Below are 115,343 nucleotides of genomic sequence, written 5' to 3'. Positions count from 1 at the left end.
TGGAAGCATCTGCTCGTTCCGATGGTGCCGGTCTGCGGTCTGGTGATCGCGCTGGTCGTCGGCCAGCACGACCTCGGTACGGCGCTGGTGCTGATGGCCGTGATGATCGGCATGATCTGGATCGTCGGCGCACCGACGCGGCTGTTCGTCGCGACGATCGTCGTGGTCGGCGCGGTGGCGACGTACTTCGTCAACGCGGAGAAGTACCGGATGCAGCGGGTCACGTCGTTCCTCGACCCGTTCTCGGACCCGATGGGGGTGGGCTGGCAGGCCTACCACTCGTTCTACGCACTCTCGACCGGCGGCTGGTGGGGCGTCGGCATCGGCAACAGCCGGCAGAAGTGGAGCAACCTGCCGGAGGCGCACACCGACTTCATCTTCTCGGTGATCGGTGAGGAGCTCGGCCTGGTCGGGTCGCTCACCGTGCTTGCTCTGTTCCTCACGCTGGCCTACGCCGGGGTGCGGATCGCGACCCGGAACACCGAGCCGTTCGTCCGCTACGCGGCGGCGGGGATCACCATCTGGATCATGGCCCAGACGCTCGTCAACCTGGGCGCCGTGATCGGACTGCTACCCATCGTGGGTATCCCGCTCCCGCTTTTGTCGTACGGTGGTTCCGCACTGCTGCCGACCCTCATCGCGATCGGCATGCTGCTGTCCTTCGCGAAGGCCGAGCCCGGCGCGCAAGCCGCCCTGAAAGAGACCAGGCGGCCCCGGTTCGGGTGGCTGCCTTCGCGGCGTACGCCGCAACACAAGTGAACCCGCGGGAGCGTTGAAAGCTGTGCCCAGCATCGTTCTGGCCGGCGGCGGTAGCGCCGGCCACACCTCACCCCTGATCGCCACCGCCGACGCCCTGCGCCGGATCGACCCGACCGTCGAGATCCTCGCCCTCGGCACCGAGCGCGGCCTCGAGACCCGCGTCGTACCGGAGGCCGGTTACCGGCTGGAGCTGATCCCGCCGGTGCCGCTGCCCCGCAGGCCCACCCCGGCCCTGCTCGCCGTACCGGGGAAGATGCTGGCCTCGGTCAGCGCCGCCCGGCGGGCGCTCGACGAGGCCAAGGCCGACGTCCTGGTCGGGTTCGGCGGCTATGTCTCCACCCCGGCGTACGTCGCGGCCTGGCGGCGGAAGACGCCGATCGTCGTCCATGAGGGCAACGCCGTGCCGGGAATCGCGAACAAGTTCGCCGCGCGCTACTGCACGCAGCACGTGAAGACGTCGTTCCCGGGCAGCGAGCTGCCACATGCGGAGTACGTCGGGCTGCCGATCCGGCGCGCGATCTCGACGCTGGACCGGGCCGCGCTGCGGGCCGAGGCGCGGCAGTTCTTCGGCCTGGACCCGGATGCGCCGACGCTGTTCGTGACTGGCGGGTCGCAGGGTGCGCGGCAGATCAACGAGGCCGTCTCCGGCGCCGCCGCGGACCTGCAGGCGGCCGGCATCCAGGTCCTGCACGCGATCGGCCCGAAGAACACCCTCGAAGTACCGCAGACCGGCCGCTATCCGTACGTCGTACTGAACTACGTCGACCGGATGGACCTGGCGTACGCCGCGGCCGACCTGGTCGTCTGCCGCTCGGGAGCGAACACGGTCACCGAGGTGTCCGGTGTCGGGCTGCCCGCGATCTACGTTCCGCTCCCGATCGGTAACGGTGAGCAGCGACTGAACGCCAAGCCCGTGGTTGACGTGGGTGGAGGTGTGCTGATCGACAACGCTGAGATGACCGCGGACTGGATCCGGGCGAACGTGCCGCAACTTCTGCACGACCGCGAGCGTCTGACAGCCATGTCCACAGCTGCGACCGGTGTGATCAGGACGGATGCCGACGAGCGATTGGCGCGGATCATCCTGGATGTGGTGAGGTCTGCTTCGTGATCGTCACCGCACCTGACACGCTCCTGCCTGCCGAAAAGCTGGGCAGGGTGCACTTCGTAGGAATCGGCGGAGCCGGCATGTCCGGTATCGCCAGGATCATGGCCTCCCGGGGGATCGAGGTGTCCGGGTCCGACGCCAAGGACGGCAAGGTGCTCGCCGCGCTCCGCGCGCTCGGTGCGACCTGCTGGGTCGGTCACGCCGCCGAGCACGTGAAGGACGTCGACACCGTGGTGGTGTCGACCGCGATCCGCGAGACCAACCCCGAAGTGGTCGCCGCCCGCGCGGCCGGGATCCCGATCCTGCCCCGGGCCGCCGCGCTCGCCTCGGTGATGGTCGGCCGGCGGACGCTCGCGGTGGCCGGGACGCACGGCAAGACGACGACGACCTCGATGCTCACGGTCGCGCTGCAGCACTGCGGCGCCGACCCGTCGTACGCGATCGGCGGCAACCTGAACGAGTCCGGGTCGAACGCCCACGACGGCACCGGCGACCTGTTCGTCGCCGAGGCGGACGAGTCGGACAAGTCGTTCCTGACCTACACGCCCGAGGTGTCGATCGTCACGTCGGTCGAGCCGGACCACCTGGACAACTACGGGACCGAGGCCAACTACCGGCAGGCGTTCGTCGAGTTCTGTGACCGCGTGCAGCCCGAGGGCTTCATGGTGATCTGCCAGGACGACGCGGGCGCGCGCCGGCTCGCGGAGTACGCGCGGGACCGCGGCATCGACGTCCGGACGTACGGCGAGTCCGAGGACGCGGATCTGCATGTCACCGAGATCACCGCGACCGGGGCGACGCAGTCGTTCGTCCCGGTGTACCACGGGCGGAAGCTGCCGGTCGTGAACCTGCAGCAGGCGGGCAAGCACAACGTGCTGAACGCGTCGGCGGCGCTGACGGTCGGGCTCGGGCTCGGGTTCTCCGCGGTCGACCTGGCCGAGGGGCTGGCGGCGTTCACCGGTACCGGCCGGCGGTTCGAGTTCAAGGGGCTCGAGGACGGTGTGCGGGTGTTCGACTCGTATGCGCACCACCCGACCGAGCTGGCCGTCGACCTGACCGCAGCCCGTCAGGTGGCGGGGGAGGGGCGCGTGATCGCGTGCTTCCAGCCGCACCTGTTCAGCCGGACCCGGATCTTCGCCAAGGAGTTCTCCGAGGCGCTGGCGCTGGCCGACGAGGTCGTGGTGATGGATGTGTTCGCGGCCCGCGAGGACCCGGAGCCGGGCGTCACCGGAGCATTGATCGCGAACCACGTGCCGCTGAAGCCTGACCAGGTCCGGTTCGAGCCGTCGTGGTCCGCCGTACCGCAGCTCGTCGCGGACCTCGCCGAGCCGGGTGACCTGGTCGTGACGCTGGGCGCGGGCGACGTGACCCTGATCGGCCCGGAAGTCGTTGGTCTGCTGGCCGAACGCGCCAGTGCTGGTGGATCCACCCGCGAGCCTGCCGAGTCAACGCCGGTAGCTGTGGTGGAGTAATTGGGTGGGGTTTGTTGAATGAGCCAGAGCGTTGATCTGGCTCGGGCACAGCAGCGGTTCGCGCGCCGGCAACGGCTGGTGCGCTGGCGGAGTTGGCTTCCTTGGGCGATCGGCGGCGGACTCGTCGTCGTGGCCGGGCTGATCGTCTGGTTGTTCTACTTCTCCTCCGTGCTGGCTGTCTCGGGCGTGCGGATCAGCGGCGCCGACACGGTGCCGCTGGCAACGATCGAGCAGACCGCGGCCGCACCGATCGGCACCCCGCTGGCGAAGGTGGATCTGCGGTCGATCGCGGACCGGGTGCGGACGATCCCGGCGGTCGCGGACGCGCAGGTGACCCGCGCCTGGCCGAACAAGATCGTGATCGTCGTCACCGAACGGGTTGCGGTCGTGGTCGTCACCGACGGCTCGCGGTACGAACTGGTCGACGCGACCGGTGCGTCGTACCGCACCGTGCCCGACCGGCCGGCCGGACTGCCGGACGCGAAGGTGACCGGCGTACGGCGCGACGTCACGATCCACTCGGTGGTGACGGTTTCGGCCGCTCTGCCGGACACCCTGCGGGCGCAGGTGAGCTCGATCTCGGCAGCGTCGCCGGACTCGATCACGCTCAACCTCAGCTCGGGTGTGAAGGTCGTTTGGGGTAGTTCCGATGACAGTGAGCGCAAGGCCGGGGTACTGAGCGTGCTGATGAAGCGCCAGGCGAAGGTGTACGACGTCTCGGCGCCCGATCTCCCTGTCACCAAAGGGGAAAAGCGATGACGGCTCACATCGCGGATGCGCGGCGAGGCGCGTGGCTTTTGGCTGGAAGCGTCCCGTATCGTGCGGCGTAATCTAAAGTTGACATAAGTCTAAGCATGTACTTGAGGTTCAGTCTTTTCGCTGGACAACGGGAAAGCAACGAGGCGAGAGGCGCGGACGTGGCGGCACCGCAGAACTACCTGGCACTCATCAAGGTCGTCGGCATCGGCGGGGGCGGCGTGAACGCCGTCAACCGGATGATCGAGCACGGTCTGAAGGGCGTTGAGTTCATCGCCATCAACACCGACGCGCAAGCGCTGTTGATGAGCGACGCGGACGTCAAGCTCGACATCGGCCGCGAGGAGACGCGCGGTCTGGGCGCCGGCGCGAACCCGGCGATCGGGCAGAAGGCCGCCGAGGACCACGCGGAGGAGATCGAGGAGGCGCTGAAGGGCGCCGACATGGTCTTCGTCACCGCCGGCGAGGGCGGCGGCACCGGCACCGGCGGCGCGCCCGTGGTGGCCCGGATCGCCCGCTCGCTGGGCGCGCTGACGATAGGTGTCGTCACGCGGCCGTTCTCCTTCGAGGGAAAGCGGCGCGCGACCCAGGCGGAGGACGGCATCGCCACCCTCCGCGAAGAAGTCGACACGCTGATAGTGATTCCGAACGACCGCCTGCTGACGATCTCCGACCGCGCCGTCTCCGTGCTCGACGCGTTCAAGCAGGCCGACCAGGTGCTGCTGCAAGGTGTCTCCGGCATCACCGACCTGATCACCACGCCCGGTCTGATCAACGTCGACTTCGCCGACGTCAAGGCGGTCATGTCGAACGCCGGCTCCGCGCTGATGGGCATCGGCTCGTCCCGCGGCGAGGACCGCGCGGTCGCGGCCGCCGAGGCAGCCATCTCGTCTCCGTTGCTTGAGGCAAGCATCGAGGGTGCGCACGGCGTACTCCTGTCGATCGCGGGCGGGTCCGACCTGGGCCTGTTCGAGATCAACGAGGCGGCGCAGCTGGTGTCGGAGTCCGCACACACCGACGCGAACATCATCTTCGGCGCGGTCATCGACGATGCCCTCGGCGACGAGGTCCGCGTCACGGTGATCGCGGCCGGCTTCGACGGCGGCATGCCCAAGCGTCGCGAGCAGGCGATGAACCAGGCCCGTCCGCAGTCTTCCCGCCCCCAGAGCTACTCGGCCCCGATGTCTGGCGCCCCGACGACCGGTCAGCCCGCCGGCGGTGCGCCGTCCGGTGGACAGGCCCCCGGCGCCCCGGGTCAGACCCCCGGTACGACGCCGCCCCCGGCTCAGCAGCCGCCGATGGCTCCCGGTGCCAACACGCAGGGTGCACCGGCAACCGGCGGCCCGGCTGCGAACGTGACACCGACGACACCTCCGTTGCCGACCGACGACACGGTCCCGGTGCCTGCGCCGACCGAGCCGCGGCCCGGCGTCGGCACGACCAACTCCGCGCGGCCGCCGGCCGGGGACGGGGTTCGCACCGTGCAGTCCGGTCAGCAGTCGACCCAGCCGACGCCACACACCCCGGCATCGCCGACCGCGCCGCACTCCTGGCCGACCCACGGCCCGAGCACCTCGTCCACCGGTCAGCCGAGTCAGTCCGCCCAGCCCAGCGCCCCCAAGCCGAAGAAGCCCGAGCCCGAGGAAGACCTCGACATCCCGGACTTCCTCAAGTAACTGTCGGGTCCGGCTGCCGGGGGCGGTAGACGGAGACCAGGATGCCGTAGCGGGACTCGGTCGGGCCGGCGTCGGTGAGGTCGTGGACCATCCGGTCCAGGGTCGCGGCGAGTTCCGCGGCCTGGGCGGCGGTCAGCCGGATGTTGCGCAGGTTGAACAACGGGTCGTCCTCCGCGGACTCGAGCTCGGCGGAGACGGCCTGGAGCGCGACGGTGTTGGCCGCCCGGGCGCCCTCACCGACGAAGTCGAACCGCCGCACCGACCGTCGGTAGTACTGCTCGGTGCCGCCGCGCACTTGCCGGGTCTCGGCCACGTGCACCATCCCGGCGTCACGCAGCACGCCCAGGTGATGGGCGACGTTGCCTTTGGCTGTCCCGAGCGCAGCGGCCAGCTGGCTGATCGTGGCCGCCTCCTGCCCGAGCGCGAACAGCAAACGGTGCCGCAACGGGTGCCCGAGCGCCTTGAACTGCGCGGCGCTCGACACCTCCAGGTGATCGACGATCTCGGCCATGGATTAAGCGTCTAGATTTCTTGACGCTTTGTCAAACCTCGTGCTCTACTTCTGCCCATGCACACCGAAGAGATCAGGGCCGTCGTCGGCCGGCTGGGCGCGCTGGTCGCCGAGTACTACGTCTTTCCCGAGATCGGCGCCGAGGTCGCGGACCGGCTCGCCGCGGCGGTCGCCGAGGGTCGGTACGACGACCTCGGCACGCCGGAGCAGCTGGCCGAGCGGGTCACGGCCGATCTGCAGGTCGGCAATCGCGACAAACACCTGCGCCTCATCTTCCGTCGCGACGGACTGCCGGACGAGACGGACCCGGTGGCCGAGGAAGCGCATTGGCGGCGCCGTGCAGCGCTCGACGCCGGCGGCATGGCGCGCGTCGAACGGCTCGACGGCAACATCGGCCTGCTGGAAATTCGTCCGTTGCTCTATCCCCCCAACATGGCCGGACCGGCAGTGACGGCAGCGATGTCGCTGCTCGCGTCGACCGATGCGTTACTCATCGATCTGCGCCGCTGCGTGGGTGGATCGCCCGATCAGGTCGCCTTTGTCTGCAGTCATCTGCTCGACTCCGACGAGCCGGTCCACCTGCACGATCTGGTCAAACCGGCCGACGGTACGACGCGGCAGTTCTGGACCATGCCGTACGTGCCGGGTCCGCGGTTCAGTGGCACCAAGCCGATCTGGGTTCTGACCAGCCCCGCGACGTTCTCGGGCGGCGAGGAGCTGGCGTACAACCTGCAGCAGTTCGGGCGTGCAGTCGTGGTGGGAGAGCGGACCGGCGGCGGTGCGCACCCGCGCCAGGGGTTCAAGTTGCACGAGCAACTCGAGGCGAGCGTGCCGGTGGCGCGTTCGGTGAGCTCGGTCACGGGGACCAACTGGGAGGGCACCGGTGTCGTTCCCGACCTCGACGTACCGGCGGATGAGGCGTTCGCCGAGGCCTATCGCCTGGCAGCCGGGTATGTGCTCGAGCTGCCGCCGGATCCCGAACGCAACGGTGTGACCGACGAGGCGCGGGCGATGCTGGGTGCCGGGGTCAGCGCTGGGTAATCTTCAGTCGTGTTCGGCTACGACGAGGTTCGCATCCCCGCCCGGGTCGTCTTCACGGATCGGTACGGCGGCGCCAGCAAACCGCCGTACGGCGAATTCAATCTCGGCGGGTACGGCGAGGACGCCGAGCGGATCGCCGAGAACTACCGCCGGGTCGCGGCCGCGTTCGAGGTGGAGCCCGATGCGGTCGTCCGGGTCAGCCAGGTCCACGGTCGCGACGTCCACGTCGTCGGCCCGGATGACGCGCTACCGCTGGAGCAGAACCCGAAGGCCGACGGGCTCGTGACGACACGCTCCGATGTGGTCCTCGCCGTACGTGCCGCGGACTGCCTGCCTGTGTTGCTGGTCGGCGACGGCGTCATCGGTGCAGCACACTCCGGACGCAAGGGCATGTACGTCGGCATCGTGCCGGCGACGGTCGACGCGATGCGGGACCTCGGCGCCTCACGCATCACCGCCGTACTCGGGCCGTATGCCTGCGGGAAGTGCTACGAGGTCCCTGAAGAGATGCGGGCCGAGGTCGCCGAGCGGGTGCCCGCGGCGTACTCCGAGACGAGCTGGGGGACGCCCGCCCTCGACGTGGCGGCCGGAGTGAAGGCGCAACTGGCCGAGCTCGACGTCGAGGTGGTCGACGCGACGGCCTGCACCATCGAGTCCGAGAACCTGTACTCGTATCGTCGCGAAGGCCCGACCAGCGGCCGGATGGCGGGCCTGATCAAGCTGGTGGCGCGATGACCGACCGCGCCGACGAGCTGCGCGGCAACTTGCTGCTGGTTCAGGAGCGGATCGAGAAGGCCTGTCAGGCGGCCGGGAGGTCCCGGGAGGAGGTCACCCTCGTCGCGATCACCAAAACCTTCCCAGTCAGCGATGTACGGGCGCTGGCGGCCCTCGGAGTCCGGGACGTCGGCGAGAACCGCGAGCAGGAGCTCAAGGTGAAGGCGCCCGAGTGCACCGACCTCACCTGGCACTTCGTCGGTCAGCTGCAGTCGAAGAAGGCCAGGTCCGTTGTCCGGAACGCGTCGATCGTGCACTCCGTCGATCGATCGTCACTCGTCGAAGCGCTGTCCAGGGCCGCGGTCGCCGAGGAGAAGACGGTGCGCTGCCTGATCCAGGTGAGCCTCGCGGCGTACGGATCGGCCGAGGCGGCGACCGGCGCCGGGCGGGGCGGGGTCGAGCCTTCCGACGTACCCGGACTGGCCGCGGAGATCGCGGCGGCGGACGCACTGGAGCTCGGCGGAGTGATGGCTGTCGCGCCGTTGGGATCGGATCCTGACGAAGCCCTCGCCGGGCTGCGGGACGTAGCGTCGCGGCTACGCTCCGAACACCCCGGCGCCGACTGGATCTCGGCCGGGATGACCGGTGATCTGGAGGCCGCGATCAAGCACGGTGCGACACACGTCCGGCTCGGGCGCGCCTTACTCGGTACGCGTCCTCCACTCGGTTAGTGTCGACATCGAGCAGGTTTTGCTTCCTGGTCACCGTTGTCGTCGGAGTTGTCGTAGAACCGGATCGAGGTGCTGGAGGGCCATGAGCGGCGCGCTGCGCAAGATGGGTGTGTACCTCGGCTTGGTCGAGGACGGGGAGCGCTACAACGCGCGGTACGACGACTACGAGTACGACGAGTACGACGATGACGCAGTCGACGATGTTGACGGGGACTCCCACGAGACCGAGCCGGTACCTGCCGGCCGGGAGAGCCGCGAGTCTCGCGAGGACCGTGAGACCAGCAGCGGCGCGACGGTCAGCAAGTTCCCAGACCGGCGCGGGGTCGCGCCGTCCCCGGAGGTTACCGAGTTGGCCCGCATCACCACCGTGCACCCGCGCAGCTACAACGAAGCGCGCGTCATCGGTGAGCATTTCCGCGACGGCACCCCCGTCATCATGAACCTGACCGAGATGGATCACGCCGACGCCAAGCGACTCGTCGACTTCGCTGCCGGGCTGATCTTCTGCTGCCGTGGATCGATCGAGCGGATCACCACCAAGGTGTTCCTGGTCTGCCCGCCGAACGTCACGGTCGCCGCCGAGGAGAAGGAGAAGATCGCCGCGGACGGGTTCTACAACCAGAGCTGAGGCTCTGGTTGGTTCCTGGCCTTCCGCCGTCTTCTACACTCATTGACGACATGTTTGCTCTAGCGCTCGTCCTCAGTGTTCTCAGCTGGGTGCTGCTCGCCTTCTTCCTGGTACTGGTGGCGAGGTTCGTGCTCAGTCTGATCGTCATGTTCGCGCCCCAGTGGCACCCGAAGGGTCCACTGCTCCTGTTCTTCGAGCTGATCTACTCGATCACCGATCCGCTGCTGAAGCCGTTGCGGCGGATCCTGCCCCCCATCGGGGCGGGCGGGGTGCGGATCGACCTGTCCATGCTGATGCTGTTCGTCATCGTCTCGGTGGCGATGTCCATCAACTCAACGGCTTTGCGGTCGTTGTGAGGGTGGGAACGGCGAGGACTGGGTAGGTAGAGTCTCGGGAAAACGGGGCCGTTCCTACGGGGCCGCTCCACCGGGCAGGACCGTTGTCGACCGCCCGGATTCCGTCATAAGACAACGAAGCGATAACGTGATCTACTGAGTCGCCGGGGTGCAACACTACGGGGACTCCGCCAAGACACAGACAAACGAGGTGAAAGATGCCGCTGACGCCGGATGACGTCCGCTCGAAGCAATTCACGCCCGTCCGACTACGGGAGGGCTACGACGTCACAGAGGTCGACTCCTTCCTCGACGAGGTCGAGGCAGAGCTCGAGCGACTTCTCGCCGAGAACGAGGAGCTGCGGGCCAAGCTCGCGGCGGCTCAGCGCGCGGGTGCGGACCAGCAGCGGCCGGTCGTCGACCAGACCGCCGCCCTGCCGCCTGTCGTGCAGCAGCCGAAGCCCCCGGTCGTGGTCGAGAAGCCGGAGGAGAAGCCCCCGGTGATGCCGCCGGTCGCGGCTGCGAGTGCGGCTGCGGCGGCCGGCTCGGTCGGCGACGCCTCCAGCTCGGCCGTCAGGCTGCTGGAGATGGCCACCAAGCACTCCGACGACCTGGTCCAGGAGGCGAAGGACACCGCCGACAAGATCATCGGCGAGGCCCGCGCCAAGGCGGAGCGCCTGGAGAACGAGGCGCGTGGCAAGGCTGACCGGATGACCGGTGAGGCTCGCGCCCGCGCCGAGAAGCTCGATGGCGAGATCGCTGAGCGTCGTGCGCAGATGCTCGGCACGCTGGAGAAGCAGAAGGGTCAGCTCGAGCGCACGATCGACGACCTGCACGCGTACGAGCGTGAGTACCGCAGCCGCCTGAAGACGTACTTCACCGAGCAGCTGAAGGCGCTCGGCAACGGCGACGACACGCTCAGCCCGCGCAACGGCTTCCGCCCGGAGGCCCGCGCCCAGGCTCACGGTCACGGCGTGTAAACAAAACCTCGTTGAGGAGGCGGTGCTTTCCGGCGGCACCGCCTCTTCGTCATGTCCGGACACTTTTGACACACGGTCCCACCGTGGTGACAGGGCGTCAGGACCGGCGAGAGAACGCAAGTCTGAGTAGTGCGGGTGATTCCCCGGCCGGTCCATCGGGGAACACACTCTCGGCGCGAGCCCGGCAGTGCGGGCCCGCGCCGTTCGTCATCAGACCTTCGTCAGCCAGTAGCTGAGCTGCAGGTCCTCTTCGGTGCCGCTGGCAACGTCTGCCTCCGACGGGGCGGACTGGTTCAGCTCGACGGCTAGCACCTCGCGGGCGATCTCGTCCGCGTGCTTGCCCAGGGCATCGGTCAGCTCGGTGTCGGTCGAGGTGAGCCAGACCTTGATCCGGTCCGAGACCTCGAGGCCGGCGCTCTTCCGGGCTTCCTGCAGCGTCCGGACCACCTCGCGGGCCAGGCCGGCCTGCCGTAGCTCCGGCGTCACCTCGAGGTCGAGGGCAACGGTCTCGCCCTGCTCGTTGACCACCGACCAGCCTTCCTTCGGCCGCTCGGACAGCAGTACTTCGGCCTCACTCACCCGGACATCCTCGCCGTCGACGACGACCGACGCAGTACCGGTCTCCTTGAGCTCGACCGCGAGCGCGCCGGCATCGGCGGCGGCGATCGCGGCCGCGACCACCGGCGTCTGCTTGGCGAACCGCTTGCCCAGCTCACGGAAGTTGCCCTTGGCAGAGAACTCGACCAGGTCCGCACCCGCCGCGGACAACGGCTCGACCGTGCCCACGTTGAGCTCGTCCGCGATCTCCTGCAGCAGCTCGGGCGACAGGTCCGCGATCGCGGCCGATCCGACCAGAGCGCGGGCCAGCGGCTGGCGGGTCTTCACCTTCGCCTCGGCGCGGGCCGACCGGCCGAGCTCGACGACCCGCTTGGCCATCGACACGTGCTGCGCCAGTACGTCGTCGATCAGCGTCTCGTCGTATGTCGGGAAGCTCGACAGGTGGACCGACTCGGGCAGCTCCGGTGTGACCGGACGGAACACGTCCTGCCAGACCCGCTCGGTGACGAACGGCGTCAGCGGCGCCATCACCCGCGTCAGCACCTCGAGCGTCTCGTGCAAGGTGGCCAGCGCGCCGGCGTCACCGGCCCAGAACCGGCGGCGCGAACGGCGGACGTACCAGTTCGACAGCACGTCGACGAACGAGTTGATCAGCAGACCGAGCCGCTGCGTGTCGAACGCGGCGTACGCCTCGTCGGTGTCGCGGACCAGCCGATGCGTCTCGCTCACCAGCCACCGGTCGAGCACCGAACGATCCTCGACCGCGGGCGCGTCGGCAGGCGACCAGTCCGCGAGCCGGGCGTACAGCGCGTGGAACGCGACCGTGTTCCAGTAGGTGAGCAGCACCTTCCGGACGATCTCGTTGAGCACGTTCGGACCGATGCCGCGGGCCTTCCACGGCGAACCGGACGCGGCCATGAACCAGCGCACCGCGTCCGCGCTGTGGTCGTCCATCAGCGGGATCGGCTCGAGGATGTTGCCCAGGTGCTTGGACATCTTCCGGCCGTCCTCGGCCAGGATGTGCCCGAGGCAGACGACATTGCGGTACGACGACTCGTCGAAGACCAGCGTGCCGATCGCCATCAGCGTGTAGAACCAGCCGCGGGTCTGGTCGATCGCCTCGGAGATGAAGTCGGCCGGATAGGTCGTCGCGAACTTCTCCTTCGACCCCTCCGCCCACGGGTAGCCCCACTGCGCGAACGGCATCGAGCCCGAGTCGTACCAGGCGTCGATCACCTCGGGCACCCGGCGGGCTTCCGCACCGCACTGCGGGCAGTCGAAGGTGATGTCGTCGACGTACGGCCGGTGCGGATCGGTGGCGCTCAGGTCGCGGCCGGCCAGCTCGCCGAGCTCGGCCAGCGAGCCGACACACACCTGGTGGTCGTCGGCGCAGCGCCAGATCGGCAGCGGCGTACCCCAGAAGCGGGAGCGGGAGACGGCCCAGTCGATGTTGTTGCGCAGCCAGTCGCCGTACCGGCCCCACTTGACCGAGTCCGGGTACCAGTTGGTCTGCTCGTTCTCGCGGAGCAGGGCGTCCTTCACCTGCGTGGTGCGGATGTACCAGGACGGGAGTGCGTAGTACATGACCGGGGTGTGGCAGCGCCAGCAGTGCGGGTACGGGTGCTCGTACGGCACGTGCTTGAACAGCACACCGCGCGCGTCGAGGTCCTTGACCAGGTCCTCGTCGGCCTTCTTGAAGAACTGCCCGCCGACCAGCGGTACGTCGGCGTTGAAATGACCGCTGGAATCCACCGGGTTCACCACCGGCAGGTTGTATGCGCGCCCCACGGCTAGGTCGTCCGCGCCGAACGCGGGGGACTGGTGCACCAGACCGGTGCCGTCCTCAGTGGTGACGTACTCCGCGAGCACGACGTAGTGCGCCGGCTCGTCGAACGGCACGAGCTCGAACGGCCGCTGGTAGTTCCACAGCTCCATCTCGCGGCCGGCGTACTCGTCGGTGACCGTCCAGCCTTCACCGAGCCGGTCGAGCAGCGGCTTGGCGACGACCAGCGACTCCACGCCGTCGGTGGCGACGACGTACTCGACGTCGGGATGTACGGCGACTGCCGTGTTTGAAACGAGTGTCCACGGAGTCGTCGTCCAGACCAGCAGCGACGCCTTGCCGGCCAGCGGACCGGAGGTCAGCGGGAAGCGGACATACACCGACGGGTCGACGACGGTCTCGTAGCCCTGGGCCAACTCGTGGTCGGACAGGCCGGTGCCACAGCGCGGGCAGTACGGCGTGATGCGGTAGTCCTCGACCAGCAGGCCCTTGTCGTGGATCTGCTTGAGCGACCACCAGACCGACTGGACGTACTCCGGGTCCATCGTCTTGTAAGGGTGCTCGAGGTCGACCCAGTAACCCATCCGGACGGTCAGCTCGTTGAACGCGTCCACATGCCGAAGTACGGACTCGCGGCACTTGGCGTTGAACTCGGCGATGCCGTACGCCTCGATGTCGTTCTTGCCGCTGAAGCCGAGCTCCTTCTCGACGGCCACCTCGACCGGGAGGCCGTGGCAGTCCCAGCCGGCCTTGCGCTCGACCCAGAAACCCTTCATGGTCCGGTAGCGCGGGAACACGTCCTTGAAGACGCGGGCCTCGATGTGGTGCGTGCCCGGCATGCCGTTCGCGGTCGGCGGGCCCTCGTAGAAGGTCCACGGCTGACCGCCGGCGGACTGCTCGAGGCTCTTGGCGAAGGTGTCGTGCTCGTCCCAGAGGGTGAGCATCTCGCGCTCGAGCGCGGGGAAGTCGACCTGAGCGGGAACCTGCCGCCAGGGGGTATGTGGGTTCTCTGCCGCCATCTCATCGTCCTTCGTCGCCACTGACCTGCGGGACGAGGGACGAAGCACCGGCTTGGCGCCGGCACCGCGCGGTACCACCCTCCTTGGTATCCCTCCGCGAGATACCCACTTCCTTTTGCTGCCGCTGCCGGTTCTAATAGGTCCCTTACGGACCGTTCTTCCGGCGGCTCCGGGGTGATAGCCCCATCACTGCCTTGCGGATCGCGGTTGTCAGTGTACGGCGTCGTACGAGCTGACTACGAATCGTTAATCGTTCTTGGGGGAGTTGCCGGTGAGCCGACTGAAACGTTCGGTGACGTAGCGTAGTCGCTGAGACAGGGCTGTGACGCGCGGAACATCGAGCGGACTTGAAGAACCGACTACCGTATGTCCACGGTCTGCGCGTCGGGCTGGCACGTGGTGATCACGTGGCCTACTGTCTTGCGACCAGTCCGCTTCAGTCTCCGACGAAGGCAGGGGGTAGCTGATCAGCATGGCTACATCGGCACAGAAGAAGTCCGCCCCCGAACGTCCCGCCGCGGCCAAGAAGAGCGCTGCGAAGAAGTCCGAGCCGGTCCAGAAGACAGCAGCCCGGAAAGCCCCGGCGAAGACCTCGCCGGCCAAGAAGACTCCCGCGAAGAAGTCGGCGTCGACTTCCACCGCGGCAAAGAAGGCTCCGGCCAAGAAGATCCCTGCCAAGGAAGCCCAGACGAAGAGGGTGGCCATGAAGACGAACGAGAACAGGACCCCGGCCACTGCGCCGGCGAAGTCCGCTGCGCATACGGCCGAAACCTTCAAGGTGAAGCCGGGCGAGGATCCGTGGACCGCTGCCGAGCTCGCCGAGCTCCGCACGGAACTCGAGGGTGAGGTCGAGCACCTCAAGGAGGAGATCCGCGACGCCGAGCAGGAGATCGCGGGCCTGTTCCGCGACGGCAGCGACGGCGCCGGGAACGACCAGGCCGACGTCGGGTCGACGACCCTGGAGCGGTACCACGAGCTGTCGCTGGCCAACAACGCCCGCGACATGCTGAACCAGATCGAGTTCGCGCTGACCCGGATCGACGACGGCACGTACGGCGTCTGCGAGAACTGCGGCAACGCGATCGGCAAGGGTCGGCTGCAGGCGTTCCCGCGTGCGACACTGTGCGTGTCATGCAAAGAACGCCAGGAACGCCGCTGAACGACCCCGCCTCGTCTCACCAGGTGGGAGACGCAGATACCACGGAACCGGCCGACGACCCGTCGGCCGGTTCTCCGTCGTCCCCGCCCCCGCCACCGCCGGTTCGAACCTGGAAATGGATGGGACTGTTCGGTGCGGTCGGCCTCGTGATCCTGCTGCTCGACCAGGTGACGAAGGCGCTCGCGCTGGCTCACCTCACGCCGGGTGAACCGGTGAATGTGGTCGGCTCGCTGCTCAAGTTCAACCTGATCCGGAATCCGGGCGCCGCGTTCAGCCTCGGGACCGGCTACACGCCGTACATCTCGGCGGTCCAGATCATCGTCGCGATCGGTGTGATCTACCTGTCCAGGCGGCTCGGGTCGGCGGGCTGGGCGGTCGCGTTCGGTCTGCTGTTCGGCGGTGCGGTCGGGAACATCATCGACCGGATCTTCCGCGAGCCGTCGGCGTTCCACGGGCACGTGGTCGATTTCCTGCAGACGCCGCACTGGGCGATCTTCAACGTCGCGGACATGGCGGTGACGTCGGCCGCCATCCTGCTGGTGATCCAGACGCTGCGCGGGGTCAAGCTCGACGGCACCCGGGAGCAGCGCAAGTGACGTCGCGGACCGTGATGGTGCCGGACGGTCTCGCGGGGGAGCGGCTCGACGCGGCGCTGTCCCGGCTGTTCGGGGTGTCCCGGACCAAGGCGGTCGAGATGATCGAGTCCGGCCTGGTCCAGGTCGACGGCTCGCCGGCGCCGAAGTCCTCGCGGGTCGCGGCCGGCGTGATGCTCGATGTCGAGCTGCCGGCGCCGCCGTCCGAGGTGACCGTCGTGCCGGAGACCGTGGACAACCTGCGGATCGTGTACGACGACGATGAGATCGTCGTCGTCGACAAGCCGGTCGGGGTCGCCGCACACCCGTCGCCCGGGTGGACCGGCCCGACCGTGATCGGTCATCTGGCCGGCGCGGGCTTCAACATCTCCACGAGCGGCGCGGCCGAGCGCAAGGGCATCGTGCACCGGCTCGACGTCGGCACGTCCGGGCTGATGGTCGTCGCCAAGACGGAGTACGCGTACACCGTCCTGAAGCGGGCCTTCAAGGAGCGGACGGTCAAGAAGATCTACCACGCGCTGGTGCAGGGTCACCCTGACCCGTTCACCGGCACCGTGGATGCGCCGATCGACCGGCACCCGCACCACGACTACAAGTTCGGCGTGGTGGCGGGCGGCAAGCCGAGCGTCACCCACTACGAGACCCTCGAGGCGTTCCGGTACGCGACGCTGCTCGAGATCACCCTCGAGACCGGCCGCACCCATCAGATCCGCGTGCACATGTCCGCGATCGGCCACCCGTGCTGCGGCGACCTCACGTACGGCGCCGACCCGGTGCTGGCCGAACGCCTCGGCCTCAACCGCCAGTGGCTGCACGCCATGCGCCTCGGCTTCACCCACCCCGGCACCGGCGAGTACGTCGAGTTCACCTCGGAGTACCCGGCCGACCTGGACCAAGCCCTGGACCTGCTCGTCGACACATGAGGGCCCGCCGGGCGCTGACGATCGCCACCATCGTCGCGCAGGGAGTCTTCATCGTCGGCACGCTCGTCGGCGGCGCGATCGAGGGCCACGGGTACGACGCCGCCCGCCACGACATCAGCGACCTGGCGGCGCTCACCGCCCACCATGCGACCTTGGCCCGCCTCAGCCTCGGTATCGCCGGTGTCCTCACGATCGCGTTCGCACTTCTTGTACTGCGCCCGGCCCTGCGCACCGCCGACGGCCGCGAATCCGCCGGCGCCTGGTTGGTTGCCTTGTCGCTGGCCGGCTGGGACAACCTCAGCGACGCCTTCTTCCGCCTCGACTGCCGCGACGCGGACGCCCGCTGTGTGTCGACCGCGTCCTTCGACTCATGGCACGCGAAGGTGCACCTCGCGTCGTACGTCGTCGCCGGCGTGGCGACGGTCATCGCGCCGTTCCTGCTCTCCCGCCGGATGCGCATGATCGACGCCTGGCGCGACCTGGCCGGCCGGACCCGGATCGCCGGCTCCGTCATCACCGCCGCGCTGGCCGTGACGGTGTTCACCGGCGGCACCGCGGTCCAGGGTCTGGCCCAGCGGTTCGCGCTCTTTCTGGTCTCGTTGTGCGTCGTGCCGCTCGCCGTACGAGTGCTGAGACTGACCGGATAGCGGGCGGGTTGGGGACTCGTCGGAGAGCCCGTTCGGAAAGTGTCTGAGGGGCGAACTAGGCTGCTTCAGTCACGCTCACTTACGCCCTGGGAGGTCCGCGCCGATATGGGGTCCAGCGACAGTTTCGTGCATCTTCATGTGCACACCGAGTACTCGATGCTGGACGGCGCCGCGCGGATCGACGAGTTGTTCAAAACGGCCCAGGAGATGGGGCAGCCGGCGATCGCGACGACCGACCACGGCTACGTGTTCGGGGCGTACGAGTTCTGGAAGACCGCGAAGAAGTACGACGTCAAGCCGATCATCGGCGTCGAGGCGTACCTGACGCCGCACACCCACCGCTCGGAGCGCAAGCGGGTCAAGTGGGGCGACGCGAACTCCGGCCGTGACGACGTCTCCGGCTCGGGTGCGTACACGCACATGACGCTGCTGGCGAAGAACACCTCCGGCATGCACAACCTGTTCAAGATGAGCTCGCTGGCCAGCCTCGAGGGCTACTACTTCAAGCCCCGGATGGACCGCGACCTGCTGAACACCTACGGCCAGGGACTGATCGCGACCACCGGCTGCCCGTCCGGCGAGGTACAGACCCGGCTTCGCCTCGGGCAGTACAAGCAGGCCGTCGAGGCCGCCGCGGAGTTCCGCGACATCTTCGGCAAGGAGAACTTCTACTGCGAGCTGATGGACCACGGCCTCGGCATCGAGCGGGACATCCAGAAGGACCTGCTGAAGCTGGCCAAGGAGCTCGGACTCCCGCTGGTCGCGACCAACGACCTGCACTACACCAAGCCCGAGGACTCGACCGCCCACGCCGCGCTGCTGTGCGTCCAGTCCGGCTCGACGCTGTCCGACCCGAACCGGTTCAAGTTCGACGCGAACGAGTTCTACGTCAAGACGGCCGCCGAGATGCGCGAGGTCTGGAAGGACTTCCCGGAGGCCTGTGACAACACGCTGCTGATCGCCGAGCAGTGCGAGGTCGGCTTCACCGAGGGCGAGGGCCGGTTCATGCCGCGCTTCCCCTGCCCGGAGGGTCACAACGAGGAGTCCTGGTTCGTCGCCGAGGTCGAGACCGGTCTGCACCACCGCTATCCCGAGGGCATCCCGGACGACGTCCGCAAGCGCACCGACTACGAGCTCGAGGTCATCGTCTCGAAGGGGTACGCCGGCTACTTCCTCGTCGTCGCCGACTTCATCAACTGGGCGAAGGCGAACGGCATCCGGGTCGGCCCGGGCCGTGGCTCCGGCGCCGGTTCGATGTGCGCGTACGCGATGAAGATCACCGACCTGGACCCGCTGCTGCACGGTCTGTTCTTCGAGCGGTTCCTGAACCCGGAACGTATGTCGATGCCCGACTTCGACATCGACTTCGACGACCGTCGCCGCCCCGAGGTGATCCGCTACGTCACCGAGAAGTACGGCGACGACCGGGTCGCGATGATCGTCACCTACGGAACCATCAAGGCCAAGCAGGCGATCAAGGACGCCGGCCGGGTGCTGGACTACCCGTTCGCGATGGGCGACCGGATCACCAAGGCGATGCCGCCGGCGGTGATGGGCAAGGACGTGCCGCTGTCCGGCATCTTCGACCCGCAGCACAAGCGGTACTCCGAGGCCGGCGAGTTCCGCACTCTGTACGAGGGCGACCAGGACGTCCGCAAGATCGTCGACACCGCCCGCGGCCTGGAGAACCTGAAGCGCCAGTGGGGTGTGCACGCGGCCGGCGTGATCATGTCCAGCGAGCCGCTGATCGAGCTGATTCCGATCATGCGCCGCGACCAGGACGGTCAGGTCATCACGCAGTTCGACTACCCGAGCTGCGAGACGCTCGGCCTGGTCAAGATGGACTTCCTCGGCCTGCGCAACCTGACGATCATGGACGACGCGGTCAAGAACATCGAGGCCGCGCACGGCATCACGGTCGACCTCGACAAGCTGAGCAAGGACCTCGACGACAAACCGACGTACGACCTGCTCGCCCGCGGTGACACGCTCGGCGTCTTCCAGTTCGACGGCGGCCCGATGCGGGCGCTGTTGCGGCTGATGAAGCCGGACAACTTCGAGGACATCTCCGCGAGTACCGCGCTGTACCGGCCAGGCCCGATGGGCGCGAACAGCCACACCAACTACGCGCTGCGCAAGAACGGCGCGCAGGAGATCAGTTACCCGCACCCCGAGCTCGCCGAGCCGCTCGAGCCGGTGCTGGGTGTCACCTACGGCCTGATCGTGTATCAGGAGCAGGTGATGGAGATCGCCCAGCGCCTGGCCGGCTACTCGCTCGGCAAGGCGGACCTGCTCCGCCGCGCGATGGGCAAGAAGAAGCGTGAGGTCCTCGACGCCGAGTACGTCGGCTTCTCGGAGGGCATGAAGGCGAACGGGTACTCCGAGGCGTCGATCAAGGCGCTGTGGGACATCCTGCTGCCGTTCTCCGACTACGCGTTCAACAAGGCACACTCCGCGGCGTACGGCCTGGTTTCGTACTGGACCGCCTACATGAAGGCGAACTACCCGGCGGAGTACATGGCCGCTGTTCTGACGTCCGTGAAGGACGACAAGGACAAGATGGCCATCTACCTGAACGAGTGCCGCCGGATGGGCATCAAGGTGCTGCCGCCGGACGTCAACGAGTCCGACTCGAACTTCACCCCGGTCGGCACCGACATCCGCTTCGGCCTGTCCGCGATCCGCAACGTCGGCGTGAACGTGGTCGCCGAGATCGTCGTGGCCCGCGAGGAGAAGGGGCGGTTCACCGACTTCGTCGACTTCATCGACAAGGTGTCGCTGCCGGTCTGCAACAAGCGCGTGATCGAGTCGCTGGCCAAGGCCGGTTCGTTCGACTCGATGAGCCATGCGCGCCGGGCCGTCGTCGCGGTGCACGAGCAGGCCGTCGACGAAGCCATCGACCTCAAGCGCAACGAAGCACACGGCCAGTTCGACCTGTTCTCGATGGGCGACGACGAGGCCGACGAGGGCGAGGGCAACAGCCGCCTGACCGTCACCGTCCCCGAGATCGAGGAGTGGGACAAGGCGACCAAGCTCGCGCACGAGCGCGACATGCTGGGGCTGTATGTGTCTGACCACCCGCTGTTCGGCGTCGAGCACGTGCTCACCAACGGCAGCGACTGCACGATCGGTCAGCTGCTCGCCGACGAGGACCGTCCGGACGGCAGCCGGGTCACGATCGGCGGCCTGGTGACCGCGGTCCAGCGGAAGGTGAACAAGCGCGGCGACATCTACGCGATCGTCACCATCGAGGACCTCGAAGGTTCGATCGAGGTGATGATGTTCTCCTCGGCGTACCAGTTGCACGCCCACCTGCTCACCAACGACGCGATCATCCTGATGAAGGGCCGGGTGCGCCGCCGCGAGGACCGGCTCGAGCTGAGCGGTGACGAAGTCGTCGTTCCCGACCTCACCGAGGGCCCGAGCGGCCCGGTCGTGATCACGATGGCAGCCAACCGGTGCACGCCGCCGGTCGTTACGCAACTGCGGGACGTGCTGAAGTCACATCCGGGGATGACCGAGGTGCAGCTCAAGCTGCAGGCGCGGCAGAAGACCGAGATCTGGCGGATCGCGGATCAGTACCGGGTCACGCCGACGGCCTCGCTGATGGCCGACCTGAAGGCGCTCCTCGGCCCGTCCTGCCTGGCCAGCTGATCGGCGCTGGAACCGATGCGGCACACTGTCGACGTGAGTCAAGAGTCGTCTCAGCCTTCGCCGTACGTGGCGCCGCCGTCGAGCAATCCGTTCGGTGCGCCGCCGGTGGAGGATCGCCCGCTGCCGTGGGCGAAGGCCGTGCTGGTGACGGTCGCGGTGTTCCTCGTGGCCGGCGTGGTGGCCGGCTGGGCGTGGCAGGAGTTCTCGCCGCTCGCGCAGTACACCGTGGACGAGCAGGGCGGTGCGCTGGGCGAGGAGCAGATGACCCGCATCTTCGGGCCGGACGGGACGTTCACCGCGATCGGATTCCTCACTGCGCTGGTGCTCGGCGGTGCGCTGTTCTGGTGGCTGCGGAACTACGGTCCGTGGTCGGTGGCGATTGTTGCCCTCGGCGCCTGCTTGGGTTCCGGCATCTGCTGGGGCGTCGGCATGCTGCTCGGCCACGACGCGATCGAGCCGCGGCTGCAGGCCGCCCGGCCGGGTGATCTGGTGGCGGCTCCGCTCGAGTTGCATACCTGGACACCGGCGGCAGCCTGGCTGGTCGGCGCGGCGCTGGCGTGCGCCGTGATCGCGGCCGCGACCTGGCGCGCGGACCCTGTTAGTCCGGTTGCAACCACTTCGCAACCTCCTGCGTCAGACCCTGCGCCACCGGTCCACTAGCCTTTGCAGGTCCGGCGGGTGAGGCCACCGGAGCCAGCGAGGGAGCTTATGTCCGACCAGAACCAACCCCCCAGCCCGCAGTACCCAGGCACCGGCGGTCCGCAGTACGGTCCGCCGCCCGGCCAGCAGCCCGGCCAGAACCCTTGGCCGCAGCAGGGCCGGCCGCCGGTTCCGCCGCAGCAGGTGCAGCGGCCCGGGCCGCAGCAGGCGCCGCAGTACGGACAGCAGCCGGGGTACCAGCAGCAGCCCGGTTACCAGCAGCACCCGCAGCAGGGCCAGCCGCAGTACGGCGGCCCGCAGCAGGGCCAGCAGTACGGCCAGGCCGGTCCGCAGTATGGTCAGCCGGGACAGGCGTCGTACGAGCAGATGCACGTCGGCGGACAGCCGCCGCAGGGTCCTGGCTACGGCGGACAGCCGCAGTGGCAGCCGGAGCCGAAGAAGAAGCGCGGCAAGGTGATCCCGATCATCGCCGCCCTCGCGATGGTCCTGGTCGTGGCCGGCGGCGGAATCTTTGCCTACGGCAAGCTTGCCGGTGGTAAGCAGCCGGCCGACGTCCTGCCGGGCACCGCAGTTGCGTACGCCCGGGTCGACCTGAACCCGTCCGCTGGCCAGAAGGTCGCGGCGATCCGGTTCATGATGAAGTTCCCGTCGGTGAAGGACAAGCTCGGCCTGACCGGCGACACGGACGATCTCCGGCAGAAGCTGTTCGAGCAGATCAAGAAGTCCTCCGGCGACGACCTCGCCGACGTCGACTACGACAAGGACATCAAGCCGTGGCTCGGCGACCGGGCCGGTGTCGCCGCGCTTCCGCCGGCCGACGGCAAGCGTGAGCCGACTGTCGTGGTCGCGGTCCAGGTGAAGAACCAGGACGCCGCGAACAAGGGCATGGACAAGCTGCTAGCGAACGAGGACAAGAAGCCCGGTCGCGCGTTCAGCGACGGGTACATGCTGCTCTCCGACGACCAGGCGACCGTCGACTCGGCTGTCGCGACCGCCAAGAGCAACCCGCTGACCAAGAACGCGAAGTTCAGCGCGGACATGGACAAGCTCGGCGAGCAGGGCTTCCTGTCGGGCTGGGCGGACGTGAAGGGGATCGCCTCGATCACCGGCAAGGTCGACTCCGGCCAGATCGCCGGCCTCGGCGACGCCACGACAGCGGTCGCGCTCCGGTTCGACGCGTCGTACGTCGAGCTCAAGGGGATCGGCCAGGGCGACAAGTCCATCAAGGTGAACTCGGGCGCCGACGCCGCCGACCTGATCTCGAAGCTGCCGGACAGCACGGCCGGCGCGATCGCGATCTCCGGTGGCGACAACCTGATCGACACCGCGTGGCAGCAGGTGCAGAAGGCGGGCGGCGAGAACCTCAAGCCGATGCTCGACCGGATCGCCGAGGAGACCGGCCTGAACCTGCCGGACGACCTGAAGAGCCTGGCCGGTAAGAACCTCGCGGTCGCGATGGACAAGGACACCGCGAACGGGCCGAAGATCGCGGCCCGGATGGAGACCGACCCGGCGAAGGCCGAGCCGGTGGTGCAGAAGCTGACGTCGCTGCTGCGGCAGCGTTCGTCGGCCAACATCCCGATCGAGACCGCGAAGGACGACGACACGCTGGTGGTCTCGACCAGCAAGGAGTACGCCGACCAGGTGCTGCAGGGCGGCAACCTCGGTGGGACGGACAACTTCAAGCAGGCGCTGCCGGACACCAAGGGCGCCCTGATGATCGGGTACGTCGATTTCGAGGCGGCGGGCGCGGTCAGCCAGCGGTTCGCGGACGACAAGGACCTGGCCGCGCTCCGCTCGGCCGGCATCGTCACCCGCTCGACCGGCGACGGGCAGGCCGAGTTCAGCCTGCGGGTCGTCGCGAAGTAGCCACTGCCTGAAAATGCCCCGGGCCGTCCGCAGGTGGACGGCCCGGGGCTTGTTCGTGATCGTCTAGTGTGCGGTTATGGACGGGGACCTGGCAGCACGGTTGCGGTCGACCTACGAGGATCTGCACGCCCACCCGGAGCTGTCCGGAGACGAGCACCGTACGGCGGGGATCGTCGCGGGCTGGTTGCGCGAACAGGGCTTCGACGTGCACGAGGGCGTCGGGGGAGCCGGTGTCGCCGGGGTGCTGAGTCAGGGCGACGGGCCGACAGTGCTGCTGCGGGCCGACATGGACGCCTTGCCGGTCGCCGAAGAAACTGGCTTGCCGTACGCGAGCACAGTCGACGGCGTTATGCACGCCTGCGGCCACGACATGCACGTCACCTGCCTCCTGGGCGCTGCGGTCGAGCTCGCGGCCGACCGTAATGCCTGGCGCGGGACGCTGGTGGTCGTGTTCCAGCCTGCCGAGGAGATCGGCGCCGGCGCTCAGGACATGGTCGACGACGGCCTGTACGAGAAGGTGCCGAAGCCCGACATCGTTCTCGGCCAGCACGTGGCCCCGATCCCGGCAGGCACATTGGGATTGCGGCCCGGGCCGTCGTTCGCCTCGGCCGACACCCTGCGGGTCACCCTGTTCGGCGTCGGCGGTCACGGCTCCCGCCCGGAGGCGACGGTCGACCCGGTCCTGCTCGCGGCGACGACCACCGTCCGCCTGCACACCGTGGTTTCCCGCGAGGTGGCCGGCAACGACACCGCCGTACTGACGGTCGGTGCGATCAACGCCGGCACGAAGGCCAACATCATCCCCGACACCGCCGAGTTGCTGCTGAGTGTCCGCAGCTACACCGAGCAGGTTCGCAACAGGGTGCTCGCAGCGATCGAGCGCATCGTTGCCGCGGAAGCGCAGGCTGCCGGTGCGCCGCGACCCCCGACCGTCGAGCGGCTCGAGGCCGTCCCTGCCGTGGTCAACGATGATGCGGCCACCGTGCGGACGCAGCAGGTGCTGGAGTCGGTCGTCGGTGCCGGACGGGTGGTCGACCCGGGCCTGATCACGGGCAGCGAGGACGTCGGCATTCTCGCCCAGGCCGTCGACGTGCCGATCGTCTACTGGCTGCTAGGTGGGGCAGACCCGGCAGAGTTCGCCGGTGCCGAGTCGATGGAGCAGATCATCCGGGTTGTGGCCGGCCTGCCGTCCAACCACTCTCCGCACTACCACCCCGTTCCCAGCCCGACGATCGAGGTCGGCGTCGACGCACTCGTCACCGCCGCTCGTTACTGGCTGAATTCTTTGCCGGGTGATGTCGAAATGCCGGGATCGGGTTCTACCTCCTGAGTGAAAGCACCTCTTCACGAGAAGGAGAAGAACCATGAATCACATCAGCGAGATCCGGACCGTCGGCGTACCGGTGACCGACCAGGACCGGGCGGTCGCGTTCTACACCGAGACCCTGGGCTTCGAGGTCCTGATGGATGCTCCGCTCCCACAGCTCGGCGGCCGCTGGATCGTCGTCGCGCCGGCCGGCTCGTCGGCGAGTATCGCGCTCGTACCGGCGTCGGACGGCAACCCGGCCGGCGTCGACACCGGCATCCGGATGGGCAGCCCGGATGCGAAGGCCGCCCACCAGCACTTCCTCGACGCCGGTGTGGACACTGACGAGCTCCTCGAGTGGCCCGGCATCCCGCCGATGTTCAGCCTTCGCGACCAGGACGGAAATCGGCTCTACATCTCCGAGGTCTGACTCAGACGAGGACGTGGCCGCCGTCGACCGAGACGATCGAGCCGGTCGAGTAGGGCTGGTTCATCAGGTAGACGTACGCCGACGCGATGTCCTCGGGCTCGCCGACGCGTTGGACGGGCAGGTGGCGGGCGGTCTCGTCGTAGTCGAGACCGCCGCGCCACAACGGCGTACGGACGACGCCTGGTTTGACGGCGTTGACGCGGATCGGCGCGAGCTCGAGTGCAAGCGCCCGTACGGCGGAGTCGATGGCGCCGCAGATGCTTGCGGCGACCGACCAGCCCGGTCCCGGACGATCGCCGGCGGCTCCGGTGGTGAGTACGACGGAACCGCCCGGCCGGATCTTGGCTGCGGCCGCGCTGACCGCGCCCAACGCGGCGAAGTAGCGCAGCTCGAAAGCCTGCCGGGCTTTGTCGAGGTCGAGCGAGTCGATCTCGAGCAACGTCAGCGCTTCGCCGGCCGTGAACACCAAGTGGTCGAAGGGCTCGATCCCGTCGAAGAAGGCCTTCACGGCAGCGGAGTCGGTGAGGTCGACGGCTTCACCGGACGCGGAGTCCGGAAGCGATTCGAGCGCCCGCTTCACCGACTCAGCGTTGCTTGAGGCAACGATCACGGTCGCGCCGTGGTCGGAGGCGAGTGCGGCGGTGGCGAGGCCGATACCCGACGTACCGCCGAGGACGACGACGCGCTGGTTCTGCAGGGTCATGACAAGACCTTTCGTGGTGGGGGATTCCTTTCCACGATGCGGTCGTCGGGTAGCCGCCGTCCAAGACCTGTTCCGGCCGCTGTAATACCCTGAAGGTATTATGGACCTCGATCTCCGCAAGCTCCGGTACTTCGTGGCCGTCGCCGAGGAACTGCATTTCGGCCGGGCGGCGGAGCGGCTGCACATCGCCCAGCCGGTGCTGTCCCGGCAGATCCGGGCGCTTGAGGACGAGCTCAGGGCCCAGCTGTTCGCGCGCACCAAGCGTGCCACCGAGCTGACCCCGGCCGGGCGGCAACTGCTCGACGATGCGCGCCCGCTGCTGTCCGCGGCGGATGCGACGCGTCGGCGAGTGGCCCGAGCGGCGCGAGGGTCGAAGACGTTCACGATCGGCTTCATGCCGGGCCTCACCGTGACCGAAGCGGTCCGGGCGTTCGGCGCGAGGCACCCCGACATCGAGGTCGAGCTGATCCGGACCACCTGGAACGACCAGGTCGACGTACTGCAGGACGGGCGGGTCGACGTGAGCATCGTCCGGCTGCCGATCGACCAGGCCGGGCTGACCGTACGCCCGCTGTTCGAGGAGCCGCGGGTCGCGATGCTCCCGTCCGATCACCGCCTCGCCGGCAAGCCCGTCATCGACATCACCGACCTCGCCGACGAGCACCTGCTGCAGGACCCGGACGCCGTACCGGAATGGCGCGACATCGCACTTGAACTTCGCACCCGGACGGCGAAGCCGATCCCGGTGATGCGCAGCGTCGAGGAGAAACTCGAACACGTCGCCGCCGGCCGCGGCATCTCGATCATCCCGCTGTCCGTGGCCACCTTCTACCAGCGCTCCGACGTCGTCGCGGTCCCGGTCGATGACCTCGCGCTCAACGCCGTCTGCCTGGCCTGGGTCTCGTCGCGCCGTTCCCGCCTGATCCACGACTTCGCCGCGATCGCGCCGCAGGTGGCGTGGACGCCTTAGCGCCGGGAAGATTCGGTGGCATGATCGAACGGTGAGGTGGAGCGCAACCGCCCTGCTGTTGCTGGCGTTGGTCGGGTGCTCTGGTGGGGGAGACGTACCGACACCCGCGCCGGACACGGCTGCGTCTGCGTCCGCAAACATCTTTCCGGACCCGGGAACGCAGGCCCTCGAGCCGGCGAAGGCCAAGACGCTGCAAGATGCTCTCGCGAAGATCGTCGAGTTCCCCGACAGCCCGTCCGGTTCACGAGGAGCCACCGCGGCCGTCGTCACAGATCATTGGGCGTGGTCAGGTGCGGTCGGGACAGACATCCGCGGTACGCCGCTGCGCGCGGACACGGCCATGGCCGTCGCCAGCATCACCAAGACCTTCATCGCGGCGGAGGTGATGCTGATCGCGCAGGAGGGCAAGCTCAACCTTGACCTGCCGCTCTCGCGGTACGTGAACAACAAGTTCACGGCCAACGATGCGACCGTGCGACAGCACCTGTCGATGACATCGGGCGTGCCCGACTTCCAGTCGGTCGACTTTGGCAGCCTGGACAAGGCGATCGCCGCAGCGCCGGGCAAGCACTGGACGCTCGCACAGTCGTTGGACTTCTACACGACGAAGATCGGCGCGCCGGACGGCTCGTTCAGTTACAGCAATCCCAGCTACGCGTTGCTGGGCATGTTGATCGAGGAGATCAGGGGCGAGCCGCTTGCGACCGTGCTGCGGCGCGACCTGGCAACGCCGGCCGGACTGCGGCACGCGGCGTTCCAGGACGGAGAGAAACCGCAACCGCCGGTGGCGGTCGACGACAACGAATCCTGTGGCCCGCCCGACGGGTACCTCCCGTGCCGCGCGTTCGCGAGCGCCGCCGCCGCGTACGGCGGACTGGCTGCCGATGCCCCGACGGTCGCGCGCTGGGGCTACCAGCTGTACGGCGGCCGCGTACTCCCACCGGACCTGGTCGGTGTGATGACCAAGGGCGACGGCGAGTACGGGCTCGGGACGATGCGGTTCACCCAGCAGTTCGGGATCGGGGACGCTTACGGTCACCGCGGTGACATGCCGGATCACACAAGTCTGCTGATCGTGATTCCCGCGAAGAGGATCTCTATCGCCCTGATCCTCGCCGACGGCGGGAGGAACGTCGACCGCACGATGCGTGAGCTGACGAGAGCTGTGCAGCCGCTGCTGAGTTAGCGGCGGACGCGGTAGCGGATGTGGGTTGCCTGCGGGGTGTCGATCACGCGCGCGATCTCGAGCTCGATGCGTTCTGGCAGTACGTCGAACAGCCGCATGCCGCCGCCGAACAGCACCGGCACCTGGTCGATCTGCAGTTCGTCGAGTACGCCGGCCGCCAGCGCCGTCTGGCCGGTGACCGCGCCGTGCACCAGCACATCCTTGTCACCGGCAGCTTCCTTCGCCCGGGCGATCGCGGTCTCGACATCGCTCACGAACGTGACCTTCTCGTACGGCGAGGTCGCGGTCGGGTCGCTGGTGACCACAAAGATCGGCACGCCGTGGTGGTCGCCGCCGTAGAAGTCGACCTGCTCGCCGGTCCGACGGCCGACCACGATCGCGCCGGTCGCCTGCAGCTCGTCCCAGATCACAGCGGCCTCGCCCGCGGGCCGGCCGACGTCGCCGTCCTCGGTCAGGTACCACTGATGCAGCCGCATGAACTCGTCGCCGCCCGGGTTCCCCACGCCGTCATTCGGGCCGGCGATGTACCCGTCGGCGGACATCGACATCAACAAGACAGCTGAAGACATGAGCGTTCTCCTTAGCTCGACGGCGCGGCTGATCCGCGCCCTCTCTGCCTTCGCGTCGAAGAGAACCGCCCGGATTCGACATCAGTCCGCGGCGAGTGTCTCCAGAACGCCGTCCCCGTACTTGGCCAGCTTGTTCTCGCCGACGCCGCTGATCCGGCCCAGCTCGGCCAGCGACGACGGCAGGTCGGTCGCGATCTGCCGCAGCGTCGCGTCGTGGAAGATCACGTACGCCGGAACGCCCTGCTCCTTCGCCACCGCGCCGCGCCAGGCGCGCAACCGCTCGAAGACCGGCGCCGCCTCCGGGGCAAGGTCGACCGCCGCCTTCTTCCCGCCGGACGACCTGGACGACGAGCGGACCCGCTCGGGCTCGCGACGCATCATCACCTCACGCCGCCGACCGAGCACCTCGCCGCTCTCCTCGGTCAGCACGAGCGTGCCGTAATCACCCTCGACGGCCAGCAACCGCAGCGCCAGCAACTGCCGGACCACCCCGCGCCACTCGGTGTCCTTCAACTCGGTGCCGATCCCGAACACGGTCAGCTCCTGGTGCCGGAACTGCTTGACCTTGTCGGTCTCCTTGCCGAGCAGGATGTCGACCAGTTGCCCGGCGCCGAACTTCTGCCCGCGCTCGTGCTGCAGCCGGTACACCGTCGACAGCAGCTTCTGCGCCGCGATCGTCCCGTCCCAGGACTCGGGCGGCGTCAGGCAGGTGTCGCAGTTCCCGCAGGTCTCGCCGTGCTGTCCGAAGTACGCAAGCAACTGCGACCGCCGGCATTCCACGGTCTCGCACAACGCGAGCATCGCGTCGAGGTGCGAACCGAGCCGGCGTCGATGCGCGAGGTCGCCCTCGGACGTGTCGATCATCTTCCGCTGCTGCACGACGTCCTGCAGGCCGTACGCGAGCCAGGCCGTCGACGGTAGTCCGTCCCGGCCGGCGCGGCCGGTCTCCTGGTAGTAGCCCTCGACCGACTTCGGCAGATCGAGATGCGCGACGAACCGGACGTCCGGCTTGTCGATCCCCATCCCGAACGCGATCGTCGCAACGACCACCAGCCCGTCCTCACGAAGGAACCGCGACTGGTTCTCCGCGCGGGTCCGGCTGTCGAGGCCGGCGTGGTACGGCACGGCCTCGATCCCGTTCTGGGTCAGGAAAGTCGCGGTCTTCTCGACGCTGTTGCGGGACAGGCAGTACACGATGCCCGCGTCGCCGGCGTGCTCGGTCCGCAGCAGGTCGAGCAGTTGCCGCTGCGGACTGTCCTTCGGAACGATCCGGTACTGGATGTTCGGCCGGTCGAAGCTCGCGACGAAATGCTTGGCCTCGGACAGGTTGAGCCGGGTCGCGATCTCCTTGTGCGTCGCCTCCGTCGCCGTCGCGGTCAACGCGATCCGCGGCACGTCGGGCCAGCGCTCGTGCAACTCGGACAGCATCAGGTAGTCGGGCCGGAAGTCGTGTCCCCACTGCGACACACAGTGCGCTTCGTCGATCGCGAACAACGCGATCTTGCCCTGGTCGAGCAGCCGCACGGTCGCGTCGACCCGCAGGCGCTCGGGCGCGAGATACAGCAGGTCGAGCTCGCCGGCGAGGAACGCCTGCTCGACCTCGCGCCGCTGGTCGAAGTCCTGCGTGGAGTTGAGGAATCCGGCGCGCACGCCGAGAGCGGTGAGCGCGTCGACCTGGTCCTGCATCAACGCGATCAGCGGTGAGATCACCACCCCGACGCCGGACCGAACCAGCGCGGGGATCTGGTAGCACAGCGACTTCCCGCCACCGGTCGGCATCAGCACCAGCGCGTCGCCGCCCGCGACCACGGTGTCGATGATCTCGGCCTGCTGACCGCGAAAGGCGTCGTACCCGAAGACGCGCCGCAGCACTTGCAGGGCTTCGGAGTCAGGCAGTCCGGTTGTCTCGCTCACCCCGGCGAGTCTAATGAGATCCACCGACGGATGCCGACTCCATCCCCGCAGCCTGTGGATTACCGGGCGATTTCGCCGGCATACGTGCCGACGCTCCACAGATTGCCCTCGAAATCGCGGACGGTGAACCCGCGCGATCCGTAGTCCGTGTCCTCAAGACCGCGGACGACGACCGCGCCCGCGCCGATCGCGCGACCGATCAGGCTGTCGGGATCGGCATGCACGAGATAGACCGACTGACGCTGGTCGGTCAGCGCGGTGAACTCGTCCGGCTCGGCCTTCGCGTCGGCCGAGCCCAGCATGATCCCGCCGCCGGTCGGCCAGGACAGTTCGGCGTGGGCGATCGAGCCCTCCGCGGCGCCCGGGTACGACGCGACGACGGTGAAGCCGAGGCCTTCAGTGAGGAACTTCAGCGCTGCTTGGCCGTCCCGATAGTGCAGCCCGGGCCAGACTCCGATCACATTTTTCTCTGTCACTGTGTTCATACCTTCGAGACTCGCGCCTCGGCAGGGGTGAAGTCTTGAAGGTTTGGGAGTTCCTCGGTCATCCATTGCCGCGGCGAGCAACCCGCGATCGCCTGGAACTCACGGGTCAGGTGCGCCTGGTCGGCATATCCCGCCGCAGCGGACAGATCGGCAAGCCGGGTCCTCGGGTGTTGGCGGAGGTGTCTGGTGACGCGTTCGAAACGCAGTACGCGAGCGGCGACCTTGGGCGCGAGACCGAGCTCTCGGGTGAAGCGGTCGGTGAGATGTCGTCGGCTCCAGCCGACCTCGGTCGCGAGCTCCTGGATGCCGATCGCTCCGCGCGATGCGCAGAGCCGCCGCCAGGCCCAGCCGACCTCCGGCTGGGCAGTGCCCGCGTTGCGTTGACCGAGTTGCTCGAGCAGCAAGCGCTCGATCAGGTCGAATCGTCTGTCCCAGCTCGGCTCCTCGCGCAGCTGCTCGGTCAGCTCATGCGCCGACCGGCCGAACACTTCGTCGAGACCGACCACGATCGATGCCAGCTGACCCGGTGGCAGCCCGAGCAGCTCGCGGGCCGCCGGGGGAGTGAGCGAGACCTGCACGCCGGCCCGGCTGTCGGTCTGGCCGATGTGCACCGCGGTGGAGTGCAGTCCGCCGGCGAGCGCGTCGTACTTGTCGACCGGCAGGCCCGGCCAGGCGACGCCGAGCGGCTCGTCCAGCGTGATGACGATCGTCATGAAGCGTGACGGCAGACCGCGGTGCAGCTCCGGCGGATACCCGTACGACGCGTAGCCGACGAGGTCGCCGACATAGGGCCGCAGGGCAGGGTGCACCTGCCTCGTGCGGTGCTCCATCCCTGCCATGAACTCAGGCTAGATCCAGCCTCGGACAGAATCGGTTCACAGCATCAGCCACTCCACGATCCGGGACCCGCGTACCGCCATCCGGACGGGCGTGGCAACATCAATAGCGTCGTTCTACTGCGAGGAGATGTCGTCGTGCCTGCTCTGAGGTCCCGTACCGTCACCCACGGCCGCAACATGGCGGGCGCCCGCGCGCTCATGCAGGCCTCCGGGGTAGCCCGCGAGGACTTCGGCAAGCCGATCATCGCGGTGGCGAACAGCTTCACCGAGTTCGTCCCCGGCCACACCCACCTCGCACCGGTCGGCCGGATCGTCTCCGAGGCCATCCACGCGGCCGGCGGCATCGCCCGCGAGTTCAACACGATCGCCGTCGACGACGGGATCGCGATGGGCCACGGCGGCATGCTCTACAGCCTGCCGTCGCGGGACCTGATCGCGGACTCGGTCGAGTACATGGTCGAGGCGCACTGCGCGGACGCGCTGGTCTGCATCTCGAACTGCGACAAGATCACCCCCGGCATGCTGAATGCCGCGCTCCGGCTGAACATCCCGACCGTGTTCGTCTCCGGCGGCCCGATGGAGGCCGGCCGGGCCACGCTGGTCGACGGCACGGTCCGCAAGCTCGACCTGATCGACGCGATGTCCGAGGCCGTCAACGAGAACGTCTCCGACGCCGACATCCTGCGGATCGAGGAGAACGCCTGCCCGACCTGCGGTTCGTGTTCGGGCATGTTCACCGCGAACTCGATGAACTGCCTGACCGAGGCGATCGGCCTCTCGCTGCCGGGCAACGGGTCCGTGCTCGCGACCCACACCGCCCGCCGCGCGCTGTACGAGAAGGCCGGCGAGACCGTCGTACAGATCACCAAGCGGTACTACGACAACGACGACGCGACCGTGCTTCCGCGCAACATCGCGACCAAGGAAGCCTTCGGGAACGCGATGGCGCTGGACATCGCGATGGGCGGATCGACCAACACGATCCTGCACCTGCTCGCGGCCGCGCAGGAGGCCGAGGTCGGCTTCGACCTCGACGACATCAACGCGGTCTCGCGCCGGGTCCCGTGCCTGGCCAAGGTCGCGCCGAACGTCGCCCCGGGCGGCACGTACTACATGGAGGACGTGCACCGCGCCGGCGGCATCCCCGCCATCCTCGGTGAACTGCACCGTGCCGGCCTGCTGAACGAGAACATCCACACCGTGCACAGCGACTCGATCGACGAGTGGCTGAAGACGTGGGACCTGCGCGGCGGTTCGCCGTCGCCGGAGGCGGTCGAGCTGTGGCACGCGGCGCCGGGGTGCGTGCGGTCGGCAACTGCCTTCTCGCAGTCGGAGCGCTGGGACACCCTCGACACCGACGCGGCCGGCGGGTGCATCCGCGACCTCGAGCACGCCTACTCCAAGGACGGCGGTCTCGCAGTACTGAAGGGCAACCTGGCCGTCGACGGCTGTGTCGTGAAGACGGCCGGCGTGGACGAGTCGATCTGGACGTTCGAGGGTCCCGCGGTGGTGTGCGAGTCGCAGGAGCAGGCCGTCGAGAAGATCCTGGCCAAGCAGATCCAGCCCGGCGACGTGGTCGTGATCCGGTACGAGGGCCCGAAGGGCGGTCCGGGCATGCAGGAGATGCTGTACCCGACCTCGTACCTGAAGGGCCGCGGTCTCGGCAAGGTCTGCGCGCTGATCACCGACGGCCGCTTCTCCGGCGGTACGTCGGGGCTCTCGATCGGCCACGCCTCACCCGAGGCGGCGGCGGGCGGGACGATCGCGCTGGTCCACGACGGCGACCAGATCCGCATCGACATCCCGAACCGCTCCATCGAGCTCCTGGTCGACGAGGCCGAGCTGACCGCCCGCCGCGACGCGCTGAACGGCGTCTACGCGCCCAAGAACCGCGAGCGGAAGGTCTCCGCGGCCCTTCGTGCGTACGCCGCGATGGCGACCAGCGCCGACCGCGGCGCCGTCCGGGACGTCTCCAAGCTGGGCTGATGCCCTGCGCAACTTCCCGGCAGTATCCGCACTGACGCATTGTGGCGGAACGGCGGCCAGGCGTAGCTTGGTCGCCAGGGGATGCCTGACCTGGGGAGGGGTCATGGGGGACGAGCGGGAGGAACGATTCCGTGCTGCGCTCGACGAGGGGCGCAAGCCGGCCGTGTTCATGTTCCAGCCGACGAGCTTCGAGCCGGTGACGCCGGAGCGGCTGTCGGAGTGGGAACGCAGCGTCCAGGAGGGCTTCGGCCTGAAGACGGACGGGTTCGAACGGGACCTGATGCTGCGATCCGCGTCGTGGTCGAACTGCGGCAACGGCCAGATCTGTGCCGACGACTCCGACTGGCACGAGTGAGAGGCCGGGGCGATGACGGAACCGAACGCGGGTAACAGCAAGCAGCCGGTGGTCTTCATGTACCAGCCGTCGCGGTTCGATCTGGTGCCGACGGACAAGCTGCACGAGTGGGAGCAGCGCGTCCGCGACGACGTCGGGCTCCCGGTGGAGTTCGCGCGCAACGGCGGCGGGTCGGAGTGCCTGTCCGCGACGCTGCCGAACGACTGCATGGACGACTGCGACTACCTGGCCGAATAGATGACCCGGCCGTCGATCGCGGTACTGACGTTCACCGATGATCTGCATGCCCTGGTCATCCAGGCATACCTCCGCCGCAACCGCGGCGCGCAGTGCGAGGTCGTCGAGGTGGACGCGATGGCGGATCGGCCCGGCGGACTGAGCTGGTCGACGGAACCGGGATTCGGTACGTCGGTGCCGACGCGCGACGGCGGCCGGCTCGATCTGGCCGGCTGCGACGCGATCTGGTTCCGGCGCTGGAACCATCCGCAGCGTGCCGGCCGGGAGCTGACCGAGCCCGCCCATCGGGAGGTCGTCGACGCGAGCTGTGCGAGCACCTTGATGGGGGCCTTGCGCAACGAGTTCGACGGACGCTGGGTGAGTCACCCGGACGCGACCCGGCGGGCCGAGAACAAGCTGATCCAGTTGCGTGCGGCCGCGGACGCGGGGTTCGTCGTACCGCGAACGCTGGTCAGCCAGGATCCGGCCGAGATCCGGCGCTTCTGCTCGGTGCTCGACGGACAGGTCATTCTGAAGGCGGTCCGCGGTACGCCGAGCAGCCAGCTCTACACGCTCCCGGTGACGCCCGAGCATCTGGCCGACGACGATGCGCTGCGGCTCTGCCCGACGATCTTCCAGGAGTACGTGCCCGGGACGCGGCACCTGCGGGTGTTGTGCTGCGGTACGACGCCGTACGCCGTGACCATCGATTCGCCGGATCTCGACTGGCGGCGGAATCTCGACGTACCGATCGAGGCGGTGACGCTGGATCCGCTGATCCAGCAGGCGCTGGCTCGGGTGCTGGAACTGCTGGACCTGCGCATGGGTGTGGTCGACCTCAAACTCGATCCCGACGGCCGGCCGGTCTGGCTCGAGCTGAACCCGCAGGGGCAGTTCCTGTTCGTGCAAGGCCTGACCGGTCTGGATCTCACCGCCGGCTTCGCCGACTTCCTGTACGACGAGGCCCTGAGCGGAGCCGTCAGAGCTCCAGATCGAACGCCAGGTTGATCGCCTCGGCCAGGAGCGGCTCCTGGTCTGGGTGCAGATGGCCGATCAGACGCCCGAGCTGCGCCTTGGGGATGGTCTGGATGTTGTCGCAGGAGATCGCGCTCGGATGATCGAGGCCGTTGTCCGGGCCGACCAGTACTTCGGTGGACAGGCCGCGGATCGTGCTGGTGATCGGCGCGACGGTGACGTTGGTGAGCCGCGGGCGGATCAGCTCGCGGGTCAGCACCACCACCGGCCGCGGTTTGTCGAGCCGGGCGATGTGCAGGGCGCGCATCAGTCGAGATCGCTGAGGACGGTGCCCGAGGCCGCGGTGGCGAGGCCGTCCAGGTCGTCGTACCCGCCGTGCTCGCTCAAGATCGCCAGGTCGCGGGCGGCCAGCTCGCGGCGGCGTTCACGCTCCATCGCCCGGGCGACCACGGACGCCCGGCTCGTCGCCTTGTCGGTGGCGACGAGCTCGTCCATGAAGTCGACCAGGTCGTCGGGCAGCCTGACCGTGATCTGTTTGCTCATACCAAGACCATACCGCTCTGGGATTCATTTCGGTAGGGTGGTCTGCCGCTCCATGTCAGTTGGGGGAGAGCGTGGACCAGCTGATCAGGTCGAACGCGGGAAGCGAGGGGAGCGCGGTGATCGCGGCCAGCTCGTTGTCGATCAGGCCGACCAGCTGGGCCAGGCGAGTGGTGACGTCGGCGGCCTCGAGGAGCTTCTGGCGGTCGGGGGTCATGAGCTTCATGGCCGCGGACATCAGGTAGGACAGGGTGCTGGGGTCGTCGGGCAGGTCACCCAGGTGGAGGCCTGGGCGGCTGATCTCGCTGACTGCCTCGGCGTACTTCCGGAACCGCTTGACCGCGACCATCGCCGTACCCAGCGGGTCGTCGCCGAGGTCGTCGTCCAGCCACTCGACGTCCGCGACCAGGTAGTCGCCGGTGCCGTCGAGCTCCGCGACCTTGAAGCGCCGGTTGCCGGTCAGCGTCACCTCGACCGGGCCGTCGTCGTCCGCGTCGAGCGTGATCTCGGAGATCGTCGCCGCGCATCCGGTCCCGTACAGCGACCGGAACACCCGCTCACCCAGCTCGTACCCGTCCCGGACGGCGAGTGCCCCGCACACCAGTTCGCCGCCGTTCTCGACCAGGTCGCGAACCACCGCGCGGCCCTGGACGTCGGTCACCGGAATCGGGAGCACCAGCCCGGGAAAGATCACCGTGTCGACAGTGAGCAACGGCAGGCGGGAGTCCATACAACGGAGCCTAGGGCATCCACTTGGGCATGACGCGCGGTGACGGCCCGGCTTGTGGATACGGCGCGTGACCCACGGGCCGTCACCACTAGACTGAACCCATGATTCGCCGCGTCGACCTGCGGGGCCGAGTGGCGGCCGGAGAGGTTACCGACCTCCAAGCCGAAGTGAATGCCCTCGTCCCCCGAGCCGTGTTCGACGTCGAGAAGGCTCTCGACGTCGTCCGACCCATCTGCCTGGACGTCCGCCATCGCGGCCTCGAGGCGATCAGGGAGTCCGGCGAGAAGTTCGACCATGTGCGCGTCGAGGACATCCGGGTCCCGGCCCATGCGCTGAAGACCGCGCTCGAGGAGCTCGACCCGGTGGTGCGCAGCGCCTTCGAGGAGTCGATCCGCCGCGTCCGCGAGGTCAGCCAGGACGAGCTCACCACCGACATCGCCTCCGAGCCCGCGCCCGGCGGGCGGGTGACCCAGCGGTTCGTCCCGGTCCAGCGGGTGGGCCTCTACGTCCCGGGCGGCCGTGCGCCGCTGGCCTCTTCAGTGGTCATGAACGTGGTCCCGGCCCAGGTCGCCGGCGTACCGTCCCTGGCTGTTGCATCCCCGCCGCAGAAGGATTTCGGTGGCCTGCCGCACCCGACGGTGCTCGCGGTCTGCGCGCTGCTCGGGATCGACGAGGTGTACGCGATGGGCGGCGCGCAGGCGATCGCCGGCTTCGCCTACGGCTTCGACGGTTGCCGCAAGGTCAACCTGATCACCGGACCGGGCAACATCTACGTCGTCGCCGCCAAGCGGTTCCTGCTCGGTGAGGTCGGCATCGACTCCGAGGCCGGTCCGACCGAGATCGCGATCCTGGCCGATGACAGTGCAGACCCGAAGCACGTGGCTGCCGACCTGATCAGCCAGGCCGAGCACGACCCGATGGCCGCGAGCGTCCTCGTCACACCGAGCGAGGCTCTCGCCGCAGCAGTCGAGGCCGAGCTGCCGACCCAGGTCGCGCAGACCAAGCACAGCGAGCGCGTCACCGAGGCCCTGACCGGTCAGCAGTCGGCCGTCGTACTGGTCGACGACCTCGACCAGGGCACCGCGGTCGTCGATGCGTACGCCGCTGAGCACCTCGAGATCCAGACCGTCGACGCGGAGGAGCGGGCCGGGCTGATCACCAACGCCGGCGCGATCTTCGTCGGCGGCTGGTCGCCGGTGTCACTCGGCGACTACTGCGCGGGCTCCAACCACGTCCTTCCGACGGCCGGTTGTGCCTGCCACTCGTCCGGCCTGTCCGTGCGCAGCTTCCTGAAGGCGGTTCACGTCGTCAACTACTCCCGCGACGCGCTGCACGAGGTCGCCGGCCACGTGCTCGCGCTCGCTCACGCCGAGGACCTTCCGGCCCACGGCGCCGCCGTTTCCGCCCGATTCCCCGGAGAGCACTGATGGGCCGTTTCGACGGGCTGCCGATCCGCGACGAGCTGAAGAGCTTCGAGCCGTACGGCGCCCCGCAGCTCGACGTACCCGTCCTGCTCAACGTCAACGAGAACCCGTACCCGGCGAGCGAGGAGACGGTCGCAGACATCGCCGCGGCGGTGGCGGTCGCCGCCCGTGGGATGAACCGCTACCCGGACCGCGAGTTCATGGACCTGCGCGCGGACCTCGCGGCGTACCTGGCCCGTGAGTCCGGCGCGCAGCTCGCCCCCGAGCAGATCTGGGCGGCGAACGGGTCCAACGAGGTCATGCTGCACATCCTCCAGGCCTTCGGCGGCCCGGGTCGTACGGCGCTGTCGTTCGCCCCGACGTACTCGATGTATCCGGAGTACGCCCGGGACACGAACACAGCCTGGGTGGCCGGCCGCCGGGCCGAGGACTTCACCCTCGACCCGAGCAAGGCGCTGGCCGCGATCTCCCGGCACCACCCGTCGGTCGTGCTGCTTGCCTCACCCAACAACCCGACCGGGACGGCGCTGCCGATCGAGGTGGTCGAGGCGATCGCAGCCCGGACGGCCGCGCTGGGTTCGGTGCTCTTGGTCGACGAGGCGTACGCCGAGTTCCGCCGCGCCGGGACGCCGAGCGCGGTGTCGCTGCTGCCGTCGTACCCGAATCTCGCCGTCGCGCGGACGATGTCGAAGGCGTTCGCCATGGCCGGCGGGCGGGTCGGATACCTTGCCGCGAGCAAGCAGTTCGTCGACGCGCTGCGGATCGTCCGGCTGCCGTACCACCTGTCCGCGGTGACGCAGGCGGTCGCGCGGGCCGCGTTGCGGCACTCCGACGAGCTGCTCGGCCGGGTCGAGCAGCTCCGGGTCGAGCGCGACGAGACCGTCGACTGGCTGCGGGCGCAGGGCCTGCGCGCGGTCGACTCCGACGCAAACTTCGTGCTGTTCGGCACGTTCGCCGACCGGCACGCGGTCTGGCAGACGTTGCTCGACGACGGCGTACTGATCCGCGAGACCGGACCGGACGGCTGGCTGCGGGTCTCGATCGGCACCGGCGAGGAGATGGCCGCGTTCCGCGCTTCACTCGAGCGCATCCTCAAGACAGACATTGGAAGGCTGACATGACGCGCACAGCCCGGATCGATCGGGAGACGAGCGAGTCCAAGGTCCTGGTCGAGCTCGACCTGGACGGCACCGGTCGCGCCGATATCTCAACAGGTGTTGGGTTCTACGACCACATGCTCAACGCGCTGGCCAAGCACGCCCTGCTCGACCTGCACGTGAACACGGTCGGCGATCTGGAGATCGACGCGCACCACACCGTCGAGGACACCGCGATCGGCATCGGCCAAGCCCTGAAGGAGGCGCTCGGCGACAAGCGCGGCATCCGGCGCTTCGGCGATGCGACCGTCCCGCTGGACGAGGCGCTCGTGCACTGCACCGTCGACCTGTCCGGCCGGCCGTACTGCGTCCACACCGGCGAGCCTGAAGGTCAGGTCTACGCGATCATCGGCGGCGACTACGCCGGTTCGCTGACCCAGCACGTGTTCGAGACGCTCGCGTTCAACGCCGCGATCTGCATCCACATCCGGGTGCTGTCCGGTCGCGACCCGCACCACATCGTCGAGGCGCAGTTCAAGGCGTTCGCTCGTGCGCTGCGCGCCGCCGCCGAGCTCGACCCGCGGCAGCCGGGCATCCCGTCCACCAAGGGTGCTCTGTGAGCAAGAAGGTCGTCCTGCTCGACTACGGCTCGGGGAACATCCGGTCGGGGGAGCGGGCGCTGCAACGCGTCGGCGCCGACGTGACGGTGACCTCGGACTTCGATCTGGCCTGCAACGCCGACGGCCTGCTGGTTCCGGGCGTCGGCGCGTTCGAGGCCTGCATGACCGGTCTGACCGCGGTCCGCGGAGATGTCGTGGTCGACCGCCGGCTGACCGGTAGCCGGCCCGTGCTCGGCATCTGCGTCGGCATGCAGATCCTGTTCGGCCGCGGTATCGAGCACGGTGTCGAGACCGACGGCTGCGGCCAATGGCCCGGCACCGTCGAGCGCCTGCAGCCCGAGGAGGCGCAGCCGGTCCCGCACATGGGCTGGAACACGGTCGACGTGCCGTCCGGCAGCACCCTGTTCGACGGCATCGAGAAGGACCGTTTCTACTTCGTCCATTCGTACGGCGTCCGTCGCTGGGAGCTCGTCGACACCCGCGAGTCGGTGTCCCCGCTGGTCACGTGGACGACGTACGGCGGAGACCGCTTCGTCGCCGCCGTCGAGAACGGCCCGCTGACCGCCACCCAGTTCCACCCGGAAAAATCCGGCGACGCCGGTGCCACCCTCCTGGAGAACTGGGTCCGCTCGCTGTGAACGAGTGACACTCGTTCACTTGCCGTTCGGTTGTTGTTTACCGTACGTTCACTGGTCACCACTGCTTGTCATCGAGCTAGGAGGCCGCCCATGTCCAACTCCCTGTCCAGACGTCAGTTCGTCGGCCGAGCTGCAGCCGCCGGTGTAGCGGTCAGCGTGGCCGGCTCGGTCGACGCGCTCTACTCCGCGCAGCCCGCGCTCGGCACGTCCGGCCCGAAGATCGGCTACGGCCCGCTGGTCGAGGACCCGGACGGCATGCTCGACCTGCCGCGCGGATTCAGCTACCGGATCCTGTCCCGCGAAGGCACGGTGCGGCCGGACGGGCTGCAGACGCCGAGCCGCTTTGACGGAATGGGGGTCTTCCCCGACCGCGACGGCGGATCCCGGCTGGTCCGCAATCACGAGTGCAGTCCGACCTCGGCGATCAAGGTGGTCGCTCCGGCCGAGCGGACCTACGACCCGGCCGCCGCCGGCGGCACGAGCACCCTGGTGGTGGACCGGCACAACGCGTCGACGAAGGAGTTCGTCAGCCTCGGCGGTACGGCGATCAACTGCTCCGGCGGGCACACGCCCTGGCGCACCTGGCTGACCTGCGAGGAGACCGAACTCAAGGCCGGTGAGAGCGGCTATACGAAGGACCACGGTTTCATCTTCGAGGTCGATCCGTACGACGATCGCCGCAACGTCGGCCCGGTCGCCCTGACCGCGATGGGCCGGTTCCAGCACGAGGCGGTCGCGATCGATCCGCGCACCGGCATCGTGTACGAGACCGAGGACGCCTTCGTCGCGCCACTCGGCGGCTTCTACCGATTCCTGCCCGATCGGCCAGGCGGCGGCTGGGGGACGCTCCGTGCCGGTGGTGAGCTGCAGGCGATGCACATCCCCGGTCTGCCGGACCTGTCCGTGGTCCAGGAGGCCGGCGCCGAGTTCCACGACGTGCAGTGGGTCAAGGTCCCGGATCCGCTGGCGACGACCGAGTCGGTCCGCGCGCAGGACTTCGCCAAGCCGATCACCGGCGGCTACAAGCTCGAGGGCTGCTGGTGGGGCGACCTGGACCGGTGCGTGTACTTCGTCTCGTCGTTCGCGCGGACCGAGCTCGGGCCGAAGGTGGACCACGACGGTCAGGTCTGGCGGCTCGACCCGCGCAAACGGACGCTCCGCCTCGAGGTGATCTTCACCCGGCCGAAGCCCGGCTCGGACGACCCGGAGTTCGATGCTCCGGACAACATCACGATGTCGCCGTACGGCGGTCTGATGATGTGCGAGGACGGTCTCGGCGAGCAGCACATCCTCGGCACCACCGAGGACGGCGAGGTGTTCAAGTTCGCGCGCAACCGGGTCAACCTCGGCACGCCCGAGGAGCCGTCGTACGGCGAACTCTCCGGGGTCGGCTTCTCCGCCGACGGCCGGACGATGTTCTTCAACGTCTACACGCCCGGGATCACGTATGCGATCACCGGGCCCTGGCGTCGCCGCCGTTAGGCCGCCGCGCCAGGAAAGGCCAGGGGCGCGCCGCCCCAGGTGAGCTGGCTGGTCGCAGTACCAAGTAGGGCCTCGATTGCCCACGCGCGGACGGCGGGTTGTTCGGCGGCCTCGACGAGGTCGCCGTACACCGCGGCGATCCGGCGCTCGATGAACAGGACCAGCGCGGTGGCCGTGGCGGCGTTCGTGACCGCTTGGGGCAGGTCGTACGCCGGTTCGGCCGCGGTCGGGGTCTCGCCGGCGGCGACGAGCAACGCGCTCAGGTGATCGCGGTTGTCGCGGTGCCGCGCGAACGTGTCGGTCGCCTCCTGGAACCGGGCGCCGTTGAGCTTGCCGCCGGCCACGCCCACGCCGTACAACGCCGCATGCTCACCGGCGAGAGCGGCCTGCAGGGCTTCGACCTGGTTCACGACCTGTCCTTCTTGTTCGGCGGGGTCAGCGTGGAGCTCAGCTGGGTCTGGGCGGCGGCGATCTCGGCAAGTAAGCGGGCCGGCGCGCCGGACAGCTTGGCTGCTGCGGCTGCGTTCGTGGCCGCAGCGATCGCCTCCTGCTTGGCGAGCGTCGTCAGCGCGGCAACGGAGGAGGTAGGCACGACAACGGCCTTTGCGGCCTTGGCCGCAACGCCCTCGGTCGCTTTCAGCTTCGCAAGATGACTCACGTGGTACTTCGCCCCGGCCGCGAGCTGGGCCCGCAGCGCGGGGAACTTGCGGCTCATGTTTGCGTAGAGCTGGGACAATTGAGTCACCTGGGTCGCTGCCAGAGTGAGCGCCGCGACGACCGCCGGGTCCACGGTCGGAGTCTCCTCGGCCGGGCCCTTCGAGGATGACGGCCCGCCGTTGACGGCACCCGGCGTACCGGCCCCGGCGGCAGCGTGGTCCTTGCAACCGGTCAGCGCGACGGCGCCGGGGACGAGGACGGCGGTCACGACGGCGGCGCGTCGGGTCAGGCGGCGTTCGAGCACGCCGGAACGATACCCGGTGACGCGCCGACACCTGCCTGGGACGAGCCGGTGACCCGCATCATCGGACCGGCCGGATATGGTGGGCTACTGCCCTTGGCGCGACCGCCGGGGGCTGGAACGGGTGCACAACTGGAGAGAGAGGCAGGTCAACCTGTGAGCCGAAAGCCAGACCACACGGACACCACGAGCCTCGAGAACTTCCTGCGGCCGATCGTCGAGCAGTTCGGCTGCGACCTGGAGGAGGCGGACGTCACCCCGGCCGGCCGCCGCAGGTTGCTGCGCGTGCTCGTCGACCGCGACGGCGGGATCAGCCTCGACGACGTCGCGGACGTTACCCGGGCCATCTCCAAGGCGCTCGACGCCGACGACATCATGGGCGACGGCGCGTACACGCTGGAGGTCTCGAGCCCCGGCGTCGACCGTCCGCTGACCCTGCCCCGGCACTGGCGCCGCAACGTCAGGCGCCTGGTCGCCGTCACGCTGAACTCCGGCGGCAAGGTGACCGGCCGGATCAAGTCCGCCTCCGAGGAGGCGGCCGAACTGGATGTGAACGGCAAGGCGCGCACCATCGCGTACGCCGACGTGGCCAAGGCCAAGGTCCAGATCGAATTCAACCGGGCTGCCGGCAACGACACTGAGCCATCTATTTCTGGTGGAGAAACACCTGCCGACGGCACGGTGGAGGAGAACTGACATGGACATCGACATGGCCGTACTGCGGTCGCTCGAACGCGAGAAGGACATCGCCCTCGAGGTCGTCGTCGAGGCGATCGAGGCGGCGCTGCTGGTCGCGTACCACCGCACCGAGGGCGCCCAGCAACACGCCCGGGTCGAGCTGGACCGCAAGACCGGGCACGTGACCGTGTTCGCGCGCGAGCTCGCCGAGGACGGCACGCTGGCCCGCGAGTACGACGACACCCCGGCCGACTTCGGCCGGATCGCGGCCACCACGGCCAAGCAGATCATCCTGCAGCGGCTGCGCGACGCCGAGGACGAGGTCCGGTACGGCGAGTTCTCCGGCAAGGAGGGCGACATCGTCTCCGGTGTCGTCCAGCAGGGCCGCGACCCGCGCTCGGTGATGGTCGACCTCGGCAAGATCGAGGCCGTGCTGCCGGCGCCCGAGCAGGTGCCGGGGGAGAAGTACGAGCACGGCTCCCGCCTGCGGGTGTATGTCGTCGGCGTCCGCAAGGGCTTCAAGGGCCCGCAGATCACGGTCAGCCGGACCCACCCGAACCTGGTCAAGAAGCTGTTCGCGCTCGAGGTCCCGGAGATCGCCGACGGAACGGTCGAGATCACCGCGATCGCGCGTGAGGCAGGTCACCGGACCAAGATCGCCGTCCGGACCCTGAACCCGTCGGTGAACGGGAAGGGCGCCTGCATCGGGCCGATGGGTCAGCGGGTGCGCAACATCATGCACGAGTTGCACGGCGAGAAGATCGACATCATCGACCACAGCGACGACCCGGCGACGTTCGTCGGGAATGCGCTGTCCCCGGCGCAGGTTACGTCTGTAGAGGTGATCGACGCCGCGGCCCGTGCGGCCCGCGTCGTCGTACCCGACTATCAGCTGTCGCTGGCGATCGGCAAAGAGGGGCAGAACGCCCGCCTCGCCGCCCGGCTCACCGGCTGGCGGATCGACATCCGGCCGGATACCGATGTGACGCCTGAGCCGGAGAAGGTAGACTGATCTCTCGGTCGGTCGACTGAGTCGCAACCACACCCTGAGGAATTAGTGATAGACGCGCGTCCTGGCAAGGTTCGGGAGCGCACCTGTATCGGGTGCCGGAAGCGGTCCAGTCCGACTGATCTGCTGCGGATGACGGTGTCCGGAGGACTTGTCCTCCCGGATCCCGGCTGTCGGGCACCTGGTCGTGGAGCGCACCTGCACCCCACGACGGAGTGCTTCGAGCTGGCTGTCCGGCGCAAGGCGTTCCCACGGGCCTTCCGGGTCCAGGGGCCGCTCGACGTCACCGGGCTGCACGACTACCTCGCGCAGCGTGATAATCAAGATGTACGCACGGTCTGACCGGACCGTGTGACCGACATGAAGGCGGGTCATCGACTCATGACCACTCGATGAGTGTCGAACGATGAGTGCAATGCGATGAGCATGTACGTCAACTAACGGTCCGCGCCCCAGGCTCGGACCAGAGGGAGAGTAGTGGCAAAGGTCCGGGTCTACGAGCTCGCGAAAGAGCTCGGAGTTACCAGCAAGGTCGTTCTGACCAGGCTGAACGACATGGGAGAGTTCGTCCGATCGGCGTCCTCGACGATCGAGGCACCCGTCGTACGACGGTTGGCGGAAGAGTTCGAGAAGAACCCGCCGAAGAAGCGCGCGGCCAAGAAGGCCGCCGCAAGCACGTCTGCCGCGCCGCAGGCGACCGCACCGGTCGCGCCTGCCGCTCCGGCACAGAGGCCGGCCCAGCCGGCTACCCCGAAGGCTCCGGCGGAGCGCCCCGCGCCCGTCGCCGAGTCGGCTCCTGCCCCCGTCGCCGAAGCTCCGGTGACCAGGGCCGAGTCTGCTCCGGTGGTCGAGTCCGCGCCGGCCGCGGCGTCGGCCCCGGCGAAGGCTGCTCCGGCACCGGGCGCAAGGCCTGGTCCGCGTCCGGGCCCGAAGCCGGGTCCGCGTCAGAGCGCTCCGGCTGAGACCGCTCCGGTCGAGGCTGCTCCGGTCGAGGCTGCACCGGTCGAGTCCGCTCCGGCGGCGAAGGCCGAGTCCCCGGCGTCCCCGGCGACCCCGTCGTTCGAGGCTCCGGCCGCAGCGGCATCGACTCCGGAGGCTCCGGCTCCCGCCCCCCGTCGTACGGGTGGCGAGTCCGCGGGTCGTCCCGGGCCGCGTCCGGCGACGCCGGGCTCCCCGCGTCCGGGCGGCCAGGGCGGCGCTCCGCGTCCGGGTGGTCAGGGTTCTGCTCCGCGTCCGGGTGCGCCCCGTCCGGGTGGTGCCCCGCGTCCGGGTGCACCTCGTCAGGGCGGCCAGGGCGGCGGCCCGCGTCCGGGCGCTCCGCGTCCGGGCAACAACCCGTTCAGCTCGACCCAGGGCATGCAGCGCGGTGGCGCGCGTCCGGGTCAGGGCGGTGGCGGTGGCGACCGGCAGGGCGCTCCGAGCCCGGCCGGTATGGCCCCGCGTCCGCCGCAGGGTCGTGGCGGCAACGACCGCGACCGCGGTGGTAACGACCGGCCGCGCCCGAGTGGTGTGCCTGGCGCTCCGCGCCCCAACCCGGCGATGATGCCGAAGTCGTCTGCCGGCACGTTCACCGGCCGCCCGAGCGGTCCTGGTGGCGGCGGTGGCGGTGGAGGCCGCGGCGGAGGCGGCGGCGGTCGTCCCGGCGGCGGTCCGGCTGCCGGTCCGCGCGGTGGCGGCGGCGGCGCCGGCGGCGGTTTCCGTCCCGGTGGCGGTCCGAGCGGCCCGCCCGGTGGCGGCGGTGGCCGTCCGGGTCCGGGCAACCGGGGTCGTGGCGGGACACAGGGCGCCTTCGGGCGTCCGGGTGGTCCGGCGCGTCGTGGCCGCAAGTCGAAGCGCGCGAAGCGCCAGGAATTCGACAACATGCAGGCTCCGGCGGTCGGCGGCGTCCGCGTCAAACACGGTGACGGCGAGGTTGTCAGGCTTCCTGCCGGCGCGTCGCTGACGGACTTCGCCGAGAAGGTCGGAGTCGACCCGGCGTCGCTCGTCCAGGTGCTGTTCCACCTCGGCGAGATGGTGACCGCGACCCAGTCGGTCAACGAGGAGACGCTGGAACTGCTCGGCACCGAGCTGAACTACGACGTCCAGCTGGTCTCGCCCGAGGACGAGGACCGCGAGCTGCTGCAGTCGTTCGACATCGACTTCGGTTCCGACGAAGGCGACGAGGACGACCTGGCGCCGCGGCCGCCGGTGGTGACCGTCATGGGTCACGTCGACCACGGTAAGACCAAGCTGCTGGACGCGATCCGGATGGCGAACGTCGTTGCCAAGGAAGCCGGCGGTATCACCCAGCACATCGGCGCCTACCAGGTGACGACCGAGGTCGACGGCGAAGAGCGTGCCATCACCTTCGTCGACACCCCGGGTCACGAGGCGTTCACCGCCATGCGTGCCCGTGGTGCGCAGGCCACCGACATCGTCATCCTGGTGGTCGCGGCCGACGACGGCGTGATGCCGCAGACGATCGAGGCGCTGAACCACGCCCGGGCGGCGAACGTCCCGATCGTGGTCGCGGTGAACAAGATCGACGTCCCGAGTGCGGACCCGGCCAAGGTGCGCGGTCAGCTGACCGAGTACGGCCTGGTGCCCGAGGAGTACGGCGGCGACACGATGTTCGTCGACGTCTCGGCGAAGTCCCGGATCAACATCGACGGGCTGCTCGAAGGTGTCGTGCTGACCGCGGACGCGGCGCTCGACCTGCGGGCCAACCCGAAGATGCACGCCGAGGGCATCGCGATCGAGGCGAACCTCGACAAGGGCCGTGGTCCGGTGGCGACCGTGCTGGTTCAGCGCGGCACGCTCCGGGTCGGCGACTCGATGGTGGTCGGTCCGGCGTACGGCCGGGTCCGGGCCATGCTCGACGAGCACGGCAACAACGTCGAGGAGGCGACCCCGTCGCGTCCGGTCCTGGTGCTCGGTCTGACCGCCGTGCCGGGTGCGGGCGACAAGTTCCTGGTGGTCGACGACGACCGCAGGGCCCGGCAGATCGCCGAGAAGCGTGAAGCCCGTGCCCGTGCGGCCGCCAACGCCAAGCGTCGCGCCCGCCGTACCCTCGAGGACTTCATGGCCTCGATGGAGAAGGGTGAGGCCCAGGAGCTGCTGCTGATCCTCAAGGGCGACGTGTCCGGTTCGGTCGAGGCGCTGGAAGACGCGCTGGTCCGGATCGAGGTCGGCGACGAGGTGAATCTTCGGATCATCGACCGCGGTGTCGGTGCGATCAACGAGAACGACGTCAACCTGGCCATCGCGTCGAACGCCGTCATCATCGGCTTCAACGTGCGGCCGGCGGGCAAGGCCGGTGACCTGGCCGAGCGCGAGGGCGTGGATGTCCGGTACTACTCGGTCATCTACTCGGCGATCGACGACATCGAGGCCGCCCTGAAGGGCATGCTCAAGCCGATCTACGAGGAGGTCACTCTCGGCCAGGCGGAGATCCGCGAGATCTTCCGCTCCTCGAAGGTGGGCAACATCGCCGGTTGCTGGGTGACCAGCGGCCTGCTGAAGCGCAACGCGAAGGTCCGGTTGATCCGGGACGGCGCCGTGGTCGTCGACAACACCGAGTTGTCGTCGCTGAAGAGGTTCAAGGACGACGCGTCCGAGGTCCGCGAGGGCTTCGAGTGCGGTCTGACCATCAACAACTTCAACGACATCAAGATCGGTGACGTCGTCGAGGCGTTCGAGCTCCGCGAGAAGCCGCGCAGCTGATAGTTCGGTGACGGCCCGGGCCGGCCGAAACGTGCTGGTCCGGGCCGTCGGAGTAACGTCCGGGGAGACGGTGTTCTCCCCGGACGTACTCATGAATGAGGGAGTGAGCCCTGATGGGTGAAGCAAGGGCGAAGCAGCTGGCCGATCGGATCCAGGTGCTCGTCGCGGAGCTGCTCGAGCGCCGGGTCAAGGACCCGCGGCTGGGTTTCGTCACGGTGACGGATGCCCGGCTGACCGGCGACCTGCGCGAGGCCAGCGTCTTCTACACGGTGTACGGCGACGAGCAGGCGCGCGCGTCGACCGCCGCGGCGCTGGAGTCGGCCAAGGGCCTGATCCGCAGCGAGGTCGGCAAGGCGCTGGGGCTGCGGCACACGCCGAGCGTGGCGTTCTTCCTGGACGCCGTCCCGGAGAACGCCGGGCAGATCGAGGAGCTGCTGGCCAAGGCCCGCGAGGCCGACGCCGAGGTGGCCAAGTCCGCAGTGGGCGCCAAGCCGGCCGGCGACGCGGATCCGTACAAGCGCAAGTCCGAGGACGACGAGGACGACGAGGACTGAGTGGCTGACTTCACCCCGGCATCCGACGGGATCGTCGTCGTCGACAAGCCGGGCCGGATGACGTCGCACACCGTTGTCGCCCGGATCCGCCGGCTGGCAGGCACCCGCAAGGTGGGTCACGCCGGCACGCTGGACCCGATGGCGACCGGTGTGCTCGTGGTCGGCCTCAACCGGGCCACCCGGCTGCTCGGCCATCTCCAGTTGGCGGACAAGTCGTACGACGCGACGATCCGCCTCGGCGCGACCACCACCACGGACGACGCCGAGGGGGAGATCGTGTCGACCTTCCCGGTCGACGGCGTGACCGCTGAAGCGATCTCGGCGGCCGTGGACGGCTTCCGCGGGGAGATCTCGCAGGTGCCGTCGAAGGTGTCCGCGATCAAGGTCGACGGCAAGCGCGCGTACGAACGTGTCCGGGCGGGCGAGGAGGTCGCGCTCAAGGCTCGTGCCGTCACGGTCTCGCGGTACGACATCCTCGACGTCCGGGTCGGCGCCGACGCGATCGACGTGGACGTGTCGGTCGACTGTTCCAGCGGCACATACATCCGGGCGCTTGCCCGCGATCTCGGCGCCGAGCTCGGCGTCGGCGGTCACCTGACCGCGCTGCGTCGCACCCGGGTCGGCTCGTTCGACCTGAAGGCGGCCCGCAGCCTGGAGTCGTTGGCCGATTCCTTCGACTGGCTGCCGATCGCGGATGTTGCCGCCGGCACCTTTCCTCGGTACGACGCCGACGACGCCCAGGCCGCCGCGATCCGGACCGGACGTCCGCTGCCAGGCCTCAACCTCGAGCCGGGACAGACCGCGATGTTCGACCCCACGGGCACCTTCCTGGCGCTCTACGAACCGCACGGACCGATCGCCAAACCCACCGCCGTCTTCGTCAGCTGAGAACTGTCGGCGCGGTCCCGTAGCGTGCTGAAGCATGAAATACGGATTCGTGATGGCGTACGGCGACGCACGCGATGCCGCTGAGCTGGCGGTGATCGCCGAGGAGCACGGGTGGGACGGGTTCTTCGTGTGGGAGTCGATCTGGGGGATCGACGCCTGGGTGATGCTCGGTGCCGCGGCGATGACGACCGAGCGGATCCGGCTGGGCACGATGCTCACGCCGGTGCCGCGACGAAAACCGTGGGACCTCGCGGGACAGGTGTCGACCGTTGACAACCTGAGCAATGGGCGGGTGATCCTCGCGGCCGGCCTGGGAGTGACCGGGGAGGACCGGTTCTGGCTGTTCGAGGACGATCCGGGCCGGAAGGTGCGCGCGGAGCTGATGGACGAGTCCTTGGAGATGCTGCCGCACCTGTGGCGCGACGAACCCTTCGAGTACTCCGGGAAGCACTACCGGGCGAGGAAGATCGCCGAGCTGATGCCACCGGCGCCACCGCCTCCGGTGCAGCGGCCGCGGGTGCCCACGTGGGTGGTCGGCGCGTGGCCGCGGCCGAAGTCGATGCGTCGGGCCGCGCTGCAGGACGGCTGGCTGCCGAACTACATCGTCCCACCGGGCGGAGAGCCGGGCGAGCTGACCCCGACGCATCTCGCCGAGGGCGTCGACTGGATCCGTCGGGAACGCGCCGCCCACGACCTGACCATGGACGGGTACGACGTCGTCGCCGAAGGCAACACCCGCGCCGAGGACCCGAAGGCCGCGGACACAGTCCGTCCGTGGGCCGAGGCCGGTGCCACCTGGTGGATCGACGCGGACTGGTCCTCGATGGATCGCACCGTCGTCCGCCAAGCCGCCGAACGCCGCCTCGAAGCCGGACCGCCCCGTATCGACTGAGCACGTACGCTGGAGTGGTGCGTTCTCGTCCGACCTTGGCATGGGCCCCTGGGCCTGAAGTGCTGGCATTGGAGCCGGGGTCGACGGATATCGGCCCGCTCGCGCAGACCGTGGCCGCCGGCGGAGTCGTCGTACTGAGCGGCGCCGGCATCTCCACCGAGTCCGGCATCCCGGACTACCGCGGCGAGAGCGGCAGCCTGCGGACCCACACCCCGATGACGTACGGCGACTTCGTGGCGAGCGAGTCCGGTCGCCAGCGGTACTGGGCGCGCAGCCACCTCGGCTGGCGCACCATCGCGCGCGCCACCCCGAACGACGGTCACCGCGCGGTCGCAGCGCTCCAGGCCCGCGGCTACCTCAGCGGCGTCATCACCCAGAACGTCGACGGCCTCCACCAGGCGGCGGGAGCCCGCGACGTGATCGAGCTGCACGGCAACCTCGACCGCGTCATCTGCCTCAGCTGCGGTACGACGTCCGCGCGTGAGGCGCTCGACCGCCGGCTGAAGGAGGCGAACCAGGACTTCGAGGCCGAGGTCACCCGGATCAACCCTGACGGCGACGCGGAGCTCCCGGCCGAGGCGGTCGGCACGTTCCGGCTGGTCGACTGCACGAAGTGCGGCGGCATCCTGAAACCCGACGTCGTGTTCTTCGGCGAGAACGTGCCGCGGCCCCGCGTCGAGCGCTGTTACCAGCTGATCGACGACGCCAACGCCGTACTCGTCCTGGGCTCGTCCCTGACGGTCATGTCCGGCTTCCGCTTCGTCCGGCACGCGGCCAAGTCAGGCACGCCGGTGCTGATCATCAACCAGGGGCTGACCCGCGGCGACCCGTACGCGACCCAGCGGGTGAACCTGCCGCTGGGCCAGGCCCTGACCGAACTGCTGGAAGAAACCACCGGGCCGAGCCACGCGTGAGGTGGCCCGGCCCGGAGTCCGCAGTACGGATTGGAAAGGGTCAGCGTTGCGCGCTGGTCCGTACGCGGTTCAGGGAGGCCTCGAGGGCCTGGGGTGATGCAGCAGCCTGCTTCGCCAGCGTCCGCGCCTTGGCAGCCCACGCGGACTGCTCCGCAGCGGTCACCGTGGCCGGCGCGCCGGTCAGCGTCTTGTAGGTGAGCGCAGCCATCCCGGCCTCGCCCTCGTAGCGCGGGTGGTAGTTGAAGGCCCGGAGCAGGTTGATGTCCTTGCCCTGGATCCACGCCTGCCCGTCCGGCGCACAGGCGTCGTGCCCGGTGGATGGTCCGAACGTGTCGACGTACGTCGCTCCGCCCGCCGCGGCCGCGTGCGACACAGCCGCGTTCAACGCCTGCTCGATCGAGTACAGGTAGCTGTAGTCGCCGTCCGCGAACGGCAGCACCGACGGGCAGGTGCCGTGCTCCGGCGCGATCTTCGGGTAGCCGACCAGCAGGATCGTTGCCTTCGGCGACCGGGCTTTGATGCCCTGGACAACGACTGCGATCCGGGTCTGGGTCTGCGCGATCTTCGCCCGCAGCGTGTCCACCCCGTCGACGGTGAAGTGCGCCTTGCACGGTGCACCGGTCGGATCCGAGGCCCGCAACCCGGGGCAGGTGTCGATGATGCTGCCGAACACGCCGAAGTCGTTCCCGCCGATCCCGACCGTCACCAGGTCCGTGTCGGGCCTGAGTGCATCGAACTGCGGCGCGGCCGTGCCGAGCACGGTGCTCTGCGGCTGCAGCATGTTGGTCGTATCGGCGCCGCCGCAGCTGACGTCGGTCAGACGAACGTGCAGCGCGGCCGCGAGCAGCTTCGGATAGTTGTTGTACGACCGGACGCAGCCGAGCGACAGCAGATCCGGCAGCGGCACGAACGGCGCCGAGGTGTAGGAGTCGCCGAGCGCGACGTAGTTGGTGAAGCGCGGAGCGGCCGAGGCGTTGGCAACCGGAATGCTGCCGAGCAGCACGAGTGCCGTGCAGGCGGCCAGCAGACGACGTAACTTCACGAGACCTCCCCAGGGCTCACCAGTGCCCGTCAATGTGCGCCGCCACCTTAAGTTGAGTCACCACGTGATTACAAGGGGTGATCCGCGGGCCGGTGAGACGGGGCCGCGGCGAACATGGAATCCTGCTGCCATGCGTGTCTGGCACGGATTGGACCAGGTGAGCCCGGATTTCGGGCCGACGGTCGTCACGATCGGCAACTTCGACGGTGTGCACCGCGGTCACCAGGAGGTGCTCGCGCATGCCAAGGCGCGAGCGGCCGAGCTGGGCGGCCTGCCGGTCGTCGCGCTCACCTTCGACCCGCACCCGATGCGGGTACTGCGGCCCGACCACGCGCCGCTGATGCTCAGCGAACCCGAGCAGCGCGCCGAGCTGCTCGGCCGGCACGGCGCCGACGCGGTGCTGATCCTCCCGTTCACCAAGGAGGTGTCAGGCTGGTCGCCGGAGGAGTTCATCGACCGCGTGCTGGTCACGGCGCTGCACGCGAAGGCGGTCGTGGTCGGCGAGAACTTCCGCTTCGGCCACAAGGCGGCCGGACACGTCGACACGCTCGTCCAGGCGGGCGCGCAGTACGGCTTCCAGGTCGAGGGATTGAGCCTGGCGGGGGAGCAGCAGCCGTGGTCGTCGACGTACGTGCGCCAGCAGCTCGCCGACGGTGACGTCGAAGCGGCCGCGGAGGCGCTCGGGCGTCCGTTCCGGGTCACCGGTGTGGTCATCGAGGGCGACAAGCGCGGCCGCGAGCTCGGCTACCCGACCGCCAACATCCCCGCCGACCCGGGCGCCGCGGTGCCGCAGGACGGCGTGTACGCCGGTTGGCTGACCGTCCTGACACCCGCGCCCGGCGCTCCGGCGTACCCCGAGCCGCTGCCCGCGGCGATCAGCGTCGGCAGCAATCCGACCTTCGACGGCGTGGACCGCCGGGTGGAGTCGTACGTGCTGGACCGCGACGACCTCGAGCTGTACGGCGCGAAAGTGGCGATCGACTTCGTCGCCCGGCTGCGCGGTACGCAGATCCGGTTCGAGACCATCGACGACCTGCTCGTGCAGATGAAGGCCGACGTCGACGGCGCCCGGGGCCTGCTCGCAGGGGATTAGGGTGACGCGTCCACGGACTGATACGCTGGCTGCTGCCGTCTGAACGGCCGCGGACAGAGAGTGCTCGGGTGAAGAATGCCCCGGTGCGCCGCGCAACGGAAATCGAGAGGAAACCTGTGTCATCTGTTGATGCCGCAACGAAGAAGAAGATCATGGGTGAGTACGCCCTGACCGAGGGTGACACCGGGTCCCCCGAGGTCCAGGTCGCGCTGCTGACGCACCGCATCGCACACCTCACCGAGCACCTGAAAGAGCACAAGCACGACCACCACAGCCGTCGTGGCCTGCTGCTGCTCGTCGGCCAGCGCCGCCGGCTGCTGAACTACCTGGCGAAGAAGGACATCAACCGCTACCGGTCCTTGATCGAGCGGCTCGGCCTTCGCCGATGACGTCGCGAGGAGCGGCCCCCGAAACCTGGGTGGCCGCTCCTGGCGTATCCGCGCCCTGATATCACGGGGTCGCGGGCCCACAACTGAATACAGACGCAAGACGTACGAGGCGACGCGAAGCGCGTGGCGGGAGGACGACCGGTCCTCGGTAGTGGCTTTCGGAACACAGATTCCGCGGGCCTCGATCGAAGACCGGCACCCCGGCAGCTCGCGCCTCGCAGTCGTCACACTGTGAGAGAGGGGTATCCCGTGTCGGGATCCACAAGTGTGCCCATGGAGGGCGCAGATTTCGCTGAGGCCGTCATCGACAACGGCAGCTTCGGCACCCGCACCATCCGCTTCGAGACGGGCCGTCTGGCCCAGCAGGCCGCGGGCTCCGCGGCTGCTTACCTCGACGGCGACACGATGGTGCTGTCGGCCACCACGGCCAGCAAGAAGCCCAAGGACCAGTTCGACTTCTTCCCGCTGACGGTGGACGTCGAGGAGCGGATGTACGCCGCGGGCCGGATCCCCGGCTCGTTCTTCCGCCGCGAGGGTCGTCCGTCCGAAGAGGCGATCCTGACCTGCCGGCTGATCGACCGCCCGCTGCGGCCGTCGTTCGTCTCCGGCCTGCGTAACGAGATCCAGGTCGTCATCACGGTCCTGGCGCTCAACCCGGACAAGCTGTACGACGTGCTCGCGATCAACGCGGCCTCGATGTCGACGCAGCTGGCCGGTCTGCCGTTCTCCGGCCCGATCGGCGGCGTCCGCGTCGCGCTGATCGAGGGCCAGTGGGTGGCGTTCCCGACCCACACCGAGCTCGAGGACGCGGTCTTCGACATGGTGGTGGCCGGTCGCGTGACCGACACCGGTGACGTCGCGATCATGATGGTCGAGGCCGAGTCGACCCCGACCACCTTCGAGAAGGTCGCCGCCGGCGTCCAGGCGCCGACCGAGGAGATCGTGGCCGAGGGCCTCGAGGCCTCCAAGGCGTTCATCAAGACCCTGGTCGAGGCGCAGGCCGACCTCGCCGCCCGGGCCGCGAAGCCGACCGGCGAGTTCCCGGTCTTCCCGGACTACGCCGACGACGCGTTCGCCGCGGTCGAGGCCGCCGCGAGCGAGGAGCTCGCCCAGGCGCTGACCATCGCCGGCAAGCACGAGCGTGACGACGCCACCGACGCGGTCAAGGCCGCGACCGTGGACAAGCTGGCCGCCGACTTCGAGGGCCGCGAGAAGGAGCTGTCCGCAGCCTTCCGCTCGCTGACCAAGAAGCTGGTCCGGCAGCGCGTGCTCAAGGAGAAGGTCCGCATCGACGGCCGTGGGCTGACCGACATCCGGCCGCTCAAGGCGCAGGTGCGGGTGCTCCCGCGCGTGCACGGCTCAGCGCTGTTCGAGCGCGGCGAGACCCAGATCATGGGTGTCACCACGCTGAACATGCTCCGGATGGAGCAGCAGCTGGACACGCTCTCCCCGGAGACGCGCAAGCGCTACATGCACAACTACAACTTCCCGCCGTACTCGACCGGTGAGACCGGCCGGGTGGGTTCGCCGAAGCGCCGCGAGATCGGTCACGGCGCGCTGGCCGAGCGGGCCCTGGTGCCGGTGCTGCCGTCGCGCGAGGACTTCCCGTACGCGCTGCGTCAGGTGTCCGAGGCCCTCGGGTCGAACGGCTCCACCTCGATGGGTTCGGTCTGCGCCTCGACGCTGTCGCTGCTGTCGGCCGGTGTGCCGCTGAAGGCGCCGGTCGCCGGTATCGCGATGGGCCTCATCTCCGGTGAGGTCGACGGCGAGACGCAGTACGTCGCACTCACCGACATCCTGGGCGCGGAGGACGCGTTCGGCGACATGGACTTCAAGGTCGCCGGAACGAAGGACTTCGTCACCGCCCTGCAGCTGGACACCAAGCTGGACGGCATCCCGGCCAGCGTGCTGGCCGGTGCGCTGACCCAGGCCAAGGGCGCCCGCCTGACGATCCTGGACGTGATGGCCAAGGCCATCGACGCGCCGGGTGAGATGAGCGAGTTCGCCCCGCGGGTCATCTCGGTGAAGGTCCCGGTCGACAAGATCGGCGAGGTCATCGGCCCGAAGGGCAAGATGATCAACCAGATCACCGAGGACACCGGCGCCGACATCTCGATCGAGGACGACGGCACCGTGTACATCGGCGCGACCGACGGCCCGTCGGCCGAGGCGGCCCGGGCCGCGATCAACGCGATCGCGAACCCGACCATGCCGGAGAAGGGCGAGCGCTACCTGGGCACGGTCGTGAAGACGACCAACTTCGGTGCGTTCATCAGCCTGCTGCCGGGCAAGGACGGCCTGCTGCACATCAGCAAGCTGCGTCCGCTGGCCGGTGGCAAGCGGGTCGAGGCTGTCGAGGACGTGCTCTCGGTCGGCCAGAAGCTGCAGGTCGAGATCGCCGAGATCGACGACCGCGGCAAGCTCTCGCTGATCCCGGTCATCGAGGGTGAAGAGGGCAAGAAGGACGACGAGAAGAAGGCCGAGTCCGCGGCCGAGTGACTCGTGCGATCACCAGCACACTGCTGAGCCCGGAGGCGGGCGGTCCGGTCAAACGGACCGTCCTGCCCTCCGGGCTTCGTGTGCTCTCCCAGTCCGTCCCAGGCTTCCGATCGGTGACGTTCGGACTCTGGGTCGGCGTCGGCTCCCGGGACGAACCGGAACCGCTGGCCGGCGCCACGCATTTCCTCGAGCACCTGCTGTTCAAGGGCACCGAGCGCCGCGACGCGCTCGAGATCTCCGCCGAGATCGACGCGGTCGGCGGCGAGATGAACGCCTTCACCGGCAAGGAATACACCTGCTACTACGCGCGGGTGCTCGACTCCGACCTGCCGCTCGCGGTCGATGTCATCTGCGACATGATCACCTCCGCCACGCTGACCAGCGCGGACGTGGAGAGCGAGCGCGACGTCATCGACGAAGAGATCGCGATGCACGCCGACGAGACGTCGGACCACATCCACGACCTGTTCGCCGAGCAGCTGTGGGGCAAGTCCCCGCTCGGCCGTTCGATCACCGGTACGCCGGAATCGCTCGCCGGACTGTCCCGCCAGCAGATCGTCGGGTGGTACCGGCGCCGCTACAAGCCGTCCAACATCGTGGTCTCGGTGGCCGGCAACGTCGACCACGCCGAGGTCGTTCGCCTGGTGCGCAAGGCGTTCGAGCGTCACTGGGTCACGGCCGAGGCCGAGCCGGCTGCGATCCGGCGCGGTCCCGGCAAGCGCGTCCCGACGTACGGCGGGGTCCAGGTGCACCACCGCGACGTCGAGCAGGCACATCTGGTGCTCGGCATGCCCGGCCTGGTCCGCAGCGACGAGCGCCGGTACATCGCCGGCGTACTGCACGGGATCGTCGGCGGCGGGATGTCGTCGCGGCTGTTCCAGGAAGTGCGGGAGAAGCGCGGCCTGGCGTACTCCGTGTTCACGTTCGGCTCGGCGTACGCCGACTCCGGCATGGTCGGCGTGTACGCCGGTTGCCTGCCGAAGAAGGCCCCCGAGGTACTCGACGTGATCCGCGGCGAGCTCCAATCGATTGCTAACGGCAACATCACGCCGGACGAGCTGCTCCGCGGCAAGGGCCAGATGCGTGGCTCGGTCGTGATGGGTCTCGAGGACACCGGCGCCAAGATGACTCGTATCGCCAAGGCGGAGCTCGTCTACGGCGAGTTGCCCACGGTCGACGAGATCCTGCACCGGATCGACTCGGTCACCCTCGACGAGGTCACGGCCCTGGCCGCCGACCTCTACGCCGGCACCCCCGCCCTGACCGTGATGGGCCCGTTCGACGAGGACACCACCGCCTTCACCGTGTAGCTCCCGGGTGGCAGACTGACAGATGGCCTGGGGGAGGCTTGGGGGCAGGTCATGGGCACGGTCGAGGACTTCCGGGGTGAGCTGATTCATCCGGGCGATCCGTCGTACGACGAGTACCGCAAGGTGTGGAACGGGTCGATTGATCGTCGGCCCGGGGTGATCGCACGCTGTACCGGGGTCGCCGATATTCGGAGCGCGCTCGCGTACGCGCGTCGTGCCGGCGGGCCGGTCGCCGTGCGGGGTGGCGGGCACAGTTTCCCGGGGCACTCGACCTGTGACGGCGGGATCGTGCTGGATCTCAGCCTGCTGAAGGGGATCCGGGTCGATCCGGTACGGCGTACCGCTCGCGCACAAGCCGGCGTACTGCTGGGAGAGCTCGATCGCGAGACGCAGGAGTTCGGGCTGGCGACGCCTGCCGGGATTGTCACGCATACGGGGCTGGCGGGGCTGACGCTCGGCGGTGGGATCGGCTGGCTGATGCGCAAGTACGGGCTGACGATCGACAACCTGCTCTCGGTCGACGTGGTCACGGCCGAGGGCGAGCTGCTGACGGCCAGCGCGGACACCAACGCCGAGCTGTTCTGGGGGATCCGGGGCGGTGGCGGCAACTTCGGCATCGTCACCGAGTTCGAGTTCCAGCTGCATCCGGTCGGCCCGACCGTGTACGCCGGAATCGTCGCCTGGCCGATGGATCAGTCGCCCGAGGTTATGCGTTTCTATCGTGACTGGATCGCGGACGTGCCGGACGAGCTGACCACCGCGGTGGTGCACCGGTGTCTGCCTTCCCTGCCGACGATTCCGACCGAGCTGCATGCGCGGCCGGCGGTGGTCGTCGTCGTGAGCTACTCCGGATCCGTCGAGGACGGCGAGCGGGTTGTTGCACCGCTGAAGGCCTTCGCGCCACCGATGCTGGATCTCTGCACAGCGCGGCCCTTCCTGAGCCTGCAGTCGATGCTCGACCCGACCTTCCCGCACGGGCGTTGGTACTACACCCGTGCGTGCGACGTCGACGAGCTGACCGACGAGGTGATCGACATCGCCGTCGAGCGCGGGCTGGCGATCGATTCGCCGTTCTCGCTGTTCCCGATCTTCCATCTCGGCGGTGCGATCGCCCGGATGGACCCGGACAGCACGTCGTACGGCGGTCGCTCGCACGGGCACGCGTTCAACTTCGTTGGCGCGACCCTCGGTCCGGACGGATTCGAGGCGCAACGGGAGTGGGTTCGGGAGTCCTCGAAGGCGCTCGAACCCCACCAGGCCGGCGTCTACGTCAACTTCCTCACCGACGAGGACACCGACCGGATCCGCTCGGCGTACGGCGCGACGACGTACGACCGGTTGCAGGCGCTCAAGCAGAAGTACGACCCTGGGAACCTGTTCCACCTGAACCAGAACATTCCGCCGAACTGAGCCGGACCGGGAGCGTTTGATAGCCGCGCAACACCAGCCGATCGCGGCGGGTGGCTGGTCCGGCGGACGTGATCGTCGGGAAGCGGTCGAGCAGGCGAGCGAAGGCCACCTTCGCTTCCAAGCGGGCCAGGCTGTTGCCAAGGCAGATGTGCGTGCCGGCACCGAAACTCAGCGGCTTGTTGTCGGCGCGCGCCGGATCGAACCGATCGGGCTGCGGGAAGCGTGCCGGATCACGGTTCGCCGCGCCGAGCAGCAGGATGAGGTTGCTGCCCGCGGGCATCGCGATGCCTGCGGCCGACAGTCCGTCCGTGCGGGCGACGCGGGTCGTGACCTGCACGGGGGAGTCGTAGCGCAGTACCTCCTCGACGAAGGCCGCGGGATCTGAGGCGAGGTGTGGCTGGTCGAGCAGGATGGCCAAGCCGTTGCCGAGCAGGTCGGTGGTCGTCTCGAAGCCGGCCACCAGGAGCAGGATCAGGTTCGCGAGCAGCTCCTCGTCGGACAGTCGCCCGTCTCCCGCGTCGCGCGCAGCGACGAGAGCGCCGACCAGCCCGTCGGCTGAAGGTTCTCGGATCAGCTCGGCGAAGTACTCGCCGAGCTCATGCGCTGCCGCATCGGCGGAGGCATCCGACGCGTCGGTGAGCTCCAGCGCCGCCGTGAGATCGGACGCGAGCGGACGGAAGCGATCCCGCTCGGACGCCGGTACGCCGAGGAGCTCGCAGATGACCGTCACCGGCAACTGAAACGCGAACCGGTCCATGAAGTCGACCGTCGTCGGGAGACTGTCGAGCAGATCGTCCACCGCGGCCTCGATCGCAGGTTGCAGAGCGGCGACGCGGCGGGGCGTGAAGACCTGCGAGATCAGCGATCGCATCCGCCCGTGGTCGGGAGGATTGGCTCGAAGAATCGATCGCTGCATCAGCTCGAGCGACGGCTCGCTCGACGGATCGGCGGGGATCCCGAAGCCCGGATTCCGCAGTACTTCGTTGACCGCCGCGTAGCCGACGATCACGAAGACGGTGTCGGCGATCGGCAGGACCGGGCCGAGACGATGCGCCTCGGCATAGAGCGGGAACGGATCGGCCCGAGCGGCCGGTGACAGCAGGGACTCGATGAGGTTCATGCTGCTCGCCGCCCGAGGAGGATGTAGCCGACGGCGTACACGGTCGCGCCGGCGACCTCGAAGATCTGGATCAGGCCGAACCGCGGACCCGACGTGAAGATGAACAGGCCGCCGATCGTGTAGGCAAGAGCGCCGGCACCCAGCAGCACGCCGACCAGCCGCAGCCGCTCTCGCATCGTCCAGCCCAGCCAGAGATAACTCAGCGGGAAGACGAGCAACGCCGGAAACACGATCAGCGCCGCGGGTGTATCGAGATCCACGGGTTCGTGGACCATGCTCGGCGCGTACTCCGCTCGGACCGGGTTGTGCGAGCCGTCGAAGATGATCAGCGCGAACCAGAGCAGCGTGCCGACCAGCGCGGCGTACCACGCGCCCAGATCGCGACGGCGGCCGATTTGGTTGCCCAGAGCAATCATGCTGGCCAGGCAGACGATCTGCAGCGCCAGGCCCGCCGCCTGGATGTCGTGCGTCAGCCCGTAACGCTCGCCGACGTTCGCGATGCTCCAGCCGTCGCGGGCCGGATGCAGCAGCGTCCCGAGCCAGAACACCGGCCCGCCGATGAACGCGGTCAGTCGTGCGGTGGTGCGGAGTTGCCGGCGGAGGCCGGTCGGCGCCGGAAGGGTCTCGGTCATCGCTGCTCCGATTTCGCTAGAGTGTTCCTCTAGCGAATCACTAGTGGCTCGCTCTAGTCAACTGGTAACCTGTCGGCATGAGCGTGAGAGCGGAGAAGGCGCAGGCCAACCGGCAGCGGATGCGGACGGCAGCGCAGACCCTGTTCACCAGCCGGGGGTACTCCGCGACGTCGATGCAGGCGATCGCCGACGAGGCCGGGATGGCCGTGCAGACGCTGTACTTCACGTTCCGCACCAAGCGCGCGCTGCTCAGCGAGCTGCTCGACGTCGCGATCGCCGGCGACGACGAGCCGGTGCCGACACTGGAGCGGCCTCGGGTGCTGGCCGCCATCGACAATCCCGATCCGGTGGCGCAGTTGCAGGAGCTGGCCGGGATCGCCCGGGAGATCTATGAGCGGGTCGCGCCGGTTCTCCAGGTCGTCGCGCATGCCGCACCGGGGGATCCCGAGATCCACGAGCTGTGGATGACCAACAACGCCCAGCGCGCTGTCGTGATGGAGCGGTTCATCGCCGCCCTCGCCGGCAAGACGCCGCTGCGCGACGGGCTCGACACCGCGATGGCAACCGACATCGCGCTCGCCCTGCAGAGCCCGGAGATGTACCAGTTCTTCACCACCCGGAGGGGCTGGTCGCCGGACCGCTGGCAGCAGTGGACCGCAGACGCCCTGGTAACCCAGCTCCTCCCGCCCCGGTAGCCCCGCTCCAAGCAAAGCTCGGGCCGTAACCCGCCGCTCCCACGCCCGGGCCTCGGGTCGGTGTGCAAGCTCGACAGGAAGTGTTCGGGGATTGGGCTTGGATTCAGGTGTGCGCAGGCGGGCGCTGGCTTCCAGTGGACGTATACGTCCTGTCGAGCTGCACATGAACACGTCTCCGATCGCCCGCCGCAATCGCGACCAGGCACCAGCTCGCGCCGTCCAACCGAACCGGCGGCCCACCGGGCTGTGGGCTGTCACGACCTGAACGGGTACTAGCCTGGGTCGGTAAAACGTCACCACGTGATCTGCCACTGGATCCCATTTGGACGGGCGGGGCCCGATTCTGGGATGACACGCATTTGACGGCTGCGGTGAGCGGCGCCGGATACCCGGCGCGGCTCCGGCCTGTCTGCGTGAAAGAGGATCCTTGTGCTGGATGCGTTCCGTACTGCCCGCGATTCGATGCTCGATGCCCTCCGGGTTGCTCCGGGGTGGCTGGCGGCACACTCGATGCTGCAACTGGTCCTGGCGTTTCTGCCGGGTGCACAGGTTGTGCTGATCCGCTCGCTGGTCGACGGCGGCGGGACCTGGGGACCGTTGCTGGGGCTGACCGTCGTGGTCGGCGCGATGTACCCGATCACCCAGGTGTCGAACATCGCCGGGCAGCGGATGATGTTGCGCCTCAGGCTCGACTATCGCGTTGAGCTTGCGCACGTGGCGGCGCGGTTGAGTCCGAGTCGGCTGGCCGAGCCGGACGTGGTCAGGGATCTGGAGACCAGCCAGGCGGCGACGGATCCGATGAGTGATGTCGCGGGCAAGCCGGTGCAAGTCCTGAGCGCGGCGGTCACGTCTGTCCTGCTGTGCATCGCGATCGCGTCGATCAATGTGCTGTCCGGGCTTCTCGTGCTGGCCGCGTTGGTGCCGACCGTGCTCGCCTTCACGCTGATCTCGCGGATGGAGGCGAAGGGGTGGCCGCGCGTCGGCGAGTACGAGCGCGCAGCGGCGTACGCGACCGAACAGCTCATCCAGCAGCGTTCCGGCACCGAACTCGCGGTACTTGGATCCGGCTGGAAGGTCGCCGACCAGATCGCCGGCAGCCGAACGCAGGCGACGTACGTCCTCGATCGGATGATCAGAACGGCGATGAACTTAGAGCTGGCCGCCGCGCTGGTCACCGTCATGCTCTTCGGTGGAGCCCTGATCGCGCTGGTGACCGGCGGCGCGAACGGGGGAGCGGCCGCCGCCGCGGTTGCAGGCACGATCACGGGCCTCAACGCGATCCGCCAGTGCGGGTACGCGTTCGGCAGCATCGTCACCGCGGCTCCACAAGCCATGATCTACCGGCGTTTCGCCCGTAGTGTGCCGCCCGCCGCACGCCAGACCGTCGTACCCCAGGTCGAGTCGGTCGCCCTCGAACACGTCAGCTTCGCGTACGACGATGTGCCCGTGCTGCACGACGTCTGTATCGAGGCACACCGCGGTGAACTCGTCGCGCTGGTCGGCGTCAACGGTGCCGGGAAGTCCACCGCGATCAACCTGCTCGTCGGCAGCCTGAGTCCGGACTGCGGACGGGTGCTGATCGACGGCAAGGACGCGCGACACCTGACCGAGGCCGAGCGGCTCGGGTACTTCGGCCTGCTGGTGCAGGAGTTCGGGCGCTTCGAGTTCACGCTGCGCGATGCCGTCGCCCTCGGTTCACCGGATCCGGTCAGCGATCAGGCGGTGCGGACTGCCCTCACGGACACGTTCGCCGCCGGCCTGCCGCTCGACACCCAGCTGGGCCAGCAGTGGGGCGGCACCGGCATCTCTGGTGGCCAATGGCAACGACTCGCGCTGTCCCGGATCCGCCTCCGCAACGCCGGCGTCTGGATCCTCGACGAACCCACGTCGGCGATCGACGCGGAAGCGGAGCGCGAGATCTTCGCCGACCTCCGCCGTACCAAGGACGAGCGCATCACGATCGTGGTTTCGCATCGGGCGTGGACGCTTCGGGAGATGGATCGCATCTACGTCATCGACGGCGGCACGGTGGTGCAGCAAGGAACCTACCCCGAACTGATGGCCCGGCAAACCGGCCGTTTCGCTCGGCTGTTCGCGGCCCAGCAGGAGTGAGTGACCACTGTGTGCAGGCGTTCGAATACTCGGTGCAGTGCTCGACTGCGCATTTGTGAGCACATGACCAAATTGGTGTGATCTGGTCTGTCATCTGATGACTCTGATGGACTGATCTGATTAAGTGAGGGCTCGCTCCGCAAGGAACGGCTGGTCATCTGAGGTCTTGGCAAAGTAACGCCTACGTTACGCGCCGCCGCTTTGTGCCTGACAACGTTGACATGCGCAGTTTCGACCAGCCACCATGACGTGATCCGCCCGCCTAGCGGCCCTCCCGCCGAGGAAGTTGGTTTGACCGTGCGACGTCTGACTGGGGTAGTGGGGGCGGTGCTCGGCTTAACGCTGGTACTCGCCTCGTGTGGAGACGGCAAGAGCAGCAGCGGTGGCAGCGGCTCCGGCAGCAAGAGCGAAGTCATCGCGATCGCCGCCGACCCGCTGGAGTACATCAACCCGCTGAACGAGAACGGCAGCCCGGGGATCCAGGTCGCGATGGCGATGTTCGCCCCGCTGGTGACCACGGACCCGAACACCGGCAAGCTGCAGAACGTGATGGCCGACTCGGTCACGCCGGACAAGACCAGCCAGACCTGGACGATCAAGCTGAAGCCCGGCAACACCTTCCAGAACGGCCAGGCGGTCACCGCCAAGGACTACGTCGACAGCTGGAACATGACCGCCGAGGGCTCGAACGCCTGGAAGAACAACGGTTTCTTCTCCAAGGTCGACGGGTACGACGCGCTGAACCCGCCGACGGCTGACGGCGCCACGCCGAAGCCGACCGCGGTGAAGACGCTGAGCGGTCTCAAGCAGGTCGACAACCTGACCTTCACGGTGAAGCTCAAGGTGCCGTTCTCGCAGTTCGGTCTGACCCTGCAGTACCTCGGCCTGGCCCCGCTGCCGGAGGAGGTCCGGAAGAACCCGGACGCCTACAAGCGCAAGCCGATCGGCAACGGCCCGTACAAGCTCGCCGCCGACTGGAACGCCGGTGACGACATCAAGCTGGCCAAGTGGGACGGGTACAAGGCTTCGGCCGCGCCCGAGGCCGACTCGATCACGTACCGGTTCATCCCGAACGCGGACACGGCGTACAACGAGTTCCTGGCCGGCAACGTCGACTTCACCGACGTGCCGTCGACCAAGGTGAAGAGCTTCAAGACCGACGCGCCGGACCAGTGGGTGACCAGCGTCAGCTCCGGCGCGAACTACCTGGTCTTCCCGGCCTGGGACGCGCGGTATAAGAACCCGAAGCTGCGGCACGCGTTCTCGGAGGCGATCGACCGCAAGGCCTTCGCCGATCTCGTCGGCCTGTCCGACCCGGCCAAGGGCCTGATCGCGCCGGATATCGACGGCTACCGTGACAACGCCTGCAAGTACTGCGACTTCGACGCCACCAAGGCCAAGCAGCTGCTGCAGGAAGCCGGCGGCTTCTCCGGCGTCGTCAACATCAGCTACAGCACGACATCCGCGACCGGGCAGATCTTCGCCGAGGCGATCGGCAACATGCTCCGGCAGAACCTCGGCCTGCAGGTGAAGTACACCGGCAAGCAGGGTTCGGAGATCACCGAGCTGGCCGACAGCCGCAAGCTGGACGGTCTGCGGTTCGGCGGCTGGGGTCACGACTACCCGTCGATCGAGGACTACCTGACGCCGATGTTCAAGTCCAACGGTGACGCGAACTTCGCCGGCTACAGCAACCCGGCGCTGGACGCGGTCCTCGCCAAGGGTGACGCCGAGCCGGACCAGGAGAAGGCGATCAAGCTGTACCAGCAGGCCGAGGACATCGCGCTCGAGGACATGCCGCTGATCCCGCTCTACACCAAGTCGAACGCGTACCTGCACTCGGCCAAGATCGAGCCGCGCGTGTCGAAGTACGTCGGTGTCTCGGCGCTCTGGGCCACCTTCAAGTGAGCGCCGCCAAGTGATTCGTTTCGTCCTTCGCCGCGTCCTCGCGGCGATCCCGATCGGACTGGTCGTCACGCTGGGGGTCTACGCGCTCGTCTTCGCGATGCCCGGAGACCCCCTGCGGGAACTGGCCGGCGACAAGCCGATCCCGGCGGCCGTGCTGGCGGCCAAACGGGCCCAGTTCCACCTCGACGACCCCTTCATCGTCCAGTACCTGCTGAGCATGAAGGACATCCTCACCGGCCACTTCGGTACGACGTTCGCCGGAGCCGACATCGCCGATCAACTCCGGCTGCGGATCCCGGTGACACTCAAGCTGACACTGCTCGCGAACGCGTTCCAGTGGACGCTCGGGTTGTTCTTCGGCATCTACGCCGGGTTCAAGCGCAACGGCTGGGTCGACCGGTCGTTGCTGCTGACAACATTGGTGCTGCTCGCGGTCCCCGGGCTGGTGGCGTACTTCGCCGCGCAGTACCTGTTCGGGGTCGAGCTGAAATGGTTCCCGGTGTCGGGCGTGCTCGAAGGGTTCCCGAGGTCGTACCTGCTGCCTGCGTTGGTGATCGGCGTCCTCGGGTTCGCCGGCCTGGCCCGGCTGCTGCGGACGTCGATCGTGGAGACGGTCAACGCGGACTTCGTGAAGACCGCGCGGGCCAAGGGACTGGGGGAGCAGCGGGTGCTGTGGCGGCACATCCTGCCGAACGCGCTGCTTCCGGTGATCACGTTCATCGGGCTCGACCTGGCCGGCATGTTCGGCGGCGCGATCATCACCGAGAGCATCTTCAACCTGCCCGGGCTCGGCCAGTTCATGTTCCAGGCGATCAAGCTGAAGGAGGGCGGGGTCGTGGTGCTGCTGTCGACGCTCGCCTTCATCTCGTTCATCGTGATCAACCTGCTGGTCGACGTGCTGTACGGCGTCGTGGATCCGAGGGTGCGCAATGTCTGACGTCCAACAGATCACCGCGGCCGTCGGCGCCGAGGCGCAGGAGCTCGGCGACGGCCGCACACTGTCCAACCGCGAGTTGCTGCGGGCGCTGCTGCGCAAGCCGCAGTTCGTGCTGTGCAGCCTGCTGCTGCTGGCGTTCTTCACGATGGCGGCGGTGCCGAGGCTGTTCACATCCGCCGATCCGCGGTTCTGCGAGCTCGCCAAGAGCCGGCAGGGCCGCGGCCCGGGGCATCCGTTCGGCTTCGACATCCAGGGCTGCGACTACTTCGCCAACGTCATCTACGGCGCCCGTCCGTCGGTGCTGGTCAGCATCTGTGCGAGTTTCGGCGTGTTCATCCTGGCCGGCTCGCTCGGTCTGCTGGCCGGATACTTCCCGGGCTTCGTCGACGGCCTGATCTCGCGGACGGCCGACGTACTGTTCTCGATCCCCGGCATCGTGGTGCTGATCGTGATCCTGAACTCGGTGCAGAACCGGAGCATCTGGATCATCGTCGGCGTCATCTTCCTGATCGGCTGGCCGGGCGGTATGCGGCTGATGCGGGCGACGGTGTTCTCGGTCCGCAACCGCGAGTACGTGCTGGCGGCCAGGTCGATCGGTGTGCCGCCGGTCCGGATCCTGCGCAAGCACGTGTTCCCGAACGCGATGGCGCCGCTGCTCGCGATGACCACGCTCGGCATCGGCGGCATGGTCGGTCTGGAAGCCGCGTTGACCTTCCTCGGCGTCGGTCTGCAGCCGCCGTCGATCTCGTGGGGTTCGCAGTTCGGCGTGGCCGCGTCGTACCGCGATACGCCGCACCTGTTCATCTGGCCGGCGTTGTTCATCTCCACGATGACGATCTCGTTCATGATCATCGGCGACTCGATCCGGGACGCCCTCGACCCGAAGTTGCTGCGATGACTGCACACAAGAGTGGACACAAGACTGGCGAAGTACTGCTCAAGGTCGAGGACCTGACCGTCGAGTTCGACACACCACGCGGTCCGGTGCGGGCCGTGGACGGCGTGTCGTGGCAGGTGCGCGCGGGCGAGACGCTGGCGATCCTGGGAGAGTCCGGGTCCGGCAAGAGCGTGTCGACCCAGGCGCTGACCGGGATCCTCGAGATGCCGCCCGGCCGGATCCTGAAAGGTACGGCGGAGTACCGCGGCGCCGACCTGATCCAGATGACGACCAAGGAACGGCGGCGGATCGTCGGGGACCGGATCACGATGGTGTTCCAGGACTCGCTGTCCGCGCTGAACCCGGTCCAATCGGTCGGGACCCAGATCGCCGAGTGCTACCGCGTCCACCGCGGGATGTCGAAGCGGGACGCGCTCAAGAAGGCTGCGGAGATGCTCGACCAGGTGCGGATCCCGGCCGCGGCCAAGCGGGTGAACGACTACCCGCACGAGTTCTCCGGCGGTATGCGGCAGCGCGTGATGCTGGCGATGGCGCTCGCGCTCGATCCCGACGTACTGATCGCGGACGAGCCGACCACCGCGCTCGACGTGACCGTGCAGGCTCAGATCCTCGAGCTGATCGCGGAGCTGCAGGCTGAGCGGCAGATGGGCGTCGTACTGATCACCCACGACCTCGGCGTGGTCTCGGACGTCGCCGACAACGTCGTGGTGATGTACGCGGGCCACGTCGTCGAGCGCGCCGCCACCGCGGAGGCGCTGGAGTATCCCGTTCACCCTTATACCGAAGGGCTTCTGGGCTCGATGCCGTCGGCCGACCTCAAGGGTCAGGAGCTGCCGACGATCCCCGGTACGCCGCCGTCGCTGCTGGCGATCCCGTCGGGGTGCGCGTTCCGGCCCCGGTGCCCGATCGCGATCGACGACTGCGCCGCCGAGGTGCCGCCGTTGCTCACGGTCGGACCAGGACGTGATGCCGCGTGCATCCGGCGTACGTCGATCGCGGCGAAGGAGGCAGTCTGATGACCGATGAGTTGCTGGTGGCAACCAATGTCGTGAAGCACTACGACATCAGCCCGGCGCTGAACTTCGGCGCCAAGACGCTGGTCCGAGCGGTCGACGGCGTCGACCTGACGCTGCGCAAGGGCGAGTCGCTCGGCATCGTCGGCGAGTCCGGCTGCGGGAAGTCCACGCTGGTCCGGCTGCTCGCCGCCCTGGAGAAGCCGACCGCGGGCCAGATCGAGTACAACGGCGTGGACGTCAGCAGGCTCAAGGGCCGCGAACTGCGGCGCTGGCGGCGCAACGTCCAGGTGGTGTTCCAGGACCCGTACTCGAGCCTGAACCCGCGGATGCGCGTCGGCGAGATCGTCGGTGAGCCGTTCGAGGTGCACCCGGACGTCGGGAAGGGTATCGACATCCGCGCCCGGGTCCGGGAGCTGCTCGAGCTGGTCGGTCTGCGGCCCGAGGACGAGACGAAGTTCCCGCACCAGTTCTCCGGCGGCCAGCGGCAGCGGATCGGGATCGCGCGGGCGATCGCGCTCAACCCCGACGTACTGCTGTGTGACGAGCCGGTGTCGGCGCTCGACCTGTCGGTCCAGGCGCAGGTGGTGAACCTGTTGATGCGGCTGCAGCGTGAGCTTGGTCTCAGCATCATCTTCGTCGCCCACGACCTGTCCGTGGTCCGGCACGTCTCCGACCGGGTCGCGGTGATGTACCTCGGCAAGGTCGCCGAGCTGGGCCGGCACCAGCAGGTGTACGACGTCCCCGCGCACCCGTACACGCAGGCGCTGCTGTCCGCGGAGCCCGGTCTGGCCCGGAAGGGTCGCGAGCGGATCGTGCTGGCCGGTGACCCGCCGTCGCCGGTGATGCCTCCGTCCGGATGCCGGTTCCACACCCGCTGTCTGCGAGCCGAGGCCAGGTGCAGCACCGACGTACCCGAGCTGCGGGAGATCGCGTCCGGGCAGACCGTTTCGTGTCATTTCGCCGAGGATGCGCAGACCGCCTTCGCCCCGGCCTGAGTAATAGCTGTTGAGTGATGGCCTAGGGTGGCGGCCGTGGGTGTTTCCTCGGCGAGCAAGCGAATCGTGCTGCTCGTAGGGGTGATCGTGGTCGCCGGCGGGCTGGCGGCGTGGTGGATCCTGACCGCGGCCCGGGCCGCCAACGAGGGCTTCGACATCACCGACGAGGGCTATTACCTGCTGTCCTATCGGTGGTGGGACAGCAATCCGTTGGCGTTGACCGGCGTGCAGTACCTGTACGGGCCGATCTTCGAGTGGTTCGGGTACAACATCGACCGGCTGCGGCTGTTCCGGCTGTTCACGGTGGTCGTCGTCCATCTGCTCTTCGGCTACAGCTTCATGCGCTGGTTGCGCGGGCGGCGGCCGGGGATGCCGGCGACGAAGCTGTGGGAGCTGGCCGGGATGGCGATCATCCTGGCCGCGGGCGGGATGTGCTACGCCTGGCTGCCGCAGTCGCCCGGGTACAACGATGTCGTGCTGCTCGGCGCGCTGACCTTGGTGTCCTGCGTGCTGTGGATGGCGACGGCGGTCGACCGCGGCGATCCGGTGCCGTTCTGGGTGCCGGTCGTGGCCGGCCTGGTGATCGGCGTGATGGTGCTGGCGAAGTGGACCTCGGTCGTGGTGATCGGGCTGATCGTCATCGCCGCGGTGGTCGTGCTGGCCGGTCAGAGCTGGCGAGCCGTTGCCCGAGGCATCCTTTTCGCCCTGGCTGGGGTCGCGGTGGTTGCGCTCGTCGTCCAGCTGTTCGTGGTCCGCCTGAACGTGGCGGTGCCGGGCATCGTCACCGTGAACAAATTCATCGCGGGTACGTCGTACTCGCCGACCGAGCTGCTGCAGTTCTACTGGTCGAGCGGCATCAGACTGCTCGGCCAGACCCTCCGCGACCACGGTCTGCTGCTGGTCGCGACCGCGCTCACCGTGATCGCCCGCTGGCGCTGGCTCCGGATCGCCGCCGCGGTCCTGGTGCTGCTCGCATTGATCCTGTCCGTACGACGAGTCGTCGTCGACGGCGCCGCGATCGGCGGATCGCAGCAAACCGCGACGTACGCCGTGACGCTGCTGGCCGCCGTACTTGTCGCCGTCGTCGCTGCTGCCGGTGCCGTGATCGCGCACCGGTTCGGTGTGACGGAGTGCTCGAGGCTGAGCCGGGAGAACACGCGCACGTGGGTGATCCTCGGCCTGCTCGTGCTGCTGCCGCTGGTTCAGGCGTTCGGGACGAACACCGCGCTCTACACGATCGGGTTCAACGCGTTCGCCGCCTGGGCCGCGGTGATGATCGCGGTACTGACCGGGATCTGGGCGACGCCGATCGCGGCGCGGGTGACGCTCGGACTCGTCCTGGTGGGATCGCTGGTCGCGACCGCCTCGATCGCCTACACCGGATTGTTCCGGTATCCGTACCGTTCGGCCGGGCACTCCGAGCTGACCGTGGCGTCGACGCTGCCCGCGTTGAAGGGGCTGTACCTGACGCCGGCCGACGAAGCGGACTACCGCAAGCTGGCCGCCGATCTCCGCCCGTACACCGAGCCAGGCGGCCGGCCGATGCTGGCGTTCGACAAGATGGCCGGCCTGGTGCTGATCCTCGGCGGCAGGCCGCTCGGCGAGGCCTGGATCGCGCCGACGGAGCGCGCCCGGACCGCGGCCGGCATCGAGGAGGTCTGCCGGAAGGGTCGTCCGGAGCGGGCGCCGCTGATCATCCTGAACCGGCAGATCTCGGATTCGGAGATCACCGCGCTGCAGTCCTGCGGCCTGAACTTCCACGCCGACTACCAACAGCTCGCCCCGGCCGAGCAGACGATCGGGCTGCAGGTCTGGGTGCCCAAGGCCGAGCGGGGCGCCCGGTCCCGGGGATGAGATCCTGTTGCCCTTGAATCCGGAGCGGCCGGGACAGGAAGGGTGCGCATGATCAAGGTCGGTGTGCTGGGAGCCAAAGGCAAGATGGGCGCTCAGACGTGCCTCGCGGTCGAGGAGGCCGCCGACTGTGAGCTGGTCGCGCGACTCGACCAGGGTGACGAGCTGGACCAGCTGACCGAGGCCGGTGCCGAGGTGGTCGTCGACTTCACCCGGCCCGAGGTCGTGATGGGCAACCTCGCGTGGTGCATCGAGCACGGCATCAACGCGGTCGTCGGCACCACCGGGTTCGACGAGGAGCGGCTGGCCACGCTGCGTTCGCAGCTTGCCGGCAGCCCGTCCACCGGCGTACTGATCGCGCCGAACTTCTCGATCGGCGCCGTGCTGATGATGCAGTTCGCCGCGAAGGCAGCGCCGTACTACGAGTCGGTCGAGATCGTCGAGCTGCATCACCCCGACAAGGTCGACGCCCCGTCCGGCACCGCCCGGCGGACGGCGGAGCTGATCGCGGACGCGCGTCGTGAGGCCGGGTCCAAGCCGATCCCGGACGCGACCACGACCGCCCTCGACGGTGCGCGCGGCGCGGACGTCGACGGGATCCGGGTGCACGGCGTCCGGCTCCGCGGCCTGATCGCGCATCAGGAGGTCCTGCTCGGCGACGAGGGGGAGACCCTGACGATCCGCCACGACTCGATGGCCCGTACGTCGTTCATGGCCGGCGTCCTCCTCGGCGTACGCCGGATCGGCACCACCCCCGGCCTGACCGTAGGCCTAGAACACTTCCTGGACCTCGCCTAAATGAGCGGGAAGCGGACGGCGATCCTGCTGGCGGTCGTTTTCGTCGCGTACGCCGTACTGCTTGGCTGGCGGGGTGTGCTGCTGATCGGGACCGGTGAGCCGGTCGCGATCGTGCTGGGGATCGCCGTTCTCGTCATCCCGTTGCTCGGGGCATACCTGGTGTGGCGGGAGCTCCAGTTCGGCCGGCAGACCGAAGTGCTGGCGCGCGAACTGGAGGCGTCGGGCGGTTTGCCGGTTGACGATCTGCCGCGGCGGCCATCCGGGCGGATCGATCGGGCGGCCGCGGACGAGGCCTTCGGGAAGTACAAGGCCGAAGCGGAAGCGGCGCCCGACGACTGGCGCGTGTGGTTCCGGTTGTCGACGGCGTACGACGCGGCGGGGGACCGGAAGCGGGCCCGCGCGACCATGCGGGCCGCGATTTCCCAGCACGACAAGACGTCCTGAGTTACTCGGGAGTTCGCTGTGAAGGACCCGGGAACACTGACAACGCGGGGTTGAACGGGATACCTTCGTGAGGGTACGTGGCAGCCGCCACGTAAAGGTCGGAGACTGGGTGGGGCCGTCCTGTGCCATCAGAAGGGTCTCGCCGCGGCTCGGACGACGTGCAGGGGGCCGGATTCGGTGGCCTGTTGCGTCGGCACCGGCGTGAAGCCGGGCTGTCGCAGGAGGCACTGGCCGAACGAGCCGGACTGAGCGTCGACGCGATCGCGGCGTTGGAGCGGGGCCGGCGGCGTGCGCCGCGGGCGCACACGCTGCGCCTGCTCGCTGACGCGCTGCGACTCGGCGATCCCGACCGCTCCCGGCTCACCGCGGCCGCCCGCAAAGAGGCGGACACCACCCGCACGCCGATGCGGCAACCGCCGGCGCCGACGAGCGAACTGATCGGGCGCACGACCGAGCTGACCGCGACGAGTCGCCTGCTGGGGAAGCGAATCACGCGTTTGCTTACGTTGACCGGGCCGGGCGGGGTCGGCAAGACGAGACTCACGCTGGCAGTGGCGAACGAGGTCGCGGACAGTTTCCAGGACGGCATCTGCTGGGTGCCGCTCGCTGCGCTGAACGACCCGGCCGGTGTCATGCCGGCGGTCGCCGCGTCCGTCGGCCTGCACCCGCTGGAGAGCACGCGACTGGTCGAGGAGATCGCCGAGCAGATCGGCCGCAGCGCCATGCTGCTGGTCTTCGACAACTGCTCGCACGTAGTGGCCACAGTCGGTCAGATCAGCGCTGCGCTGCTGGAGTACTGCCCGAACCTGTCGATCCTCGCGTCCAGCCGCGAGCTGCTACGGCTCCCCGGCGAGAGCGTGTACGTCGTACCGGCGCTCTCGCTGCCGCACGACGAGGACCAGCCGGAGACATCGGACGCCGTCCGGCTCTTCGTCGAGCGGGCGACCGCGCGCGGCTACGACACGACCGGCCAGCTCGATCAGGTTGCCCGCGTCGTACGCCGACTCGAGGGCATGCCGCTGGCGATCGAGCTGGCCGCCGCGCGGACGAACGTGATGACGATCGAGGAGCTGGCTTCCGAACTCGAGACGTCGTTCGGCATCCTGGCCGGCGGTTCACGGACCGCGTCGCCACGCCAGCAGTCGATGTACGGCGCGATCGAGTGGAGCCATGCCCTGCTCACGCCGGCCGAGCGGGACGTGTTCGCCCAGCTGTCGGTCTTCGTCGGCGGCTGGACGCTCAACGCGGCCGCGACGGTCATGTCCGGGCAGGCGCATCCGGGTCCGTTGGAGCGAGCCGAAGCGCTCGACCTCACCGGACGGCTGGTCGACAAGTCCTTGATCCGGGTGACCCGGCGGCGTGGCGTCACGCGGTACTACATGCTCGCGGTGATCCGGGAGTTCGCGGCCGACCGGCTGGTGGCTGTGGGCCGGACGGACGAGGCAGCCGAGCGGCACGCCCAGTTCTACATCAGCCTGGCCGAAGAGGCCGAAGGACAGCTACGAGGTCCGACGCAGGAGGAATGGCTCGACCGGCTGGAGAACGAGCTGGACAACCTCCGGGCCGCGATGGCCTGGGCACTGCGGACCAGCTCGCCCGCTGCCGCACTGCGCTTGTCCGCCGGCCTTTGGCTGTTCTGCTCGATGCATGGCCACTACGCCGAGGGCAGTCGCTGGCTGGAGCGAGCATTGGCACTTGGAGACTCGTTACCGGCCGACCTGATGGCTGACCTGTCCCCGGCCTGTGCGAAAGCAAATCTGGGCGCTGGGACGTTGGCGTTCCTCCAGTGCGAGTACGACGCCGCGACCGACCGCCTGCAGACCGCCCTGCGTCAGTACAAGGATCTGGACGACGCAGCTGGTACTGCGCTCGTGCTGCAGCGCCTCGGTGGAGTCGCTCGAGAACGCGGGGACTACGGCGCCGCCGAGGATCTGCACTGCGAGAGCTACGACCTGTACGAGAGCCTCGGCGACCGCGCCGGGATGGCCTGGGCGCACAACCACCTCGGTTTCGTGGCCTGGCTGCGCGGCGACCTGGACATCGGCGCGCGCCGGTGCCAGCGCGCCCGCGACGCGTTCCGGGTCGTCGGCGACGGCGAAGGTCTCGCCTGGTCGCTCATCAGCCTCGGCGCGATCGCGCAGTACGGCGGTGAGCTGGTCGAGGCGGAGGACCTGTTGCAGGAGAGCCTCGCGCTGTCCCAGCGGCTCGGGTACCGCGAGGGTGTGGCCTGGTCGCTGAACCAGCTCGGCATCATCGAGCGGCGTCGCGGCTACACCGAGCGCGCCGTACACCTGCTGGACGAGAGCTTGGCCGAGCATCGCGATCTGGGCGATCGGTGGCGGTCGGCCAGTGTGCTCGAGGAACTGGCAGCGGTCGCGCAACAGCGTGAGCGGAGCGAGTACGCCGCGTTCCTGCTCGGTGCCGCCGACGGGATCCGGGAGGTCATCCGTGCGCCTGTGCCGGTGATCGAGAAGGCTGACTGCGAAGCGACGCGAGCCGCGGTCGAAGCGGCGCTGGAACGCCGGGCCTTCCGGACCGCCTGGTCGGCCGGCCGGGCTGTCCCGCTGGCCGCGGTGGCCGACGGTTATCCGCCACCCGGCGCGGCTGCGGCCGGCTCACCGACCCTGACTTGAACATGCCTCGCGAGGCACCACGACCTGGGGGATCGACGGTACCCCGCGAGGGATCTAGAGGCGCGGGCGCACGATTCGTGACCCGGCCGGCTGTGCCTTCTGTCTGACCCCCCAGGCAGTCCCCCCACCTCACAGCCGGCCGAAGCCACGTCCGCGATGGTCACCGTCATCGAGCCCTCCCAGTCGACGACTGGCTCCTCCGCGCTGACTCAAGGTTGTCGTGATCACGCTGTGTCAGACAGGGACGCAACCCTGACATCGCCCTGACAAATATGTCCTGACAACGAAAGCAGCGGCCGGAATTCGCCGATGGTGATCGGATTCTGCCCGTGCGTAGGCAATTCCGGCCCACTTTCAAACGCCTGGTCAAGCGTTCGTTCAGCGGAGATAACCGGAAACGGCTTTTGTGAATCCGGCGATCCTTCGTAAAGGAGTTTCCTTGCTGTAGCCGGTGCCGGCCCCGTCGAGGCCGGGCATCAGCTTGTCCGGCGCCGGGATACCTTCGCCGGCGCAGCTGGCGTCCTTGGCCGGTGCCTTCCCGGTGGTGAGGAACGTGTTGACGATCCTGTCCGCGCAGTGGTTCACGCCGCCGTAGATGCCGTGGTCGCCTTCGTTGGTGACGGTCAGCAGTCGCGAACCCGCGTACCGGTTGTGGGCCGAGACGGCGAGGCCGTAGTTGGTGGCCGGGTCGTGCACCGACTGCACCATCAGCGTTGTGGGCAAGCCTTTGCCGGTTGGCGTCGGCATGGTGAGGTTCGGGCGGTTCCAGTAGAAGCACGGGTTCTCGGTCATCGTCCAGCCGATCAGCGGGAAGTGCGGACCGAGGCGGGCCGCCAGCTGTGCGCCGGCCTCAGGACCCTGCGGCCACGCGGTGTCGTTGCAGGTGATCGCGTTGAAAGTCGCGTCCTCGGAGTCGACGGTGCCAGACGGGCCGAACGTGCGGAGCCCGACCGGTGCACGGTTCGCGCGCTGCACGAGCTGCTGCTGGCGAGCCGGCGAGAGGCCGTCGACCCGGTGTTGCGCGGCCTGCGGGCCACCTTTTGCCTGTGCCGCGGAAAGGTCGCGGATAAATGCCATATCGACCGCGAGTGAATAGAAGTCGAGCTTTGTATACATATCGTTGGCCACCATCATGTCCAACGTGTTCTGGTCGTACGTCACCTGAACCGCCGCGTCCAGGAACTCCTCGACCGCGGGCCGCTCCTTCAGCGCTCGCCGCAACCGCTCGTAGGTCCGGATGACTTCACCGGGTGACGAACCGAGGTGCAGCTGGTCGTCGTACTTCGCTGCCCACGGCGCGAAGTCCTCACGGAACCGGCGCTCGAACGCCTGCGGCTGGCTGACGAACGTGTCGAACCAGGTCTTGGTGAAGTCCGTGTTCGAGTCGAGAACGAAGCGGCCGACGTGGTCGGGGAAGTAGGTCTGGTAGTAGGCCCCGAGCCAGGTGCCGCCGGAGTACCCGACGTAGTCCATCTTGTCGAAGCCCAGCAGTTGCCGGATCAGGTCCATGTCCTGCACGGTCTGCGCGGTGGTGATGTAGGGGAGGAGCCCGCGGGACTGGCGGTCGCAGTACGGCTTGACCATCGCCGAGGCCTCGGAGATCAGCGCCTGGTTCGCAGGGTCGCGATCGCGGGCATCCATCGTGTAGCCGGGGCTGCCGTCGCAGCTGACATTGGTGCTGCCGCCCGTGCCCCGCGGGTCGAAGCCGACGGTGAGGTGGTCCTTGGCCAGCGGCGCCTGGCTCGCGAGGTACGGCGCCATGCCGAGGCCGGCGCCGCCCGGTCCGCCCGGGTTGCCGAACACCACGCGGCTCGGCTTGCCCTTGGCGGGCGCGACCTTGCTGACCGCGATCTGGAGATCGTTCCCGGCGTACTGGTTGGCCCAGTCGCGCGGAACGGTGATCTTCGCGCAGTACGTGCGGAACTCGGGGTCACCGCACAGGATCCAGTCGGGTCTCTGCTCGAGGTACTTGTTGGCCACCTGGTGCGGCTTGTCGACGACGGTCGCCGTCTGCATCGAGGCGGTCGCCCCGGACCCCGGTATGACGAGAACGGCAGCAGCGGAAATGCCCAGGCCGACGGCCAGGGTCAGGTACTTCATGCAGAACTCCAGCGGATGGCGTTACGTGATCGGACCGTGACAACCTGTCATGTCCGCGTCACGTGGTCGAGCACCACCCCCGGCTCGTCGCCGATCGAGCGACTGCTATGCGGTTCCCGGATCGGTGTGCAGCCGGATCTGCTTGATGCGGACCGACTCGTCGCCGTACAGATCCAGCTCGCGGTGGGCACCGTCCGGAGCCCAGCCGGCTTCGGTGTAGAAGGCGCGGAGGACGTCGTCGGTGGAGTTGACCCAGACGGTCAACCGGCCGAAGCCGTCGGCGCGGATCGTGTCGACGACGGCGTTCAGCAGCCGGGAGCCGTGGCCGGCCCGGGTCGCGTCCGGCTGTACTGCGAGCTCGGCGATCACGGCGTCCCGCTGCGGATCGGCGTCCGGGTCGTCCGACGGCGTGATGGCCGCGAAGCCGACCAACGTACGGCCGGCCAGCGCGACCATCACCCGGTTCCGGGCCTCGCCCGGCGCGAGCAGCGCGGCCCGCCACTGGGCTGCGAACTGCGCCGGGTTGAGGTCGGCAAGGACATCGGCCGGCAGGAGCCCGGCGTACGCCGACCGCCAGGCCGCGACCTGGATCTCGCCGATCTCGTTCGCCTCCGCCGGCAGCGCGAGCCGCACACTCGTCTCGGCCACCGGGGACTCACCGGACTGCCCGGAGAGATCGGAGAGGTTGGCGGGTTCCGGTACGCCGAAGTCACTCATGGCTCTCATCCTCGCAAGTCAGTACACGAGCCGCCGCAGCAGGGTCTCGGCCGGCCCGCGGTAGGAACGCCTGCTCATCGCGTAGGCGCCGACGACGGAGATGATCCAGACCCCGATCGCGACCAGCGCCGCGGTGTACGCCGTACTCCCGAACCGCAGGTCCAGCGTGAACGGTGCGAGCAGAACCATCCACGACACCGACTGGAACAGGTAGCCCGACAGCGAGCGCTGACCCAGTGCGGAGATCGCGCGGACCGGCAGCGAAAGCTTGCTGATGCGGGCGACGAGCAGACCGAAGAGGGCGACGTACCCAGGTCCGCCGAACATCCCGCTGACGTGGGACAGGTAGCTGAGTGCGCCGACCGCCGACTCGTCGACGTGCAGCCAGCCGGCGCCGACGAAGGCCAGCGGCAGTCCGCCGAGGACGGTGATGCCGAGACCGATCGAGGCAACCGAGACCAGCAAGGGCTTGTGAGCGGCCGGGTTCTCGAGGATCTGCTTGCGGGCGGCCCAGATCCCCAGCCAGACGATGACGATGAAGCCCAGCACGCTCGCGAAGTGCGCCGGGTACTCGTGCAGCCGGTCGACCATGCTCGCGAAGTACGACGTTGCCGCCAGCGACGGGTTCGGCTCGTTGGTCAGCGCGTGCACGGGACCGGAACTGTTGACGACGGCAAGCACTGCCCGGGCCCCGAAGACGACGACCTCGACCGCCATGAACGCCCAGATGCCGATGACGATCCGATGGAACTTGTCGCCGCGGTTCAGCAGGAACAGGGCGCAGATGATCCCGACGACTCCGTACGCGCCGAGGAAGTCACCGAAGTACAGCAGCGTCGCGTGCAGCAGGCCGAATGCGACCAGCCAGCCGTTGCGCTTGAGCAGGATCCGCCGTACTGCGCTCGGCGTCGCGCCGGACGTCTGCTGCCGACGCGCGAGCTGGACCAGGCCGTAGCCGAACATCACCGCGAAGACCGGGTACGCGCGGGCGTCGACGAAGGTGAGTTTGAGGAAGTTCAGGATTCGCTCGAAGCCGTGCGGCGCGCTCTCCACGCCGGGCTGGCCCGCGAAGGCGAAGTTCGCGCTGTTGGCCAGGCCGATCAGCAGCAGCATCGCGCCGCGGATGAGGTCGGGAGCGAGCGCACGTTCTTTACCGGTGACCGGTCCGCGATGATCTGAGTCGGATCTGGCCGGGGCGAGAGTTGTAGTCACGGGAGGATCTCCAAAACTGTTTAGGTCTTGAACTGTTACCTCGATCCTCCCGGTCGCCGGACGCCGTACCCAGCGTCCTGAACCCACTCCAGGGGTGGGGTTACGACCACCTTTGTGACACCTGTTGTTGATTTGGACGAAAAGTGTCACATATGCTGCGGGTATGGACTTCCAGGCGACCATCGACGCCGACGGCCGGATCGAGCCGCGGGACGCGATGCCGGACGGGTATCGCAAGACCCTGATCCGGCAGATCGCGCAGCACGCGCACTCCGAGATCATCGGCATGCAGCCCGAGGGCAACTGGATCAGTCGCGCGCCGTCCTTGCGCCGCAAGGCGATCCTGATGGCCAAGGTGCAGGACGAGGCCGGCCACGGTCTCTATCTGTACGCCGCCGCCGAGACGCTCGGGGTGGACCGTGCGGACCTGCTCGACATGCTGCACAGCGGCCGGCAGAAGTACTCCAGCATCTTCAACTACCCGACGCTGACCTGGGCCGACATCGGTGCGATCGGCTGGCTGGTCGACGGCGCCGCGATCGTCAACCAGGTCCCGCTCTGCCGCTGCTCCTACGGTCCGTACGCGCGGGCCATGGTGCGGGTGTGCAAGGAGGAGTCGTTCCACCAGCGGCAGGGGTTCGAGATCCTCTACACGCTGTGCAACGGGACTCCCGGGCAGAAGGCCATGGCCCAGGACGCGCTCAACCGCTGGTGGTGGCCGTCGCTGATGATGTTCGGTCCGCCGGACACCGCGTCGACGCACTCCGAGCAGTCGATGGCGTGGGGGATCAAGCGGCACAGCAACGACGAGCTGCGGCAGCGCTTCGTCGACATGACCGTTCCGCAGGCCGACGTACTCGGGCTGCGGGTTCCTGATGACGGACTGGTGCACCAGGACGGGCGCTACCGATTCACCGAGCCTGACTACACCGAGCTGTACGACGTGGTGAAGGGCAACGGCCCGTGCAACCAGCAGCGGCTGTCGCATCGCGTGAAGGCGCATGAGGACGGCGCGTGGGTCCGCGAGGCCGCAGCTGCTTACGCCGCGAAGAAGGAGGCTCGCGCCGCATGATCGAGCCACTGTGGGAGGTCTTCGTCCGTTCGCGCCGTGGGTTGTCGCACACACACGTCGGCAGCTTGCACGCGCCGGACGCGACGATGGCGTTGCGGAACGCGCGCGACGTCTACACGCGCCGGCAGGAGGGCGTGTCGATCTGGGTGGTGCGCGCCGCTGACATCACCGCATCGTCACCGGACGAGAAGGACGAGTTCTTCGACCCGGCCGGCGACAAGGTGTACCGGCACCCGACCTTCTACGAGGTCCCGGAAGGTGTCGAGCACCTGTGAACGATCTGTTCGCCTACACACTCCGGCTCGGTGACGATGCGCTGATCTCCGCGCAGCGCACCGCCGAGTGGATCGCGGCCGCCCCGCAGCTCGAGGAAGACGTTGCCCTCGGCAACATCGGACTCGACCAGCTGGGGCAGGCGCGATCGCTGTTGCAGTACGCCGGGTCGTTCGACGGGCGGACCGAGGACGATTTGGCGTACTTCCGCGACGAGCGCGACTTCCTGAACGTGCAGCTGTGCGAGCTGCCCAACGGCGACTTCGCGTTCGCGATGGCGCGGTTGCTGTACTTCGCGACGTACCAGCACCTGCTGTACGACGAGCTGCGGTCGAGCGCTGACGAGACGCTGGCCGGCGTGGCGGGGAAGGCGGTCAAGGAGGTCGCGTACCACGTCGACCATGCGACGCAGTGGGTGCTCCGTCTGGGCGACGGGACCGAGGAGAGCCACCGCCGCATGCAGGCCGGTCTGGACGCACTGTGGCCCTACACGGCCGAGCTGTTCGAGTCTGATTCGTTGGTGCAGCGCCTTCCGGCCGCCGTGGATCCCTCAACGCTGTCGGCCGCCTGGACCGACCGAGTGCTGGGCGTGATCGACGAGTCCACTTGCGAGCGGCCTTCGTCCTCGTACCAGCACACGGGCGGTCGGCTCGGACGTCACACCGAGCACATGGGCTACCTGCTGGCCGAGCTGCAGCACGTCGCGCGATCCCACCCGGGTGCGACATGGTGACCGACGCAGCCATCCTCGAGGCCGTCGGCGAGGTAGCAGACCCCGAGGTTCCGGTCCTGACGATCGCCGACCTCGGCGTACTCCGCGGCGTCCGCCACGAAGGTGATGAGGTCGTCGTGACGATCACCCCGACGTACTCCGGCTGCCCGGCGATGGACCTGATCCGGCACGAGGTAGAGCTGACGCTGCGGTCGTTGGACGTGGATGGTCGAGTGGAGACAGTCCTCTCGCCGGCCTGGACCACCGACTGGATGAGCGAGTCAGGCAAGGCGAAACTCGTCGACTACGGCATCGCGCCGCCATCTGGAGCTGGACCGGTGATGCTGCGATTGAGCGTTCGCTGCCCCTTGTGCGGTTCCCCGGACACGACAGAGCTCAGCCATTTCGGCTCCACCTCCTGCAAAGCACTCTGGCGCTGCAATACCTGCCGCGAACCCTTCGACCACTTCAAGGCGATCTGATGACGACGACGACCGTCGCCCCCCGCCGCCGCGCGACCTTCCACCCGCTGAAGGTTGCCGCGATCGACGCGATCACCGACGACTCGGTCGCGATCACCTTCGCCGTACCGCCCGAGCTGGCGGGGGAGTACGAGTTCACCGCGGGCCAGCACCTGACGATCCGCCGCCTCGGCGAGGAGATCCGCCGGAGCTACTCGATCTGCTCGCCGGCCGATTCCGGCGTACTGCGGATCGGCGTCAAGCGGATCCCTGGCGGCGAGTTCTCGGCGTACGCCGCACAGGAACTGAAGGTCGGCGACGAACTCGAGGTGATGACGCCGCTCGGCCGATTCGGCACAACCCTCGATCCCTCGCAGACGAAGCATTACGCGTTCGTCGCCGCGGGCAGTGGCATCACGCCGGTGCTCTCGCTCGTCGCCACGATTCTCGCGGTCGAGCCGACCAGTCGCGTCACGTTGCTCTACGGCAACCGCACCGCGGGCTCGGTCATGTTCGCCGACGAGCTGGCCGACCTGAAGGACCGGTACGCCGAACGCCTGCACCTCGTCCATGTGCTGTCCCGCGAGACGACCGAGGTCGAGCTGTTCAGCGGACGGATCGACGCGGACCGGCTGAAGCGCATGTTCGCGACGATCCTGCCGCTGGACTCGGTCGACGAGTGGTTCCTCTGCGGGCCGTACGCGATGGTCGTCGGCGCGCAGGAACTCTTGCTGGGCGAGGGCGTGCCGCGCGAACACGTCCACGCCGAGCTCTTCCACGTCGGCGACGAAGCCCCGAAGGCACCGGTCGAGGAAACGGCCACGGACGAGGACGCCGCGCAGGTCACGATCATCCTCGACGGCCGCCGCTCGACGTTCCCGCTGGGCGAACACTCCAAGGCGGTGCTCGACGCGACCCTCGCCGTACGCTCCGACGCACCCTTCGCCTGCAAGGGCGGCGTCTGCGGCACCTGCCGCGCGAAGCTCCTCGAAGGCTCCGTCACCATGGACACCAACTGGGCCCTGGAACCCGACGAGCTCCGCGCCGGCTACGTCCTCACCTGCCAGTCCCACCCGACCACGCCAACCGTCACCCTCGACTACGACGCCTGACCCTGCGACCTGATTCACTCCGGTCGCATGACCGAACCCGTCCGGGCGCCCCAGCCGATCAGCACGCAGGAACGCCAGTTCATCGCGACGGTCGAGGGCTCGCTGCGTCCCGCGCTCCTCGACGCGATCGTGCACGACCTGGGACCGTCCGGCCTGCCCGCGGCGGAGCTCTCCGGCCAGTTGGCGGCCGCCGGGCCGGGGGAGCGCCTGCAGAGGGTAGTCGAGGCGACCATGAATTCCAGCCGTCACTTCGACCGCGTGCCGGCCGACGATCGGACGGCGACCGCGGGACGGGCGGCGCTGGCCATCGCCACCCAGGTCGACGCTCGCCTGACGGTCGAAGCCGGCGACAGCCGGCTCGGTCGATTGGCCGGCCGGGCGGCTGACCGCGTCCTGCGCGGCGAGTACGAGGCCGTGGCTCACGAGGCGGGGGACGAGGCACGCCTGGTCATGAGTGGCGCGATCACGCGAGCGCACTTCCAGGAGCTGGCGGACGTCCAGCGCCGTGCCGGCGCCGGCGTCGTCTCCCCGACCACCCGCCCCGCTGCTCAGTCCGCCAACGAGTCCACCGCCCCCGCTCCCGCCCAGCCGTTGGCCGCACGCGCGACCCGCCCCCAAGTCCAAGGAACTGCACGCGACTGACCACCGCCGCCGAGTCGTGGATTGTGGTCGCCCAGCGCAACCACAATCCACGACTCGAAGATCGAGGGCCGAGCCGTTCACCACGACTCGGCGGTCGGGGTCGTTCGGCACGTTCAGGTGGTCAGTCGGTGCCGGACTCCATTGCGGCGCGGTCGAGGAGCTCGTCCTCTTCGGTGGCCTCGCCGCGGGAGGCGATCGCCTCGGCGCCGCCCGTGGGGAGCTCGCCGATGAGGTCGGTGGAGGAGGCGAGCGCGGGGTTGGAGCTGCCGAACATGCCGAGGCCGGCGTACTGCTCCAGCTTCGAGCGGGAGTCGGCGATGTCCAGGTTCCGCATCGTCAGCTGACCGATCCGGTCGACCGGGCCGAACGCCGAGTCCTCGATCCGCTCCATCGACAGCTTGTCCGGGTGGTAGCTGAGCGCCGGGCCGGTGGTGTCGAGGATCGAATAGTCCTCACCCCGCCGCAGCCGCAACGTCACCGACCCGGTGACCGCCGTACCGACCCAGCGCTGCAGCGACTCCCGGATCATCAGCGATTGTGGGTCCAGCCAACGACCTTCGTACATCAGCCGGCCGAGCTTGCGGCCCTCGGTGTGGTAGCTGGCGAGGGTGTCCTCGTTGTGGATCGCGTTCACCAGCCGCTCGTACGCCGAGTGCAGCAGCGCCATCCCCGGCGCCTCGTAGATGCCCCGGCTCTTGGCCTCGATGACGCGGTTCTCGATCTGGTCGGACATGCCCAGCCCGTGCCGGCCGCCGATCGCGTTCGCCTCGAGCACCAGGTCGACCGCGGAGCCGAACTCCTTGCCGTTGATCGTCACCGGCCGGCCCTGCTCGAAGCCGATCGTCACGTCCTCGGTCTCGATCACGACCGACGGGTCCCAGTGCTTCACACCCATGATCGGGTCGACGGTCTCGAGCCCGGTGTCGAGGTGCTCGAGCGTCTTCGCCTCGTGCGTCGCACCCCAGATGTTCGCGTCGGTCGAGTACGCCTTCTCGGTGCTGTCGCGGTACGGCAGGTCGTGGGTGACCAGCCACTCGGACATCTCTTTCCGCCCGCCGAGCTCGTGCACGAACTGCGCATCCAGCCACGGCTTGTAGATCCGCAGCTGCGGGTTCGCCAGCAGGCCGTACCGGTAGAAGCGCTCGATGTCGTTGCCCTTGAACGTCGACCCGTCGCCCCAGATCTGCACGTCGTCGTCGAGCATCGCCCGGACCAGCAGCGTGCCGGTCACGGCACGCCCGATCGGGGTGGTGTTGAAGTACGTCCGCCCGCCCGACCGGATGTGGAACGCGCCGCAGGCCAGCGCCGCGAGCCCTTCCTCGACCATCGCCGTCCGGCAGTCGACCAGCCGGGTGATCTCCGCGCCGTACGCCGTCGCACGCCCCGGCACCGACTCGATGTCAGGCTCGTCGGCCTGCCCGAGATCGGCGGTGTACGTGCACGGGATCGCACCCTTGTCCCGCATCCACGCAACCGCGACCGACGTGTCGAGACCCCCAGAAAAGGCAATCCCGACCCGCTCACCAACCGGCAAAGAAGTAAGCACCTTGGACACAGGAAAAGTATGCACCCCTCTGCATGATTATGCAAAACCGTCACCACCGGCCCACACCAGCCCACCCACACCAGCCCACCCAGACCAGCCCACCCAGACCAGCCCACCCAGACCAGCCCACCCAGACCAGCCCACCCAGACCAGCCCACCCAGACCAGCCCACCCAGACCAGCCCCGCGCAGGCTCGCGCGCCGCCTCCGCACCAGCCGGCCAACTGAGGGGTCAACCCCCGAGATGGCGGGTTGGCCCTTCAGAATCTCGGGGCGCAACCGACCAGCTGCGGGGTTGACCCCTCAGACGTACGCCGGGGCGGCCGTCCCGGCGAGGTGTGGTCGGTGTCGGTGGGGTCAGCGTGGCTGATGGGGCTGGTGGGATGTAGGGGGGAGAATGAGGGCCGGCTGTGAGGGGAGTGAGGCTTCGGATGATGGGGCGGTCGCATGCGTTGTCGGGGTGGTGCGCCGGGTTGGCGGTGGCGCCGCTCGTCGGGTTGACGTCGGTGGCGGAGGTGGTGCCGTTCGCGGCCGCCACCGCTGGGTATGCGTTGCTGCCGGATCTCGATCACCCGGGCGCCAGCGCCTCGCGCTTGCTGGGACCGGTGACTCGGTTGGTCTCGGGAGCGGTGCGGGCGTTCTCCGGCGTGCTCTACAACCTGACCAAAGGTCCGCGCGACGAGGAGAGCACCGGCAAGCACCGCCACGCGACCCACACGCTCGCCGCGGCCGTATTACTGGGCTTCCTTGCCGCCAACCTCGGTGACCGCGGCAAGTGGGCGGTGCTCGCCGTTGCGGTGACCGGCCTCGTGCTGGCCGCGGACGCGCTGGGGGACTGGATCGTCCTCGCGGTCCTCGCCGCGGCCGGCTGGTCCGTCGTCGGCGCCGGCACGGCGGCGGCTGACGCGATACAAGCCGGCCTGACCCAGATCGGTAGCTGGATCGGTGTCGCGGTAGCCGTCGGCATGTTCGTCCACTGCCTGGGTGACAGCCTGACCCGCTCCGGTTGCCCGTGGCTCTGGCCGCTGCCGATCCGCGGCGAGACCTGGTACGAACTCCGCCTTCCGCGTCCTCTCCGCTTCCGTACCGGCAGCTGGGTCGAGCACGGCGTCATCGTCCCGATCCTGCTGATCGCCGGCGTACTCCTTCTCCCCGGAGCCTTCCAAGCGGTCAGGCATGTCTTCGACGCAACGCAGATCTGGATCGCCGGTCAGTCCTGAAGCCGACCGCCGAGGTACGACGGCACGCCGCGCGACTCGAGCGCGGCCGCGAACCGGCGCTGGTTCCGCACGCCCGGCCATGCCTCCAGCAAGAACAGCGGCAACGCGAGTGCAAGGCCGATCAGCACGACCCAGAAACTCTCCACCACGAACGCCAACGCGACCGACACCAGGAACACCGCCTCGCACACCGCGAAGCGCGTGAAGGTGGACGTCGTGAACCGGCGCCACGAATCCGCCTCGATCTCAGCCGCCGAGCGAGCCACCGACCCATCGAGCGGGGGAGTGCGAAAGCCGACCAGTTCGCAGACCGAATAGGCGCCAACGGCTACCGCAAGCACCACGAGCGGCGCCCAGCTCGCCGGAAAGTCGCCGATCCCGTCGGCCGCGAGAACGAACCACAACACAAGGGTGATCACCGGCATCGCGGATGCCATTGTGGCGCAGACCATAACGAGGCTCTGCCGGGCGGCGGGGATGGGTGTCGACACGCCGGTGAGAATAATGCATCGGAAGTCACAACAGTTGGACGGAATGCGCTCGTTCGATCACTCAGAGTATTTGCAGAAGTTTTTCCGGACTTTTTTCAAAGAAGCTGTAACGACTACTGGGCCGGGCCCGATAGGACGAGTGAGCCTGGTGGCTGCCCGGACCCCCGAGCGGACAGCCACCAGGCCTACCCATTTCTCCAGGGCTTGGGAGCGGTAATCTGAGGGCCATGTCCTCGCCAGAATCCACGCCCTCGTCGACGCTGCCGTTCGGCCGTCTGACGACCGCGATGATCACGCCGTTCCGGCCCGACGGGTCCCTCGATCTCGACGCTGCCCAGAAGGTCGCGAAGTACCTGGTGGACGGCGGAAACGACGCCCTGGTGCTGAACGGGACCACCGGCGAGGCGCCGACCACCTCCGACCAGGAGAAGGTCCAGCTGATCGAGGCTGTCCGCGAGGCCCTCGATGGCAGCGCCAAGATCGTCGCCGGTGTCGGCACCAACGACACCGCGCACACCATCGAGTGCGCCAAGCAGGCCGAGGCCGCCGGCGCCGACGGACTGCTCGTCGTCACGCCGTACTACAACAAGCCTCCGCAGGACGGCCTACGCGCGCACTTCACCGCCGTCGCCGACGCCACCGGCCTGCCGAACATGCTGTACGACATCCCCGGCCGGGCCGGGGTGGAGATCAAGAGCGAGACGCTGATCGCGCTCGCCGAGCACCCGCGGATCGTCGCGGTGAAGGACGCCAAGGGCGACATCGCCGGGACCACCAAGGTGCTTGCGAACACCGATCTGTTCTACTACTGCGGTGCCGACGAGCTCAATCTCGCTTCGCTGGCGATCGGCGCGGTCGGTATCGCGAGCGTGGTGGCCCACGTCGCGAGCCGCGAGTACCGGCAGCTGATCGACGCCGTGGTGGCCGGCGACCTCGCCACCGCACAGGAAATTGATCGACGGCTGGTGCCCGCCGTCGAGACGATCATGACCAAGACCCAGGGCGCCATCATGGTGAAGGCCGCACTCAAGCTGGCCGGCGTCATCGAGCACGCGACACTCAGGTTGCCGCTGGTTGAGGCGACCGCCGAGCAAGTGGACTGGCTCACCACCGACCTCAAGACGGCAGGACTGATTGCATGAGCCATCCCCATCCAGATCTCGACGCGCCCGGACCACTGACTCCGGGCGCTTTGCGGGTGATCCCGCTCGGCGGCCTCGGCGAGGTCGGCCGGAACATGACCGTGTTCGAGTTCGACGGCAAGCTGCTGATCGTCGACTGCGGCGTACTGTTCCCGGACGAGAACCAGCCCGGCGTGGACCTGATCCTGCCGGACTTCGAGCCGATCCGGGACCGGTTGAACGACGTCGTCGCGGTCGTTCTGACACACGGCCACGAGGACCACATCGGCGGGTTGCCCTACCTGCTGCGTGAGCGGGGCGACATCCCGGTGGTGGGATCGCAGCTCACGCTCGCGCTGCTCGAGGGCAAGCTGAAGGAGCACCGGCACCGCAACGTGCCGCAGCAGATCGTGGCCGAGGGGGAGACCCTTCAGATCGGCCCGTTCATCTGTGAGTTCGTCGCGGTCAACCACTCGATCCCGGACGCGCTCGCGGTCGCGATCAAGACCCCGGCCGGCGTCGTACTGCACACCGGCGACTTCAAGATGGACCAGTTGCCGCTGGACAACCGGATCACCGACCTGCGTGCGTTCGCGCGGCTCGGCGAGGAGGGTGTCGACCTGTTCATGGTCGACTCCACGAACTCCGAGGTGCCCGGCTTCACCACCCACGAGCGCGACATCGCGCCGGTGCTGGACCGGGTCTTCACCAACGCGAGGAACCAGCGGATCATCGTCGCCTGCTTCGCCTCGCACGTGCACCGCGTGCAGCAGGTGATGGACGCGGCCGTGAAGCACAACCGCAAGGTCGCGTACGTCGGACGCTCGATGGTCCGCAACATGGGCGTGGCCCGCGATCTCGGCTTCCTGACCGTCCCCGGCGACACGCTCATCGACATGCGCGAGCTCGACGACTACCCGCCGGAGCGGGTCGTGCTGGTGTCGACCGGATCGCAGGGCGAGCCGATGTCGGCGCTGTCCCGGATCGCGGCCAACGACCACAACGTCGTACAGCTGCAGCCCGGCGACACCGTCGTACTCGCGTCCTCGCTGATCCCGGGCAACGAGAACTCGGTGTACCGGGTGATCAACGGCCTGATCCGGCACGGTGCGAACGTGATCCACAAGGGCAACGCGCTCGTGCACGTGTCGGGTCACGCCAGCGCCGGCGAGCTCCTGTACTGCTACAACATCGTCAAGCCGCGCAACGTGATGCCCGTGCACGGCGAGGTCCGGCACCTGCACGCGAACGCCGACCTGGCGGTGCAGACCGGCGTACCGCGGGAGAACGTGGTCGTCGTCGAGGACGGCGTGGTGGTCGACCTGATCGACCGCAAGGCCGTCGTGGCGGGCAAGGTGGACTGCGGGTACGTGTTCGTGGACGGCTCGACCGTCGGCGACATCACCGAGACCTCGCTCAAGGACCGCCGGATCCTCGGTGACGAGGGGTTCATCTCGGTCATCGCGGTGATGGACTCGGTCACCGGCAAGCTGACCGCCGGTCCGGAGATCCAGGCCCGCGGGTTCGCCGAGGACGACACCGTCTTCGACGACCTGAAGCCGAAGATCGAGGCCGAGATCGAGAAGGCCATCGGCAGCGGTGTCGACGACATGTACCAGCTCCAGCAGGTGATCCGCCGGGTGGTCGGCAAATGGGTCAGCGACACCCACCGCCGCCGTCCGATGATCATTCCTGTCGTGGTCGAAAGCTGACTACTCGGTGTAGCCTCGGCGCGAGCTAAGGAAAGGGTGGGCCGGCGATGAGTGTCAGCGGGGTGAACGGGACGGGTCAGCGCCGGCCCACGATGAAGGAGGTCGCCGCCCGGGCGGGGGTCGCGTTGAAGACCGTCTCCCGGGTGGTGAACGAAGAACCGAACGTCAGCCCCGAGCTGACCGCCAAGGTCCAGGCCGCGATCAAGGACCTGAACTACACACCGAACGAGTCCGCCCGGATGCTGCGCCGCGGCAAGACCGGGACGATCGCGGTCGTCATCCGCGACATCGGCGACCCGTTCTTCGCCTCGCTCGGCCGCGCGGTCGAGCTGTGGGCGCGCTCGTCCGGCTCGGTGGTGATGATCGGGCTGACCGACGAGGACCCGGAGCGGGAGCGGGACGTCTGCCTCGAGTTCGTCGCCCGCCGGCCGGATGCGCTGATCATGGCGCCGATCGGTGAGACCCAGGAGTACCTCGCGCCGCATGTGGACGCCGGGATGGCGGTCGTCACGATCGACCGTCCCGCGCACGGCATCGAGGCCGACGCCGTACTCGCGGACAACGCCGGCGGGATCGACCAGGCGATCGACCACCTGGTCCGGCAGGGTCACCGCCGGATCGCGTACCTCGGCGACGACGAGCGCATCTTCACCGCACGGGAACGCGTGGTCGCGTACCGGGCGGCGATGGCCCGGCACCGCATCGACGTGGACGAGGACCTGGTCCACCTGTCCGAGCCGACGACCGAGGGCATCGGCATCACGCTGTCCGCAGTACTCGATCGGGCCGAGCCGGCGACTGCGTTGCTGTCGGCAAACAACATGACGACGGCCGAGGTACTGCGTGGTCTGGCCGGCCGCCGCGATCGGGTCGCGCTGGTGTCGTTCGACGACCTCGCGCTGGGGGACCTGCTCAGCCCGGGTCTGACCGCGGTCGCGCAGTCCGCCGACGTGATGGCGCGGACCGCGATCCAGCTGATGACCGAGCGCCTCCCGGAGCCGCACCGGCCCGGACGCACGGTCCGGGTGCCGGTGAAGCTGACGATCCGGGGCTCAGGCGAGATTCCGCCCGCTTGAGCGGAGCTGCGCCGCCAACGGGCAGTCGAACGGATCGCGAGCCCGCAGGCCCACGTTGTTGAGGTAGTCGACGACGATCCGGTACGACGCGAACAGGCCGACCTCGGAGTACGCGATCCCTTGGAGTTCGCAGTACTCGCGGACGATCGGCTGGACGCGCCGGAGCGTCGGCCGCGGCATGCTCGGGAACAGGTGGTGCTCGATCTGGTAGTTGAGCCCGCCCATCGCGAAGTCGGTGAAGATGCCGCCGCGGATGTTGCGCGACATCAGCACCTGCCGGCGGAGGAAGTCGAGCTTCGACCCGGCCGGGACGATCGGCATGCCCTTGTGGTTCGGGGCGAACGCGGCGCCGAGGAGGACCCCGAAGACCGCGAGCTGCAACGCGAGGAACGCCGTGGCCTTCCCCGGAGGCAGCAGGAGGTAGAGCGCAGCGACGTAGGCCGTGATGCGTGAGGCGATCACGATCGCGTCGATGCGATCCGCCCGGCTCGCGTCCTTACGCAGCAGATGCCGCAGGCTCGACGCGTGCAGGCCGACGCCTTCGAGGGTGAGGAGCGGGAAGAAGAACCAGCCTTGCCGAGCGGCGAGCCACCGGCCGATCGGTCCGCGCTCGACGACCGCCTCCGGGGTGAAGGCGAGCACCTTGAGCTGGACGTCGGGATCACGGTCGGCCTGGTTCGGCGCGGCGTGATGCTTGTTGTGCTTGCTGCGCCACCAGCTCGCACTCATGCCGAGGATGCAGCCGGCCAGGATGCGTGCGGTCCAGTCGTTGCGCGCGTTCGAGTGGAAGATCTGGCGATGCGCGCTGTCGTGGCTGAGGAAGGCGACCTGCACCAGGACGAGCGCCAATGCGCCCGCGAGCCAGAGCTGGTGCCAGGTGTTGCCGAGCAGGATCATGCCGGCCACGACGCCGGCCAGGGCGCCGCCGACGATGCCGATGCGGGTGAAGTAGTAGCCCTGACGGCGTCGGAACAGACCGAGCTCACGGACGGTCCGGAGGAGATCCGTGTACATGCTCGCGTACTGCTGTTGGGCGCTCACGCTGGCCAGGGTGAGGTCGTGGAATGACGCCGGGCGTGCGGCCAGGTGGCCCGGCGAGGTCGGCTTGGCAAAGTGCTACCCCCGGTAGGTCGCAACGAGTGGGCACTCGAACGGATCACGGGCCCGCAGTCCTACGTTGTTCAGGTAGCCGACGACGATCCGGTACGACGACAGCAGGCTGACCTCGGTGTAGTTCACTCCGTGCAGCTCGCAGTACTCGCGGACGATCGGCTGGACCCGTCGCAACGTCGGGCTCGGCATGTTCGGGAACAGGTGATGCTCGATCTGGTAGTTGAGGCTACCCATTGCGAAGTCGGTGAACACTCCGCCGCGGATGTTGCGCGACATCAGCACCTGACGGCGCAGGAAGTCCAGTTTCATGCTGGCCGGGACGAGCGGCATGCCCTTGTGGTTCGGCGCGAAGGAGCCGCCGAGGCAGACGCCGAAGACGGCGAGCTGCAGCCCGAGGAACGCCCCCGCCTTGCCGATCGGCAGCAGCAGGAACAGCACCGTCAGGTAGCCGGCCAGGCGGCTGACCACGATCGCGGCCTCGATCCGTTCGACCTTGGTTGCCGAGCGGCGGAAGAGGTGCTGCACGCTCGCGACGTACAGGCTGAGGCCTTCGAGGGTGAGCAACGGGAAGAACAACCAGCCCTGGCGACGGGTCAGCCAGGCCTGGAAGCCGGTACGCCGGCCAGCGTGCTCCGGGGTGAAGGCGATGACGCCGATGGCGATGTCCGGGTCCTTCGTCAGCTGGTTCGGCGCCTGGTGGTGCCGGCTGTGCTTCGACCGCCACCAGCTCGCGCTGATCCCGACCAGCCCGCCGGCCAGCAGCCGCGCGGTCCAGTCGTTCCAGCGGGCGGAGTCGAAGATCTGCCGGTGCGCGCTGTCATGGCTGAGGAACGCGACCTGGGTGAGCACGAGCGCCAGCGCACCCGCCATCAGCAGCTGCAGCCACGAGTTGCCGATCAGGCCGAAGCCGACCCAGACCCCGGCGAACGCCGCCAGAACGAGCCCGATCCGGATGAAGTAGTACCCGCGACGCCGCTTGAGCAGTCCGAGCTCACGAACGGTGCGGAGCAGGTCGGTGTACAGGTTCGTATGTCTGTGTTGAGCCCGTAACGGGTCATGATCTTCGGCAAGCAGCTGCGACATGAGAAAACCCCGGTTCCAAATAGTGCATCGGTCGATGCGCTACCAGGTCCAGGGCAGCGTCACGAGATGGTGCTGTGGCCCCAACGGAACCACGTCGATTAGCCGCACACAAGTTGGTGTCAGGCTCCCCGGGCGAGTTGACGCCCAGTTCGCCCCGCTTTCACCTGGCGGTCATCAGCGGGGAGCACCTTCGGGGCATGAAGCTGAGTCGCCGCCAACTCTTGGCCGCATCCACCGTTGCCGGTGCCACCCTCGCCGTACCCGGGGTGGCCGCCGCGGGCCCGAACCTTGTCCGTCGCGACCGGCCGGCGCTGCCGTCGGGGATCGCGAGCGCCGACGTGACGCCGTCCTCGGCCGTCGTCTGGTCGAAGACCGACCGGCCCGGGCGGCTCGTCGTACAGCTGACGAGCCACGGCCGTTTCGACCGGGCGATCCACCTGCGCGGCCCGAAGACCTCGGCCGACGACGACTTCACCGCCCGGATGCCGCTGCGCGGTCTGCGGCCCGGTCAGCGCTACGACTACCGCCTGGGCTTCGAGGACGCGAACGGCCGGATCGGCCAGACGCTCGACGGGTCGTTCACCACGCCGGGCCGCAACCGGCCGGTTTCGTTCGTGTTCACCGGCGACACCGCGGGCCAGGGGTACGGCATCAACCCGGAGCTCGGCGGGATGATCGCATACAAGGCGATGCACGAGACGCGGCCGGACTTCTTCCTGCACTCCGGCGACAACATTTACGCCGACGGCCCGCTCGCGGCCGAGCTGAAGGTTGCCGACGGCACCGTCTGGAAGAACATCGTGACCGAAGAGGTCTCGAAGGTCGCCGAGACTCTGGCCGAGTACCGCGGCCGGTACAAGTACAACCTGATGGACACCAACGTCCGCTCGCTGTACGCCGACGTACCGCTGGTCGCGCAGTGGGACGACCACGAGACGCTGAACAATTGGTACCCGGGCGAGATCCTCACCGACGACCGGTACACCGAGAAGCGCGTCGACGTGCTCGCCTCGCGGGCGAAGAAGGCGTTCCTCGAGTACCTGCCGATGGAGCACGTGTCCGGGCGTGACCGGATCTACCGCAAGGTGAGCTACGGTCCGCTGCTCGACGTGTTCTGCCTGGACATGCGCACGTACCGCGGTGCGAACCCGGTGCCGTCGACCGTCGGCCCGGTCGCGATGCTCGGCGCCGAGCAGGCCGCCTGGCTGGTGCGCGAGGTCGCGGCGTCGCGGGCGACCTGGAAGGTGATCGCCAGCGATATGCCGCTCGGCCTGCTGGTGCCGGACGGCGACCTGATCGAGGCTGTCGCGAACGGTCTGCCGGGTGCTCCCGGTGGCCGCGAGCACGAGATCGCCTGGGTGCTGAGCCAGTTCAAGAAGCGCAAGGTGCGGAACGCGATCTGGCTGACCGCCGACGTGCACTACGCGGCGGCCCACCACTACGACCCGGCCCGCGCCACGTTCACCGACTTCGACCCGTTCTGGGAGATCGTCGCCGGTCCGATCAACGCGGGCGCCTTCGGCCCGAACGCGCTCGACCCGACCTTCGGCCCGGAGGCGGTCTTCGTCAAGGCGGCCGACTTCCCGAGCCAGTCGCCGGCCAGCGGGAACCAGTTCTTCGGACACACCAGCATCGACCCGCGGACCGGGGTCTTCTCGGTCTCGCTCCGCAACCTGTTCGGCGACGTGTTGTGGAACAAGGACATCACCCCGGCCCACCACTGAGTCCATTCAGTGGGGCCCGTCGGACTCGTCCGGCTCCGGTGCCTGTGCGGGATGCCGCCCACCGGAGCCGGCGAGTACGGCGCTCAGCTCGGCCCGCTCAACTGCGGCAGGACGACGCTCCGCCCGGTGAGCATGAGCAGGATCGCGAGCATCGGTCCGCGGAGCTCGGCGCCTTCGCCGACGCTCCGATCGGTGTCGGTCGCGACGAGGCGGCGGCCGTCGTACGGCATCGGCTTGAACACCTGCCCGTGCACGACGATGTCGATCAGGGTCTCCAGCGGCGTGACACCGACGTTGTGGCGGCGGGAGCCGACCATGGCGCGGATGCCGGCGATGAGTTGTTCGGTCGGCTTCGCCGAGCGCTCGCGGACCGAGGCATGTCGAGCCGCGCGCGCTCACCGGCCACGGCTGCCGCACGCAGCAGTTGGTCGGCCACGGCATCGCTCACGCTCGCAGTGTGACCGACTCCACCGCCTTCCGCACGCAGGTTAGGTTTGGCCCATGACCGCTTATCCCGAGAGCCGCCGCGACGATGTGGTCGAGACACTGCACGGGCGGGACATCGCCGACCCGTACCGGTGGCTGGAAGATCCTGACTCGCCTGACACCCAGGACTGGGTCCGCAGGCAGAACGAGCTCACCCAGGCCGAGCTCTCCGGTTATCCGGAGCGCGCCTGGTTCCAGGCCACGATGTCCTCGATCCTCGCGCGTCCGCGTGCCGGTGTCCCGGCCAAGAAAGCAGGCTGGTACTTCGTCGGCCGCAACGACGGCACGCAGGCCCAGGACGTCATCTACGTCGCCGAGTCGCTCGACGAACTGCTGTCCGGCGGCCGGGTGCTGATCGACCCGAACACGCTGTCCGAGGACGGCACCGACTCACTCGGCACGTTCACGGTCAGCCCGGACGGCAAGTACTTCGCGTACGGCATCAACGAGAGCGGCAGCGACTGGACGACGTTCCGGCTGCTCGACATCGCCACCGGTAAGCAGGTCGAAGACGTGGTGTCGGAGGCCAAGTTCTGCGAGGCAGTCTGGTTGCCGGACAGCTCGGCGTACCTCTATCTGCACTACCCGATGAGTGGGCGCAGCGAGGGGACCGAGACCCAGCCACAGACCGGTGGGCGGCTGACGCTGCACAAGGTCGGCACACCGCAGTCCGAGGACGAGCTGGTGCTGAGCTTCCCGGGTGAGGACCAGATCTTTATCGCATCGGAGGTCTCCGAGGACGACCGGTATCTCGTCGTCCACATCACCGAGGGGACCGATCCCGCGACCCGCCTCTGGGTCTACCCGATCACGTCGGACGGGCTGGGCGAGCCGGCGAAGGTGGTGGACACGTTCGCCGACGAGATCGCCTTCGTGCGCATGTCCGACGACAAGCTCGTACTGCGGACCGATCGCGACGCCTCTCGCGGCCGCGTGGTGCTCTCCACGCTGGACGGTGAGTTCACCGACCTGATCCCCGAGGGCGAGGCGACGCTGCAAGCAGTCCGCGGTACGGCGGACGGCCTGGCCACGCTGACGCTCGTCGACGCGCAACCAGTGCTCACGCTGTACGCACTGGACGGCTCCGGCCAGCGGGTTGTCGACGTACCTGGTGGTGGCGTGGTCGATCTGCACGCCGGACCGGAGTACGACGAGCTGTTCATCGGCCTGTCGACGACAACCGACCCCACGCTGTCGTACGTCGTCTCGACCGGCTCGGGCACCGTACGCGCGCTGCCGGAGCTGGTGCGCGGCTCGGGTGGCTTCACGCCGCCACAGGTCACCGTGACGCGCCAGATCGCTGCCGGTCGCGACGTGCCGTACTTCCTGATCACCCGGTCGGACCTCGACTTCTCCGCTCCGCGCCCGACCCTGATGTGGGGGTACGGCGGGTTCCGCATCCCGATCCAGGCCGACTACCGTCCTGGCTGGCCTGCGTGGTTGGCGGCCGGGGGAGTGCTCGTCATCGCCAACCTGCGCGGCGGTGGTGAGTACGGGACCGAGTGGCACGACGCGGGGCGGCTGAAGAACAAGCAGAACGTCTTCGACGACTTCATCGCGGTCGCTGAGCACCTGCGCGACACCGGCGTCACCACTCCGGCGCAGCTGGCCGTCCACGGTCGCAGCAACGGCGGACTGCTCGTCGGAGCGGTCATGACGCAGCGGCCGGACCTGTTCGCGGTCGCACTGCCCGGTGTCGGGGTGCTGGACATGCTGCGCTTCCACAAGTTCACGGTGGGCGCGGCGTGGGCGTCCGACTTCGGTCTGCCCGACGATCCGGAGCAGTTCGAGGACCTGTTGGCTTACTCGCCGTTGCATCGCCTCAGCGACGGCACGGCGTACCCGGCGACGCTGGTGGTCACAGGTGACCACGACGACCGGGTGGTTCCGTTGCACAGCCACAAGTTCATGGCAGCGCTGCAGCATGCCCAGGCCGGTCCGCAGCCCGTCTTGACTCGGGTGGAGGTCAACACCGGCCATGGCTTCGGCAAACCTGCCGCGATGATCGCAGCTGAGTGGGCGGACCTACTGGCGTTCGCTGCTCACCATGTAGGTCTCGAACCTCCTGAGCAGTAGGAGGGGGCTGGACTACCAGATGCGTGGGGCCTGGAGGTCGCGGGGATCGTCGGACGGCTGACAGCCGTGCGCGGTCTCCGCGTACTCCGCCCGCGGACCACTGGTGGCCAGCGTGCGTACTGCGTTGACGAGGCGGTCCACGTGCTCGCGCGTCGTCCCGAGGCCGAGGCTGGCGCGGACCGCCGTACCGTGCTCGGGGGAGTCGGCGAGGAGATGGCCGACCAGCGGGTGCGCGCAGAACTTGCCATCACGTACGCCGACGCCGTACTCCGCGCTGAGCGCTGCGGAAACGAGCGTCGAGGTCAGACCGGCAATCGTGAAGCAGACTGTGCCTACACGGTCCGCGTCCTCGCCGAAGATCGAGTACGTCGTGACGTTGTCGATCTGGGCGAGCCCGGTCCGCAGACGGGCCAGCAGGCTGCGCTCATGCTGCTCGATCGCGTCGCGGTGCTTGCTGATCGCAGCGCAGGCACTCGCCAGCGCGATTGCGCCGATGACGTTGGGGGAGCCGCCCTCGTGCCGCGCCGGGCCGGTCGTCCACACCACGGTGTCCTCAGTGACGGCATGCGTCGCGCCGCCGCCGTACAGGTAGGGATCTGCGGCGTCGAGCCAGTCGGAGCGACCGATCAGCGCGCCGGCACCGTACGGCGCGTAGAGCTTGTGACCGGACAGTGCGACCCAGTCGACATCCAGGGTGGAGATGTCGACCGGACGGTGCGGCGCCAGCTGTGCGGCGTCGAGGCAGACCCGCGCGCCGTGGGCCTTGGCCACCTTGGCGATCTCCGCGATCGGGAAGATCTCGCCAGTGACGTTCGAGGCGCCGGTGATCACTACGAGCCGCGGGCCTTCGGGAGCCTGGCGGAGTGCGTCGGCGACGCTCGTCACGGCATCGGTCTGGCTGGTCGGCGCCTTGAGGCGAACAGTCCGCTCGGCCGGCCAGGGGAGGAGAGCGGCGTGGTGCTCGGACTCGAACACGATGACGGTCGCGTCCGCCGGCAGCGCACGGGACAGCAGGTTGAGTGCGTCGGTGGTCTGCCGGGTGAAGATCACCTGGTCGTCCTTGCGTGCCCCCACGAAGGCGTGCACCTCTTCGCGAGCCCGCTCGTACCACTGGGTGGTGATGCGCGACGCGTACCCGTTGCCGCGGTGCACCGACGCGTACGACGGCAGCGCCGCCTCCACGCTGGCCCGCACCGACTCCAGGCACGGCGCGCTCGCACCGTGGTCGAAGTTCGCGTAGTCGGTGACCCGGCCGTCGGCCAGCGGGACCAGGAGGTCGGATCCGACCGTGGCGGGAATGCTGCCGGTGACCAGCCGGGCGACCGTCGGCCGCGTAGTCGTCGTACTGGCAGGCTCGAGAATGGACAAGATCGACATGTTGCTGCTCCCGGGAAGTCCGCACTTGCCGAGCGGGGTATCCGCACGGCCTGGTCTTCACCCGGGGCACCCCACCGCGGAGGAGGGTTGCCGGCCAGCTAGCCGGGGCTTGTCGCTGACACTCATGACCTGCCGAGTACGGTAACGAACCGGCCACGGCAACCGCCAGTGCGTATCTCACAAAATGAGACTGCCGAACACATCGTGGACAACGTGAGGAAACCGATGACCTGGAGAGCACCTGCCGTCGAGCGACCGGATGGTTCGCTGACTGCGCCCGAACGCGAGCTGCTGCAGGGTTATCTGGACTTCTACCGCACCACGCTGCTGTTCAAGTGCGCCGGACTGACCGCCGAACAGCTGGCCGAGCGGCCGTCACCGCCGTCGAACCTGTCGCTGCTCGGATTGATCCGGCACCTCACCAAGGTCGAGCGGATCTGGTTCCGCATCCACTTCGCGGACGCGCCGGCCGACCCGCTGTTCGCGCCCGAGCTCGGGAAGGACGCGGACTTCGAGCTGATCGATCCGGCTGACGCGCAGGCGGCGTACGAGGGGCTGATCGAGGAGTGGAAGCTCTCCGACGAGGCCGCTGCCGATCACTCGCTCGACGACCGCTTCACGTTCGGCGGGACCGAGTCCACGCTGCGGATGATCTACATCCACCTGATCGGCGAATACGGCCGGCACTGCGGTCACGCCGACCTCTTGCGAGAGCAACTCGACGGCACTACGGGCGCGTAACAAGGACCTGGGGACCTTCTAGGCTGCCGGGGTGCCGTTCACCCTCGCCCACCCCGCGGCCGTCCTCCCACTGGTCCGACGGCCCTTCGTGGCCTCAGCTCTGGTCGCCGGCGCGGTGGCTCCCGATCTGCTGTACGTCGACCCGATCTACCGGTTCGCCACGCAGTACATCAGCGGCAACTTCACGCTGACGCTCACCCACGAGTTCACGTCGGCGCTCTGGCTGGATCCGCTCCTGGCGCTCCTGATGCTCGGGATCTACAACCTCGTCCTCAGGCGCCCTCTGGCCGTGCTAGCTCCCGCGGCGCTCGCTGCGCGTCTGCCGGCCGCCCCCGCCTTCAGGGTTCTCTTCTGGACCGTCGTGTCCGCGATCCTCGGCGCAATGACCCACGTCGTATGGGATTCCTTCACCCATGGCGACGGCTACTTCGTCCGCCACTTCCCGGGCGTCTTCCGCGCCGCGGTGACCCCGGCCTGGGACGTGAACCGCATCCTCCAGTACGTCAGCACGCTCGGCGGCTGCGTCGTCCTGTCCATCTGGCTCTACCGCTGGTACCGCCGTACGCCGCCGTCGGTCACTCCCCGTGATCTCGTCGCGCCCTGGCTTCGGTACGCAGTGGTCGTCTTCGGCGTCCTCATGGCCGCCACCGGCGCAATCGTCGAAATCAGCCGCGCTGACGGCGACTTGAGCGGCGAGACGGCCGTCCGCCTTGCGCTTTCCGGTCTAGTCTCCGGCGGACTCGCCGCGCTCGCGCTGTACGTCGTGGTCTGGCATCTGCTCCGCCTCCGGAGGCCCGTGGTCACGCTGTGACGCTACGGATGGGGCAGCGTAATCGGCGTGTGACACGTGGGACTCAAGGGGTTATCGGGGTAGCCTGAGCAATATGGCGACCCGCACGTCTTCCCCGGCGCGGGCGCAGAAGTCGGCAGCCAAACGGCCGAGCACGGCTCGTTCGGCTGCTGGTGGACGCTCCCGTCCGTCCGGCGCCCAGAAGCGTGGGCAAAGCACGAAGCGCGGAGGAGGATCCCCCGCGCGGACCAGCACGCCCAAGAACAGCGGACCAGGCCCGTTCGCGGCCGCCATGCTCGCGTTGTGCCGCGGGGTGGTGAAGATCTGGATCGGTATCGCCCATCTGCTCGGCAGCATGGTGCGGGGGATCGGCCACAGCGCCCGCGATCTCGAGCCGGAGCATCGCCGTGACGGCGCCGGCCTGTTCCTGATCGGCCTGGCGGTCGTCGTAGCTGCCGCGATCTGGTGGGATCTGCCGGGCGCGGTCGGCAACGGCGTACGCACGGTTGTCGGTGGCAGCATCGGCATGCTCGGCTGGGCCCTGCCGTTGCTGCTGCTGCTCATCGCTGTCCGCACGCTGCGTCACCCTGACCACAACGGCCCTGCGGGTCGTCAGGTGATCGGGTGGACCGCGGTCTGCCTCGGCGTACTCGGCCTGATCCACATCGCCAACGGTCTGCCCCGGCCCAGCAACCCGGCCGACGGCCCGTTGAGTGCCGCGGGCGGTGCGATCGGATACTTCATCTCGTCGTTCCTGTCCGACCTGCTCACGCAGTACGTCGCTGCCCCGCTGCTCGTCCTGCTCTCGATCTTCGGCGCACTGGTCATCACCGGAACGCCGGTGTACGCGATCCCGCTGCGCTTCCGCGCGGCCTTCGACGTACTGATGGGACGTACTGCGCTGCCGGAGGACGCTCCGTCCGTGGTGGCCGCGCCGACCGACGACACCGTCCGGCTGACGCGCAAGCAGCGTCGTGCGAAGGCGGCAGAGCTAGAGCTCGACGAGGACGGTGAGCCGACGGTCAAGCCGTACGACTCGCCGGTGCTCGAGGGCCGCGAGATCTCCAAGCGCGGGCGCAAGGCGAAGGCCGAGCCGGTGGAGGAAGACGCATACGACGTCGACAGCGCCGATGCCGCTGCGGCCTCCGAGCCTGCCTTCGAACCTCCTGGCAAGTCCTCCGCACCGCCGCCTGAGCCGCCACCGCACAAGCCCTTGCCGCAGCGCGTCGAGCAGTTGAGGCTGTCCGGCGACATCACCTACACGCTGCCCGACGGGCAAATGCTCAAGCCCGGCTCGGTGCACAAGGCCCGGACCAAGGCGTCCGACCAGGTCGTCGACCGGCTGACGGAGGTGTTCGAGCAGTTCGGCATCGACGCCCAGGTCACCGGCTACACCCGCGGCCCGACAGTCACGCGCTACGAGGTCGAGCTCGGCTCGGCGGTGAAGGTCGAGAAGGTCACCGCGCTGTCGAAGAACATCGCGTACGCGGTCGCGTCGGCCGACGTACGGATCCTGTCGCCGATCCCGGGCAAGTCCGCGATCGGTATCGAGATCCCGAACACCGACAAGGAGACCGTCAGCCTCGGCGACGTGATCCGTTCGGCGACCGCGCGCAACGACCACCACCCGATGGTGGCCGGCCTCGGCAAGGACGTCGAAGGCGGCTACGTCGTCGCGAACATGGCGAAGATGCCGCACCTGCTGGTCGCGGGTGCGACCGGCTCGGGTAAGTCGTCGTTCGTCAACTCGCTGATCACGTCGATCCTGATGCGCGCCACGCCCGACGAGGTGCGGATGATCCTCGTCGACCCCAAGCGGGTCGAGCTGAACAACTACGAGGGCATCCCGCACCTGATCACCCCGATCATCACCAACGCCAAGAAGGCGGCCGAGGCGCTGCAGTGGGTCGTCCGCGAGATGGACATGCGGTACGACGACCTCGCGGCGTTCGGGTTCCGGCACGTCGACGACTTCAACAAGGCGGTCCGCGGCGGCAAGGTGAAGCCGCCGCCGGGGTCGGAGCGCGTGCTCACGCCGTACCCGTATCTGCTGGTGATCGTCGACGAGCTCGCCGACCTGATGATGGTCGCCCCGCGAGACGTCGAGGACTCGATCGTCCGGATCACCCAGCTGGCGCGTGCGGCCGGCATCCACCTGGTGCTCGCCACCCAGCGACCGTCGGTGGACGTCGTCACCGGCCTGATCAAGGCCAACGTGCCGTCGCGGCTCGCTTTCGCGACGTCCTCGCTGGCCGACAGCCGGGTCATCCTCGACCAGCCCGGTGCGGAGAAGCTGGTCGGTCAAGGTGACGGGCTGTTCCTGCCGATGGGCGCGAGCAAGCCGATGCGTATCCAGGGCTCGTGGGTCGACGAGGCCGAGATCCGCGCCGTGGTCGAGCACTGCAAGACGCAGCTCCAGCCGACGTACCGCGAGGACGTCACGGTCGTGGCTGGTCCGAGCAAGGATCTCGACGACGAGATCGGCGACGATCTCGACCTGGTGGTGCAGGCTGCCGAGCTGATCGTTTCCACCCAGTTCGGCTCGACGTCGATGTTGCAGCGTAAGCTCCGCGTCGGTTTCGCCAAGGCCGGCCGGCTGATGGACATCCTGGAGAGCCGCGGCGTCGTCGGTCCCAGTGAAGGTTCGAAGGCCAGGGACGTCCTGGTCAAGCCTGACGACCTAGAGGACTTCATCACCACCCTCCGAGGAGAGTGACATCGTGACCGCCGCGAGCGCACTGCCCAGGCAGGAACGTTTCGACGTCGACCCCGAGCCAGTGCCGTTCACCGTGCGGGGCTCCCAGAAGGTGCACGGCGGGCTCGCCGTCGGCGCCGCGCTGGTCGCGATCGGGTTCGCCGCGTCCGCGTCCACGAGTCCGACCGGCATCCTGCGCTGGCTCGCCGCGGCAGCGTTCGCCGGTCTCGCCCTGGTGTGTGCCCGCGCTCTGACGGTGGGGGAGATGCTGGTCGCCGACGACGTCGGCATCCGGCTGCGGATCGGCAACGAATGGATCGGCACCCGGTGGGAAGACATCGAAGAGGTGACGGTGCTGCAGCGCCGGCATCCGCTCGACGACGGGCGGATCGCCGTACATCTGCAGGATCCCGGGCCGATCCTCGGCGCGATGCCGAGCTCGACCCGCAAGACAACTGATGCCAACCGACGACTGACGGGATCCTCACTCGCGATACCGTTCGGGTTGACGGCACGGCCGTCGAACGGGGCGGTGGTGCAGGCGTTGCACATGCTCGCGGATGCCAGATGCCCGGTCAGGGAACAACTCTGACTCGCGCGTGACCCCGTCGTACCAAGGCCGTTGACTTGATGTCGGCGGTCCGACGAGTGACGTCGACAACCCGTACAGTCCGCACAGGCAATCGGACGAACGAGAGGATGGTGAGGACGTGAGTATCGGCAGCGATCTCACGGCGGCCCGCGAGCGGGCCGACATGACGATCGAGCAGCTGAGCGCTGCGACCCGGATCAGAACCGGGCTGCTGATCGCCATGGAGGCCGACGATTTCTCCCGCTGCGGCGGGAACTTCTACGCCCGTGGGCACATCCGCTCCATCGCCCGTGTGGTGAAGGCCGACCCCGCTCCGTTGATCGCCAGCTTCGACGCCGAACACGCCGTCGAGGAGGAGAAGTCCCGCCGCGAGGAACGCGCCGCGGCCAAGGGCCCGACGCTCCGTCCCGCCCGGCCGCGCTGGGCCATCGTGGTCGGCGCGATCCTCGTCATCCTGATGGGCTGGGGGATGGTGCGGCTGTTCACGCTGCCCAGCGACATCGAGGCGAATGCGTCGAAGACCGCTGTCACCACGGCAACGGTCACGACGCCGACCCCGAAGGCAACGCCTCAGCCGACCGTCAAGCCGACGAAGAAGCCGACAACCGCCAAGCCGCCCGCGCTGAAGACCGCGCTGACGCTGACAGCCAAGGGCGAGGGCACCTACCTCACGGTCCGCGACAAGAAGAATCGCCGCCTCTTCCAGGGCCGACTGACTCCCGGCATCGCGCAATCCGTCACCAGTTCCGGCGACATCCGCGTAACAGTCACCAGCCCGAAGAACCTGGTAGTCGTCCTCAACGGCAAACGCCTGAACACCAACCTCACGAAGTTCACCGCCCACCCCAACGGCACCCTCACCAAAACCGCCGCAGCCTCCTAGCTCCCGGCCCGCCGGACCTCTCGCCGCACAGCGGTGAGCTGTGAGATGCGTTGGCGAGTTAGGCCGGGGACTACGCGGCGCGTCATACTCATGGTGATGAATACGCCACCCACCACCGTCGCCCTGGTCACGCTGGGCTGTGCCCGCAACGATGTCGACTCCGAGGAACTGGCCGGCCGGCTCGAGGCCGGTGGCTTCCGATTGGTCGACGACGCCGCTGAGGCGGACACGGTGGTCGTGAACACCTGCGGATTCGTCGAGGCCGCGAAGAAGGACTCCGTCGACACGCTCCTGGCCGCCGCCGACTACAAGGAGTCCGGTCGTACGCAGGCCGTCGTCGCCGTCGGCTGCCTCGCCGAACGGTATGGCGACCAGCTCGCCGACGCCCTCCCGGAGACCGACGCGGTTCTGAGCTTCGACGACTACACCGACATCTCGGACCGCCTCCGCTCGATCCTCGCCGGCAACAAGCATCAGCCCCACGTACCCCGCGACCGCCGCAAACTCCTCCCGCTGGCCCCGGCAGACCGCCACTCAGCCCCCGCCCCAGCCGTCCCCGGCCACGGCGACCAGCCCACCGCCGGCGAGACCCCGACTGCGGGAGGCACCGGCCACGCGGCCCGGCTCGGTGACCACATCCCCGAGCAGCTGAGGCCGACCAACGGCGCCGTGAACGCCGATTCCGACCAGCCCACCAGCGGACTCAAGGGACGCTTCGTCACCGGCACACCGGAAGAGCTGAAGATCGATGCCCCCGACCTGGCGACCGCTCCGGCCAGCGGTCCCCGCGTGATGCGTCGGCGCCTCGACGGCGGCCCGATGGCGCCGCTGAAGCTCGCCTCCGGCTGCGACCGTCGCTGCGCGTTCTGTGCGATCCCGATGTTCCGCGGCGCGTTCATGTCCCGCCGCCCGGCCGAAGTACTCCGTGAGGCCGAATGGCTCGCGGAGACCGGCGTACGCGAACTCTTCCTGGTCTCCGAGAACTCCACCTCGTACGGCAAGGACCTCGGCGACCTCCGCCTCCTGGAGACCCTGGTCGGCGAGATCGCCCAGGTCCCCGGCATCATCCGCGTCCGCGTCTCGTACCTCCAGCCCGCCGAGATGCGCCCGACGCTGATCAGCGCGATGACCGCCACTCCCGGCGTCGTCCCGTACTTCGACCTGTCGTTCCAGCACGCCTCCGGCCCGCTGCTCCGCCGCATGCGCCGCTTCGGCGACTCCGAGCGCTTCCTCGAACTGATCGCCCAGGTCCGCGCCACCGTCCCGACGGCCGGCATCCGCAGCAACGTCATCGTCGGCTTCCCGGGCGAGACCGAGGAAGACGTCGACATCCTCTGCGACTTCCTGTCCCGCGCCGGCCTGGACGCGATCGGCGTCTTCGGATACTCCGACGAAGACGGCACCGAAGCCGAAACGTACGACGGCAAACTCGACGAAGACACCATCGCCGCCCGCCTCGACCGAGTAACCCGCCTAGCCGAAGACCTAACCTCCGCCCGAGCCGAATCCCGCATCGGCGAACTCCTCGAAGTCCTCATCGAATCCACCGATTCACTCGACGCCGAGTCGGATGAGGACGACCTGGATGAGACCGACCTGGATGAGACCGAGCTGGACGACGCCGAGCTCGACGAGGGTGGCTGGTCTGAGGCTGGGCGGACTGGTGAGGGGCGGGCTGCGCATCAGGGGCCTGAGGTGGATGGATCGACGACGGTGACCGGGCTCCCGGACGGGGTGCGGGTCGGCGATCTGGTGTCTGCGAAGGTGGTGGCGAGCGACGGTGTCGACCTGATCGCCGAGTTCGCCGCGCTCGTGAGCACCCCGGACGCCCGTCCGGCAGCTAACCTGACCGCGTGACCAACCCGCCGACGAACCCGGCACCGCGCGCAGCAGGCGGCCACCTCCACGCGCCCAGCGCCTGGAACGTGCCCAACGCGCTCACGGTCCTACGGCTGGTCCTCGTACCGCTGTTCGTCTGGCTCCTGCTCCGCGAAGGCGGTCACACCGACAGCAACCGCCTGCTCGCCACCGCCGCGTTCGTCGTCGCGATCGTCACCGACCGCTTCGACGGCGACATCGCCCGCCGCTGGAACCTCGTCACCAACTTCGGCAAGATCGCCGACCCCATCGCCGACAAAGCCCTCACCGGAGCAGCCTTCCTAGGACTCTCGTACCTCGGCGAACTCCCGTGGTGGGTCACCATCGTCGTGATGGTCCGCGAGTGGGGCGTCACCGCCCTCCGCTTCTGGGTGATCCGCCACGGCGTCATGCCCGCCAGCCGCGGCGGCAAGCTCAAGACTGTCCTCCAGGCGATCGCCCTAGGCCTGTACCTCCTCCCGTGGCAGGACCTGAAAATCCTCCACTGGACCGCCATCACGATCATGGCCGCCGCCGTACTCGTCACCATCATCACCGGCCTCGACTACGTAGGCCGAGCCCTCCGCCTCCGCGCCGCCGCCAAACGCCCCCTCCCATAACTCCAGTCTCGTACGTCGGGTCGCGTGGACGGTCCGGTGACTAGACTCGCGAGGGTGCCGAGGCCGAGTGCTGGAACCGCAAGTGCTACGAGCAAGAACAGCAAACTCGCTCAGACGTACCGCCGGTTCGCCGAGGTCGACGCCCCCAAGATCTCGCCCCTGTACGAGCGCATCGCCCGCGCCATGAGCGAGTCTCCTGAAGCCCTCCACGCAATCGAGACCGCCCCCACCCGCAAGCGAAACCCGCTCCTCATCCTCGCCGCCCTCCACCACCTGGCCCTCACCAACCAGTCCCCAACCCTCGCCACCACCTACAAAGCCGCCACCACCTCAACAACAACCGCCGCTTCGACATCACCCGCCGCTTCGACCGCAGCCGCGAGCGCCGATGTAGCCGCGTACGGGGATCTGGCCGTGGATGCTGCGGTTCGGACGCTGGTGGGGATGACGGACGCGGTGGTGGCGGTTGTCGGGCAGCGGAAGGTGCGGCCGAACGTGCTAGGCAACCACGCGGTGTTGTACCCGGCGATTGCCGAGGTCGCGCGGAGGGCGGGTGCCGGCGCGATCGGGCTGATCGACGTGGGTAGCCCGGCGGGGTTCAACCTGAACGTCGAACGCGCCGGCATCAACTACGGCAATGGGCAAACGCTGGGCGACCCGTCGTCTCCCGTTCAGGCGTCGGCGTCGGTCGTGGGGGACCGGCCCATCCCGACGTACGCGATGCCCGAGGTCGTTGCGCGGATCGGCATCGACCTCCAGCCGATTGATACCCGGGACGCAGACGAGGCCCAGTGGCTGCGTGCTTGTGTGCCGCCCGACCAACCGGAGCTGATCACAAGGCTCGAAGGTGAGCTGGAGTTGGCTGCGTCGGCGCCTCCGATCTTGATGCAAGGCGACAAGGTCGACCTCCTGCCCGAAGCGCTCGCTCGAGTGCCTGCAGACGCGCTGCCCGTGGTCACCACGACGTGGGCACTCTCGGACCTCCCGCTTGAGAGCCGCCTGCGCTTCCTGCAGTGTCTCGACGCAGCGGCGACGAACCGGCCGATCGCGTGGGTATCGGTGGAAGGTGTTGGAGTCGCGCCGGCGATCCCGACGTTCGGCGACCGTCCTGCATCTGGCCACAGCATCATCGGCCTCGCCGTCTTCAACCATTCGACCCTGCAGGCTGAAGGCGTAGGCCGCTGCTGGTTGCGTGGTCAGATGCTGGCGTGGTTGGCGGATTCGTAGTCCGACGCCACACCCGTTGCAGTCACCCGCCGCGGAGGCGGATCCAGCGCAGTCGGGTGGTTCCTGTTCAACAATGCGATGTGTACAGATCGAGCGCGGGAGGTTTCGAGTGGCCGAGGACGAGCTTGAGGCAGCGGTCGGGCAGTTGGTCGGTCTATTGATGGAGCGTCGCGTGACGCTTGCCACCGCTGAGTCGTTGACAGGTGGGATGGTCGGGGCGGTTCTGACGGATGTGCCGGGGGTGTCGGCTGTGTATCGGGGCGGCGTGGTCGTCTATGCGACCGATCTGAAGGCCAAGCTCGCCGGTGTGCCTGAGGACCTGCTGGCTGCTGTAGGCCCGGTCCATGCGGACACGGCTGCTGCATTGGCCACCGGCGTACGGGAGCGTCTGGAGGCGGACTACGGGCTCGCCACGACCGGTGTGGCCGGTCCGGACCCGCAGGCGGGTATCGAGGCCGGCACGGTGTACGTCGCCGCGGCCGGACCGGGGTCCGTGCAGGTGCGCAAGCTGCAGTTGTCCGGTGACCGAGCGGCAGTACGCCGGGGGAGCGTGCAGGCCGTCCTCGAACTCGGAGCCGCCGTTGTTGCGGAAGAACTCGACTGAACGGGGTGTTGGGACCAGCATGGTGACAGGTAAGGCAGACTGGCGCGGCGCACCGAAGGTGGACATTGCGAGGGGTAGTGACCCAGCAACAGGTACCGTTGGTTCCTACGGTCGAGCTACCGTGCGAGTAGACACGGCCGGACAGGCGGAAGGGAGAAACCTCATGGTGCTGGTTCGTGGCCTGCTGGGCGACGTGCTGCGGCGTAAGCGGCTGCGCCAGGGGCGCACTCTCCGCGAGGTGTCCGCTGACGCCCGCGTCAGCCTCGGTTACCTCTCCGAGGTCGAGCGCGGCCAGAAGGAAGCCTCCAGCGAGCTGCTGGCAGCTATCTGTACGGCGCTCGACGTGCCGCTGTCGATGGTCTTCGCCGAGGTGAGCGAGGATCTGGCCCGCGAAGAGGCTCTGGTGCTGGCGCACCCGACCATCGAGACCGAGGTAGTGGCCTCCGCGGCCTGAGCCCCTCGTCATTGCCCGCTCCCGTCCGGAGTCGGGCTGCTGCCGGACGGCTGGATCAATGCCACGCGCGTGGGCCAGACCAGTTGTAGCGCAGGCAACGGCGGGTCGCCCGGCTGCCGGAACATCTGGTTCGCCGTGTAGAGGTGGTGGATCGAGTCGGGAAACCGGAGAAGCTGGGCCGTCTCCGGAGGCGGGAAGAAGCCGGACAGGTCGTCGCCCTCGTCGAACACCGCGCCGCCCATCACCGCCCACGCGAGTGGTTTCAGCCCGAGATAGGCCCAGCACGGCTCGGGATCGAAGACGATGATCTCCGGATGCAGGTACAGGCTGAGCCCCAGCGTGTACCCGAAGGCTGGATTGCGGGCGCCGTCGCCCTCGACGTACTGCATCGTCCAGCCAAAGGTCCGGATGTTGTCCTCGATCTGTCGCGAGATCTGCTCGTCGCTCACACCGCCGCACCGGTCGCACATCACCTTCTCCTCTCGATCGAACATTTGTTCGATGCATCAGAGAAGATATCCGCGTTCTTGTCCGCCGCCGGCGTTGTCCACAGGCCAGTTCTGGCCGGTCAGCTCTCGGGTTGGCAGGCCGGGCACCAGTACGTGACCCGTTCACGGGTCGGTTCGCCCAGTTGCGCGGTCAGGATCGTCGTACCGCAGCGGTGGCAGGGTTTGCCGGCGCGTTCGAACACCCACGAGCGTTGCCCGGGCCGGTCGACGCCGGTGCTGACTTGAGTGCCGTTGCGGACGTTGGCTTTCAGCAGCCTCCGGCTGAGGTCGACGGCGGCGGGAACATCGACTGCCGAGATCGGACGCCAAGGGTGCAGACCGAGGAGGAAGCAGACCTCGGTGCGGTAGAAGTTGCCGATTCCGGCGAGGTTCCGCTGGTCGAGTAGCGCCTCGCTGACCGTCCGTCCGGGAGAGGACTCGACATTCGCGATCGCGAGTGCACGGTCGAATGAGGGTGACAGCAGATCAGGTCCGAGATGCCCGACCACGCTGTCCTCGTCGTCGGTCGCGACGAGGTCCAGGACCGGGAGCCGATAACCGACAGCCGTCCACGGTGCGGTTTCGAGGACCACGCGGATCTGATGATCAGGCCCGCCGTGCCATCGCTCACCCGGCCGGTACAGATGCCAACTGCCGTCCATCCGGAAATGACTGTGCAGCGTCAATCCACCCGAGAGACGCATCAGGATGTGCTTGCCGCGCGCAACGACTTCGAGCATCGTCCGCCCGGTCAGGTCAGTCGTCGCGAGCGATGGCACGCGGAAGTCGGTACGCACGAGCTCCTGTCCTGCGAGCGCCTGGTTCAGCCGCTTGCAGGCTCGCCAGACGGTGTCTCCTTCGGGCATGACCGATCGCTCCCGATATCAAGCCCGCAGACGGAGACCGCGTGGCGTCGCATGGAAGCCGGCCTTGGCCAGCGCATCGCCGAACGCTGTGTGCCGCACCTGCTCACCATCGGCCGTCTCGACACTCAGCTTGCCGAGCTGACCATCTCGTATCGACAGCGCCAGCGCATCAACCGCCGGCTGGAGCAGGTCAGCATCCTCGGTAAAGCTCAGCACAGTCCGTCCGCCACGCTCGACGTACACGATCAATTGCCCGTCGACCATCACGACCAACGCACCAGCCTTCCGGCCAGGGCGATGACCGCCGGCGCTCTCGCGCTCGGGCCACGGCAAGGCAGCACCGTACGGATTCGCCGGATCAGAAGCCGCGAGTACGACGGCTCGCGCGTTGAGCTCCTCGTCCTTGCGGCCACGGCCACCACCGCCCGGCCGGGCACCACCCGGCCCGAATCGTCCAGCCGGACCAAATGGACCGTCAGACCCTGGTGGAGCTGCCGACGGAAGCTCCGCGAGCGCGCGCAACCGGTCGACGGCCCCGGGCAAGGCGAACTGCGCGGCCCCGAGCCCGGCAACGAAGTACCCGCGCCGGCACCGCCCGGACTCCTCGAACGCGCTCAGCACCTTGTAAACGGCGGCGAACCCGCCGGGCGTCCGCTCGGTGATCACCGACCCGCGCGTGACGATCCCATAGCGATCCAGCAGCGTCTCCGCTGCCGCATGCGCTCGTCGGGTCGTGTCCGAACTGCGCTCCGGAAGCAACGACCATCGCCCACCTGCCGTCGGTGGACCACTCCGCGCGGGCATCGACGGCCGCCCGGGACGCATCGGACGACCGGGCCGCGCGCGTGGCGTCGTACGACGTGTTCTATGACTGCCTCGCCCACCGCCGACGAGCGACCGAACAGGCGTGAGGGTGTCGTTGGTCAGATACCCGGCCCAGACGAGATCCCAGAGAATGCTGACCAACGTCTCGTCGTCCGCTACTCCGGACGCGGATCCAACCGCATCGCTCAACTGCCGGAAGAAGAACGCGCCGCCGCCCGACAAAGCGTCGAGCACGGACTGGTGCGTCTCACTTAGCTCGAGATCAGGATCAGGATCGGGCAACGTCAGGTCGCAGTTGTCCGCGAGATGAAGCGACACCCAACCGTCTGTCCCCGGCAACGAACCCGATCCGGCCCACACCACTTCACCGGTCGCCGTCAGCTCGTCCAGCATCGACGGCTGATACCCAGGCACGCGCGAGGGCAGCACGATCGACTCCAACGCGGACGCCGGCACCGCACATCCGGCGAGTTGCTCGATTGCTCCGAGCAGTACGTCGTACCCGCGGCCTCGGCTGCTCGTGATCCCTTGCCATGCAGGCAGGAACCGTGCCAGCGCTGACGGATCAACCGGCTCGACCTCCTTGCGCAGTGCAGCAAGAGATCGCCGCCGCAACAGTCGGAGGACCTCGCTGTCACACCACTCGAGCGCGATCCCGCCCGGTAAGAACTCGCCTTCGACGACTCGTCCAGCCGCACCCAGCCGCCGCAACGCTTCGCTGACGACGGCAACCCCGATGCCGAGATGCGTCGCAAGATCGATGGCCCGGAACGGCCCGTGCGTTCGGGCATAGCGAGACACCAGATCGCCGAGCGGATCGGCGACCGGCTCTGCGTGTGCCTCCGCGACCCCAGGCGGCAGTGGCACGCCGAGCGCGTCGCGCAATCGCGCCACGTCCTCGACAACTGCCCACCGATGCTCACCCGCGATCCGCACTCGCACCACCCGGCGAGCGGCCGCCAACGAGGTCAACCAAGACTCGGCATCAGAACCGTCGACACATCGCTGTGTTGCCTCCGGCAACGACAGCGGACCGATCATCCGCAGTACGTCGAACAGCCCTTCGGCGTCACGCGCTCGACGATCCTCGGCCAGTCGCTGCAGCTCGGCCTCGGTGCGCAGCACGACCTCGGCGTCGAGCAGCTCGCGCAGTTCGGTCCGCCCAAGTAGCTCAGCCAGCAAGCTCTGATCGAGCGACAGCGCGGCCGCGCGCTTCTCCGCGAGCGGACTGTCGCCCTCGTACATGAAGGCGCCTATATAGCCGAAGAGCAGGGACTTCGCGAACGGCGATGCTTCCGACGTCTCGACCTCGACGACCGAGATCCTGCGTTCGCTGATCCCGGTCAGCAGATCCTTCAACGCCGGCAGGTCGTAGACGTCCTGCAGCACCTCGCGCAACGTCTCGAGGACGATCGGGAACGACCCGAACTTGCTCGCCACACTCAACAGTTGCGACGCCCGCTGCCGCTGCTGCCACAGCGGTGATCGCCGCCCCGGATTACGCCGCGGCAACAACAACGCCCGCGCGGCACACTCCCGGAACCGCGCCGCGAACAATGCCGACCCGCCGACCTCGGTGGTCACCAGATCCTCGATGTCCTGCGGATCGAACAGCACCAGATCCGCACCCGGCGGCGCCTCGTCCGTCTCGGGCAGCCGCAGCACGATCCCGTCGTCGCCCGAGACCGACTGTGCGTCCATCCCATACCGATCCCGGAGCCTCGCTGCGATCGCAAGCGCCCACGGGCCGTGCACCTGACCGCCGTACGGCGAATGCACGCAGACCCGCCAGTCGCCCAGCTCATCGCGGAATCGCTCGACAACAATCGTCACGTCGTCCGGCACGCGGCTCGTCGCGACCCGCTGCTCGGCGAGATACGACACGAGGTTGTTCGCGGCGTATTCGTCCAGGCCCGCGGTCCGCGCACTCTCGATCGCCTTGGTGGCAGGCAACGACGCCATCTTGCGAACGAACGCACCGGTCGCCGCACCAAGCTCGGCCGGCCGCCCCACCGCATCGCCCTTCCAGAACGGCAATCTGCCCGGCTGACCCGGCGCGGGGGAGACGAGCACCCGATCGTGGGTGATGTCCTCGATCCGCCAGCTCGACGCACCGAGCGTGAAGACGTCGCCGACGCGCGACTCGTACACCATCTCCTCGTCGAGCTCGCCGACTCGATGGTTCGTCGACTCACCGACCAGGAACACTCCGAACAGACCACGGTCCGGGATCGTCCCGCCGCTCGTCACCGCAAGTCGCTGCGCACCCGGTCGGCCGGAGATCTCGCCACTGACCCGGTCGAACACGATCCGCGGCCGCAGCTCCGCGAACTCGTCCGACGGGTACCGACCCGAGAGCATGTCGAGCACCCCGTCGTACGCCGATCGTGGCAACGTGGCGAACGGTGCACAGCGGCGTACCAGAGCGAACAGTTCGTCGACGTCCACCGAATCGAGGGCGACGATCGACACGATCTGTTGAGCCAGCACGTCGAGCGGGTTGGCCGGGATGTGCAGGCTCTCGATCATCCCGTCGCGCATCCGCTGCACGACGACGGCCGTATCGATCAGATCGCCACGGAACTTCGGGAACAGCACGCCGCGCGACACCGCTCCAACCTGATGGCCCGCACGACCCACGCGCTGCAATCCGCTCGCGACGGACGGCGGCGCCTCGACCTGGATGACTAGATCGACGGCGCCCATGTCGATGCCGAGCTCGAGGCTGCTCGTCGCGACCACACAAGGCAACCGACCCGACTTCAGATCCGCCTCGATCAGCGCTCTCTGCTCTTTGCTGACCGAGCCGTGATGCGCTCGCGCGATCAAGGGAGGCGCCGCGAGCGATCCGCCGGACTGGGCCATCACTTGAGCCGGTGAGCCCAACTCAGGCAATTCCAGCTCGGCCCGCTCCGCCGCGATCTCGTTGAGCCGCGCGGTCAGTCGCTCAGCCAGCCGCCGCGAATTGGAGAAGACGATCGTCGACTTGTGCTGCGAGATCAGATCGAAGACGTGCTCTTCGACATGCGGCCAGATCGACGCATGCTGCTGCGGACCGGCCGCGGATCCGGAGGTCTCAACCTCTGTCGCGGCCAGCTCGGCCATGTCCTCGACGGGAACGACGACGCTCAGATCCCACTGCTTGGTGAACTTGGGCTGCACCACAGTCACCGGCCGCTCGCCACCAAGGAATCGGGCGACCTCCTCCACCGGTCGCACAGTCGCGGAGAGACCGATCCGCTGCGCAGGCTTCGGCAATAACGTGTCGAGGCGCTCGAGTGTGAGCGCCAAGTGGGCGCCCCGCTTGGTCCCGGCGACCGCGTGAACCTCGTCGACGATGACTGTCTCAACGCCGCGCAGCGACTCCCTGCCCTGCGAGGTCAGTAACAAGAACAGTGATTCGGGAGTGGTGATCAGTACGTCGGAAGGCCGGGTGGCGAACCGTCGTCGCTCGTTGGCCGGCGTGTCACCCGAACGCACCGCGACCTCGACGTCGATCGGCGCTTCACCGAGCCGGCGAGCAGTCTCCCGGATGCCGATCAGCGGCGCGCGGAGGTTGCGCTCGACGTCGACCGCCAGCGCCTTCAGCGGCGATACATACAGCACTCGGCAGCGCAGCTTCGGATCGTCCGGCGGCGGCGTCGTGGCCAGGCGATCGAGCGCCCAGAGGAAAGCTGCCAGCGTCTTGCCTGAACCCGTCGGGGCGACCACCAGCGCGTCCCGGCCCGCGGTGATGGCGTCCCACGCCTCGAGCTGGGCCGGGGTGGCCGCCTCGAAGACGTCGCCGAACCACGCCCGGGTCGCGGGCGAGAACCGGCTCAACGCGCTGGTCTTCTTCACGCTGACCATCTTGCCGGGTCCCGCCGACATTAATGATGGTTGGGCTCTGGGCGCCGTGGCTCGTCCGCCGACTGTCGCCCTGCTGGGTTGACTGCAAATTGGTCCGTCCGGTGCTCGG

General features: G+C 68.4%; 104 protein-coding genes and 1 riboswitch (1 of these 105 running past the window's edge). Of the genes, 77 read left to right on the top strand and 27 right to left on the bottom strand.

Annotated features, from left to right (window positions below):
* The 5 genes from ftsW to ftsZ form a co-directional block, all read left to right on the top strand.
* On the top strand, positions 1 to 759 hold the 3' portion of the coding sequence (gene ftsW / locus EV645_RS26150) for a putative lipid II flippase FtsW (protein WP_130446667.1). The gene continues 492 nt to the left of window position 1, outside the view; the window shows 759 of its 1,251 coding nt (coding positions 493–1,251); its start codon lies beyond the left edge, outside the window; the stop codon is at positions 757 to 759.
* Between the two features lie 22 nt (positions 760 to 781).
* On the top strand, positions 782 to 1,870 hold the full coding sequence (gene murG / locus EV645_RS26145; RefSeq protein ID WP_130446666.1) for an undecaprenyldiphospho-muramoylpentapeptide beta-N-acetylglucosaminyltransferase: 1,089 nt from the start codon (positions 782 to 784) through the stop codon (positions 1,868 to 1,870).
* Positions 1,867 to 3,339 (top strand): UDP-N-acetylmuramate--L-alanine ligase, encoded by a 1,473-nt coding sequence (murC, locus tag EV645_RS26140; protein WP_130446665.1) that lies wholly within the window; start codon positions 1,867 to 1,869, stop codon positions 3,337 to 3,339. The genes murG and murC overlap by 4 nt, the downstream gene beginning before the upstream one ends.
* 18 nt (positions 3,340 to 3,357) lie before the next feature.
* Positions 3,358 to 4,098 (top strand): cell division protein FtsQ/DivIB, encoded by a 741-nt coding sequence (locus EV645_RS26135; RefSeq protein WP_130446664.1) that lies wholly within the window; start codon positions 3,358 to 3,360, stop codon positions 4,096 to 4,098.
* Between the two features lie 158 nt (positions 4,099 to 4,256).
* Positions 4,257 to 5,771: a cell division protein FtsZ gene (gene ftsZ / locus EV645_RS26130; protein WP_130446663.1), complete on the top strand. Its 1,515-nt coding sequence runs from the start codon at positions 4,257 to 4,259 to the stop codon at positions 5,769 to 5,771.
* Here ftsZ and EV645_RS26125 read toward each other — a convergent pair.
* On the bottom strand, positions 5,764 to 6,282 hold the full coding sequence (locus EV645_RS26125) for an ArsR/SmtB family transcription factor (protein ID WP_130446662.1): 519 nt from the start codon (positions 6,280 to 6,282) through the stop codon (positions 5,764 to 5,766). The genes ftsZ and EV645_RS26125 overlap by 8 nt on opposite strands.
* Before the next feature lie 57 nt (positions 6,283 to 6,339).
* On the opposite strand from EV645_RS26125, the gene EV645_RS26120 reads away from it, so the two are divergent.
* The 6 genes from EV645_RS26120 to EV645_RS26095 all read left to right on the top strand — a co-directional run bounded on the left by EV645_RS26120 (position 6,340) and on the right by EV645_RS26095 (position 10,711).
* Positions 6,340 to 7,323: a S41 family peptidase gene (locus EV645_RS26120; protein WP_130446661.1), complete on the top strand. Its 984-nt coding sequence runs from the start codon at positions 6,340 to 6,342 to the stop codon at positions 7,321 to 7,323.
* A gap of 9 nt (positions 7,324 to 7,332) precedes the next feature.
* A complete protein-coding gene (pgeF, locus tag EV645_RS26115; protein ID WP_130446660.1) occupies positions 7,333 to 8,058 on the top strand; it encodes a peptidoglycan editing factor PgeF in 726 nt (241 codons plus the stop codon).
* On the top strand, positions 8,055 to 8,768 hold the full coding sequence (locus EV645_RS26110; RefSeq protein WP_130446659.1) for a YggS family pyridoxal phosphate-dependent enzyme: 714 nt from the start codon (positions 8,055 to 8,057) through the stop codon (positions 8,766 to 8,768). The genes pgeF and EV645_RS26110 overlap by 4 nt, the downstream gene beginning before the upstream one ends.
* Before the next feature lie 82 nt (positions 8,769 to 8,850).
* Positions 8,851 to 9,396, top strand: a complete 546-nt coding sequence (locus tag EV645_RS26105; RefSeq protein ID WP_130446658.1) for a cell division protein SepF — start codon at positions 8,851 to 8,853, stop codon at positions 9,394 to 9,396.
* Positions 9,397 to 9,446: 50 nt separating this feature from the next.
* Positions 9,447 to 9,752, top strand: coding sequence for a YggT family protein (locus EV645_RS26100; protein ID WP_130446657.1), 306 nt, complete (start codon positions 9,447 to 9,449; stop codon positions 9,750 to 9,752).
* Between the two features lie 197 nt (positions 9,753 to 9,949).
* Positions 9,950 to 10,711: a DivIVA domain-containing protein gene (locus EV645_RS26095; RefSeq protein ID WP_130446656.1), complete on the top strand. Its 762-nt coding sequence runs from the start codon at positions 9,950 to 9,952 to the stop codon at positions 10,709 to 10,711.
* A 210-nt stretch (positions 10,712 to 10,921) separates the two neighbouring features.
* On the opposite strand, the gene ileS is transcribed toward EV645_RS26095, so the two are convergent.
* On the bottom strand, positions 10,922 to 14,071 hold the full coding sequence (gene ileS / locus EV645_RS26090) for an isoleucine--tRNA ligase (protein WP_130446655.1): 3,150 nt from the start codon (positions 14,069 to 14,071) through the stop codon (positions 10,922 to 10,924).
* 472 nt (positions 14,072 to 14,543) lie between these two features.
* On the opposite strand from ileS, the gene EV645_RS26085 reads away from it, so the two are divergent.
* The 9 genes from EV645_RS26085 to EV645_RS26045 all read left to right on the top strand — a co-directional run bounded on the left by EV645_RS26085 (position 14,544) and on the right by EV645_RS26045 (position 25,312).
* Positions 14,544 to 15,230 (top strand): TraR/DksA family transcriptional regulator, encoded by a 687-nt coding sequence (locus EV645_RS26085; protein WP_130446654.1) that lies wholly within the window; start codon positions 14,544 to 14,546, stop codon positions 15,228 to 15,230.
* Positions 15,231 to 15,349: 119 nt separating this feature from the next.
* Positions 15,350 to 15,826, top strand: a complete 477-nt coding sequence (lspA, locus tag EV645_RS26080) for a signal peptidase II (RefSeq protein ID WP_242000662.1) — start codon at positions 15,350 to 15,352, stop codon at positions 15,824 to 15,826.
* A gap of 14 nt (positions 15,827 to 15,840) precedes the next feature.
* Complete coding sequence (locus EV645_RS26075) at positions 15,841 to 16,746, top strand: RluA family pseudouridine synthase (RefSeq protein WP_130447282.1); 906 nt, start codon at positions 15,841 to 15,843, stop codon at positions 16,744 to 16,746.
* Positions 16,743 to 17,393, top strand: coding sequence for a DUF998 domain-containing protein (locus tag EV645_RS26070; protein ID WP_130446652.1), 651 nt, complete (start codon positions 16,743 to 16,745; stop codon positions 17,391 to 17,393). The genes EV645_RS26075 and EV645_RS26070 overlap by 4 nt, the downstream gene beginning before the upstream one ends.
* 105 nt (positions 17,394 to 17,498) lie before the next feature.
* Entirely contained in the window at positions 17,499 to 21,047 is a 3,549-nt protein-coding gene (gene dnaE / locus EV645_RS26065; RefSeq protein ID WP_130446651.1) for a DNA polymerase III subunit alpha, read from the top strand.
* 33 nt (positions 21,048 to 21,080) lie between these two features.
* Positions 21,081 to 21,707, top strand: a complete 627-nt coding sequence (locus tag EV645_RS26060) for a hypothetical protein (protein ID WP_242000661.1) — start codon at positions 21,081 to 21,083, stop codon at positions 21,705 to 21,707.
* Positions 21,708 to 21,755: 48 nt separating this feature from the next.
* Positions 21,756 to 23,576, top strand: a complete 1,821-nt coding sequence (locus EV645_RS26055) for a DUF3352 domain-containing protein (protein WP_130446650.1) — start codon at positions 21,756 to 21,758, stop codon at positions 23,574 to 23,576.
* 76 nt (positions 23,577 to 23,652) lie between these two features.
* On the top strand, positions 23,653 to 24,906 hold the full coding sequence (locus EV645_RS26050; protein ID WP_130446649.1) for an amidohydrolase: 1,254 nt from the start codon (positions 23,653 to 23,655) through the stop codon (positions 24,904 to 24,906).
* Between the two features lie 34 nt (positions 24,907 to 24,940).
* Positions 24,941 to 25,312, top strand: coding sequence for a VOC family protein (locus EV645_RS26045; RefSeq protein ID WP_130446648.1), 372 nt, complete (start codon positions 24,941 to 24,943; stop codon positions 25,310 to 25,312).
* Between the two features lies 1 nt (position 25,313).
* Here EV645_RS26045 and EV645_RS26040 read toward each other — a convergent pair whose 3' ends face one another.
* A complete protein-coding gene (locus tag EV645_RS26040; RefSeq protein WP_130446647.1) occupies positions 25,314 to 26,015 on the bottom strand; it encodes an SDR family oxidoreductase in 702 nt (233 codons plus the stop codon).
* Between the two features lie 100 nt (positions 26,016 to 26,115).
* Between EV645_RS26040 and EV645_RS26035 the strand changes: the two genes are divergently transcribed.
* Positions 26,116 to 26,985 carry a LysR family transcriptional regulator gene (locus tag EV645_RS26035; RefSeq protein ID WP_130446646.1) on the top strand — a complete coding sequence of 290 codons (870 nt, stop codon included), beginning with the start codon at positions 26,116 to 26,118 and terminating at the stop codon, positions 26,983 to 26,985.
* Positions 26,986 to 27,016: 31 nt separating this feature from the next.
* Complete coding sequence (locus EV645_RS26030) at positions 27,017 to 28,171, top strand: serine hydrolase domain-containing protein (RefSeq protein ID WP_157997154.1); 1,155 nt, start codon at positions 27,017 to 27,019, stop codon at positions 28,169 to 28,171.
* Here the strand turns inward: EV645_RS26030 and EV645_RS26025 are convergent.
* The 4 genes from EV645_RS26025 to EV645_RS26010 all read right to left on the bottom strand — a co-directional run bounded on the left by EV645_RS26025 (position 28,168) and on the right by EV645_RS26010 (position 31,978).
* Positions 28,168 to 28,740, bottom strand: coding sequence for a dihydrofolate reductase family protein (locus EV645_RS26025; protein ID WP_130446644.1), 573 nt, complete (start codon positions 28,738 to 28,740; stop codon positions 28,168 to 28,170). The two genes, EV645_RS26030 and EV645_RS26025, sit on opposite strands and share 4 nt — an antisense overlap.
* 81 nt (positions 28,741 to 28,821) lie before the next feature.
* A complete protein-coding gene (gene recQ / locus EV645_RS26020) occupies positions 28,822 to 30,654 on the bottom strand; it encodes a DNA helicase RecQ (protein WP_130446643.1) in 1,833 nt (610 codons plus the stop codon).
* A gap of 59 nt (positions 30,655 to 30,713) precedes the next feature.
* Positions 30,714 to 31,139 carry a VOC family protein gene (locus EV645_RS26015; protein WP_130446642.1) on the bottom strand — a complete coding sequence of 142 codons (426 nt, stop codon included), beginning with the start codon at positions 31,137 to 31,139 and terminating at the stop codon, positions 30,714 to 30,716.
* Complete coding sequence (locus tag EV645_RS26010; RefSeq protein ID WP_198681865.1) at positions 31,136 to 31,978, bottom strand: AraC family transcriptional regulator; 843 nt, start codon at positions 31,976 to 31,978, stop codon at positions 31,136 to 31,138. The genes EV645_RS26015 and EV645_RS26010 overlap by 4 nt, the downstream gene beginning before the upstream one ends.
* A 135-nt stretch (positions 31,979 to 32,113) precedes the next feature.
* On the opposite strand from EV645_RS26010, the gene ilvD reads away from it, so the two are divergent.
* The 4 genes from ilvD to EV645_RS25990 all read left to right on the top strand — a co-directional run bounded on the left by ilvD (position 32,114) and on the right by EV645_RS25990 (position 35,543).
* The gene (ilvD, locus tag EV645_RS26005) at positions 32,114 to 33,964 is read left to right on the top strand and encodes a dihydroxy-acid dehydratase (RefSeq protein ID WP_130446641.1); all 1,851 of its coding nucleotides are present in this window, start codon (positions 32,114 to 32,116) and stop codon (positions 33,962 to 33,964) included.
* A gap of 103 nt (positions 33,965 to 34,067) precedes the next feature.
* The gene (locus EV645_RS26000) at positions 34,068 to 34,319 is read left to right on the top strand and encodes a hypothetical protein (protein ID WP_130446640.1); all 252 of its coding nucleotides are present in this window, start codon (positions 34,068 to 34,070) and stop codon (positions 34,317 to 34,319) included.
* A 12-nt stretch (positions 34,320 to 34,331) separates the two neighbouring features.
* Positions 34,332 to 34,556: a hypothetical protein gene (locus EV645_RS25995; RefSeq protein ID WP_130446639.1), complete on the top strand. Its 225-nt coding sequence runs from the start codon at positions 34,332 to 34,334 to the stop codon at positions 34,554 to 34,556.
* On the top strand, positions 34,557 to 35,543 hold the full coding sequence (locus tag EV645_RS25990) for an ATP-grasp domain-containing protein (protein WP_130446638.1): 987 nt from the start codon (positions 34,557 to 34,559) through the stop codon (positions 35,541 to 35,543).
* Here the strand turns inward: EV645_RS25990 and EV645_RS25985 are convergent.
* From EV645_RS25985 to EV645_RS25975, 3 genes are read right to left on the bottom strand one after another with little or no spacing between them, the layout of a single operon-like run.
* Positions 35,515 to 35,817: a type II toxin-antitoxin system PemK/MazF family toxin gene (locus EV645_RS25985; protein WP_130446637.1), complete on the bottom strand. Its 303-nt coding sequence runs from the start codon at positions 35,815 to 35,817 to the stop codon at positions 35,515 to 35,517. The genes EV645_RS25990 and EV645_RS25985 overlap by 29 nt on opposite strands.
* Positions 35,817 to 36,053: a ribbon-helix-helix domain-containing protein gene (locus EV645_RS25980; RefSeq protein WP_130446636.1), complete on the bottom strand. Its 237-nt coding sequence runs from the start codon at positions 36,051 to 36,053 to the stop codon at positions 35,817 to 35,819. Before EV645_RS25980 ends, EV645_RS25985 begins: the two co-directional genes overlap by 1 nt.
* Positions 36,054 to 36,108: 55 nt before the next feature.
* A complete protein-coding gene (locus EV645_RS25975; protein WP_130446635.1) occupies positions 36,109 to 36,780 on the bottom strand; it encodes an LON peptidase substrate-binding domain-containing protein in 672 nt (223 codons plus the stop codon).
* Between the two features lie 101 nt (positions 36,781 to 36,881).
* On the opposite strand from EV645_RS25975, the gene hisD reads away from it, so the two are divergent.
* The 5 genes from hisD (at position 36,882) to EV645_RS25950 (ending at position 42,041) form a co-directional block, all read left to right on the top strand.
* Positions 36,882 to 38,207 (top strand): histidinol dehydrogenase, encoded by a 1,326-nt coding sequence (gene hisD / locus EV645_RS25970; RefSeq protein WP_130446634.1) that lies wholly within the window; start codon positions 36,882 to 36,884, stop codon positions 38,205 to 38,207.
* Positions 38,207 to 39,325, top strand: a complete 1,119-nt coding sequence (locus tag EV645_RS25965; protein ID WP_130446633.1) for a histidinol-phosphate transaminase — start codon at positions 38,207 to 38,209, stop codon at positions 39,323 to 39,325. Before hisD ends, EV645_RS25965 begins: the two co-directional genes overlap by 1 nt.
* Positions 39,322 to 39,921 carry an imidazoleglycerol-phosphate dehydratase HisB gene (gene hisB / locus EV645_RS25960; RefSeq protein ID WP_130446632.1) on the top strand — a complete coding sequence of 200 codons (600 nt, stop codon included), beginning with the start codon at positions 39,322 to 39,324 and terminating at the stop codon, positions 39,919 to 39,921. The genes EV645_RS25965 and hisB overlap by 4 nt, the downstream gene beginning before the upstream one ends.
* On the top strand, positions 39,918 to 40,559 hold the full coding sequence (hisH, locus tag EV645_RS25955; protein ID WP_130446631.1) for an imidazole glycerol phosphate synthase subunit HisH: 642 nt from the start codon (positions 39,918 to 39,920) through the stop codon (positions 40,557 to 40,559). The genes hisB and hisH overlap by 4 nt, the downstream gene beginning before the upstream one ends.
* 90 nt (positions 40,560 to 40,649) lie before the next feature.
* Positions 40,650 to 42,041: an alkaline phosphatase PhoX gene (locus tag EV645_RS25950; protein WP_130446630.1), complete on the top strand. Its 1,392-nt coding sequence runs from the start codon at positions 40,650 to 40,652 to the stop codon at positions 42,039 to 42,041.
* Here the strand turns inward: EV645_RS25950 and EV645_RS25945 are convergent.
* Together EV645_RS25945 and EV645_RS25940 are read right to left on the bottom strand one after the other, a co-directional pair.
* Positions 42,038 to 42,451: a ferritin-like domain-containing protein gene (locus tag EV645_RS25945; protein ID WP_130446629.1), complete on the bottom strand. Its 414-nt coding sequence runs from the start codon at positions 42,449 to 42,451 to the stop codon at positions 42,038 to 42,040. The genes EV645_RS25950 and EV645_RS25945 overlap by 4 nt on opposite strands.
* Positions 42,448 to 43,002 carry a cell division protein FtsK gene (locus EV645_RS25940; RefSeq protein ID WP_130446628.1) on the bottom strand — a complete coding sequence of 185 codons (555 nt, stop codon included), beginning with the start codon at positions 43,000 to 43,002 and terminating at the stop codon, positions 42,448 to 42,450. The genes EV645_RS25945 and EV645_RS25940 overlap by 4 nt, the downstream gene beginning before the upstream one ends.
* A gap of 153 nt (positions 43,003 to 43,155) precedes the next feature.
* Between EV645_RS25940 and rimP the strand changes: the two genes are divergently transcribed.
* From rimP to EV645_RS25900, 8 genes are all read left to right on the top strand, one after another.
* Complete coding sequence (rimP, locus tag EV645_RS25935) at positions 43,156 to 43,695, top strand: ribosome maturation factor RimP (protein WP_130446627.1); 540 nt, start codon at positions 43,156 to 43,158, stop codon at positions 43,693 to 43,695.
* Position 43,696: 1 nt separating this feature from the next.
* On the top strand, positions 43,697 to 44,689 hold the full coding sequence (gene nusA, locus EV645_RS25930) for a transcription termination factor NusA (protein ID WP_130446626.1): 993 nt from the start codon (positions 43,697 to 43,699) through the stop codon (positions 44,687 to 44,689).
* Between the two features lie 45 nt (positions 44,690 to 44,734).
* Positions 44,735 to 45,028 carry a YlxR family protein gene (locus EV645_RS25925; protein WP_130446625.1) on the top strand — a complete coding sequence of 98 codons (294 nt, stop codon included), beginning with the start codon at positions 44,735 to 44,737 and terminating at the stop codon, positions 45,026 to 45,028.
* Positions 45,029 to 45,163: 135 nt separating this feature from the next.
* The gene (gene infB / locus EV645_RS25920) at positions 45,164 to 48,388 is read left to right on the top strand and encodes a translation initiation factor IF-2 (protein ID WP_130446624.1); all 3,225 of its coding nucleotides are present in this window, start codon (positions 45,164 to 45,166) and stop codon (positions 48,386 to 48,388) included.
* 113 nt (positions 48,389 to 48,501) lie between these two features.
* Positions 48,502 to 48,942: a 30S ribosome-binding factor RbfA gene (gene rbfA / locus EV645_RS25915; RefSeq protein WP_198681864.1), complete on the top strand. Its 441-nt coding sequence runs from the start codon at positions 48,502 to 48,504 to the stop codon at positions 48,940 to 48,942.
* Entirely contained in the window at positions 48,943 to 49,830 is an 888-nt protein-coding gene (gene truB / locus EV645_RS25910; protein ID WP_277877096.1) for a tRNA pseudouridine(55) synthase TruB, read from the top strand.
* Positions 49,831 to 49,864: 34 nt separating this feature from the next.
* Positions 49,865 to 50,722: an LLM class flavin-dependent oxidoreductase gene (locus EV645_RS25905; protein ID WP_130446622.1), complete on the top strand. Its 858-nt coding sequence runs from the start codon at positions 49,865 to 49,867 to the stop codon at positions 50,720 to 50,722.
* Positions 50,723 to 50,739: 17 nt separating this feature from the next.
* Positions 50,740 to 51,636 carry an NAD-dependent protein deacetylase gene (locus EV645_RS25900; RefSeq protein WP_130446621.1) on the top strand — a complete coding sequence of 299 codons (897 nt, stop codon included), beginning with the start codon at positions 50,740 to 50,742 and terminating at the stop codon, positions 51,634 to 51,636.
* A 40-nt stretch (positions 51,637 to 51,676) separates the two neighbouring features.
* On the opposite strand, the gene EV645_RS25895 is transcribed toward EV645_RS25900, so the two are convergent.
* Positions 51,677 to 52,678, bottom strand: coding sequence for an SGNH/GDSL hydrolase family protein (locus tag EV645_RS25895; protein ID WP_130446620.1), 1,002 nt, complete (start codon positions 52,676 to 52,678; stop codon positions 51,677 to 51,679).
* 130 nt (positions 52,679 to 52,808) lie between these two features.
* On the opposite strand from EV645_RS25895, the gene EV645_RS25890 reads away from it, so the two are divergent.
* From EV645_RS25890 to EV645_RS25870, 5 genes are all read left to right on the top strand, one after another.
* Positions 52,809 to 53,771, top strand: a complete 963-nt coding sequence (locus EV645_RS25890; RefSeq protein WP_130446619.1) for a bifunctional riboflavin kinase/FAD synthetase — start codon at positions 52,809 to 52,811, stop codon at positions 53,769 to 53,771.
* 116 nt (positions 53,772 to 53,887) lie between these two features.
* The gene (rpsO, locus tag EV645_RS25885) at positions 53,888 to 54,160 is read left to right on the top strand and encodes a 30S ribosomal protein S15 (protein ID WP_130379758.1); all 273 of its coding nucleotides are present in this window, start codon (positions 53,888 to 53,890) and stop codon (positions 54,158 to 54,160) included.
* A 273-nt stretch (positions 54,161 to 54,433) separates the two neighbouring features.
* Positions 54,434 to 56,659, top strand: coding sequence for a polyribonucleotide nucleotidyltransferase (locus tag EV645_RS25880; RefSeq protein WP_130446618.1), 2,226 nt, complete (start codon positions 54,434 to 54,436; stop codon positions 56,657 to 56,659).
* Complete coding sequence (locus EV645_RS25875) at positions 56,656 to 57,969, top strand: M16 family metallopeptidase (RefSeq protein ID WP_130446617.1); 1,314 nt, start codon at positions 56,656 to 56,658, stop codon at positions 57,967 to 57,969. The genes EV645_RS25880 and EV645_RS25875 overlap by 4 nt, the downstream gene beginning before the upstream one ends.
* 51 nt (positions 57,970 to 58,020) lie before the next feature.
* Positions 58,021 to 59,379: an FAD-binding oxidoreductase gene (locus tag EV645_RS25870; RefSeq protein WP_130446616.1), complete on the top strand. Its 1,359-nt coding sequence runs from the start codon at positions 58,021 to 58,023 to the stop codon at positions 59,377 to 59,379.
* Here the strand turns inward: EV645_RS25870 and EV645_RS25865 are convergent.
* Together EV645_RS25865 and EV645_RS25860 are read right to left on the bottom strand one after the other, a co-directional pair.
* Positions 59,318 to 60,499, bottom strand: a complete 1,182-nt coding sequence (locus tag EV645_RS25865) for a cytochrome P450 (RefSeq protein WP_130446615.1) — start codon at positions 60,497 to 60,499, stop codon at positions 59,318 to 59,320. The two genes, EV645_RS25870 and EV645_RS25865, sit on opposite strands and share 62 nt — an antisense overlap.
* Positions 60,496 to 61,131, bottom strand: a complete 636-nt coding sequence (locus EV645_RS25860; protein ID WP_130446614.1) for a hypothetical protein — start codon at positions 61,129 to 61,131, stop codon at positions 60,496 to 60,498. The genes EV645_RS25865 and EV645_RS25860 overlap by 4 nt, the downstream gene beginning before the upstream one ends.
* A gap of 77 nt (positions 61,132 to 61,208) precedes the next feature.
* Here EV645_RS25860 and EV645_RS25855 point away from each other — a divergent pair, with 77 nt between their 5' ends.
* From EV645_RS25855 to EV645_RS25805, 11 genes are all read left to right on the top strand, one after another.
* The gene (locus EV645_RS25855; RefSeq protein WP_198681863.1) at positions 61,209 to 61,826 is read left to right on the top strand and encodes a TetR/AcrR family transcriptional regulator; all 618 of its coding nucleotides are present in this window, start codon (positions 61,209 to 61,211) and stop codon (positions 61,824 to 61,826) included.
* Between the two features lie 429 nt (positions 61,827 to 62,255).
* Positions 62,256 to 63,938 carry an ATP-binding cassette domain-containing protein gene (locus tag EV645_RS25850; RefSeq protein ID WP_242000658.1) on the top strand — a complete coding sequence of 561 codons (1,683 nt, stop codon included), beginning with the start codon at positions 62,256 to 62,258 and terminating at the stop codon, positions 63,936 to 63,938.
* 297 nt (positions 63,939 to 64,235) lie between these two features.
* Positions 64,236 to 65,846, top strand: coding sequence for a peptide ABC transporter substrate-binding protein (locus EV645_RS25845; RefSeq protein ID WP_130446613.1), 1,611 nt, complete (start codon positions 64,236 to 64,238; stop codon positions 65,844 to 65,846).
* A 10-nt stretch (positions 65,847 to 65,856) separates the two neighbouring features.
* Positions 65,857 to 66,783 (top strand): ABC transporter permease, encoded by a 927-nt coding sequence (locus EV645_RS25840; RefSeq protein ID WP_130446612.1) that lies wholly within the window; start codon positions 65,857 to 65,859, stop codon positions 66,781 to 66,783.
* Positions 66,776 to 67,681, top strand: coding sequence for an ABC transporter permease (locus tag EV645_RS25835; RefSeq protein ID WP_130446611.1), 906 nt, complete (start codon positions 66,776 to 66,778; stop codon positions 67,679 to 67,681). The genes EV645_RS25840 and EV645_RS25835 overlap by 8 nt, the downstream gene beginning before the upstream one ends.
* Positions 67,678 to 68,697, top strand: coding sequence for an ABC transporter ATP-binding protein (locus EV645_RS25830; RefSeq protein WP_130446610.1), 1,020 nt, complete (start codon positions 67,678 to 67,680; stop codon positions 68,695 to 68,697). The genes EV645_RS25835 and EV645_RS25830 overlap by 4 nt, the downstream gene beginning before the upstream one ends.
* The gene (locus EV645_RS25825) at positions 68,697 to 69,692 is read left to right on the top strand and encodes an ABC transporter ATP-binding protein (RefSeq protein WP_130446609.1); all 996 of its coding nucleotides are present in this window, start codon (positions 68,697 to 68,699) and stop codon (positions 69,690 to 69,692) included. The genes EV645_RS25830 and EV645_RS25825 overlap by 1 nt, the downstream gene beginning before the upstream one ends.
* Positions 69,693 to 69,728: 36 nt before the next feature.
* On the top strand, positions 69,729 to 71,546 hold the full coding sequence (locus EV645_RS25820) for a hypothetical protein (RefSeq protein ID WP_130446608.1): 1,818 nt from the start codon (positions 69,729 to 69,731) through the stop codon (positions 71,544 to 71,546).
* A 48-nt stretch (positions 71,547 to 71,594) separates the two neighbouring features.
* Positions 71,595 to 72,341 (top strand): 4-hydroxy-tetrahydrodipicolinate reductase, encoded by a 747-nt coding sequence (dapB, locus tag EV645_RS25815; RefSeq protein ID WP_198681862.1) that lies wholly within the window; start codon positions 71,595 to 71,597, stop codon positions 72,339 to 72,341.
* Entirely contained in the window at positions 72,342 to 72,785 is a 444-nt protein-coding gene (locus EV645_RS25810) for a hypothetical protein (RefSeq protein ID WP_130446606.1), read from the top strand. It abuts the gene before it with no gap.
* Positions 72,786 to 72,970: 185 nt separating this feature from the next.
* Positions 72,971 to 75,418: an ATP-binding protein gene (locus tag EV645_RS25805; RefSeq protein ID WP_242000657.1), complete on the top strand. Its 2,448-nt coding sequence runs from the start codon at positions 72,971 to 72,973 to the stop codon at positions 75,416 to 75,418.
* A gap of 378 nt (positions 75,419 to 75,796) precedes the next feature.
* Here the strand turns inward: EV645_RS25805 and EV645_RS25800 are convergent, their stop codons facing one another.
* From EV645_RS25800 to EV645_RS25790, 3 genes are all read right to left on the bottom strand, one after another.
* Entirely contained in the window at positions 75,797 to 77,518 is a 1,722-nt protein-coding gene (locus EV645_RS25800) for an alpha/beta hydrolase (RefSeq protein ID WP_130446604.1), read from the bottom strand.
* 105 nt (positions 77,519 to 77,623) lie between these two features.
* Positions 77,624 to 78,235 carry a GNAT family N-acetyltransferase gene (locus tag EV645_RS25795; RefSeq protein ID WP_130446603.1) on the bottom strand — a complete coding sequence of 204 codons (612 nt, stop codon included), beginning with the start codon at positions 78,233 to 78,235 and terminating at the stop codon, positions 77,624 to 77,626.
* 18 nt (positions 78,236 to 78,253) lie between these two features.
* The gene (locus EV645_RS25790; RefSeq protein ID WP_242000656.1) at positions 78,254 to 79,447 is read right to left on the bottom strand and encodes a DUF418 domain-containing protein; all 1,194 of its coding nucleotides are present in this window, start codon (positions 79,445 to 79,447) and stop codon (positions 78,254 to 78,256) included.
* A 163-nt stretch (positions 79,448 to 79,610) separates the two neighbouring features.
* Between EV645_RS25790 and paaA the strand changes: the two genes are divergently transcribed.
* The 6 genes from paaA to EV645_RS25760 are packed head-to-tail and all read left to right on the top strand — an operon-like array spanning position 79,611 to position 83,719.
* Positions 79,611 to 80,519 carry a 1,2-phenylacetyl-CoA epoxidase subunit PaaA gene (gene paaA, locus EV645_RS25785; protein WP_130446601.1) on the top strand — a complete coding sequence of 303 codons (909 nt, stop codon included), beginning with the start codon at positions 79,611 to 79,613 and terminating at the stop codon, positions 80,517 to 80,519.
* Entirely contained in the window at positions 80,516 to 80,794 is a 279-nt protein-coding gene (paaB, locus tag EV645_RS25780; RefSeq protein ID WP_130446600.1) for a 1,2-phenylacetyl-CoA epoxidase subunit PaaB, read from the top strand. The genes paaA and paaB overlap by 4 nt, the downstream gene beginning before the upstream one ends.
* Complete coding sequence (gene paaC, locus EV645_RS25775; RefSeq protein WP_130446599.1) at positions 80,791 to 81,525, top strand: 1,2-phenylacetyl-CoA epoxidase subunit PaaC; 735 nt, start codon at positions 80,791 to 80,793, stop codon at positions 81,523 to 81,525. The genes paaB and paaC overlap by 4 nt, the downstream gene beginning before the upstream one ends.
* Positions 81,519 to 81,986, top strand: a complete 468-nt coding sequence (gene paaD, locus EV645_RS25770) for a 1,2-phenylacetyl-CoA epoxidase subunit PaaD (RefSeq protein ID WP_130446598.1) — start codon at positions 81,519 to 81,521, stop codon at positions 81,984 to 81,986. The genes paaC and paaD overlap by 7 nt, the downstream gene beginning before the upstream one ends.
* The gene (gene paaE, locus EV645_RS25765) at positions 81,986 to 83,077 is read left to right on the top strand and encodes a 1,2-phenylacetyl-CoA epoxidase subunit PaaE (RefSeq protein WP_130446597.1); all 1,092 of its coding nucleotides are present in this window, start codon (positions 81,986 to 81,988) and stop codon (positions 83,075 to 83,077) included. Before paaD ends, paaE begins: the two co-directional genes overlap by 1 nt.
* Positions 83,078 to 83,104: 27 nt before the next feature.
* Positions 83,105 to 83,719: a hypothetical protein gene (locus EV645_RS25760; RefSeq protein WP_130446596.1), complete on the top strand. Its 615-nt coding sequence runs from the start codon at positions 83,105 to 83,107 to the stop codon at positions 83,717 to 83,719.
* A 121-nt stretch (positions 83,720 to 83,840) separates the two neighbouring features.
* On the opposite strand, the gene argG is transcribed toward EV645_RS25760, so the two are convergent.
* On the bottom strand, positions 83,841 to 85,274 hold the full coding sequence (argG, locus tag EV645_RS25755) for an argininosuccinate synthase (protein WP_130446595.1): 1,434 nt from the start codon (positions 85,272 to 85,274) through the stop codon (positions 83,841 to 83,843).
* A 421-nt stretch (positions 85,275 to 85,695) separates the two neighbouring features.
* Here argG and EV645_RS25750 point away from each other — a divergent pair, with 421 nt between their 5' ends.
* Positions 85,696 to 86,484, top strand: coding sequence for a metal-dependent hydrolase (locus tag EV645_RS25750; protein ID WP_242000655.1), 789 nt, complete (start codon positions 85,696 to 85,698; stop codon positions 86,482 to 86,484).
* On the opposite strand, the gene EV645_RS25745 is transcribed toward EV645_RS25750, so the two are convergent.
* A complete protein-coding gene (locus EV645_RS25745; RefSeq protein WP_130446594.1) occupies positions 86,475 to 86,975 on the bottom strand; it encodes a hypothetical protein in 501 nt (166 codons plus the stop codon). The two genes, EV645_RS25750 and EV645_RS25745, sit on opposite strands and share 10 nt — an antisense overlap.
* 227 nt (positions 86,976 to 87,202) lie before the next feature.
* Here EV645_RS25745 and dapA point away from each other — a divergent pair, with 227 nt between their 5' ends.
* From dapA to EV645_RS25730, 3 genes are read left to right on the top strand one after another with little or no spacing between them, the layout of a single operon-like run.
* Positions 87,203 to 88,117 (top strand): 4-hydroxy-tetrahydrodipicolinate synthase, encoded by a 915-nt coding sequence (gene dapA, locus EV645_RS25740; RefSeq protein WP_130446593.1) that lies wholly within the window; start codon positions 87,203 to 87,205, stop codon positions 88,115 to 88,117.
* On the top strand, positions 88,114 to 89,808 hold the full coding sequence (locus EV645_RS25735; RefSeq protein ID WP_130446592.1) for a ribonuclease J: 1,695 nt from the start codon (positions 88,114 to 88,116) through the stop codon (positions 89,806 to 89,808). The genes dapA and EV645_RS25735 overlap by 4 nt, the downstream gene beginning before the upstream one ends.
* A 47-nt stretch (positions 89,809 to 89,855) precedes the next feature.
* Positions 89,856 to 90,884 (top strand): LacI family DNA-binding transcriptional regulator, encoded by a 1,029-nt coding sequence (locus EV645_RS25730; RefSeq protein ID WP_130446591.1) that lies wholly within the window; start codon positions 89,856 to 89,858, stop codon positions 90,882 to 90,884.
* On the opposite strand, the gene EV645_RS25725 is transcribed toward EV645_RS25730, so the two are convergent.
* Both EV645_RS25725 and EV645_RS25720 read right to left on the bottom strand, forming a co-directional pair.
* Positions 90,861 to 91,925, bottom strand: coding sequence for a fatty acid desaturase family protein (locus EV645_RS25725; RefSeq protein WP_242000654.1), 1,065 nt, complete (start codon positions 91,923 to 91,925; stop codon positions 90,861 to 90,863). The two genes, EV645_RS25730 and EV645_RS25725, sit on opposite strands and share 24 nt — an antisense overlap.
* A 75-nt stretch (positions 91,926 to 92,000) precedes the next feature.
* Positions 92,001 to 93,080 carry a fatty acid desaturase family protein gene (locus tag EV645_RS25720; protein ID WP_130446590.1) on the bottom strand — a complete coding sequence of 360 codons (1,080 nt, stop codon included), beginning with the start codon at positions 93,078 to 93,080 and terminating at the stop codon, positions 92,001 to 92,003.
* Positions 93,081 to 93,277: 197 nt separating this feature from the next.
* Here EV645_RS25720 and EV645_RS25715 point away from each other — a divergent pair, with 197 nt between their 5' ends.
* Positions 93,278 to 94,804 (top strand): alkaline phosphatase D family protein, encoded by a 1,527-nt coding sequence (locus EV645_RS25715; RefSeq protein WP_130446589.1) that lies wholly within the window; start codon positions 93,278 to 93,280, stop codon positions 94,802 to 94,804.
* Between the two features lie 83 nt (positions 94,805 to 94,887).
* On the opposite strand, the gene EV645_RS25710 is transcribed toward EV645_RS25715, so the two are convergent.
* Positions 94,888 to 95,121 (bottom strand): hypothetical protein, encoded by a 234-nt coding sequence (locus EV645_RS25710; protein ID WP_130446588.1) that lies wholly within the window; start codon positions 95,119 to 95,121, stop codon positions 94,888 to 94,890.
* A gap of 184 nt (positions 95,122 to 95,305) precedes the next feature.
* Here EV645_RS25710 and EV645_RS25705 point away from each other — a divergent pair, with 184 nt between their 5' ends.
* Complete coding sequence (locus tag EV645_RS25705) at positions 95,306 to 97,366, top strand: prolyl oligopeptidase family serine peptidase (protein WP_130446587.1); 2,061 nt, start codon at positions 95,306 to 95,308, stop codon at positions 97,364 to 97,366.
* A gap of 12 nt (positions 97,367 to 97,378) precedes the next feature.
* Here EV645_RS25705 and EV645_RS25700 read toward each other — a convergent pair whose 3' ends face one another.
* Entirely contained in the window at positions 97,379 to 98,743 is a 1,365-nt protein-coding gene (locus tag EV645_RS25700; RefSeq protein ID WP_130446586.1) for an aminotransferase class V-fold PLP-dependent enzyme, read from the bottom strand.
* 16 nt (positions 98,744 to 98,759) lie between these two features.
* Positions 98,760 to 98,873: riboswitch (SAM riboswitch) on the bottom strand.
* Positions 98,874 to 98,968: 95 nt separating this feature from the next.
* Here EV645_RS25700 and EV645_RS25695 point away from each other — a divergent pair.
* The 10 genes from EV645_RS25695 to EV645_RS25650 all read left to right on the top strand — a co-directional run bounded on the left by EV645_RS25695 (position 98,969) and on the right by EV645_RS25650 (position 109,206).
* Complete coding sequence (locus EV645_RS25695) at positions 98,969 to 99,484, top strand: DinB family protein (protein ID WP_130446585.1); 516 nt, start codon at positions 98,969 to 98,971, stop codon at positions 99,482 to 99,484.
* A gap of 31 nt (positions 99,485 to 99,515) precedes the next feature.
* Positions 99,516 to 100,295 (top strand): DUF4184 family protein, encoded by a 780-nt coding sequence (locus EV645_RS25690; protein ID WP_130446584.1) that lies wholly within the window; start codon positions 99,516 to 99,518, stop codon positions 100,293 to 100,295.
* A 73-nt stretch (positions 100,296 to 100,368) separates the two neighbouring features.
* Positions 100,369 to 102,990, top strand: a complete 2,622-nt coding sequence (locus EV645_RS25685) for an FtsK/SpoIIIE family DNA translocase (protein WP_198681861.1) — start codon at positions 100,369 to 100,371, stop codon at positions 102,988 to 102,990.
* A gap of 4 nt (positions 102,991 to 102,994) precedes the next feature.
* Positions 102,995 to 103,561 (top strand): hypothetical protein, encoded by a 567-nt coding sequence (locus EV645_RS25680; protein WP_130446583.1) that lies wholly within the window; start codon positions 102,995 to 102,997, stop codon positions 103,559 to 103,561.
* Positions 103,562 to 103,679: 118 nt separating this feature from the next.
* Entirely contained in the window at positions 103,680 to 104,444 is a 765-nt protein-coding gene (locus tag EV645_RS25675) for a helix-turn-helix domain-containing protein (protein ID WP_130446582.1), read from the top strand.
* Positions 104,445 to 104,534: 90 nt separating this feature from the next.
* The gene (locus EV645_RS25670; RefSeq protein ID WP_130446581.1) at positions 104,535 to 106,301 is read left to right on the top strand and encodes a MiaB/RimO family radical SAM methylthiotransferase; all 1,767 of its coding nucleotides are present in this window, start codon (positions 104,535 to 104,537) and stop codon (positions 106,299 to 106,301) included.
* The gene (pgsA, locus tag EV645_RS25665; protein ID WP_130446580.1) at positions 106,298 to 106,921 is read left to right on the top strand and encodes a CDP-diacylglycerol--glycerol-3-phosphate 3-phosphatidyltransferase; all 624 of its coding nucleotides are present in this window, start codon (positions 106,298 to 106,300) and stop codon (positions 106,919 to 106,921) included. Before EV645_RS25670 ends, pgsA begins: the two co-directional genes overlap by 4 nt.
* A gap of 54 nt (positions 106,922 to 106,975) precedes the next feature.
* Positions 106,976 to 108,148: a DUF2332 domain-containing protein gene (locus tag EV645_RS25660; protein WP_198681860.1), complete on the top strand. Its 1,173-nt coding sequence runs from the start codon at positions 106,976 to 106,978 to the stop codon at positions 108,146 to 108,148.
* Between the two features lie 109 nt (positions 108,149 to 108,257).
* Positions 108,258 to 108,752 carry a CinA family protein gene (locus EV645_RS25655; protein WP_277877094.1) on the top strand — a complete coding sequence of 165 codons (495 nt, stop codon included), beginning with the start codon at positions 108,258 to 108,260 and terminating at the stop codon, positions 108,750 to 108,752.
* A gap of 163 nt (positions 108,753 to 108,915) precedes the next feature.
* Entirely contained in the window at positions 108,916 to 109,206 is a 291-nt protein-coding gene (locus EV645_RS25650) for a helix-turn-helix domain-containing protein (protein WP_130446577.1), read from the top strand.
* 8 nt (positions 109,207 to 109,214) lie between these two features.
* On the opposite strand, the gene EV645_RS25645 is transcribed toward EV645_RS25650, so the two are convergent.
* From EV645_RS25645 to EV645_RS25635, 3 genes are all read right to left on the bottom strand, one after another.
* Positions 109,215 to 109,700 carry a DUF4262 domain-containing protein gene (locus EV645_RS25645; RefSeq protein WP_130446576.1) on the bottom strand — a complete coding sequence of 162 codons (486 nt, stop codon included), beginning with the start codon at positions 109,698 to 109,700 and terminating at the stop codon, positions 109,215 to 109,217.
* Between the two features lie 74 nt (positions 109,701 to 109,774).
* Positions 109,775 to 110,560, bottom strand: coding sequence for an Fpg/Nei family DNA glycosylase (locus tag EV645_RS25640; protein WP_130446575.1), 786 nt, complete (start codon positions 110,558 to 110,560; stop codon positions 109,775 to 109,777).
* 18 nt (positions 110,561 to 110,578) lie between these two features.
* Positions 110,579 to 115,234, bottom strand: coding sequence for an ATP-dependent helicase (locus EV645_RS25635; protein WP_130447274.1), 4,656 nt, complete (start codon positions 115,232 to 115,234; stop codon positions 110,579 to 110,581).
* Between the last annotated feature and the right edge of the window lie 109 nt (positions 115,235 to 115,343).

Source organism: Kribbella rubisoli (assembly GCF_004217145.1).
Taxonomy (GTDB): Bacteria; Actinomycetota; Actinomycetes; order Propionibacteriales; family Kribbellaceae; genus Kribbella; species Kribbella rubisoli.
This window is presented reverse-complemented; position numbering and strand designations above follow the sequence as displayed.

Excerpts from the sequence above, each read along its gene's own strand:
- EV645_RS26135 (WP_130446664.1), top strand. The coding sequence starts at position 3,358 with ATGAGCCAGAGCGTTGATCTGGCTCGGGCACAGCAGCGGTTCGCGCGC.
- EV645_RS26125 (WP_130446662.1), bottom strand. The coding sequence starts at position 6,282 with ATGGCCGAGATCGTCGATCACCTGGAGGTGTCGAGCGCCGCGCAGTTC.
- EV645_RS26120 (WP_130446661.1), top strand. The coding sequence starts at position 6,340 with ATGCACACCGAAGAGATCAGGGCCGTCGTCGGCCGGCTGGGCGCGCTG.
- EV645_RS26110 (WP_130446659.1), top strand. The coding sequence starts at position 8,055 with ATGACCGACCGCGCCGACGAGCTGCGCGGCAACTTGCTGCTGGTTCAG.
- EV645_RS26105 (WP_130446658.1), top strand. The coding sequence starts at position 8,851 with ATGAGCGGCGCGCTGCGCAAGATGGGTGTGTACCTCGGCTTGGTCGAG.
- EV645_RS26100 (WP_130446657.1), top strand. The coding sequence starts at position 9,447 with ATGTTTGCTCTAGCGCTCGTCCTCAGTGTTCTCAGCTGGGTGCTGCTC.
- EV645_RS26095 (WP_130446656.1), top strand. The coding sequence starts at position 9,950 with ATGCCGCTGACGCCGGATGACGTCCGCTCGAAGCAATTCACGCCCGTC.
- ileS (WP_130446655.1), bottom strand. The coding sequence starts at position 14,071 with ATGGCGGCAGAGAACCCACATACCCCCTGGCGGCAGGTTCCCGCTCAG.
- EV645_RS26085 (WP_130446654.1), top strand. The coding sequence starts at position 14,544 with ATGGCTACATCGGCACAGAAGAAGTCCGCCCCCGAACGTCCCGCCGCG.
- lspA (WP_242000662.1), top strand. The coding sequence starts at position 15,350 with ATGGGACTGTTCGGTGCGGTCGGCCTCGTGATCCTGCTGCTCGACCAG.
- EV645_RS26075 (WP_130447282.1), top strand. The coding sequence starts at position 15,841 with ATGGTGCCGGACGGTCTCGCGGGGGAGCGGCTCGACGCGGCGCTGTCC.
- EV645_RS26070 (WP_130446652.1), top strand. The coding sequence starts at position 16,743 with ATGAGGGCCCGCCGGGCGCTGACGATCGCCACCATCGTCGCGCAGGGA.
- dnaE (WP_130446651.1), top strand. The coding sequence starts at position 17,499 with ATGGGGTCCAGCGACAGTTTCGTGCATCTTCATGTGCACACCGAGTAC.
- EV645_RS26055 (WP_130446650.1), top strand. The coding sequence starts at position 21,756 with ATGTCCGACCAGAACCAACCCCCCAGCCCGCAGTACCCAGGCACCGGC.
- EV645_RS26050 (WP_130446649.1), top strand. The coding sequence starts at position 23,653 with ATGGACGGGGACCTGGCAGCACGGTTGCGGTCGACCTACGAGGATCTG.
- EV645_RS26045 (WP_130446648.1), top strand. The coding sequence starts at position 24,941 with ATGAATCACATCAGCGAGATCCGGACCGTCGGCGTACCGGTGACCGAC.
- EV645_RS26040 (WP_130446647.1), bottom strand. The coding sequence starts at position 26,015 with ATGACCCTGCAGAACCAGCGCGTCGTCGTCCTCGGCGGTACGTCGGGT.
- EV645_RS26035 (WP_130446646.1), top strand. The coding sequence starts at position 26,116 with ATGGACCTCGATCTCCGCAAGCTCCGGTACTTCGTGGCCGTCGCCGAG.
- EV645_RS26025 (WP_130446644.1), bottom strand. The coding sequence starts at position 28,740 with ATGTCTTCAGCTGTCTTGTTGATGTCGATGTCCGCCGACGGGTACATC.
- EV645_RS26015 (WP_130446642.1), bottom strand. The coding sequence starts at position 31,139 with ATGAACACAGTGACAGAGAAAAATGTGATCGGAGTCTGGCCCGGGCTG.
- EV645_RS26010 (WP_198681865.1), bottom strand. The coding sequence starts at position 31,978 with ATGGCAGGGATGGAGCACCGCACGAGGCAGGTGCACCCTGCCCTGCGG.
- EV645_RS26000 (WP_130446640.1), top strand. The coding sequence starts at position 34,068 with ATGGGGGACGAGCGGGAGGAACGATTCCGTGCTGCGCTCGACGAGGGG.
- EV645_RS25995 (WP_130446639.1), top strand. The coding sequence starts at position 34,332 with ATGACGGAACCGAACGCGGGTAACAGCAAGCAGCCGGTGGTCTTCATG.
- EV645_RS25990 (WP_130446638.1), top strand. The coding sequence starts at position 34,557 with ATGACCCGGCCGTCGATCGCGGTACTGACGTTCACCGATGATCTGCAT.
- EV645_RS25985 (WP_130446637.1), bottom strand. The coding sequence starts at position 35,817 with ATGCGCGCCCTGCACATCGCCCGGCTCGACAAACCGCGGCCGGTGGTG.
- EV645_RS25980 (WP_130446636.1), bottom strand. The coding sequence starts at position 36,053 with ATGAGCAAACAGATCACGGTCAGGCTGCCCGACGACCTGGTCGACTTC.
- EV645_RS25975 (WP_130446635.1), bottom strand. The coding sequence starts at position 36,780 with ATGGACTCCCGCCTGCCGTTGCTCACTGTCGACACGGTGATCTTTCCC.
- hisD (WP_130446634.1), top strand. The coding sequence starts at position 36,882 with ATGATTCGCCGCGTCGACCTGCGGGGCCGAGTGGCGGCCGGAGAGGTT.
- EV645_RS25965 (WP_130446633.1), top strand. The coding sequence starts at position 38,207 with ATGGGCCGTTTCGACGGGCTGCCGATCCGCGACGAGCTGAAGAGCTTC.
- hisB (WP_130446632.1), top strand. The coding sequence starts at position 39,322 with ATGACGCGCACAGCCCGGATCGATCGGGAGACGAGCGAGTCCAAGGTC.
- EV645_RS25950 (WP_130446630.1), top strand. The coding sequence starts at position 40,650 with ATGTCCAACTCCCTGTCCAGACGTCAGTTCGTCGGCCGAGCTGCAGCC.
- nusA (WP_130446626.1), top strand. The coding sequence starts at position 43,697 with ATGGACATCGACATGGCCGTACTGCGGTCGCTCGAACGCGAGAAGGAC.
- rbfA (WP_198681864.1), top strand. The coding sequence starts at position 48,502 with ATGGGTGAAGCAAGGGCGAAGCAGCTGGCCGATCGGATCCAGGTGCTC.
- EV645_RS25905 (WP_130446622.1), top strand. The coding sequence starts at position 49,865 with ATGAAATACGGATTCGTGATGGCGTACGGCGACGCACGCGATGCCGCT.
- EV645_RS25890 (WP_130446619.1), top strand. The coding sequence starts at position 52,809 with ATGCGTGTCTGGCACGGATTGGACCAGGTGAGCCCGGATTTCGGGCCG.
- EV645_RS25880 (WP_130446618.1), top strand. The coding sequence starts at position 54,434 with ATGGAGGGCGCAGATTTCGCTGAGGCCGTCATCGACAACGGCAGCTTC.
- EV645_RS25870 (WP_130446616.1), top strand. The coding sequence starts at position 58,021 with ATGGGCACGGTCGAGGACTTCCGGGGTGAGCTGATTCATCCGGGCGAT.
- EV645_RS25865 (WP_130446615.1), bottom strand. The coding sequence starts at position 60,499 with ATGAACCTCATCGAGTCCCTGCTGTCACCGGCCGCTCGGGCCGATCCG.
- EV645_RS25860 (WP_130446614.1), bottom strand. The coding sequence starts at position 61,131 with ATGACCGAGACCCTTCCGGCGCCGACCGGCCTCCGCCGGCAACTCCGC.
- EV645_RS25855 (WP_198681863.1), top strand. The coding sequence starts at position 61,209 with ATGAGCGTGAGAGCGGAGAAGGCGCAGGCCAACCGGCAGCGGATGCGG.
- EV645_RS25835 (WP_130446611.1), top strand. The coding sequence starts at position 66,776 with ATGTCTGACGTCCAACAGATCACCGCGGCCGTCGGCGCCGAGGCGCAG.
- EV645_RS25830 (WP_130446610.1), top strand. The coding sequence starts at position 67,678 with ATGACTGCACACAAGAGTGGACACAAGACTGGCGAAGTACTGCTCAAG.
- EV645_RS25825 (WP_130446609.1), top strand. The coding sequence starts at position 68,697 with ATGACCGATGAGTTGCTGGTGGCAACCAATGTCGTGAAGCACTACGAC.
- dapB (WP_198681862.1), top strand. The coding sequence starts at position 71,595 with ATGATCAAGGTCGGTGTGCTGGGAGCCAAAGGCAAGATGGGCGCTCAG.
- EV645_RS25810 (WP_130446606.1), top strand. The coding sequence starts at position 72,342 with ATGAGCGGGAAGCGGACGGCGATCCTGCTGGCGGTCGTTTTCGTCGCG.
- EV645_RS25800 (WP_130446604.1), bottom strand. The coding sequence starts at position 77,518 with ATGAAGTACCTGACCCTGGCCGTCGGCCTGGGCATTTCCGCTGCTGCC.
- EV645_RS25795 (WP_130446603.1), bottom strand. The coding sequence starts at position 78,235 with ATGAGTGACTTCGGCGTACCGGAACCCGCCAACCTCTCCGATCTCTCC.
- paaA (WP_130446601.1), top strand. The coding sequence starts at position 79,611 with ATGGACTTCCAGGCGACCATCGACGCCGACGGCCGGATCGAGCCGCGG.
- paaB (WP_130446600.1), top strand. The coding sequence starts at position 80,516 with ATGATCGAGCCACTGTGGGAGGTCTTCGTCCGTTCGCGCCGTGGGTTG.
- paaD (WP_130446598.1), top strand. The coding sequence starts at position 81,519 with ATGGTGACCGACGCAGCCATCCTCGAGGCCGTCGGCGAGGTAGCAGAC.
- paaE (WP_130446597.1), top strand. The coding sequence starts at position 81,986 with ATGACGACGACGACCGTCGCCCCCCGCCGCCGCGCGACCTTCCACCCG.
- EV645_RS25760 (WP_130446596.1), top strand. The coding sequence starts at position 83,105 with ATGACCGAACCCGTCCGGGCGCCCCAGCCGATCAGCACGCAGGAACGC.
- EV645_RS25750 (WP_242000655.1), top strand. The coding sequence starts at position 85,696 with ATGATGGGGCGGTCGCATGCGTTGTCGGGGTGGTGCGCCGGGTTGGCG.
- dapA (WP_130446593.1), top strand. The coding sequence starts at position 87,203 with ATGTCCTCGCCAGAATCCACGCCCTCGTCGACGCTGCCGTTCGGCCGT.
- EV645_RS25735 (WP_130446592.1), top strand. The coding sequence starts at position 88,114 with ATGAGCCATCCCCATCCAGATCTCGACGCGCCCGGACCACTGACTCCG.
- EV645_RS25730 (WP_130446591.1), top strand. The coding sequence starts at position 89,856 with ATGAGTGTCAGCGGGGTGAACGGGACGGGTCAGCGCCGGCCCACGATG.
- EV645_RS25720 (WP_130446590.1), bottom strand. The coding sequence starts at position 93,080 with ATGTCGCAGCTGCTTGCCGAAGATCATGACCCGTTACGGGCTCAACAC.
- EV645_RS25715 (WP_130446589.1), top strand. The coding sequence starts at position 93,278 with ATGAAGCTGAGTCGCCGCCAACTCTTGGCCGCATCCACCGTTGCCGGT.
- EV645_RS25710 (WP_130446588.1), bottom strand. The coding sequence starts at position 95,121 with ATGGTCGGCTCCCGCCGCCACAACGTCGGTGTCACGCCGCTGGAGACC.
- EV645_RS25705 (WP_130446587.1), top strand. The coding sequence starts at position 95,306 with ATGACCGCTTATCCCGAGAGCCGCCGCGACGATGTGGTCGAGACACTG.
- EV645_RS25700 (WP_130446586.1), bottom strand. The coding sequence starts at position 98,743 with ATGTCGATCTTGTCCATTCTCGAGCCTGCCAGTACGACGACTACGCGG.
- EV645_RS25695 (WP_130446585.1), top strand. The coding sequence starts at position 98,969 with ATGACCTGGAGAGCACCTGCCGTCGAGCGACCGGATGGTTCGCTGACT.
- EV645_RS25685 (WP_198681861.1), top strand. The coding sequence starts at position 100,369 with ATGGCGACCCGCACGTCTTCCCCGGCGCGGGCGCAGAAGTCGGCAGCC.
- EV645_RS25670 (WP_130446581.1), top strand. The coding sequence starts at position 104,535 with ATGGTGATGAATACGCCACCCACCACCGTCGCCCTGGTCACGCTGGGC.
- EV645_RS25650 (WP_130446577.1), top strand. The coding sequence starts at position 108,916 with ATGGTGCTGGTTCGTGGCCTGCTGGGCGACGTGCTGCGGCGTAAGCGG.
- EV645_RS25645 (WP_130446576.1), bottom strand. The coding sequence starts at position 109,700 with ATGTTCGATCGAGAGGAGAAGGTGATGTGCGACCGGTGCGGCGGTGTG.
- EV645_RS25640 (WP_130446575.1), bottom strand. The coding sequence starts at position 110,560 with ATGCCCGAAGGAGACACCGTCTGGCGAGCCTGCAAGCGGCTGAACCAG.
- EV645_RS25635 (WP_130447274.1), bottom strand. The coding sequence starts at position 115,234 with ATGGTCAGCGTGAAGAAGACCAGCGCGTTGAGCCGGTTCTCGCCCGCG.